We start from the raw sequence: 112,684 nt of genomic DNA, 5'->3' as shown, positions 1-112,684 counted from the left end.
CTTGGTGCGTGCGGCGAGGCAGCTTCGCGACGAGCGCGGCGGACGCGGCGAAGGACACCGCGTCGAGCCCGAACGGGAGCGCGGCCGCGAGGGTGAACAACGCGCTGCCCAGCGGCGGACCGGCGAACTGCACGCCCACCGTCTTCACGACCTGGAGGGAACCGTTGGCCTTGTGCAGCAACGGTTTCGGGACGACGTCGGGCAGGAAGGCCTGTGCAGCCGTGCCGAACACGACGTCGCCGGCGCCGAGGGCGACGGCCGTGACGACCAGCAGCGCGACCGTCGCCTGGTGGCCGGCGACGAGCAGCGCGACGGCACCCGCGACCGCGGCCTGCGCGAGCTGGGCGCGCGTCATGAGCCGGACGCGGTCGTGCCGGTCGGCCCAGGCACCCGCGGGCAACGTGAGCAGCAACCACGGCACGTACTCGGCGGCGGCCACGAGCGAAACCAGCCGCGGATCACGCGTGACGCTGACAGCCACCAGGGGCATGGCCGTGACGAAGGCGCCGTTGCCGACGTTGTCGATCCCGTTGGCCCACCACAGCTTCCGGTACCCCGGCGGCAGTTTCGTCACGACCGGGATCCTGGCGGCTTTGCCGCCGGTGGCGACATGATTTAGCCGAGTGCTACATACTCGGTGACGTGGCGGATCTCGTCGAGGTGGGCGTCGCCGAGCTGGCGGCGACGCGGTTCGCCGTGTCGCCGTTGTCGGAGACCGTGGCGGCGTTGCTGCAGGTCATGGGACGCACCCGGGCGCCGCTGAACCAGCCGTGGTTGCGGTGGGTCGCCGACGAGCTCGCGCGCGAGCCGCTCGACGTGCCGCTGGCCTGGGCCTTGCTGACCGCCAAGGGGCTGGGCTGGCCGAACTTCCTCGTCCCCGCCCCGGCGAACGCGGCCAGCACGATCGACGACGATCTCGCCCTGCTCCGGCGCACCACGGCGCGGCAGGTGCGGGCGAGCATCTCGCGCGTTTTCGGAGACGATCCGCCACCGGTCGTCGCGGAGCTCGCGGCGCGTCCGGCGGCGGGGTTGCGGGTGCTCGCGGACGAGCTGCGTGTGGCGTTCGAACGGCTGGTGGCGCCGTTCTGGCCGCGGATCCGGGCCGTGCTGGACGCCGACGTCGTCCACCGGGCGCGGCAGCTGACTGCCGGTGGCGCGGAACGGCTGTTCGCCGATCTGCATCCCGAGCTGAGCTGGTCTGCCGGGTGGTTGCGCCTGTCCGGGACGGGCCGCGACGTGGTCGTCAACCGGGGGCCGGGGGGCCTGGTGCTGATGCCGGTCGTGCTCGGTTCGCCCGACGTGCTGATCAAGCGCAACACCGCCACGCAGACCACCGTGCGGTATCCGGCGCGCGGCGTCGGTGCACTGTGGACGGTCGGCGCCGCGCCGGCCGGCGACGCCCTGGTCCGCCTGCTGGGCCGGGCGCGGGCCGAGCTGCTGGAGGCCTTGCGGTCGCCGGCGACGACCACGGACCTGGCGTCGTCGCTCGGGGTATCGCCAAGCGCGGTGTCGCAGCACCTGCGCGTGCTGCGGGAGAACGGCCTGGTCGCGGGGCAACGGTCCGGGCGTTCGGTGCTGTACCTGACGACCCCGCTCGGCGAGGCGCTGCTCGGCCGGCGCGCTGTTACGTGATCCTGCGCAGCTGTTACGCGGCGCGGACATTCGCCTGACGGTCCGGGGACACGCGCGTCGCACCGTGGTGCGGGTGATCGTCGTGGGGTCGTCCGGGAGTGGGAATGCCTGAAATCCGTGCCAAGTTCGTGCTGTTGCTGCTGCCCGCGGTGCTCGTCGCGGGGTGTTCGACGGCGGCGGCGGAGTGGCCGACGGGCGTCGCCTCGGGCTCTTCCGACCCCGACACCGATCCGGCGCAGGGCGGGATTCCGTCGGGCAAGGAGCTCACGCCGTTCGACACGAGCTACCCGGCCGTGTCGAAGCTGGATCCTCGGCTGCTGAAGGCGGTGCAGCAGGCGGCTACAGACGCGCGGGGGCGGGGGATCGAGTTCGAGGTGACTTCGGGCTGGCGGAGCAAGGCGTACCAGCAGCGGCTGCTCGAAGAGGGGATCCAGAAGTACGGGAGCCTCGAAAGCGCGCGTCAATACGTGAACACGCCGGAGAAATCGACGCACGTTTCCGGCAAGGCCGTGGACATCGGCCCGACCGACGCCGACGACTGGCTCATCCGCCACGGCGACGACTACGGCCTCTGCCAGGCGTATTCCAACGAGCTGTGGCATTTCGAGCTGCTCACGACGCCGGGTGGCACGTGCCCGGCGCCGTTGCCGAATGCGGCGGGTTAGCGTTCCCGGGTGCGGTTTTCGCCGGTGTGGTTTTCGCCGGTGCGGCGGCGAAACGTGTCGATCAGGAAGCACGCGACCGGGTCGCCGCCGCGTTCCGGGGTGCCGAAGCCGGGTCCTGGTGGGGTGACGACGCGGCCGTTCTGGGTGGTGAAGCCCGTGCCGGTGGCCGACGCCGTGGCCGGCACCGCCTCGAACGCCAGCGATCCGCCGATCACGGCCAGCGCCGCGACCCCCTTGCCGATGGTCCTCATCCGCTTCCTCCTCCGGTTCGTGACACCGAGCTTGGCACGCGAATTCGTCACCGGTCAAACAGGTTACGCATGGGGTAATACTTCGGTCAGGTCTTCGGCGCGCAGTCGCCCTCCCGCGACGTTCACTACCTATTGGACGCCTGCGATCACTCAAGGTTGCTTTCGTGGGGTCAATCCCACTTCGGGCGGTAATCCGTCCGTGGCGTGGGCATATTTCGAGTGAGCAGGCCAGACCGGTGAATGAATCACCGGCGGCCGCGCTCCGCGGCGGATCGTCCGCTCGCGGACAGGGAGGGAGCCACTCCATGACCAGCACTCTTCGCCGGGCCGCCGCCGTCACCGCGCTGGCCGCCGCGGCCGCCGCGTCCGTCGCGTTCCTCGGTGCGGGTACGGCCTCGGCCATGCCGACCGACTTCCGCTGCACCGCGGCTCAGGTCGACACCACGATCGTCGCCGGCGACCCGGGCGCCGGGCAGCGCTACGCGAACGTCGTGTTCACCGCGAAGCCCGGCGAGTCCTGCAACTTCCAGGGCGCGCTGCCGGTCTCTTTCACCGGCGCCGACGGCGTCACCGTCACCCCCGAGGCCGGCTCGTCGGACGCGCCGCTGGTGACGATCGCGAACGGGCAGCAGGCCACCATGCTCCTGCACTGGAGCGGCATCGAGGCGCCCGAACGCCAGGTCCAGCCCACCGCCGTCACCATCACGGCCCCCGGCACCACGACTCCGCGCGGCGACTCCAGCGACCCGCGGATCACGCTGCCGTGGGACCAGTCGCCGCTGGACGCGTCCGCCGAGGCCCACAACGTCACGGTGGGACCGGTCGTCGCCGCCTGACGCCGGGGCTCGTCGCGCGGCCCGAGGGGTGCTGACGTGCCATGATCGGGCCACGCGGCGTCGACTCCTGGAGATGGCATGACCACCACCGGCCGGCGGGAGGCCGAGCTCAACAGCGGGATCCTCCCCGGCAACGTGCACGTGGACGACTGGGTGATGTTCCTGCTCGCGGTCGTCTCCGTCGGGGGCCTGGGCTACCTGCTGCTCGGGCCCCCGCCGCCGGCGGACCTCGACGCGTGGTTCTTCACCGTCGACTGCGTCGTCTGCGGCATCTTCCTGCTCCACTTCCTCTGGCGGTGGCGCAAGGTCGCCTGGCGCATGGCCTTCCTGACGCGCAACTGGTACGAGGTCTTCGCGATGATCCCGGTCGCGTACCCGCCGTTCGTCGCGCAGCACCACGTGATCACCGGCCTGCTGCTCCTCATCCGCATCGGCCGCGCGGCCGACCGCGCCGTCGGCGAGCAGTTCTTCTACCGCCTGGTGGAGAAACTTTCCGACCCGATCGTCCGCGCCATCAAGAAACCCGTGACGATCGCCGTGCTGGACGAGGTCGTCAAGGTCCTCGAGACGGGCAACTACCCGGAGAACCTCGCGAAGTCCCTCAGCGAGAACAAGGTGGAACTCCGGGCCATCATCACGGAAAAACTCGCCGCCGACCCCCAACTCGGCCGCCTCCGCCGCCTCCCCTTCCACGACGAGATCGTCCGCGCCGCCGTCGACGCGTCCTTCCGCGTCCTGCTGGAGGTCCTCCTGGACCCCCGCATCGACGACTTCTTCTCCGCCGTGGTGAGGGAAAACCGCGAACAGATCCGCCGCGCCGTTTCCCTCGGCCTGAACGAGGTGGACGAGTCCCCGGACGAAGGCCTGCTCCGCACCCGCCCCCAACGAACGGCTGCACGGGAGTACGACCTCAGCCATCCCCGCGGCGACGGTGCCGTCAACCGCTGAACGAGTGCTGCACGCCCGGGCCCGGTGGGCGGACGGGCGGGAGTACGCTGGAGTCCTTCGTTGTCGTTGCTGCACAAGGGTTGTGTTGGCGCGCATACGGGGTGTTCCGATCGTTTCCGAGGCAAGCTGGGAAGCGTCGGGAGCCGAGTCGCGGGTTGGAGACGTGAACGTGGTGGATAGCGGGCAGCAGGTGCAGCCGTGCCGACGGCAGGAGTGCTCGGAGGACTCGCTGTGGCGCGGGCTGTGCGCCGCGCACTGGAGCCGGTGGCAGCGTGGCCTGGACGCCCTCGAACTCCCCGACGACGACGTGCCGCCGCCGCCCGCGCAGGTGTGGTGGCCGCCGGAACGGCAGACGTTGCCGTTGAGCAGCCGGGTGCTGCCGGGGTCCTGACCTCGGCCGGGGATCACCGGAGACCTCGGCAGGGGAACAGCCCTGGCGAGCGGGGATCTTCACCTCGGCCGGGGACCACCGGAGACCGCGGCAGAGGAACAGCCCTCGCAGTCGGGGATCTCCACCTCGGCCAGGGATCAGCAGAAGTCTCGACGGCGGATCAGTCGCCGGGGATCTCCACCTCGGCCCACAGGCTGGGCAGGTTCACGACGATCCCCTCCTGGCTGCTGCGCGCGATGATCACCACGGCGTCCTCGCCCGTGGGGTTTTCCTCGCGGTGCGGCACGTAGGGCGGGACGAACACGTAGTCGCCCGGTGAGGTTTCCAGGCGGATCTCCGACGGGCCGTCCGCGAAGACGAACACCGGGTGGCCCGACTGCACGTAGATGGCGGTCTCGGCCTCGCCGTGGTGGTGGTCGCCGGAGTTGGTGTGGGGCGTGACGTGCGTTTCGCCCATCCAGACCTTCTGCGAGCCCACCGTCTTGCCCGAGATGGCCTCGAGCCGGCGCATCCCGGTGGTCTGGTTGGTGTCGCCGGTCAACGAGCCGCCGCGGATGTGGCGCAGCGGTTGGTGCCACTGGTCGGTCATCGGGCCTCCACAGCAAGTTCCATCACGACAAGACGAGCCGGCCCCACCCGCAGCACGCCGTCGTCCAGCGGGACGCAGCGCACGCCGCCGCGGCCGCGCAGGCCGCGGAAGGCGCCGGGTGCCACGGCGACGTCCATCCAGGCGCACGGGTTCGCCGGGCGGCGGGCCTGAAACCGGACGGGACCGTCGCCGCTGTCGAGGCTGAACACGGCGCCCGGACGGGCGCGCGTGGCGGCGAGGTCGTCGACGCGGAAGCCGCGCAGCACGATGTTGCGGCGGGTCAGCAGCGGGTCCACCGGGCCGAACGGTTCGAGCGCCGCCACGTCGAACACCGTCACCGCGGCGTCGCGGTGCGCGGCGTGGTTGAAGTAGCGGTCGCCGACCAAGCCCAAGCCCGCGCGCACCTCCACGCACGAGCGCGACACCGGCCCGGGGTCGGGCCGCGGGCCGTCGGCCGGGCGCCCCTCGAACGCGTGCACCGGCGAGGTCAGCAGCGAAACGATCTCCACCGGCGTGCTTTCCACACCTCGACCCTACCCGCGCCAGGATCACACGCCCTCCGAGCGCATCAGGGAAAAGGACAACCGGGATCAAACGGTGGTAGCGTCTTCCGCCACCAAACACGGGGGAGACTGCCGTGAACTGGTACGACCGCGTTTTCGTCGACACCGGCCGCACCGCCGCGATGTGGGCGGTGGTCGGGTTCCTCGTCACGTTCGTCGTCGTCCGCGGCATCACGCGCCGGATCCGCGCGAAACACCGCAAGCCGAAGGCGAAACGCGGGATGCTCGGCGACATCCACATCGGCGGCGTCCACGTGCACCACCAGGTGTGGGGCATCCTGCTCGTGCTGGTCGTCGGCGCGCTCGAGTTCCGGTTCTCACCCGACGCGCCGTGGCGTGAGGTCCTGGCGGCGCTGTTCGGGGTGGGCGCCGCCCTCGTGCTCGACGAGTTCGCGCTCTGGTTCTACCTAGACGACGTCTACTGGGCCGAAAACGGCCGCAAGTCGATCGACGCCGTGCTCATCGGCGGTTCGCTGGGCGTCCTGTTGCTGCTCGAAGCGTCGCCGATCGGCGAGACGCGCGGGGAGTCGGCGATGTGGTCGTACCTGCTGGGCATCGCCGTGCACCTGGTCACGGCACTGATCTGCCTGGTCAAGGGCAAGCTCGCCACGGGTGTGCTGGGCGTCGTCGTGCCGCTGATCGCGCTGGTCGGCGCGCTGCGGCTGGCGAAACCCGACTCGGCGTGGGCCCGGCGCCGCTACACCGGGCGCAAGCTCGACCGGTCGCGCCGGCGGTTCGGCGCCCGCTACACCGCGCGCCACAACCGCCTGCTGGACCTCTTCGGCGGAACACCGACCCCGGACCTGGAGGAGAAACCCGTCAGCGGGAACGCGGAATCCGGCCGTCCGCACTGAGCATCCGCTGCAGCCGCGCGCGAGCCATGCGGTGCAGCATCTCGCCGAGCTCCTCCGTCGCGATGCGGCCTTCGAGGTCCCGCCGCGTCGCGCGCACCACGTCCGCCACCGTCGTGGCGGGCACTCGTCCCGAAAACTCGCCGGTCAACCAGACGTCGACCTCTTCGACTGCGTCGTGGCACTGAACGGTCATCGTTTTGCCTCGCTTCTGCTCGTGGGCTGGCCCCGACGTGGATCCGACGACCGGCCCGGCGAGCCATGACGGCAAAACACGAGAAGTTCTTCGGAACAAGAAAAACCGGTGGGGAGCAAGGAAAACGCTCCCCACCGGCCGTGTCAGGCAGACGGAAAATCACCGACTCAGAGCGACCACGACTGGTTCGCGGCTCCCGTGCAGCTCCAGATCTGCAGCTGCGTGCCGTCGGCCGAGCTGGGCCCGGTCGCGTCGAGGCACTTGCCGGAGCCGGTGTTCACGAGCTGGTTGCCCGAATGCGTCCACTGCTGCGCGGCGGTGCCGTTGCAGTCGTAGAGCTGCACCTTCGCGCCGTTGGTGGTGCCGGCCGAGGCGACGTCCATGCACTTGCCCAGCGCCTGCAGCGTGCCGCCGGTAGAGGTCCACTGCTGCGCGTTGGTGCCGTTGCAGGTGTAGAGGTCGACCTTGGTGCCGTTGGCGGAGTTGGCGCCCGCGACGTCCACGCACTTGCCGCCGTAGCCCGTGATCTGCTTGCCGCCGGTCGGCGGCGGAGTGGTGCCGCCACCGCCGGTGATGGCGTTGAAGATCCGCGAGTACGCGTACCCGGTCGCCCGGTCGTAGTCCTGGACCTCCCAGAACGACAGCTCCTGCACGCCGTTCTGCGCCGCGAACGTCTCCAGCTGCTGCGCGTCCGACTGGCTGAACTGCGCGCCGTCGTCGTTGCGGCCGGCGATCGGCGTGAGGCCCATCTTGGCGTATGCCGCCGACGTCGAGATGCCGTACAGGCTCGCGAGCTGGCTCGCGGCCGCGCGCGCCGACGCGAGCGCGTCGCCCAGCACCGGCTGGCCGTCGTAGAAGTCCATCACCATCAGGTTCACGACGCTGACGTTGAGGCCCTTGTTCTTGGCGTCGCGCAGGATGTCCATCTGCGTGGAGCCGAGGCCGCTCGGGTCGACGGCGAGGGTGTAGTCCACCTGCACGCTCGGGTTCTGCTGCTGCAGCGCCGCGAGCGCGGAGTTGCGGCGCGCGTTCGCCGCGGTGTCCTTGATGGTGTCTTCTTCGATGTCGAAGTCCAGACGGGGCGTGCCGTAGGTGTTGACCACGTTGGCGTAGGCCGCCGTGAGGCTCGAGGTGTTCGTGCAGGTCTGCGCGATCTCACCGCCGGCGGCGCCGCCGAACGACGGGATCACGTTGCCGCCCGCGGCCTGCAGCGAGCTGATCTGCGACTTGAACGAGCCCACGCCCGTGCCGTTGGCCTCCCACAGCTGGTTGCAGCCGGAGGAGGGCGTGAGGAACGCCAGGGTGTAGAACTTCGTGCCGGTCGCGTTCATGTCGGCGGCCATCTGACCGATGTCGCCGTCGCTGACCTGCAGGTACGGGGCCGAGTAGTGGGCGGGGAAAGCCGCGCCGGCCGCCGGGGCGGCCTCGCTCACGGCCGGGCTGACGGTGGCCATGGCGACGCCGGCCAGCACGGGCAGAGCCGCGGCAACAAGCGTTCTGAGTTTCGAAATGCGCATTCCGTGAACTCCAGGGGGACGGGGAGGGAGAATTGCGCGCACGATTACCCGCGTCCGGCCGAATTCTGCGAAAACGGCAGGACCGAGTACGGGCGGGCAATTCCGGAGAAACGGTGGGGGACCGAATTGCCAACCACTTCGTGCGTGTTGTGAAGAAAGTTATACCGGTCGTCCCAGCCCTTGGCAACGGGTTGCGAAGCGATCACAGCAGGTCATGGCCGCATCCTGTCCGACAGGTTCAGACCAGACCGGGCCAGTGGTGCGCCCGGTGTCCACAAGGGTGAACACCGGGCGTCCTGTTTGTCGCATTGGTCTCTTTGGTTGTTCCGGTGAATGAGGCTTTGCGCTTTCCGGGTGAAACGCATTCCCGCCGGGTCAATTCAGTGCAGCGCGCCGCCCGCGATCACTTCCGAGTACCACTGCGCGCTGCGCTTCGGCGTCCGCCGCTGCGTCGCGTAATCCACGTGCACCAGCCCGAAGCGCTTGGCGTACCCCTCGGCCCACTCGAAGTTGTCCAGCAGGGACCAGTAGAAGTAGCCGCGCAGGTCCACGCCCTGGGCCAGCGCGTCGTGCGCCGCGCGCAGGTGCGCGTCGAGGAACGCGACGCGATCGGTGTCGGCGATCTCGCCGTTGTGCAGCTCGTCGGGGTAGGAGGCGCCGTTCTCCGTCACGTACAGCGGCACCGGCCGGTAGTCGCGGTGCACCTGCACCAGCGACGCGGTGAGCCCGGCCGGTTGCACCTCCCAGCCCGAGTCCGTGAGCGGCGCCGCCGGGTCGGGGACGAAGTGCACGTCGGCCGCACCGAGCCATTCCGAGCCGGCCGGTGAGCTGCCGGACCGAGGAGCGCCGGCGATGCGGTAGCCGCGGTAGTAGTTCACGCCGAGCCAGTCGACCGGCGCGGCGATCACGGCCTCGTCGCCCTCGCGCACCACGTCGGCGAACCCGAACGGCGCGAGGTCCGCCACCACGTCGGCCGGATAGCCCCCGCGCAGCACGGGGTCGAGGAACAGCCGGTTCTGCTGCCCGTCGATCCGCCGCGCCGCTTCGGCGTCTTCGGGCGCGGCCGAGTCCGCCGTGACCGGGTACAGGTTGAGCGTGATCCCGGCCGGCACGCGCGGGGCGTCGCGGCGCAGCACGTCCATCGCGAGCCCGTGGCCGAGCAGCAGGTGGTGGGTCGCGGCGGCCGCGGCCGCGGCCGAAACCCGGCCCGGCGCGTGGATGCCCTTCGCGTACCCGAGCATCGCCGCGCACCACGGTTCGTTGAGCGTGGACCAGCTCGCCACCCGGTCGCCGAGCACGCTCACGATCGTCTCCGCGTACTCGGCGAAGCGGTACGCCGTGTCGCGGGAGGTCCAGCCGCCGAGGTCTTCCAACCGTTGCGGCAGGTCCCAGTGGTACAGCGTCGCCCACGGCTCGATCCCCGCCGCCAGCAGCGAGTCGACCAGCCGGTCGTAGAAGGCGATCCCCCGCACGTTCGGCACGCCGCCGGGCCGGATCCGGGGCCACGCCAGGGAGAACCGGTACGCGCCGAGGCCCAGCGAGCGCATCAGCTCCACGTCCTCGCCGGCGCGCCGGTAGTGGTCGGCCGCCGGCTCGCCCGTGTCGCCGCCGCGGATCGCGCCGGGCCGGGTGGCGAAGGTGTCCCACACGGACGGCTCACGCCCGTCCACAGTGGTCGAACCTTCGATCTGGAACGCCGCCGTGGCGGCGCCCCAGACGAACCCGGGCGGGAACGTGCGCCCGGTTCCGGTGGCCTGTGAATCGACGGACATGGTCACCCTTTCACGGCACCTTGCATGATCCCGGCCACGATCTGGCGGCCGAGCAGGAGGAAGACGATGAGGATCGGGATCGTCGCGAGCGTGGTGCCGGCGAGCACGAGCGAGTAGTCGACGTAGTAGCCGCTCTGCAGCTTCTCCAGCGCCACCTGCACGGTCGGGTTGCCCACGTCGAGCACCACGAGCGGCCACAGGAAGTCGTTCCAGGACATCATGAACGTGAACATCGCGAGGATCGCCGCCGCCGGGCGCACGGCCGGCAGGCACACGTTCCAGAAGATCCGGATCATGCTGCAGCCGTCCACGCGCGCGGCCTCGATCAGCTCGTACGGCACGGCGTCCACTGTGTACTGACGCATCCAGAAGACGCCGAACGCGGTCACCAGGTTCGGCACGATCACCGCCTGCAGCCCGCCGGCCCAGCCGAGCTTCGACATCGCGATGAACAGCGGGATGATGCCCAGCTGCGTCGGCACCGCGAGCGTCACCACGATGAACACGAACAGCGCGTTGCGGCCGCGAAAGCGCAGCTTGGCGAAGGCGAACCCGGCCAGCGACGAGAACAGCACCGTGGTGAGCGTGACCGTGCCCGACACGATCACGCTGTTGGCCAGTGCTTTCCAGAACGGCACGGTGTCGAACACCCGCGCCGCGTTGGCGAAGAAGTTCCCGCCCGGCAACAGCGGTGGCACGCGTTCGGTGAGCATGCCGTTGTCGCGGCTGGCGACGAGGAACGACCAGTAGAACGGGAACAGCGAGCCGAGCACGAACACGGCCAGCACCCAGTAGGTGGCCTTGCGCGGTTTGCCCAGCCGGCTCACCCGGGTGGTCAGCGTGGTCATCCCTTCCGCCCTGCCTTTCTCGGAGTGCGGGCGATCCGGCCGGTGAGCAGGTAGTTCAGCCCGGCGATGACGACGATGATCAGGAACAGCACCCACGCGATCGCCGACGCGTAACCGAGGTCGAAGTTCTCGAACGCCGTCTGGTACAGGTACAGCGTCACCGTCTGGAACTGGTGGGTCGAGCCGCCGTTGTTCGAGCCGGGCATGGCGTCGAACAGCTTGGGCTCGGTGAAGATCTGCAGCCCGCCGATCGTCGAGGTGATGGTGACGAAGATCAGCGTCGGCTTCAGCAGCGGCAGCGTCACGTGCCGGAACCGCCGCACGGTGCCCGCGCCGTCGATCAGCGCCGCCTCGTGCAGCTCCTTGGGGATGGCCTGCATCGCGGCCAGCACGATCAGCGCGTTGTAGCCGGTCCAGCGCCAGTTGACCATGATGGCGATGGCCACGTGGCTCGCGAACCGGTTGGCCTGCCAGTCCACAGGGGACAGACCGATCGTCTGCAGGAGACCGTTGACGAGGCCGTACTTGGGGCCGAACAGGTTCGCGAAGATGATTCCGAGCGCCACCAGGCTCGCCGCGTACGGCAGCAGGATCCCGACGCGCCAGCCGGTCGCGCCGCGCACCCGCGTCGAGAGCAACGCGGCCAGGAGCACGGCGATGATCAGCTGCGGCACGCTGGAGAGCAGGAAGATGCTCACGGTGTTCTCCAGCGAGTGCCAGAACTGCGCGTCGGCGAAGAGCTCCTTGAAGTTGTCGAGGCCGATGAAATCGGGGTTGTCGTCGCCGGCGTCCCAGTGGAACAGCGACACGTACGCGGTGTAGAGCAGGGGGAACAGCCCCACGATGCCGAAGACGATGAAGAACGGCGCCACGTAAAGGTAAGGCGACGCCTTCACGTCCCAGCGGGACAGCCGGTCGCGCAGCCCCGGCCGGGGTGCGGGACGCCGCACCCCGGCCTGCGAGCCCTCGCGCGTGACGGTGGTCGTCACCGCGCGAGCTTCTTCGCGCCGTCCACGAGCTGCTGCCAGCCGTCGGCCGGCGACTTGCCCTGTTCCACGGCCTGCAGCGCGGGCGCCGTCACGTTCTCCTGGATCTGGCCGTCGTTCGGGCCCTTGTACTGCGCCTGCTTGACCTTCTTGGCCTGCGCCACGAACAGCTCGCCGATCTTCGCACCGCCGAAGTAGGCGTCGGTCTGGTTCAGCAGCTCGGGGCTTTCCAGCGCCTTGACCTGGCTCGGGAACGTGCCCTTCGCCTGGAACGCCTTGAGCTGCTGTTCCGGCGCCGTCAGCCACGCGGCCAACGCCGCGGCTTCACGCGGGTGCTTGCTCTGCGTCGGCACGGTCAGGTACGAACCGCCCCAGTTGCCGCCGCCACCGGGGAACGCGTCGGTGACCGCCCACTTGCCCGCGTTCTCCGGCCCGGCCTGCTCCTTGACCACGCCGAGCATCCACGCGGGACAGACCTTCGTCGCGAACGCGCTCTGCCGGAAACCCGAATTCCACTCGTTGCTGAACGCGGTGAGCTTCGCCGACTCGCCCTTGCCGACGGCGTCGGTCACCTTCGCCCACGCGTCCTTGATGCCCTGGTTGGACTCGACGGTGAGCTTGTCGCTCTTGTCGAGGTAGCCGACGGGCAGCTGGTTGACCATGGCGTTGAAATTCTGCGCGGCCGAGTCGAACCACGCCTTGCCAGTCTTCTGCGCGTACTGCGCGCCGGCCGCGAAGTAGCTGTCCCAGCTGGCGAACATGGCCTTCACCGACGCGTCGTCCGTCGGCAGCCCGGCCTGTTGGAGCAGGTCCTTGCGGTAGCACATCGCGTCGGGCCCGATGTCCGTGCCGTAGCCGATGAGCTTGCCGTTCTTGTCCTTGCCGGCTTCGTACTTCCACGACAGCCAGCGGTCCGGGCTCGCGTCGGCCGGGCCGATCTGGGTGAGGTCGTAGAACTTCGACGACTTGCTGAGAATTTCGGAGAGGTGGCCCTCCTCCACGGCCTGCACGTCGGCGAGGCCGGAGCCCGCCGCGAGCTTGGTCATCATGTCCTGCGCGTACGGGCCGCCCTGGCCCGTCTTGCGGTGGGTGATCTTGATGTTCGGGTGCAGCCGCTCGTACTCCGGGATCAGCGCTTCGTAGCCGAACTCCGTGAACGTGGCCAGCGTGAGCTCGATGTGCTCGTTGGGCCCGGCCGCCGCCGGGATGTCGCCGCTGCTGTCGCCACCGCCGCCACCGCACGCCGCCACGGCGAGCGCGGTCATCGTGATGCCCAGCGCCGTCGCCAGGCCCTTCCGGAACGTTGTCACCGTCGTCAACCCCTTGAAGGTTCAGTTTCTGGGAGCGCTCCCAGACGGTTGACGAGTCTGGGTCGGCTGGAGTTCCATGTCAAGGGTGGTTATCGGAGCGTGCCCTTCCGGGAGCGCTCCCTGAATCGTGCGGCTAAGCTGTCCGACGATCACGAGTGGAGGGGTGGTGCAGTGGCGCCTCGGTCCGAGGACGAGCGCCCGACGCTGGAAGACGTCGCGGCGTTCGCCGGTGTGTCGCGCTCCACCGCTTCGCGGGCGTTGAACGACGACACCTACGTCAGCGCGCGGTCACGAGAGAAGGTCTTGGCCGCGGCCCGCGATCTCGGTTACTCGCCGAACCAGGCCGCGCGGTCGCTGGTCACGCGGCGAACGGGTGCGATCGCCGTGGTGCTGTCGGAGCCCGAGGCGCGGCTGCTCGACGACCCGTACCGCACGGCCGTGATGCGCGCGGGCTACCGCGAGCTGGCCGACGTCGGCTGCCAGATGGTCCTGATCTTCAGCGACACGCGCGAAGACCTCACGCGCACGGTGCGTTTCCTCGAAGGCGGGCACGTCGACGGGGTGCTCGTGTTCGCGCCGCACCGCGCCGATCCGCTGCCCCGGGCGTTGCGGCTGCTGCGCGTGCCCGTCGTTTTCGGTGGCCAGGCCGCCGACCTGCGCCGCGGTGTGCACGTGGTCGACTTCGACAACGAAGGCGGCGCGCGGCTCGCCGTGCAGCACCTCGTGTCGGCCGGGCGCCGCCGCATCGCGACCATCGCCGGGCCTCAAGACCAGGGCGCGCCCATCGACCGGCTCGCGGGCTGGCGCAAAACCCTTGTCGACGCGGGCCTCGATCCGGCCGACCTTGCGGAGGAAGCCGACTTCACCCTCGCCGGCGGCGCCCGCGCGATGGCCGCCCTGCTCGACCGCGTCCCCGACCTCGACGCCGTGTTCGTGGCCAGCGACATGATGGCCGTCGGTGCCCTGCGCACCCTTTCGTCGGCCGGACGAGCCATCCCGGACGACGTCGCCGTGGTCAGCTTCGACGACAACGCCACGCTGGCGCCCGAGATGACGCCGCCGCTGACGTCCGTGCACCAGGATCCGCGCGAACAGGTGCACGCGATGGTGCAGACGCTGATGAACCTGCTCGACGGGCAGGAACCCAAGCCGCGTCAGCAGATCCTGCCGGTGTCGCTCACTGTCCGCGAGTCGAGCTGAGGTCCGTCAGGGGAACAGTCGGCGGAGCCGAGCCAGGCGCCAGAGTCGGTTCGGGGGCGGCCGACGCCGGAGTCTCCGCGACCCCGGCCACGACGACCGCCGCCAGGACCAGCGGCCGCCCCGAGCGGCCACCTCCGGCGGCGACCGGCCAGGCTCTTTCCGGTGCTCACGCCGGGTAATGCGCGTTGACGGTCGGGGGATTCCACTGATTTTCGGTGACCTGGGTCACGTCCGCGGCCGTGGCAGCACCAGGACGATCGGGACCCCTCCCGGCGGTCCCGGCCTAACTTCTGCGCCATGGGTGCGAACGAGAGCCGCGGGCGGGCCGCGGCCGGGCGGTTGCGGGCGATCGCGACGCCGCAGCTGTACCGGCGCAACCCGTTCCGGGTCACGGGGCTCAACGCGACGGTGTCCCGGCGGACGGTGCGCGAGCAGCGGCTGCGGGTGCTCGGCGTGCTCGAAGTCGGCGGCGCGCGCCCTCCCGGGGTGCCCGCCGACGCGACGCCGGAGGAGATCCGCGCGGCGTTCGACGCGCTCGGCAACATCGAGCACCGGTTCGTCGACGAGCTGTTCTGGACCTGGGGCACGCCCGAGGACTGCGGGTGCCCGCCGCAGCTGCACCACAAGCACGACCTCGCCGTCGCGGCCCACTCGGCCGCGCTCGAGGCCGAGACCGAGCACACCGAGGACCACCCGGCGCCGCTGTGGGACGAGGCCGCGCGCAGCTGGGCCGTCACGCTCAGCAGCGAGGCGTTCTGGGGTCACCTCACCCACCGCGTGGAGAGCCTGGGCGATCCGCGGCTCGACGAGTCCACTGTGGACGGTATGCGCAGCGCCCTTCCCGGCGCGCTCGTCGCCCCGCTCGTGGCCCTGACGGCCGAGTCGAGCGAGCCGCACCGGCTCGTGCGGTACCTGCCGCTCTTCGGCGGCGACAAGCACACCGTGGCCGACGCCCGCAGCGAAGCCGCCGAACCCACCTACGCGCGGCTGGAGAGCCTGCTGAAGGAGCTGCGCAAGCTCCTCGACGAGGGCAAGGCGCGCACTGCGGCCGAACGCGCGCTCGCGGAGCTCCCCGCGCCCCTCGACCGGCTCGAAGACCTGGTGCCGCGCACGGACTTCCGCCGTACGGCGAGTGTCACCGAACTCGCGGCGGTCTCGCTGAACAACATCGGCGTCGCGCTCGCCGACTCCGTCGGAGCACCCCACGGGCTGGTGAAGGACGTCTTCGCCCTCGCGACGCGATACACCACGGACCAGGACACGCTCGCCACCGTCAAGCGCAACCAGCAGGGCGCACTCGGCGCCGGCCGGGGCAACGCTCCCGTCGACATCGGGCAGCTCTGGAACACCGTGACCGGCCACATCAAGCGCGGCCGGTACAGCGACGCGACCCGCGTGCTGACCACGATCATCGAGATCGCGCCCCGCTCCGAAGATCGGGAACAGGCGCGCCGGATGATCGTCCAAATGCGACAGCTGGAGGACGGCGGACCACCACGGCGCCACGTCTCCGCGCCTCGGGTGTTCCTGGCGCTGCTGCACGTGGCCTTCGGTGTCACCCTGCTCGCCACGCTGCTGACCTCGCCGTTGCTGCCGGTGTTCCTCATCGGCGTGCCCGGCCTGGTCGGGGCGCTCGGCCTGGCTACCGACGCATCCGTCGGCCGCGGGCGGCTGCCCGCCCTGCTCGTGACCGATGCCGTGGCCGGGCTCGTGCTGTGGCTGGTGGATTCGACCGGCACGCCGATCCCCGCGTGGATCACCGTGGTGACCGCGGTGCTGCTGCTCGTGGTGGGGACCGTACGCATGCGCACGGAGAGGACAAGGGCGTGACGAACACCGAAGACCGGCGCCAGCGCCGGCACCACCGGGAGTTCCGCATCGAAGAACCGTTGTGGGGAGCGGAAGAACGAGCGCGGCTGCGGGAGCTCGCCACCCAGGTCTCGGCCCTGCTCGCGGTCGCGGAAGGGCCCACGAAGAGCTCACCCGGAGAACCGGCGGGGCCCCGGCTGTCCGAATCGGACCTGGCTGTTGCTGCGACGGCGTTGTGGCGCGCCCGCAAGAAGCTCACCGGCGCGCAGGACCGGGTGGCGAAACAGGCCGGGCGGTACCTGTCGGCGAGCCAGGACGCGCTCGACGCGGCAGGGGTGCTGATCCAAGACCACGACGGGGACCCGTTCGACTCCGGGCTCGCGCTGGAACCGCTGGTGTTCCAGGACGAACCGGGCCTCACGTCGGAGCGCGTGGTGGAGACGGTGCGGCCTTCGGTCTACCTGGCGGGGCGGCGGATCCAGATGGGGCAGGTCATCGTGGGGTGCCCGGTCGCCCCCGGCACGACGGCGGAGGAAGCTGATGCGGGACACCATTGATTTCGGCATCGACCTCGGCACGACGAACAGCGCGCTCGCCGTGCTGGACGGCGGCCAGGTCTCGGTGGTCAAGAACAACGTGCAGGGCGACTACACGCCCTCGGCCGTGTGGATGCCCAAGCCCGGCCTGATCCAGGTCGGTGCGGCGGCGAAGAGCCGCCGGGAACGCGACTCGGACAACGTCCAGGTCGAGTTCAAGCAGGCGATGGGCTTCGCCGACGCCCGGCGCACCTTCGCGCGCGCCGGGGTGTCGATGACGCCGGTCGAGCTGTCGGCCGAGGTGCTCAAGTCGCTGCGCGGCGACGCCGCCCGCCGCTTCGGCGAACCGCCGGCGGCCGCGGTGATCACCGTGCCCGCGGCCTTCGCGCTCAACCAGACCGAAGCGACGAGTGAGGCGGCGAAGCTCGCCGGCTTCACGGCGCCGTGCCCGCTGGTGCAGGAGCCGACGGCGGCCGCGTTCGCCTACGGCTTCCAGAACGAGACCCGCGGTGCCCACTGGATGGTGTTCGACTTCGGCGGCGGCACGTTCGACTCGGCGGTGGTCAGCACGGTCGACGGCGAGCTGTCGGTGCTGCACCACGCGGGCGACCTCGGGCTCGGCGGCAAGAACATCGACGCCGCCATCGTGAGCAGCCTGCTCGCTCCGGCTGCCGCGAAGGCCTTCGGGCTGACCGGCTTCACCGTCGAGAACCCGCGCTGGATCAACAACTTCGCGATCCTCCGCGCGGCCGCGGAGTCGGCCAAGATCGCGTTGTCGTCGACCGACGAGGCGCAGATCATGACGGAGCTGGACCGCGGCGACGGGGTGTTCGACACGTTCGAGCACACCCTGCGGCGGGAGGACGTCGACCGGCTCGCGTCGCCGTTCTACCTGCGCGCGGTGCACCTGTGCCGCGAAGCGCTGGCGCAGGCGAACCTGCGGCCGTCGGACATCGACCGGCTGTTGCTCGTGGGCGGCCCGACGTTGGCGCCCGGCCTGCGCGAGCTGCTCGCCGATCCGGCCGACGGCCTCGGCATCGAGCTCGACCACAGCCAGGACCCGAGCACGGTCGTGGCGCGCGGGGCCGCGATCTACGCCGGTACGGTGGCGTTGCCGCGCGCCAAGGTCGTGCCGAAGCGCGGTGAGTTCTCCGCGACCCTGTCCTACCCGAAGACCACGAGCCTGCTGTCCGTCCCGGTCTCCGGCCGGTTCGAGACGCCGGGGGGCGCCGATTGGAGCAGCTTCCGCGTGGTCCTGAGCGATTCGCAGCGCCGGCCGCAGTACCGCAGCGCGGAGGTCGCGCTGTCCCCGGACGGCACGTTCACCCTCGACGTGCTGCTCAAGGAGCTGGTCTCCAACCGGTTCGAGGTCGAGCTGATCGACTCCACGGGCGCGCGGGTGGCGGTGAACCCGCCGGGGTTCACGATCACCCACTGGACGAACGAGATGCGGGGCCAGACCGTGGTCAACAGCGTCGGCCTGACCGAGGCCGACGGCACGTTCACCCCGATGCTGATGAAGAACCGCCCGCTGCCGGCGCAGATCACGCAGCGGTTCTACACCACCGCCGGCGTGCACCGCGCCGACACGGCCTCGGTCATCCGCATCCCCATCGCCGAAGGGGAGTTCCGTCGCGGAGAGCGCAACAAGCAGGTCGGGCTGATCGAGATCAAGGCCCAGGACGTCCGCCGCGACCTGCCGCGCGGCAGTGAGATCGAGATGACCTTCAAGATGGACGAGTCGCGCCTGGTCGAGGTCACCGCCTTCGTTCCGTTGCTCGACGCGGAGTTCGAGGCCGCTGTCGAACTGGGCAAAACCACGGTCCCCGAGGCGCCGGCACTGCGCCGTCAGCTCAACGAGCTCGAAGCCCGCCACGAGCAGTTGCGCTCCGAGGCCGAGAACGCACGGTCGGACCGCGCCCGCGGCCTGCTGATGCGGCTCGACGAGCGGGGCACGGTCGCGGCGGTCCGCGAGGAGGTCACGTCGAGCGCGACCGACGAGGGCGCGGCGGTCGCGGCCGAGCAGCGGATGCGGGAAGTCCAGGCGGAGCTCGACGACATCGAGGAAGAACTGCGCATCCCCGACGTGATGGCTCGGCTGCGCGACCAGATCGAGCACTGCCGGGAGCTCGTCGACCGCGTCGGCTCCGACGAGGACCGCACCGAGCTGGCGGAAATCGAACGCCGCTACGAGACCGCGCGCGACAGCCGCGACGCCGCGGCCGCCGAACGGGTCTCCGACCGCGCCACGGACCTCCAGGTGCTGCTGCTGCGCCGCGACGGCTCGCTCGACGAGGAGATCTTCCGCGCCCTGTGCGCGGCACAGGACCGGATGACCGATCCGGCCCGTGCCCGAGAGCTCATCCGCGAAGGCGAGCACGCCCTCGCCACGCGCAACTGGCCCGCCCTGACGGACGTGAACCGCCGGCTGCGAGCGCTGCTGCCGCCCGACCCCCGGGGTGAGCCCGGGCCCGGCATCCTGCGTCAGGAGCGTTCGTGATGACCGTGTTCAGCGGGCTTTCCGAGGAGCTGACGCTCGCGGAGGCGGCCGACCTGGCCCGCCTCGGCGACTACGCGGCCGCCGCGGAGCTGCTGCAGCGCGAAGCCACCGACGACGTGACGCGGCTGGACCTGCTGGCTCGCGTCCACGCGCAGGCCGGTGATCTGGAGCAGGCCGACGCGGCGTGGGCCCGGGTGCTGGAGCTGGCGCCGGAGTCGGCGTCCGCGCTGGCCGGACGGCGGCTGATCGCGAAGATCCGGTCGGGGCGGCTGCGCAAGCGCCCGATCGGCCGGCGGCTCGCGGCCGCCGGTGCGGCGGTGGTGGTCGTGGCCGGGGTTGCGGTGATCGTGGCGACGCTGCCGTGGTCCGCTTCGGAGCCGGCGCCGACGGCCGCACCCGTCGCGACGACCAGCCCCGCTGTGCAGGCCGAGCTGGACCGGTTGCACGCGTCGCAATCGCAGGCGGCCGAGGCGGAGCAGGGCCGGCAGCAGAAGCTCACCGCGCTGGCGGCGCACCTCGGCGGCGACGGCGTGCAGGTCATCACCGGCTCGGCCGTCACCATCACCTTCGACGAAGGGCTCTTCGGCCCCAATGCGATCAGCCCCAGCGCCGACGGCCGGCGTGCGCTGGAACGCTGGGGCGCAGTCCTCAAGGGACAGGACGTGCGAGTCACGGTGATCGGCCACGGTGTCGTCGTGCCGGGTGGCCCGGCGACCGGCGGCTCGTCGACCGCGCTGGCCCGCGCGGCTTCGGCGGCGCGCGTGCTGGCGACGGCGAGCGGCCTGCCGCTCACGACGTTCGCGATCACCAGCGCCGACCAGGCCACGCCCGTGCACGGGGGCACGGACGCGGCCGCGAACCGCACGGTGACGCTGGAGGTGGCGCCGCGCTAGGTCTCAGGCGCCGATCGCGTCGAGCTCGGCCACGACGTCGGCCGGCAGCTCGAGCGCGGCGGCCGCGACGTTCTCCCGCAGGTGCCCCATCGACGACGTGCCCGGGATCACGGCGATCGCGGGCGAGCGCTGCAGCAGCCACGCCAGCGCGACCTGCATCGGCTTCGCGCCGAGCCGCGCGGCGCACGCGTCGAGCGCCGAGGACTGCAGCGGGCTGAACCCGCCCAGCGGGAAGTACGGGACGAACGCGATGCCGAGCGCGGCGCACTTGTCCACGAGGTCGTCGTTCTCGCGGTGCGCGAGGTTGTAGGCGTTCTGCACGCACACCACCGGCGCGATCTCGCGCGCGACGTCGAGCTGCGCGCCCGTCACGTGGCTCACGCCGAGGTGGCGGATCAGACCCTGTTCCCGCAGCTCGGCCAGCACTGAAAACGGTTCCACGATCGACACGTCCACGGGGTAGCCGCCCGTTTCGTCGCCCAGGCGCAGGTTCACCACGTCGAGCGCCTCGACGGCCAGGTTGCGCAGGTTGTCGTGGACGGCGGAGATCAGCTCATCGCGCGTGAGCGCGGGCGGCCAGCCGCGGTCGGCGCTGCGGCGCGCGCCCACCTTGGTCACCAGCACCAGCTCGTCCGGGTAGGGCGCGAGGTTGGTCCGGATCAGCTCGTTGACGGTGTGCGGGCCGTAGTAGTCCGACGTGTCGATGTGCGTGATGCCCAGCGCGAGCGTCTCGCGCAGCACCGCCGACGCCTCGGCGAGGTCCTGCGGCGGCCCCCAGACCCCGGGACCGGCCAGGCGCATCGCGCCGTAGCCCATCCGGTTCACGGTCAGCTCGCCGAGCTGCAGGGTGCCGGCCGCCGTGGCGTCCGTCGTCATGTGGTGCTCCTCCCGGGACGGTGATCCGGCCGTCAGCCTAGTCCGGAGTGGACTGCGATCAGGTGCACGCGTGCTTCGACTTCAGCACCCGCTTCACCGACGCGGCCACGCGGTCCGCGGGCAGCTCGCCGCTCGACACCGCCTTCACGAGCCGGTCGAGCACCGCGCCGACGTCGCCGTTGCCCGAGGAGAACAGCGCCTCGTCGGCGCCCGCCTGCAACGCCTTCAGCACGGCGTCGGGCAGCGGGTACTGGTCGGTGATCGCCTTCATGCCGCCGAGGTCGTCGGTGATGATCGGGCCGGTGAAGTGGTAGTCGCCGCGCAGCAGCTGATATGCGGCGGGGGAGATGGACGCGGGCACACCGTTCGTGAGCCCCGGCACGTCGAGGTGCCCGACCATCACTTCGACGGCGCCGTAGTCGGCGATGTTCTCGTACGGCTTGAGGTCCACCTTGCGCAGCTGGTCGAGCGGCGGCGTGGTGACCGTGCCCTTGTGCGAGTCGCCGGATCCGTGGCCGTGGCCGGGGAAGTGCTTGAGCACCGGTGTCACGCCGCCCTGGCGCAGGCCTTCGGCGAACGCCATCGCGTACTGCCGGACCTTGGCGGGATCCGAGCTGTACGAACGGTCTCCGATCACCGCGTCGTCCGGTTCGTCGCTCACGTCGGCGTCGGGCGCGTAGTCGACGGTGATCCCGCGCGCGTGCAGCTGCTTGCCCCGCTGCACGCCCAGCGCGCGGACTTCGGCGGGCGTCTTCGTGGCGGCCAGCTCGCGCGCACTCGGCATCGAGCCGTCGAGGTCGTCGATGCGCTGCACGCGCCCGCCCTCTTCGTCGACCGAAACGGACACGGGGATCTTCGCGGCAAGTTGCACGGCGTCGAGCGCGTGGTTCTGCAACAGCGTGGTTTTATTGCCTCCCACGAAGAACCCGCCGATCTGCTGCTGCTGGACAAGTTTTGTCACCGCCGCGGGATTCGCGGCGTCGACCCCCGGGACCACCAGCTGAGCCACCCGCGCGCGCACGTCGAGTGAAGAGATCAGCGAGTCGCATGAAGACGGTGAAGCCGGCCGTGAAGACGGCGGCTGTGCCGGCTCCGACGACACCGTCGGGGCGGCGCTCGTGCTCGGCTGAGCACCCGGTTCGGCCAGCGCGGTACCGGAAACCGTGTGGGTGGAAGCACATCCGGCGAGGGTGCCGGCGACCAGCACGGCGCCGCCGATCGCCGCAGGTAGCCGCTTCCGTACGGGCATCTTCATGAATTCCTTACATGTTCGGTCCCGGTGTACTCGCGACGCTGGTGGAACCCCTGGTGGGAGCCCAACTTCACGTCGTGAAGAATGACTTCATCGCGGCTAGAGAATTCGTGAAGCCGCTGTCTCCAGACTGGCAGACACGGGATGAGTGTTTCTTCAGGGAGGTAGCAGCGATGGATCAGGTCAGGGTGGCGGCGTGGGCTTCGGATCCCATCGCGCTCGCGGGGCTCATCGACCACCTGCGGGCGCGGCCCGAGGTGCAGGTGCTGCCCGGCCCGCGGCGCGGGGAAGCGGCGGTGCTCGTGTTCGCCGCCGGCCGCGTGACGCCGGAGCTCAAGGCCGCCCTGCGCGCGGCCGCCTCGGAGACGCCGGCCGCGATCGTCCTCGTCGCCGGGTACGTCGACGCCGAAGAGCTGCCGGAACTGGCCGCGTGCCACGTCGTGGCCGTGCTGCCGCGCGAGGCCATCGCGGGCGACCGGCTCGTGCGCAGCATCACCGCCGCCGCGTCGGGCAAGGAGACCTCGCTGCGCGACCTGCTGGGCCAGGCCGAGAGCCTGCAGCACACCGCCGGGGGTGCCGCGCTGTCGCCGCGCGAGGTCGACGTGCTGCGGCTGATGGCCGAGGGCTGGGACACCGCGGAGATCGCCGGGAAGCTCTGCTACTCGGAACGGACCGTGAAGAACGTCATCTACGGGATGACCAATAGGCTGAAGCTGCGCAACCGACCGCATGCCGTCGCCTACGCCCTGCGCGCAGGTGTTATCTGAGGGAAGCTCACCCCGTGCGAAAGCTGACCCGGCGCCCGGCCGTCGCCGTCCTGACGACCGCGCTCCTCCTGCTGGTGACCGCTTGCAGCGGCGGCTCGGCCGCCGAAGGCGGGAAGATCAAGCTGACCGTGGCCACCTTCGGTGAGTTCGGTTACGCCCCGCTCTTCGCCCAGTACGAGAAGGATCATCCGAACATCGAGATCCAGAGCCGGGTCACCGACTTCGACACGCACTTCAAGACGCTTGCCACGCAGCTCGCGGCGGGCCACGGCGCGGCCGACGTCGTCGCCATCGAGGAGCAGCAGATCCCCAAGTACCTCGGGGTGAAGGACAAGTTCGTGAACCTCGCGGACTACGGCGCCGACCAGCTGCAGAACCAGTGGGCGCCGTGGAAGTGGGCCCAGGGCACGAAGGACGGCGACGTGCTCGGCCTCGGCACCGACATGGGCAGCCTCGCCATGTGCTACCGCCGCGACCTCTTCCAGCAGGCCGGCCTGCCGACCGACCGCAAGGCCGTCGCGGCGCTCATGCCGACCTGGGAGGCGTACGCCCAGCTGTCGCAGCGCTTCACCGACAAACTGCCGAAGGTGAAGTTCGCCGACTCGGCTGGAACCGTTTTCACGGCGATGCTGAACCAGTCGCCGGAGAACTACTTCTCCTCCCGCGACGATTCCTACATCGCGGACAAGAACCCCGCCGTGCGCAACGCCTTCATGCTCGCCGGCACCCTCGCGCAGAAGGGCCAGACGGCCGGCGCGACCACGTACACGCAGGCCTGGAACGTCGCGATCAAGCAGGGCACCTTCGCCACGATCGCGTGCCCGGCCTGGATGCTCACGCAGATCAAGGAAGCCGGCGGCGACGGCAATACCGGTAAGTGGGACGTGACGACCGTCCCCGGCGCCAGCGGCAACCAGGGCGGCTCGTTCCTCTCGATCCCGAAGCAGAGCGAGCACCCTAAGGAAGCCTACGACCTCGCGAAGTGGCTCACGGCGCCCGAGCAGGAGAAGAAGCTCTTCCTCTCCGACGGCATCCTGCCGAGCGAGCCCAGCGTCTACAAGGACCCGCAGGTCGTGAACCACACCGACCCGTACTTCTCCGGCGCGCCGATCGGCCAGATCTACGCCGCGTCCGCCGACACCCTTCGTCCCAACTACCGCGGCCTGCACGACGCCGACGTCCGGCCGGAGTTCGGCCGGGCGCTCGGGCGGATCGAGGACGGGTCCGAAAAGGTCGACGCGGCCTGGGCGGACGCCGTGAAGCTCGGCCGCGAGGCCATCAAGTAAGGCCCCGCATGCGCGGCTCCCTGTCGGCGCGTTGGGACCGCAAGGTCTCGCCGTTCCTCTTCATCGCCCCGTTCTTCGCCGTGTTCGTGGTGTTCGGCGCGTTCCCGCTCGTCTACACCGCCTGGGTCTCCCTGCACGACTGGGACCTGCTCGCCGGTGACCAGGGCGGGTTCGGGCTCGCGAACTACGCCGAGCTGTTCACCGACGGCCGGTTCTACAACGCGCTGTTCAACACCACGAGCATCTTCCTGCTCGCCGCGATCCCCGAGTTCTTCCTGGCGCTCGGGATCGCGGCGCTGCTGAACCGGCCGCTGCGCGGGGCGACGTGGTGGCGCACCGGCGTGCTGCTGCCCAACGTGGTGTCGGTCGTGGCCGTGGGGCTGGTGTTCGCGCAGCTCTACAGCCGCGACTACGGCGTGGTCAACGAGGTGCTCGGCTGGTTCGGGATCGACCCGATCTCGTTCCAGGCCCGCAAGTGGTCCTCGCACCTGGCCATCGCGACGATGGTGATGTGGCGCTGGACCGGCTATAACTCGCTGATCTACCTGGCCGCGATGCAGGCCGTGCCGCAGGACCTGTACGAGGCGGCGGCGCTCGACGGGGCTTCGCGCTGGCGGTCGTTCTGGTCGGTGACGGTGCCCGGCATCAGGCCGACCATCGCGTTCACGGCCGTCGCGGGGACGGTCAACGGGCTGCAGCTGTTCGCCGAGCCGCAGCTGTTCGACGCGACGGGCTCCAGCGGCACGGGCGGCAACGACCGGCAGTTCCAGACGCTCACGATGTACCTGTACGAAAAGGGGTTCGGCAAGTTCGACGCGGGTTACGCGTCGGCGCTGTCGTGGGTGATGTTCGTGTTCTGCGTGCTGTTCGCGTTCTTCAACTACCGGCTGGTCCGCCGGTTCGTGAGCGCGCCGTGATGCCGCGGCGGCGCGCGGGCGCGTGGGTGTACGTGGTGCTGGTCGGCGTGGTCGGCGCCTCGCTGTTCCCGCTGTACTGGTCGTTCGTGATCTCCACCCGGGACAACTCGGCGATCGGGGAGACCTCGCCGCTGCTGCTGCCGGGCGGGCACCTGTTCGAGAACATCCGGCGCGTGTTCGACACGGTCGACTTCTGGCTCGCGATCGGCAACTCGCTGATCGTTTCCGTGACGGTGATGGTGTCCAATGTGGTCCTCGCGAGCCTGGCCGGGTTCGCGTTCGCGCGACTGAGGTTTCCGGGCCGCAACAGTCTTTTCCTGTTCGTGGTCGGCTCGGCGATGGTGCCGGCGCAGCTCGGCGTGATCCCGCTGTACCTCGTGGTCGGCGACTTCGGCTGGTACGGGAAGCTGGAGGCGGTGATCGTGCCGGCGCTGGTGAGCGCGTTCAGCGTGTTCTGGATGCGTCAGGCGTGCGAGGGCGCGGTGGCCAGCGAGCTCGTGGACGCGGCCACTGTGGACGGAGCCTCGGTGGTGCGCACGTTCTGGCACGTGGCGGTGCCCGCGATCCGGCCGCAGGCCGCGGTGCTGGCGATGCTCACGTTCATGGCCACGTGGAACGACTACTTCTGGCCGCTGGTGGTGCTCGACCCCAACGAGACGCCGACCGTGCAGGTGGTGCTCTCGCAGCTGGCCAGCGGGTACTACACCGACTACGCGCTGATGCTCACGGGCGCGACCCTCGGCGTGCTGCCGGTGATCGCGCTGTTCCTGGTTCTGGGGCGCTACATCGTGCGGGGGATCCTGAAAGGTGCTGTCCATGGCTGAGCTCGAGTTCCCGTCCGGCTTCTGGTGGGGCGCGGCGACCGCGTCGTACCAGATCGAAGGCGGGGTGACCGAGGGCGGCCGCGGACCGTCCATCTGGGACACCTACAGCGCGACGCCGGGCAAGGTCCTCAACGGCGACACGGGTGCCGTCGCGTGCGACCACTACCACCGCTACGGCACGGACGCCGCGCTGCTGTCCGAGCTGGGCCTGCCGGTGTACCGGTTCTCGGTGGCGTGGCCGCGCGTGATGCCCGACGGCCGCACCCGCAACGCCGAGGGCCTCGCGTTCTACGACCGGCTCGTCGACGAGCTGCTCAGCCGCGACATCCTGCCGGTGCTCACGCTCTACCACTGGGACCTCCCGCAGGCCATCGAGGACGCCGGCGGCTGGCCCGCGCGGGACACGGCCTACCGGTTCGCCGACTACGCCGCCGTGGTCCACGACTACCTCGGCGACCGCGTGCCCCAGTGGACGACCATCAACGAGCCGTTCTGCGCCGCGTTCCTCGGCTACGGCAGCGGCGTCCACGCGCCGGGCATCCAGGATTACGACACCGCGCTGGTCGCCGCGCACCACCTGCTGCTGGGCCACGGCCTGGCGATGCGGGCGCTGACGGAACAGGCCCGCCCCGGCCAGGACTTCTCGCTGGCGCTGAACTTCGCGCCCGCACTGGCCGACGGGGACACGGATGCGCACCGCGAAGCCGTACGCAAGTTCGACGGCATCCACAACCGCTTCTTCCTCGACCCGGTGCTCGGCCGCGGCTACCCGGCCGACGTGATGGCCGACGTCGAACACCACGGCGGCCGGTTCGCCGCGTCCATTCAGGACGGTGACACCGACCTCATCGCCGCGGCCATCGACTGGCTCGGCGTGAACTACTACGCCCCCGCCCGCGTCGCGCCGCTGGCCGACCCGCTCGCGACCAGCAACTGCCCGCTGCCCGGTTTACGCGGAATGGACGTCCTGCCCGCCCGCGGCCCGCTGACGTCGTTCGGCTGGGAGCAGACGCCGTCGTCGCTCACGGACCTGCTGGTGTGGCTGAACTCCCACACCGGCGGCCTGCCCCTGGTCGTCGCCGAGAACGGCGCCTCCTTCGAGGACACCGTCGTCGACGGCCGCGTCCACGACCCCGCCCGCGTCGCCTACCTCGACACCCACATCCGCGCCGTCCACGACGCCCTCGCGCGCGGCGCCGACGTCCGCGGCTACCTGGCGTGGTCCCTCCTGGACAACTTCGAATGGGGCATGGGCTACACCCAGCGCTTCGGCGTCGTCCACGTCGACTTCGACACGCAGGTCCGCACCATCAAGGACTCGGGCCGCTTCCTGGGCGAGGTGGCGAAACTCAACCGCCTGCCTGACCCTGCCTGACCCGCCCCAATGTGGCGTTGGGTGCGCCCAGCGCACCCGATGCGGCGTTCGGTCCGCTGGACGCACCCAACGCCGCATGGGGGTGCGTGGAACTCAGCCGATCCGCCGCGCCACCGCGTTCGCGACACCAGACCGCGACGGCGACTCCAGCTTCCCCAGCAACCGGGCCACATGCGCCTGCACCGTCCGCCGCGGCAGCGCCAGCTCCGTGGCGATGTCGGGATTCGACCGCCCCTCCGCCACCAGCGTCGCGATCCGAACCTCCAGCGGCGACAGCGAATCCCACCCATGCCCCGGCCGGGCGGTGGCCACGAACCGCCCGCCACGCCGGACCCCGAGTTCCCGCAGGCGCTTCTCCGCCCGCTGCAAGTCCCACCGGGCCGACAGCGACGTGTACAGCTCAGCCGCCTCGTCCAGCGCCGCGTGAGCCGCGGGCAGGTCCTCGGTGCGCGCGAGCAGCACCGCCGCGTCCTCCAACGCGGCGGCGAGCTCCGGGCGGCGGCCGACCGAGCGGAAGTGCTCGACCGTCCGCAGCACCGGCGCCGGGTCGCCGTCGATGAGGCCGCGGCACCAGTCCATGGCCGCGTGGGCGCGGGCCGGTTCGCGTTCCTTGGCGGCCTCTTCCTCGCACACCGCCAGCCCCCGCAACGCGAGCGCCTGGTCTCCGGCCTCCAAGGCCAGCCCGACGAACATCGGCAGCCACTGGTGCCGCAGCATCATCTGGGCGTAGGTCGGGTTGAGGATCGGTTCGAGGACGGCCAGCGCCTCCTTGATCTCCCCGCGCTGCCACGCCACCACCGAGTTGGCTACCAGCAGGAAGTCGAAACTCTCCCGCTCGGCACCGGTCGCCGGCGCGTACTCCTCGGCCGCGTCCAGATGCGCCGCCGCCTGCCCGCGCTCGCCGCGGCGGGCGGCGATCAGCGAAGCCACGCCGTGCAGCAGCAACGCAGCCGCGCCGGGTTCGCGCAGGCCGTAGAAGGTGATCGCCGGCCCGTCTTCCGTCACGGTGTCGAGCTCGACCAGGGCCTCGTCCCAGCGCCCCTCCCAGTACCGGTGCACCGCGACCGACACCTGCAAGCCGATCGGCATCGAATGCCGCTGCGCGATCTCGCCGGCGGCCTGCAGTGTGCGGTCCGCCTCGCCGAGCCGGTCGAGGTTCTGCAGCGTGAACACGCGGTTGTCCAGCAGGTCCAGGTGCAGGTCGGCCAGCTCGTGCTCGTCGCCGACGGCCTCGATGGCCTCGTCGATGTGCGCCAGCGCGCTCTCGTGGTGGCGGCGCACGGAATCCACCAGCCACAACGTCTGCAACGCGTGCGCCGACAGGTACGGGTCCCCGTCGGCCTCCGCGCGGGCCTGGTGCGCGCTGGCCTCCGCGACGTCGAGGTCGTCCAGCCCGCCGCGGCGGAAGTTGGCCAGCAAGTGCCGGCGACGCACGTGCCAGATCTCGGGCAGCGCCGGATCGTCCTCGGCCTCTTCGAGCGTCTGCACGGCGAGCGCGACGGCCCCGCGCCGGAACCGCAGCGTGGCCAGCAGGTGCCGCATTTCCGCGACGTTCTCCGGATCCTGCGAAAGCTCAAGCGCTTGCACGGCAAGGGTTTCCGGGTTGCGCTCCAGTCGGAAGAGCACCTTCGTCAACGCGGTGATCAGCGCCTCGCGCCGCGGGTCGGCCGCCGAGCACGCCGTGAGCGCGCGCTCCAGCAGCTCCACGGCGATCAGCGGCGCCCGGTTGGTCACGGCCGACTGGTTCTCCGTCAGCCAGTCCAGCACCCACGGGTCCACAGTGGATGGAGCCGCCACGAGCTGCTCGGCCACCCGCTTCACCGGCGCGCCGATCCGCGCCAGCGCCTCCGCCGCCTGCCGGTGCAGCGCCGCCCGCGTGCCCGACAGCAGCCGGTTGTACAACGCCTGGCGCAGCAACGGATGCCGGAACGCGAGCTGCGTGCCCGTGTCGATGAGGACGTTGGCCGCCACCGCTTCTTCCAGCGGCGCCAACAGGTCCGACGGCCGGATGCCCAGCACCGCGGCGATGTCGCCGACCGCGAACTCCATGCCCAGCAACGCACCCCAGCGCAGCACGTCCTGCGTCTCGGCCGGCAGGAAGTCGAGCCGCCGGTCGACGGCCGCCACGAGCGAGCGCGGCGTCTCGAACTCGGCGGGGTCGTCGACGTCGGCGTACCCACTGTCCACTTCGACCGCACCCGCGCGCACGAGCACGTCGACCATTTCCTTGACGTACAACGGGTTTCCCGCGGCACGAGCGGCCAGCTCACGCAGACCGGGGCCGGGATCCGCGCCCAGCAGGCCTTCGATCAGCCGTACGACGTCGTCGGACACCAGCGGTTCGAGATCCAGCACCACGCCGTCGCGCGACTCGACGCCGCGGCGCAGCTGAGCGAGCTCTGCGCGGTCGGGTGCGGGCCGGGTCGCGGCCACGAGCAGCAACGGCAGCTGCCGCGTCGCCGCGCACAGCCGGTGCCACACGAGCACGCTCGACTCGTCGGCCCACTGCAGGTCGTCGATCACCAGCACCAGCGGGGCGTCGGCGCACAGCTCGTCGACCAGGGACAACAGCCGGTCGACGGCTCCGAGCACCGGGTCGCTCGAACCCCACGCGCGTTGCGCCGGCCCCTCGCCCATCAGCTCCTTCGCCACGCGGGCGCGACGCGGATCCGGCGAGGCGGCGTCGATCGCGAGGCACTCCAGCATCACCTGCAGCGGGAACCGGGTGCTCAGCTCGTCGGCCGCCACCCACGCGAGCTGCAGCCCACCGCCGGTGGCGTAGCTGAACACGCGCGTGAGCAGCTCCGACTTCCCGATGCCCGGCTCGCCCTCGATCCACACGGCCCGGCCCCGCCCGTCGCGGACCTCGGCCAGCAGCTCGCTCAGCTGCGCCGACTCGGCTTCGCGGCCGAACAACGGGCTGTCGTCCCCGTCGTCCAGCGCCCGGCTGACGCGCGGCGGCAGCACGGAAATCGGCTCGGGACCGGCCGGCGGCTCCGGCGTCTTCGCCTTGGGCAGGTCGAGCGCCGGGTCCTGCTCCAGCACGCGCTGGTGCAGCTCCCGCAGCCGCGGCCCCGGCTCCACGCCCAGCTCCGCGCGCAGGGTGGCGCGGGCGTCGCGGAACACGTCGAGTGCGTCGGAGTGCCGGCCGCTGCGGTACAGCGCGAGCATCAGCGACTCGCGCACCGCCTCCCGCAGCGGGTGCTCGCCGACGAGCACGGTCAGCTCCGCGATCAGGTCCTGGTGGCCGCCGAGCTCCAGCACGGCGGCGGCGCGGCGCTCCAGCGTGTCGAGCCGCAGCTCGGCCAGGTGCTCGCGGTGGCGCTCGGCGAACTCGCCGGGCACGCCGGACAGCGCTTCGCCGTGCCAGAGGGCGAGCGCGGCGTCGTACTCCGCGGCGGCCTTGTCGTGGTCACCGGCGGTGGCGTGCTGCTGGGCCTGCTCGCGGTGGCGTTCGAACACGGCCGCGTCGAGGCCCCCGGGCTCCAGCGCGAGCGAATAGCCTCCGGCGTCGGACACGAGCACGCCCGAGGCCGCCCACTTCGTGCGCTCGGGGTCGAGCGCGCGCCGCAGCCCCGAGATGTAGGTGTGCACGCTGCCCTCGACGCTGGCGGGCGGCGAGTCGCCCCACACCCCCGCGATGAGCTCCGCGCGTGGCACGGACCGGCCTGCGTTGACCGCGAGCATCGCGAAGATGGCACGCTGGCGCGCTGGCCCGAGCTTGATCTCGGCCGGACCTCGCCAGGCCCGCAACGGGCCGAGCACGTCCACCCGCAACCCGCTGTGCGCATCCCCTGGCATGCCGTTCCATTCGACGTACCGGTCTGACTCGCCGAGCTTACCGGGAGCCGGTGATCACCCGGCATCGTACGAGTGGCCGGCATCCACCGATGCCCCCGCCACCACCCTCAACGGAGGCGCTGCGCGCCCATGTTCGACTCAAAAGCCCATCGGCCAGTCCCGCTCAGCGGGGCGCGCCGGGGAAAAGCGGGATCATTCCCCCGCCGCGCGGCTGCGCACGGGGTTCGCGCGGCGGATGCCGTGCGGGTGCATCCGGGTCTCGGCCCGGCGCACGTCCCACGCCGCGCCGAGCGTGGTGTAGCTGGTGAGCGCCGTGCGGAACGCCGAGCGGGCCTCGTCGAGCCGGCCGTGTTCCGCCAGCAGGATCGCGGCGTCCTCGGTGGCGCGCGCGTGTTTCAGCACCCGGCCGGCGGCCTCGTAGTGCGCGGCCGCGCCGAGGATCGCGTCGGGATCACTCGCGACCAGGCCGCGGCAGTGGGCCGCGGCGGCCATGTGCGCGGGTGGGACATCGGTGCCCTCGGTGTCACCGATCAGCCGCAGCGCCTGGTACGCGTAGTGCGTCTCGCCCAGCTGCATCGCCAGGCGCACCAGGTCGGGCAGCCACTGCTGGCGCGCCGAAGGCGGATAACCCTGGTCCAGCAACGGGGTCAGCGCGGCGAGCGCCGCCTCCGGGTTGCCCTCCAGTTCGGACAGCTGCGCCTCGGCGGCCAGCAGGTAGTCGCCGCCGTTGGGCTCGAGGCCCTGCGGCCAGTGCTGGTGCGCAGCGGCGTCGAGGTGTGCGCTCGCTTCCTCCGGCTCGTCGCGGTGGCTCGCGATCAACGCGCCGACGCCGTGCACGAGCAGCGCGGAACCGGGGCTGCGCAACACGTAGGACGCCGTCTCCGCACCGCCCTTGATCACCGTGTCGAGCTCGGCCAGCGCCTCGGGCCAGCGGCCGCGCCAGTAGTAGTGCACAGCGCCCGCCAGGTGCATCTCGCCGGGCACGGCGCGGGTCGCGGCCAGCCGGCGCGCGGTGCTGAGCGGTTCGGCGGCGTCGTCGAGGCCGTCGAGCACACCCAGCTCCGACAGGTCCGGTTCGGACGTTTCGTCCACGGCCAGGCGTTCGAGCGTCGCGCGCAGCGTCTCGTGCCGGCCGCGCCACATCTCGGGCACGTGCGGGTCGGCCAGCGTGCGACGGACCTCTTCGGACGCTTCGGCGAACTCGCCGCGCCGGTAGTAGATGTAGGCGAGGATCCAGCGCATCTCCGCGGCCTGCCTGCTGTCCTCGGTCCGCGCGACGACCGAGCGCGCCTCGGCTTCGGGCTCGCGGCCGAGCCAGAACAGCAGCCGCGCCAGCGTGGCCGTGAGCGGTTCGCGGGCGTCGGCGGGCAGCGAGGCCTGCGTGACCACGTGCTTGAGCAGGTCCACGGCCATGCGCGGCGCCTCCGTCGCGACCGTGCCGATGTGCTCGGTCAGCCAGCCCGTCACCCACGGGTCGACCTGCACCGGCGCGGCAGCCAGCTGCTCGGCCACGCGCTCGGGCGACGCACCGGCGCCCTGGAACGCCTCGGCGAGCTGGCGGTGCAGCGCGACGCGCATGGCGGCCGGCGTCTTTTCGTACAGCACGCGGCGCAGCAGCGGGTGGCGGAAGGTGAGCAGCTCGTCGGACTCGGTGAGCACGCCGGCCGCGAGCGCCTCCTCGACGGCGCCGACGAGCGCGGTCGCCTGCCGCTCGGTGGCGATCGCGATGTCCGACAGCGAGAACTCCTTGCCCAGCAAGGCCGCCCAGCGCAGGACGTCGCGCGTGCCACTGGAGAGGAAGCTCAGGTACAGCGTGACGCGCGAACCCAGCGGTGCCGGGATCGTGCGGCAGCTGTTGCCGTCGACGATCGCCTGCGCGCCGTCGAGCAGGATCATCGCGTTGGAGAGCAGCGTCTCCACGATTTCCTTGGCGTAGCGCGGATTTCCCGACGCGAACGCGATCAGCGTGCGCAGCACCTGGCCCGGCGGGGCGCCGGCGAGATCACCGGCGAGGTCGCGGATCGCGCTTTCGGGCAGCGGCCCGAGCGTGAGCAGCTCCGTGCCGTCCGCCGCCAGCTCCGCGCGCAGGCCGTCCAGCTCGGCGGGACGGGGGACCGGGCGGCACGCGCCGATCAGCAGCAGTGGCAGCCGCCGCGTCTCACGGCTGAGGTAGCGCCACACGCGCAGCGTGGTGTCGTCGGCCCACTGCAGGTCGTCGACCACGAGCGCGAGCGGTTCCTCCGCGCACAGCTCGCGCACGAGCCCGAGAATGCCCTCCACCGGGTCGGCGCCGGGGTTCTCGGCGAGCGCGACGGCCAGCTCCGCGCGGCGCAGGTCCGACGCGCGCGGGTGCACCCCGAGCGCGTCGAGCAGCGGCCGCAGGGCGAAGCGCTGGTCGAGCGCGTCGGCGGAGGCGAACAGCGGTTTGACGCCCGCGTCCTGGGCCAGCGACAGGGTTTCGGCGAGCAACGCGGTCTTGCCGATGCCGGGTTCGCCCTCGACCCACACCGAACGGCCGAGGCCGCCGGCGAGTCCGGCGACGGCCTCGCGCAGCAGCAACGTCTCGCTCGCGCGGTCGAAGAAGATCTCCGCGCGCGGCGGCAGCACCGGCAACGGGAACCGCGGCACCCGGGCGGGCGCCGGCGCCGGCCGTGGCGCGGGGGCCGGGGTCTCCACCGCGGAACCACCGCCCAGCAGCCGCTCGTAGAGCTCGCGCAGAGCCGGGCCCGGCTCGGTGCCGAAGCCCTCGATCAGCTTGTCCTGCAAGTCCGTGTACACGGCCAGCGCTTCGGTGCGGCGGTCGCCGAGCGCGAGCGCTCGCATGAGCAGCCCGTGCAGCGGCTCGCGGAACGGGTGTTCGCGCGCCGATTCGAGCAACTCGTCGACGAGCTCCAGGTGCCCGCCGTTGTCGAGCACGACCTCGGCGCGACGCTCGACCGTCGCGAGGCGCAGCTCCTCGAGCCGCGTGCGCTGAGACGCCGCGAACGGGCCGGGCAGGTTCTGCAGCGGCTCGCCGTGCCACAGCGCGAGCGCTTCGTCGAGCTTCGCCAGCGCCGGACCGCGTTCGCCCGCCGAGAGGTGGCGCTGGGCCTGGTCGCGCAGGGCCTCGAAGTGGTGCACGTCGACGGTCTCGGGCTCCACGCAGAGCGAGTACCCCGACCCGATGGACGCGAGCAGCTGCGGCCCGGTGCCTTTCGCACGGCCGGGCTCGAGCGCGCGGCGCAGGCCGGAGATGTAGGTGTAGATGCTGCCCTGAGCGCTGGCCGGGGGCGCGTCGCCCCACACAGCGTCGATCAGCTCTTCGCGGGAAACGGTGCGGTTGGGCGACATCGCCAGCACCGCGAGAACCGTGCGGCGGTGGGCGGAGCCCAGATCCAGTTCGGCGCTGTCGAGTTCCGTGTCGCCGCGCCAGGCGCGGACCGGGCCGAGCAGCCGGATCTTCGGCGCGGTGATACCGCCTGCCGCGCCGTCCGCTGCCGACATCGGTCTCCCTTCACGCGTTGACGGATCGTCACACGCCGGATGCCACTCGTGATCTTACGCCCGAACGGGTGGTGGAGCGGGCCGGGGCCGGGTCTCGCCGGCCGCCCTGACCGCCAGTCTCGGGGCGCGGTGTTGCGGCCACTCGGCGTGACGGCGAACACCGGGGAAACTCCGCCGCCGAGACCCCGGTGGAACGGCAGGCAAGGATATCCGAAAATCGGGCATACCACCTGGTCCCCGGTTTCGCCACCCCCCGTCGGTGGGTCACGCTCGGTGGTAAGCCCGCGCGGCACGGGTGCGGGTACTGGGGACGTGTGGTGAGGAGAGCGTCGTGAATTCGATTCCTCCGACGGTGGTGCCGGACGGTATGCGAGGTGCGGCGGGTGAGTTCGCCCGCGCCATAGACTCGGCCAACGCCCATTTGAGGCGGGTCAACAGCGAGATGGCGGCGCTGCAGGCGTCGTGGCGGGGCGACGCTTCGGTGCGCTTCGGCCAGGCGATGAACGACTGGGAGCAGCAGTACGACCTCATCCTGGGCAGGCTCGCCGACCTGCTCGCGGTCACCGGCGGCGCGGCGGACGCGCGCCCGGCCGCCGACGAGCGGGCGACGCCGTGGACGGGCGGCCTGAGCGGGATATGAGTCCAGGGCGCTTCGACTTCACCGACGCCGACGAGATCCTCGACCGGATGGGCAGGACGACCGGCGGGATCCGGGCCGTGCTGACGGAGCTGGAGTCCACTGTGGAACGGGACATGGCGGCCTGGACGCCGGAGGCGCAGGCGCGCTACTGGGCGGCCAAGCAGGCCTGGACCGAGGCCGTCGGGCGGATGCCCGACTGCGTCGAACGGGCGCGGGAGGCGTTCCGGGAGATCGCCGGGAACTCCGGCGCGGCGGGGCCGGGCGCCTGCGGGGTGTGCTCCGAGGCGTGAAGGCCGGCGTGAAGCCCGGGCCGACGGGTGGCTCAACCCTGCCGTCAAGACCCTCGTGAAGCGGCCCGTAGAGGACGCTGACCTGCGGTTATCCGGAGGTTCTTCACGATCGCGGCGGGCGTGAAGAATCTTGGTAAGAAAACGTGAAGTCGTCCGCGCGAGACTTGTCACCGTCAACCTGGAGTGGTGGTAGGAGATCTCGTGAAGCTCGTCAAAGTCGCTGTTCTCGCCTCGGACCCGATCACCAAGGCCGGCGCCGCGAGTCTGCTGGGCACCCGCGCCGAGCTGCAGGTCCTCCCCGAGGACTCGGCCGCGCAGGCCGACGTGGTCCTCGTGATGGAGGAGCACGTGACCGACCGCGTGCTGTCGCGGGTCAAGGAGCTGGGCCGCGAGTCCGAGCAGCTGGCCGGACCGCACCTCGTCATCGTCGCCGACCACTTCCGGGAGAGCGACCTGATGACCGCCATCGAGTGCGGCGTCGTCGCGATCCTGCCGCGCCGCGAGACCGGTGGCGCCGAACTCGTGTCCGCCGTGCTCACTGCCGGCGACGGCACCGCCAGCCTGCCGCCGCGCCTGCAGGGCGCGCTGCTCGGCCAGGTCCAGCGCATGCGCCGCGACGTGCTGGAGCCCAACGGCCTCACCCTGTCCGGCCTCGCCGCCCGCGAGTGCGACGTGCTGCGGCTCGTCGCCGAGGGCTACGGCACGGAGGAGATCGCGACGAAGCTCTGCTACTCGGAGCGGACCGTGAAGAACGTCCTCTACGGCCTGATGACCCGCTGCGGCCTCAACAACCGCGCCCACGCCGTGGCCTACGCCCTGCGTGCCGGCGCCATCTGAGCCACTTTCGCCGGGCGGCAGTGCCGCCGCCCTTTGCTCCGGGCCTTCTCCCGTTTCGTGGGAGAAGGCCCTTTTCGCGCTTTGTGGTTCAGACGTCCAGAATGCGCAGGCAGAGGCGGCGCAGGGTGGCGCGCAGGTCGTCGTCGGACAGGTGGTCCAGTCCTCGCAGCGCCGGGCCGAGCTCGGTGGCCGTCCAGTAGGCGGCGGTCTGGTCGGGTGTCGGGTGGTCGCCGAACAGCAGGCGCAGGCCGCGCCGGGCCTGGTCGTCGAGGGCCTGGCCGATGCTCTCGTGCCGCCGCGCGCCCGGGTCGGTGCGGCTGAGCGGCGAGACGGCGCGGTGGGCCACGACCTGCGCCACGAAACCGTCGACGAGCAGCTCGCGCCGCTGCTGTCCGGTTTGGACCTTCGCGGCTGCTTCGAGGAGTTCGTCGAACGCCGCGATGCTGCTCTGCAGGAGAGCCGCGAGGATGTCGGCCTTGGTGTGGAAGTAGTAGTAGACGTTGGCTTTCGTGACGCCCATCGTGTCGGCGATCAGCTGCAGCGACGTGGCGTCGAACCCGTGCTCGGCGAACAGTTCTCGCGCGGTGGCGAGCACCGTGCGCCTGGTCTTCTCGGCCTGCTCAGCCCGGGTGGGTGACACCCGGCGATGCTAACCCACGGTGTTGCTCGCCGGGATGGGCTACAGTGGTTTCATTAGCCGATCGGCTAATGAAATTTCGAGGGGAGACCCATGCGCGTACTGGTGACCGGCGGGACCGGCTACGTCGCCGGCTGGTGCCTCGTCGAGCTGCTGCGGCGCGGCTACGACGTGCGGACGACGGTGCGTTCGGCCGCCAAGGAAGCCGCCGTGCGCCGCGCGGTCGGCAGCGAGACCGACCCCGGTGACCGGCTGGAGGTCGTGGTCGCCGACCTGACGTCCGACGCCGGCTGGGCCGAGGCGGTGGCCGGCTGCACCTACGTGCTGCACGTCGCGTCGCCCCTGGGCGGCGACGGTTCGCGCGACCCCGACGCGTTCATCGGCCCCGCGCGCGACGACGCGTTGCGCGTGCTGAAGGCCGCGACCGAGGCCGGGGTCTCGCGGGTTGTGATGACGTCCTCGCTGGCCGCCGCCGCGCCGCCGATCGGCACGCGCAGCACCGAGGTGTTCGACGAGACCCTGTGGACCGACCCCGACGACCGCCGCCTCAACCCGTATCGCCGCTCCAAGGCCGTGGCCGAGCGGGCGGCGTGGGACTTCATCGCGTCCTCGGGCGGCGGCACTTCGCTGGCGACGGTGCTGCCGGGCGCGATCCTCGGCCCGGTGCTGGCCGGCCAGGCGCTCGGCTCGGTGCAGCTGATCGGCGCCCTGCTCGACGGCCGCCTCCCCGGCGTCCCGCGGCTCGGTTACAGCATCACCGATGTCCGTGACCTCGCTGATCTCCACCTTCGGGCCATGCTCGCGCCCGAGGCCGCGGGCGAGCGGTTCGTGGCCGTCGGCGAGTTCCTGTGGCTGCGCGAGGCGGCGCGCGAGATCCGCGCGAAGCTCGGCCCCGACGCCGCCAAGGTGCCCACGCGTGGTCTGCCCGACTTCGTGCTGCGCGGTTTCGCCCTCGTCAACGCGGGTGTACGCGAGGTGGCGCCGGACCTCGGCCGGAAGAACGTGTACACCTCGGCCAAAGCGCAGCAGGTGCTCGGCTGGCAGCCCCGGCCCGCGGCCGCGACCGTCGTCGACTGCGCGCGGAGCCTTGTCGCTGTCCACTGAGGACGGTTAGGGTGCGGATCATGGTGCAGACTGCGGTGGAGATCGCGCGCGCGGTGCGCGCCGGCGAGCTGGATCCCGTTCAGGTGACCAAGGAGGCCCTCGCCCGCATCGCGGCGGCCGACGGCGTGGTCGGCGCGTTCCGGCGCGTGCGTGCGGCGGAGGCGTTGGCAGAGGCGGCCGAGGTCGCGGCCCGCCCGGACCTGCGTGGCCTGCCGTTGGCGGGCGTTCCCGTGGCGGTCAAGGACGTCACCGAGGTCGCGGGCGAGTACGCGGGCTGGGGCTCGGTCGCCGGCCCGCAGACGCCGTTTCCTTCCGACGGGGTGATCGCCGCGCGGCTGCGCGCGGCGGGCGCCGTGATCGTCGGCCTCACCCGCGTGCCGGAGCTGTGCCTGTACCCGATGAGCGACGACCCCACCGGCGTCTCCCGCAACCCGTGGGAACCCGCCTACACGGCGGGCGGCTCCTCGGGCGGCAGCGCGGCCGCCGTCGCCGCCGGCCTCATCCCCATCGCGCACGGCACTGACGGCCTCGGCTCGGTGCGGTTGCCTGCCGCCATGTGCGGCCTCGTCGGCCTCAAGCCCGGCCGCGGTGTCGTGCAGGAGCCCACCGAGGGCTGGTACGGCATGTCCACGCACGGCCCGCTCGCCACGACCACCGCCGACGCGGCCCTGCTGATGTCCGTGCTGGGCGAGCGCCCTTCGCTGGCCGAGGTTCCGGTGCCGGGCCCGCAGCGCATCGCCTTCTCCACACAGGTCCCCGTCACGCGCGCCCCGCTCCCGCGCCCGCTCGGCCAGGCCGTCGCCCAGGCCTCGACGCTGCTGGCCGCTGCGGGTCATACCTTGACGGAAGCCACCCCCGCCTACGGCTTCGACACCATGCTCGCCCTCGTCGCCCGCTGGTTCGCCGGTCCCGCCGCCCAAGCCGACGCCGAGTTCACCTTCCGCCACCTCCAGCCCCGCACCCGCACCCACGTCCGCCTGGGCCACCTCACACGCGCCTTCGTCCGCGACCGCTCCCGCACCACGTGGATCTCCCGCGCCGAGGACTTCTTCACGTCCCACGACGTCCTCATCACCCCGACGCTCGCCACCCTGCCCCCGAAAGCCCAGCGCTGGCACCGCCGCTCCTGGGGCGCGAACGCCCTGCCGGCCGTCCGCGTCGCCGACTTCACGGGCTTCTGGAACCTCGCGGGCTTCCCCGCCCTCTCCGTCCCCGTCGGCCACCACCCGACGCTCGACCTCACCACCTCGGTCCAGCTCGTCGCCCCGCCCGGCGGCGAATCCCTGCTGCTGGGCCTGGCCGCACAACTGGAGGCCGCCAACCCCTGGCCCCGCAGCCGCTGACTCCGCCGACGACGAAGGCCGCTCCCCGATGGTGGGGAGCGGCCTTCGTCGTGAAGTGCGGGTCAGGAGCTGGACTTGCCGGCTGTCTGGGAGACCGGCTGAGGTGTGGAGCTCTTGCCGTTCGCGTTGCCGTTTGCGGGCTGGGGTTTCACCGTCGGGGCCGGGGTGGTCGGGGAGTCGACCGAGACGACCTCGGGCTTCGGCTTCGGGGCCGGAACCGGCTTGGGCGCGGGTGCCGGAGTGGCGGCGGGCTTGGCGGAAGCAGCCGGGGTCGGCGAAGGAGCGGCGGCAGGCTTGGCCGGAGCAGCCGCAGCCGGCTTGGCAGCAGCCGGTCCAGAAGCCGCAGCGGGCTTGGCAGCAGCCGGGCCAGAAGCAGCCGACGCAGAAGAACCAGCCGGATCATCCCCACCCACCAGCTTCGACGCCGACGGGATCACCGACTCCGCCGGGAGCGCCGCCAGCAGGCTCTCGCTGTTCTTCAGCACCTCGTCCGCCATCGCCAGGTTCTTGCGCGCCTGTTCGCGGATTTCGGCGAGGCGCTCGACCTTGCGGGTCGCCGCGGTGGTGCGCTGGGCGGCGTGCGTGGTGGCTTCGTCGAGGCGCCGCTTGGCTTCCGTGGTGGCCTCGTCGACGCGGCGCTTCGCCTCGGCCGTCGCCTCGGCGATGCGGCGCTCGGCCTGGTTCTTGCTCGCCGTGCGCTGGTCGGCGATGAGCTTCTCGTGCGCGCTGCGCTCAGCGGTGATCTTCGAGTCGAAGTCGCGCTCGATCTTGCGGCGCTTGCGCTCGGCTTCGTTGTCGAGGAGTTCCCGGCGCTGCGCCGCCTCGACCGTGAGCCGCTGGACCTCGGCGCGCGTCTCCTTCAGCGCGGCCTCGTGCTCGGAGTGCAGCGCTTCGGCCTGCTTGTCGAGCTCCGACACCAGGCGCGTGTAGCGCTCGCGCAGCTTCGTCGACGCCTCGGTGGACGAAGCCCAGTGCTTCTCCGCCGCCACCTGCGCGCGCTTGGTGATCTCGTCCGCGCGCGCCTGCGCGAGCTGCACGGTGCGCTGCATGCGCTCGTCCAGGTCCTCGAGCCGCTCGGGCGGCTTCATCAGCTCCTCGACGCGGCCCTGCAGCTTGGTCACCTCGCCGCGCGCGGCGTCGAGCTCGCGCGACAGCGTGGCGACCTGCGCCGCCGCCGCGTCGCGGTCACTGAGCAGCCGGCGCAGCTGCGCCTCGATGTGGTCGAGGTACTGGCGCACCTCGTTGCGGTCGAAGCCGTGCCAGGCTTGGGTGTACTCGCGCCGCAGGGGCAGGAGGCCGTTGTCTCGCTCGGGAACCATGGGCCCGACCGTACCCGCGCACATTGTGTCGTCGGCGTCAGGACTGGTGATTCACCGCCACGTGTCGGGCCCGCCTGGTGATCGTCCCCTGAACGGCCTCACCCTCGAAACGCACCGTGACTACCAGTGGAACCCGCGCGACAGCCGCGCGAGCGCCATCGCCGCCCGTGACAGGTGTTTCTCGCCACGGCCGATCTTGAGCCGGCCCGAACCGCCGGCCGCCGTCGAGTCGGGGAAGATGCGGAAACCCTGGTACGCGATCGCGTCCGTGAGGCCCGGTGCCAGCGTGTACGTGAGCCCGATGGCCTGCCCCGCCGGCGTCCCGATGTGCTTCGGCCGCTCGATCAGCGCCTTCATGACCATGTCGGCCGCCTGCTCCGGCGACTTCGTCGGGAAAGCGTCGTAGATCTTCGTCGGCCGGATCATCGGCGTGCGCACCAGCGGCATGTGGATCGTGGTGAACGTGATCCCGTCACCGTGGGTCTCCGTCGCCGCGATCCGTGAAAAGTAGTCGAGCGCGGCCTTCGACGCGGCGTACGCGGAGAAGCGCGGCGCGATGCCCTGCACACCGATCGACGACACGTTCACGATGTGCCCGAACTTCCGCTCCGACATGTGCGGCAGCACCGCGAGGATCAGCCGCACCGCACCGAAGTAGTTGATCGCCATCGCGCGCTCGTAGTCGTGCATGCGGTCGTACGACAGCTTGATCGACCGGCGGATCGAGCGGCCCGCGTTGTTCACCAGCATGTCGATCCGGCCGTGCTCGGCCAGCATCGCGTCCACGGCCTTGTGCACCGACTCCTCGTCGGTCAGGTCCGCCGGGTACACCGACGCCGTGCCGCCGGCCGCGATGATCTCGTCGCGCACCTCCTCCAGCTCGTGCTGCCGGCGAGCCACCAGCAGCGGCACGCCGCCCGCGGCCGCGACCTTCAGCGCCGTCGCGCGCCCGATGCCCGAAGACGCGCCGGTGATGATCACGCGCCGCCCGTCCAGCTCGCCGCGCGGACCGTGCTTGCGGGCGCGGAACGGGTCGAGGTGCTCGCGCCAGTAGCGCCACAGCGTGGCCGCGTAGTCCTCGAGCCGCGGCACCTCGACGCCCGTGCCCGCCAGCGCTTTGCGCGTCTCGGTCGAGGCGAACACCGACGGGAACGCCATCGTCTCCAGCAGCACCGGCGGGATCCCGAGCCGCTCCATCACCGCGTCGCGCGCGATCGTGAAGCCCGGGATGTGCTCGCTGAGCTTGACCAGTCCGATGAGCCCCTTCGAGACGCCGTCGCCCAGCTGCACCGAGATCGTCGGCGCGCCCGCGGACCGCGCGAACGCGTTGTACACCGACACCACCGGCTGCGGCTCGGGGTTCACGAGGTGGAAGGCCCGCCCGTCGAGGCCCGCCGTGGTCACCAGCTCCAGCAGTGCCTTGGCCACGTAGTCGACCGGCACCACGTTGGTGTCGCCAAGGTCCGGCCCGACGATCGGCACGTCGGGCAGCCCGGCGAGCCGGCTGATGGCGGGGAAGAGGTAGTACGGGCCGTCGATCTTGTCCATCTCGCCGGTCTTGGAGTCACCGACCACCACGGCCGGCCGGTACACGCGCCACGGCACCTCGTGCTGCTCGCGCACCAGCTTCTCGGCCTCGAACTTCGTGCGGTGGTACGGCGTGATCAGCCGCTGCCCCACGTCGAACATGTCCTCGGTGAACAGGCCCTCGTGATTACCGGCCACCGCCACCGACGACACGTGGTGCAGCACGCCGGCGCGCAGGTCCGCGGCGAGGTCGACGACGTGCTGCGTACCGTCCACATTGGCCTTGATGCTGGTCTCGTCGTCGGCGGTGATGTCGTAGAGGGCGGCCAGGTGCACGACGTGGTCCACGCCGCGCAGATTGCCGCGGTCCTCCTCGGACACACCCAGCATCGGCTCGCCGAGGTCGCCGGTCACGAGCGTCACGCGGTCCGCGTGCGGCCACCCGTCCACCAGCTTCGCCAGCTTCTCCCTCGACGACGCGCGCACCACGAGGGCGACGCGTTCCGCATCCGGCCGCATGAGCAGCAGCCGGGTGAACTGGCGGCCGATCAACCCGGTCGCACCCGTCACCAAGAACGTCGCCATCTCCATCACCCTCCGCCGTACAACGCTGGACCCTTGCCGCATTCTGCTGCATCCAAGCCGCGCTGACCACAGCGCGCTCCAGTGATGTTACTCGCTAGTAACTTCTCGCGAAACCCGGGTCCCGCAGGTCGGAGGCACCTTTTCCCGGCGCCGGCGTCCCGATGAGTGGCACGAGGTGCCCGTTCGTGACACCCGCCGAGCAGCGCGAACGGTCCCCTCGCACCACGCGAACTGCACGCCATTGCCTGCCACGCAGGAGAAAAAGGCAGAAAAACGGTGCCCCGGCGAAATCCCGCCGGGGCACCGTTGTCGAAGAACGCGGTTGAAAAGCTCGTCGAAAAGGATCAGACCGGATCCGCGATGACGACCCGGTTCTCCTCGTACCCGTCGGCCCCGCCGACCCACCGGCCGCCACACGTCACGAGCACCACCCGGTGCGGCCCGGCCTGTCCGAAGAGGTCGTCGGCCCGGGCCGGGAGATCGTCCTTGTGCACGGTGACCAGCTGCGAGATCCGGTACTTCGACGTCTTCCCCGCACTGTCCACAATGGTCACCTCGCCGCCGATGCGCTCGGTCCACAGCTCGGCGAACGGACCCGTCGCGCCCTTCCAGTTCACGTGCCCCGCGAAGACGCTCGCGCCGCTCACCGCGTCGAGCGCGGCGCCCCACCAGGCCGCCTGCCCGATGTCCGACGGCACCGGCAGCGTGTTGCCCGGCCCGAGGCCCTGGCGCACCATCGCGGCCGTCCCGCCGCCGGGCAGCCGCAGCGTGCCCGGCTTCTGCGGCGCGAGCGGAGGCTGCTTGTGCTCCACCGGCGCGGCGGGCGGCGGCGCGGCCGGCGCGGTGGACGACGGCGGCGGCGGAGGTGCCGAAGTAGAAGGCGCCTCCGGAGGCGCGGCCGGTCGCAAACCCGCGAGGGCGGCGGCGGCCGGCTGCGCGCTGCCGGCCACCACCGCCATCGGGGGTGCGCTGATCACGACGGTGGCGAGCTCCACCACGAGAACGCTCGCCGCGCCGAGGACGAAACCGGTGATCAACCGGCTCTTGCGTGCCATACCCGTTCCGCTCTCACTACCTCCGGGACGCGCGCCGCGCGGCGAACCCGACCAGACCCGAACCGACGAGCGCGAGCACCGCGAGGCCGATCAGCCCCGGCGTGGAGAAGCTCGTCTCGATCGCACCCTTCGCCATCGCGACCGGCTGGTCGCCCGCGGGGATCGCGTGGGGGACCTCGTTCGGTGTGTTGGCGATGGTGAGCGCCAGTGTGTCGCCCGGCTTCAGCGAGCCGCACACCGAGGGCGGGTTCTTCGGGTCGAACGCGTTCTCGTAGCCCGGCGGCGCGTTGACCTCGACGACGCAGATGTCCTGCGGCGCCAGCAGGTTGTCCACGGTCACCGCGCCGGTGTCGCCGGCGGTCGTGACGACCACGGGCTGCCCGTCGGGACCGTCGAGCGGCTTGCCGTCCTGCCCGGTGGCGGCGGTCTTCTTGTCCTTGCCGGTGATCCGCAGCGTCGCACCGCCGATGCCCTTGCCGGTCTTCGCGTCGGTCTTGGTCACCTGGACCTTGCCCGGCTTCGCGACGGCCACGGCACCTTCCGCGGTCAGCGTCTTCTCGCCACCGGTGGACACCACGTTCTGGATGCCGGTGTTCACCGGGTTCTGCACGTAGGGCCGGTCGGCCGGCGCCGACAGCGACGTCGCGAGCTTCGGCTGGTCACCGGTCGGCGTGAGCTTCACCGAGATCGTGCCGTCGGCGCCGGTCTTGAGCGTGGTCTCGGTCTGCGCGCCCTGCACGGTGGCGCTGCCACTGGCCGCGTCGGACGTCTGGGTGGTGTCGTCGGTGGCGTCGCCGGTCGTCAGCGTCGCGTCGGTGGCGTCGAGCTTCACCGCGACGTCCGGCACGCCGGTGCCCTTGGCGTTCTTCACGGTGACCGTCCAGGTCGCCGCGGTGCCGAGGTGCTGGTCGTCCTTCGGCGGCGTGACCGAGGCGGTCCACGGGCCGCGGTTGGCCTCGGCGTCGGCGGTCAGCTTGGCGACGTCGTCGTATGCCGTGGGGGCCTTGTCCTTCAGCCCCTGCAGGTGCATGGCGATGTCGTAGCCGATCTTGTCCGCGGGCAGCGCCTCGTTGAGGTCGTCGTGCCCGGGCCGCGGCGCGGAGGTCCACGAGTGCAGCAGGTGCGCGAGCGCGGCGGCGACGTTCGCGTCCTTCGTGTCGCCGTAACGCAGCAGCAGGTACGAGATGTTGGCCGCCTTGTCGGCGGGGATCTCGTCGCCCCACTTGGTGAGCAGCTTGTCGCCGGGCTTGTACTTCTCGTTCGAGTCCGGCGCCTTCAGCTGGAAGCTGACGCAGAAGACCTGCTTGCCGGCGACGAGGTAGGACCCGAGCCAGTTGCCGCTGTGGTCCTTGTTGTCGAACGGCTGGGCCGGGACCTCGACCCCGATGCCCTGCTGGGTCGCGGCGTCGGCGGCGGTCGGGGCGATTGCGGTGAGGGAGAGTGCGCCGAGCACGGCCGTGGCGACCAGACCGGCGGCCGCGCGCAGGCGAGCGCGCGGGCGTGAAGACCACCCCATGGTGTGTTGACTCCTTCAACATGCTCTGCCGTGACGCCTTTGCGTCGACGCAGGTCACACGATCGAACAACTCCCCGACACGCCTTCGGTCACATTCCGAACACGCGAAGTGAAGGTTCGCGGCTGATCACCCGGATTGTCTAGGGGCCATCGGGTGACCTGCGGTGAACGGTCGTGATCTCAGTCGCATACGGTGTAGCCCGGCGCGGGTCCGGTCCCCTGATCGGGCAAAAGGGTAAAGTCTCCTTTACTCGACGGTCTCGACGGGAACCAGCAGGCCCGAGCGGTCGTTGAACCCCATGCAAGGTGCCAGCAGATCCAGGAGGATCAGGTGCGTTCCAGTAGCAACCCGGCGTTCCGCAACCTGTCCCGCGGTTCGGCCGCTTCAGGGCAGTACGGGCCGAACGTGGGCTTCGACCAGCGGCCCTACGGCACTCCGCAAGGCCAGGGAGGTGTGCCCGGCTACGGTCCCGGGCAGATGGCCGCCGGTTCCGCCGACCGTCCGATGACGGTCGACGACGTCGTCGTCAAGACCGGTCTTTCGCTGGGTGTCGCCCTGCTGTTCGGCGTCCTCACGGCGATCTGGGCCCAGACCCAGCTCATCACCGACTCGCTCGGCCGCGTCGAGGGCATGAGCGGGGCGCTGCTCGGCGCGCTGTTCGGCGGCTTGATCGTGGGCCTGGTCCTCTCGCTCGTGATCATCTTCGGGCAGAAGGCGAGCGGTCCGCTCACGCTGGCCTACTCGGCCGCCGAGGGTATTTTCCTCGGTGCGCTCAGCGGGCTGTTCGAGCTGCTCTACCCGGGGATCGCGCTGCAGGCGCTGATCGGCACGGCGGGTGTGTTCATCGCGATGCTGGTGGTCTACAAGACCGGCGCCGTGAAGGTCACGCCGAAGCTGACCAAGTGGATCGTCGGCGCCGTGGGTGGCGTCGTGGTCCTGATGCTGGTCAACCTCCTCACCTCGCTGTTCTTCGGCTTCAACCCGCTGCGCGACGGCGGGCCGATCGCGATCATCTTCAGCCTGGTGGTCATCGGCATCGCGGCGTTCAGCTTCCTGCTCGACTTCGACCAGGCCGACCGCATGATCCGTTCGGGGATGCCGGCCAAGTGGGCGTGGTTCGCGGCCTTCGGCCTCATGACCACGCTGGTGTGGCTGTACCTCGAGATCCTGCGGCTGTTGTCCTACCTGCGCGACTAGTGCTCGCGTAGGAATCCCGAGAAGGCGCTCCGTGTACTACGGGGCGCCTTTTCTGTGTACGCGTTCTGTACGCGGGGAAATCGCTCTTCGCGCGACGGAGCGCGTACGCAGAGTGCTTGTGCGGGACCAATTCCTGGCCGCATCAGCGCAGGTGGAGGACTTTCCGCGGCCGGCCGGAGAACGCGAAAAGTCGTCTACGTGGTGCTTCGGGCGAAATCGATGGCTTTTTGTCGGTGGCGTCCTCTAGCCTCGACGACGTCACGCAAGGGGGACCCGAACTGGGGCTTGCGTGACCTTTCGCTTCCGAACGATGGGGATGGTCCACCGCATGTCCGCACAACCGAGCCCGGCCGCGCCGGGCGCCGCCGGGCTCGATGACAAACTCGACCGTGGAGTGCTCAAGATCGCTTCCGTGGTGGTGCTCGGCGCCATCATGGCGATCCTCGACACCACGGTCGTCAACGTCGCGCTGCAGAAGCTCACGATCCAGTTCTCCACGTCGTTCGACACGATCCAGTGGGTCGCCACGGGCTACATGCTCGCGCTGGCCACGGTCATCCCGGTCACGGGCTGGGCGTCGGACCGCTTCGGCACCAAACGGCTGTACCTGCTGGCCATCGGCACGTTCCTGGTCGGCTCGATGCTGGCGGGGCTGGCGTGGAACGTCGAGTCGCTGATCATCTTCCGTGTCGTGCAGGGCCTCGGCGGCGGCATGCTGATGCCCGCGGGCATGACGATCCTGACGCGCACGGCGGGGCCGCAGCGCATCGGGCGCGTGATGTCCGTGCTGGGTGTGCCGATGCTGCTGGGCCCGATCTGCGGTCCCATCCTCGGCGGCTGGCTCGTCGACGCCGTGAGCTGGCGCTGGATCTTCTACATCAACGTGCCGATCGGCATCGTCGCGTTCGTGCTCGCGCTGCGCCTGCTGCCGAAGGACAAGGCGACGAAGTCGGGCCGCTTCGACTTCGCGGGCCTGCTGATGGTGTCGCCGGGCCTCGCCGCGCTGATCTTCGGCGTCTCACGCATCCCGTCCACGGGCACGGTCACCGCGATCGAGGTGTGGCTGCCGGCGGTCGCGGGCGTCGTGCTGCTGGTGAGTTTCGTGCTGCGCGCGCTGCGGGTGGCCGACCCGTTGATGGACCTGGGCCTGTTCCGCAACCGGACGTTCTCTGTCTCGATGATCACGCTCTCGGTGTTCTGCATGGGTTTCTTCGGCGCGATGCTGCTGCTGCCCACGTACTTCACCCTGGTGCGCGGCGAATCCGCGCTGCACGCGGGCCTGCTGCTCGCCCCGCAGGGCTTCGGCGCGATGATCATGATGCCGATCGCGGGCCGCTTGTTCGACAAGTTCGCCGCCCGCCGCATCGTGCTGCCGGGCCTGGCGCTGATCGTGGTGGGCATGGTGCCGTTCACACAGGTCACGTCGACCACGCCGTACGCGCTGCTGCTGTCGGCCGCGTTCGTCATGGGCCTCGGCATGGGCTGCACGATGATGCCGATCACGTCCGCCGCCCTGCAGACGCTGCGCTCCGAGGACATGGCCAAGGCCTCGACCACCACGAGCATCCTGCAGCAGACGTCGGGCGCCATCGGCTCCGCGATCATGTCCATCGTGCTGGCCGCCCTGCTCGGCTCGCGCTTCGGCGTCCCCACCAACCAGGGCCAGCTGGCGGCCACCGCGGCCACCCTGAACCCCGCCACGCACACCGCCGCCTCCGCCCTCGCCGCCGGCGCCTTCGCGACGCCTTTCCTCATCGCCACGGTGATCCTGGCGGTCTGCCTGGTGCCCGCCGCCTTCCTGCCGAACAAGCGCTTCATCCCGTCGCCCCCTGCCACCGGCTCCGCCGACGCGGCCACTCCGGTGCCGGCGGCGCCGTTGCACTGACTTGGTTTGGCTCCACGGGGGAGGGCCGCTTCGCGCTTGCCGCGGGCGGCCCTTTCCTGTGCTGGCTGGGTTTCCTCGCGCGCGGTCCCGCCCCGCCACCCCGAGACGCGGCCGCCGGCGCGCATTGTCAGGGTGACCGGTTTCCTTGGTGTCACGGGATCACCGGGCGAGCGATTGGCTACTTCGCGCCGAACCGGCCGGATAGCTGCCGCTTACTTGCTCTGCGGCTCCATGGGAATCGCGCGAGACGCACCGCCTCCGACGAGTCTGCTGTTCGCCGCGGTGTCCCCGCGTCGGTCGTCAGGCATCACGCCTCAGGGACAGCAAAAGGGCCGCCCGCGCACAACGTCGCGAGCGGCCCTTCGTCCGTGTTCTAACTCAGGAAAGGCGCTCCAGCACCATCGCCATTCCCTGCCCGCCACCGACGCACATCGTCTCCAGCCCGAACTGCTTGTCGTGGTGCTGCAGCGAGTTGATCAGCGTCGAGGTGATGCGCGCGCCCGTCATGCCGAAGGGGTGGCCGACCGCGATGGCGCCGCCGTTGACGTTCAGGCGGTCCAGGTCGATGCCGAGGTCGCGGTAGGACGGGATGACCTGCGCGGCGAACGCCTCGTTGATCTCGACGAGGTCGATGTCCGAAATGGACATCCCCGCGCGGGCGAGTGCCTGCTTCGAGGCCTCGACCGGGCCGTAGCCCATGATCTCCGGCGACAGGCCCGTGACGCCCGTCGACACGATGCGGGCCAGCGGCGTGAGGCCGAGCTCGCGCGCCTTGGTGTCGGACATGACGATCAAGGCGGCGGCGCCGTCGTTGAGCGGGCAGCAGTTGCCGGCGGTGACGCGGCCGTCGGGGCGGAACACGGGCTTCAGACCGGAGACGCCCTCGATGGTCACGCCGGCGCGGGGGCCGTCGTCCTTGGACACGACGGTGCCGTCGGGGAGGGTGACCGGCGTGATGTCCTTGGCCCAGAAGCCGTCGGCGATCGCCTTCTCCGCGAGGTTCTGCGAGCGCACGCCGAACTCGTCCATCTCCTCGCGCGTGATTCCCTTGAGGCGCGCCAGGTTCTCGGCGGTCTGGCCCATGGCGATGTAAGCGTCGGGGACGTTCCCCTCCGTGCGCGGGTCGGACCAGCTGTCCGTGCCCGACTCCGCCGTGGCCTTCGTGCGCGTTTCGGCGTCGGCGAAGAGCGGGTTGTGCGTGTCGGGCCAGGAGTCGGAGCTGCCCTTCGCGAAGCGCGACACCGTCTCGACGCCCGCGGAGATGAACACGTCACCCTCGCCGGCCTTGATCGCGTGCATCGCCATGCGGGTGGTCTGGAGGCTGGAGGAGCAGTACCGGGTGATCGTGCAGCCGGGCAGGTGGTCGTACCCGAGCTCGACGGCCACCGCGCGGCCCATGTTGAACCCGGACTCGCCGCCGGGCAGGCCGCAGCCGAGCATGAGGTCGTCGATGTCGGCGGGGTCCAGCTGCGGCACCTTGTCGAGCGCCGCCCGGATCATCTGCACGGCGAGGTCGTCGGGGCGCATGCTGACCAGCGAGCCCTTGGCGGCACGGCCGATCGGGGAGCGGGCGGTGGAGACGATGACGGCTTCGGGCATGGCGTGACACTTCCTCGGGTCGGTGACAACGGCGGGCGCTAAGCGGTTGCTCACCATAGTGCCGCGTGTCCCGCGTCTCGCAAAGCCGAAGGCGACGTGGACCACTATCGGGCGTCCGCCTGAGTGGACAGCGCCGCAGGTCCAGCGTTTAGGCTGGGCGTCGCCGCCGAGATCCGGCGCGGAAGGGCAGGAGCGCAGTCGTGGAGTACGCCGAGCACATCGTCGACCTCGTGGGGAACACCCCGCTGGTCAAGCTGAACTCCCTCACCAAGGGGCTCAAGCCGCTGGTGCTCGCGAAGGTCGAGTACGTGAACCCGGGCGGCAGCGTGAAGGACCGCATCGCGCTGCGGATGATCGAGGCCGCCGAGGCGTCGGGTGCCCTCAAGCCGGGTGGCACGATCGTGGAGCCGACGTCGGGCAACACGGGCGTGGGCCTGGCCATGGTCGCGCAGCGCAAGGGCTACAAGTGCGTGTTCGTCTGCCCGGACAAGGTGAGTGAGGACAAGCGCAACGTCCTGCGCGCGTACGGCGCCCGCGTCGTCGTGTGCCCGACGGCCGTGGCGCCCGAGCACCCCGACTCCTACTACAACGTCTCCGACCGCCTCGTCCGCGAGATCGACGGCGCGTGGAAGCCCAACCAGTACGCCAACCCCGCGAACCCGGAGAGCCACTACCTCTCCACCGGTCCCGAGATCTGGCGCCAGACCGAGGGCAAGGTGACGCATTTCGTCGCCGGCGTCGGCACGGGCGGCACGATCTCCGGCACCGGCCGCTTCCTCAAGGAGGCCAGCGACGGCCGCGTGGAGGTCGTCGGCGCCGACCCCGAAGGCTCCGTCTACTCCGGCGGCACCGGTCGGCCGTACCTGGTCGAGGGCGTCGGCGAGGACTTCTGGCCCGAGACCTACGACCGCGGCATCGCCGACCGGATCATCCCGATCTCCGACGCGCACTCGTTCGAAACCACCCGCCGCCTCGCGGTGGAGGAGGGCCTGCTGGTCGGTGGCTCGTGCGGCATGGCCGTGGCCGCCGCGCTGAAGCTCGCCGAGGGCCTGACCGAGGACGACGTCGTGGTGGTCCTCCTGCCCGACGGCGGCCGCGGCTACCTCACCAAGGTTTTCAACGACGACTGGATGTCGTCCTACGGCTTCCTCCCGCCCGACTCCTCCGGCGCGACGGTGGGCGACGTGCTCACCAAGAAGAGTGGCTCCTTGCCCAGCCTGGTGCACACGCACCCGAACGAGACCGTGGCCGAGGCCGTCGCGATCCTGTCGGAGTTCGGCGTGAGCCAGATGCCCGTGGTCAGCGCGGAGCCGCCGGTCATGGCCGCCGAGGTCGTCGGCGCCGTCAACGAGCGCGACCTGCTCGACGCGCTGTTCACCGGCAAGGCCCAGCTCGCGGACAAGCTGGAGACGCACATGTCCCCGCCGCTGCCGACGATCGGCGCCGGCGAACAGGTCAGCTCCGCGATGAAGGCGCTCGAGGGCGCGGACGGCGCGCTGGTCTTGATCGACGGCAAGCCCGCGGGCGTCGTCACCAGGCACGATCTGCTCGGCTTCCTGGCTGGGCGTTAAGGACGACAAATCGGCAAAGCGGGCCGGGGCGTTCCGAGCGCCCTGCCCCGCTATCCGATAGCGTGGGCGCGATAGAACTTTTTCGCGTCCTCGTCAAGGGGGTTCAAGACCCACATGAGTGCTCCGCAGCCACCGAACCAGCCCGGGGACGGCGGCGAGCAGCCGCCGCAGGGCCCACCGAGTGGTCCCACACCTCAGCAGGACAGTCCTTTCGGCGCGTCGGAGCCGACCCAGGTGGTCCAGCCGGGCCAGCCGTACCCGTCGGCCCCGTCTTCGGGCGAAGGCGGACTGTTCGGCGAAGCCCCCGAGCCCACGCAGGTCGTGCGGCCCGGTGACGCGAACGCCGGCGGCGAAAGCCACTTCGGCGCCGAGTCGACGCAGCTTGTCCCGCCCGGCTCGCAGCCGCCGGCCATCCCGTACTCCCCGCCGCCGAGCGCGGCCGACAACCCCGCTGCCATGGGTGGCGGGTTCGGCCAGCCGGGCTTCGGGGGACAGCCCGGTGCTCCGGGTGCCCCGGGCGCTCCTGGTGGCTTCGGCCAGCCGGGTCAGCCGGGCCAGCCGCAGGGCTTCGGTGCCCCGGGCGGGTTCGACCAGGGTCAGGGTGCGTTCGGCGCTCCGCCGCAGGGCGGGTTCGGCCAGCCGGGTCAGCCGGGTCAGCCGGGCGGTTTCGGAGCGCCGCCGGCCTTCGGCGCCGCGCCCGCCGCGTCCGGTGGCGGCAACAGCATGTACGGCTTCATCGCCGGTGGCGTCGTGGCGCTGCTGGGTGTGCTGTCGCTGATCTGGTCGTTCCTCTACATGGGCGACGCGAGCGACTACTCGTCCAGCCTCGACCAGGCCCGCCAGTCGGCGGGTGACGCGAAGGTCGACGAGCTGCTCAGCCAGTCCGGCCTCGCTTCGCCGGGCGCCATCTGGTTCTACGTGATCATGGTCCTGGTCGGCGCGGTCGTCTCCATCGCGGGCGGCGCCGGGCTCATCCTGGCCGGCCGTCTCGGCGGCGGGATCAAGAAGATCGTGCCGATCGTGGTCGCCGTGGGCGGCGTGCTGCTGGGTGTCTTCGGCATCCTGCTCATCTTCGGCTCCACGCCGAACCAGGAGCTCCTCGACCAGGCCGGCAGCAACGGCGCCGACAGCATCGGCATGCCGACGCTCATCTTCGGCATCCTGATCTTCATCGTCGGGCTCCTCGGCCTGATCCCGCCCACCGCCCAGTTCGTCGGCCTCGGCGGCGGCACCCCGGGCGGCTTCGGCGGCCCCGCGGGTGGCGCGGGCGGCTTCGGCCAGCCGGGCCCCTTCGGCCAGCCGCAGCAGGGCTTCGGCCAGCCGGGCTTCGGCGGCCAGCCGGGCCAGCCGGGTCAGCCTGGCTTCGGCCAGCCGGGCGAACAACCCCCGTTCGGCCAGCCCGGCTTCGGCCAGCAACCCGGCACCCCCAACCCGGCCAGCGGCGGCTTCCCCCAGCCCGGCGGCTACGGCCAACCCCAGCCCGGCTACGGCCAGCCCGGCGACCAGCCCGGCAGCGGCGGCTTCCCCCAGCCGGGCCAGCCCCAGCCCGGCCAGCCCCAGCCCGGCTACGGCCAGCAGCCCCCTCCGGGCTACGGCCCGCCCCCCGGCTACGGCCAGCCCGGCCAACAGCCGCCCCCGGGCTACGGCCCCCCGCCCGGGCAGCAGCCCCCGGGCTACGGCCAGCCACCGCAGCAACAGCAGTGGTGACCAGCTGAGCTTCACGTGAACGGCCCCTTCGGTGGATGTCACCGAAGGGGCCTTTCGCTGTCCAGGGACTTGCACCGACAGGACTGTCGTCCCACCCTCACCCGCCGTGCTGCCCGGCAACAACCGCGGGCCGCCCGTCCGCGGGTCGACTCGTCATTGCTCTTGCGCTGCCTGCTTGCGGTGGCGCTCGTGCTGGGGGCGTCGCTTCGCTCGCGGTCGTCCGCCGCGCCGCCGCCCGGCAATGACTGCAAGCAGCCCTTTCGCACGTCGACTCGCGCTTGCCCTCGCGCTGCCCTGCCCGCAGCGGAGCTCGCGCTGAGGCCGGCACTCCTCCGCTCGGGCCGCCGCCCGCCGCGCCGTGGCACGGCGATGACTTGCGGGCAGCCTTTTCTCGGGTCGGCTTGCGCTTGCCCGCGCGCTGCCCTGCCCGCAGCGGAGCTTGTGCTGAGGCCGACGCCCTTCCGCTCGGGCCGCCGCCCGCCGCGCCGTGGCAGGGCGATGACTTGCGGGCAGCCTTTTCTCGGGTCGGCTTGCGCTTGCCCGCGCGCTGCCCTGTCCGCTGCAGCGCTTGTGCTGAGGCCGACGCCCTTCCGCTCGGGCCGCCGCCCGCCGCGCCGTGGCAGGGCGATGACTTGCGGGCAGCCTTTTCTCGGGTCGGCTTGCGCTTGCCCGCGCGCTGCCCTGTCCGCTGCAGCGCTTGCGCTGAGGCCGGCACTCCTCCGCTCGGGCCGCCGCCCGCCGCGCCGTGGCACGGCGATGACTTGGGGGCCCCCTTTTCTCGGGTCGGCTTGCGCCTGCCCTCACGCTGCCCCGCCTGCAGCAGCGCTTGCGCTGATGCCGACGCCTTCCGCTCGCGCCGCCGCATGCCAACGAAGGCTGCGGCCGCCCTTTCGTAGGTCGACTCGCGGTTGCCCTTGCGTTGCCTGCCCTCGGCGACGCTCGCGCTGAAGCTGATGTCGCTTCGCTCTCGCAGTCGCTCGCTACGCCGCCTGGCGATGACTGCAGGCGGCCCGTTCGCAGGTCGACTCGCCGTTGCCCCTGCCCTCCCCGTGGCGGCGCTCGCACTCAGGGCGACGTTGCTCCGCTCTCGCAGTCGCCTGCCGGCAACGGCTGCGGCCGTCCTTTGGTAGGTCGGCCTGCGCTTGTCCTTGCGCTGCCGTGTCCGTGGTGGCGCTTGTGCTGAGGCTGGCGTCGCTTCGCTCTCGCGGTCGTCGGCCGCGCCGCTGACGGGCAATGATTGCCTGTCCTTTCGCAGGTCGACTTGCGCTTGCTCTCCCGCTGCCCTGCCCGCATCAGCGCGTCGTTGGGGCTGGCATCGCTCCGCTCTCGTGGTCGCTCGACGCGCCGCCTGGCTATGACTGCGGACCGCCCGATCGCAGGTGGTCTCGCCATTGGCCTTACGTGGCCGGCCGTCGGCGGTGCTCGTGCTGAGGGCGACGTTGCTCCACTCTCGCGGTCGTTCGCTGCGCCGCCTGTCGGCAACGGCTGCCGGCATCCTTTTGTAGGTCGACTCGCGCTTGTCCTTGCGCCGCCGTGTCCGTTGGCGGCGCCTGTGCTGAAGCTGACGTCGCTCCGCACTCGCGGTCGTTCGCCGGGCGCCGGGCATAGCTGCGGCCGCCGTCTGCAAGTTGCAGCGCGCCAGTGCCCATTGGCGCCGCGCGCTGGGCTCTGCAAGCCTCCACTGCGCCGGCATCCGAGCGCCCCCTGAGTATGGGTCGGTGTCCCGGCCGGTGTTGTGTTTGCGAAGTCAGTCGTGGCCGTTCGGGACCGTCGATGGCTGAAGTTTGCGCGGTGCGCTGTGTGGGGAAGTTCCGGTCGTGGCGAGTCGTTGAGTTCCGTCGCCGCGGGCGTTTGCCTCGTCGGCCGGACTCTCGGAGCGCTGTTCGGTTTCGCGATGTCGCGCGAACTTGTTGTCGGCAGTGGCGTTGAGGATCAGGCAGACAAGGCCGCTCGTCGAATACCGTTCGGTATCGCAAGCCCCTACGACCGAAGCCCGTCTCCGCGGACTTTTCCCCACTGTCGGCACTTAGTACTGCAACGACACTTCGTTATGAATCTACCGGCGTGTCGGTTAGGCTCGGGTTCGACGGTCGTGTAGTTGATCTTGTGTGCTGGAGATGGTGACGGACTGGTCGGCGCGTTTCGCTGCGTTCGCGGGGCGGTTCGCGGAGCGGTTTTCGCGGGTGGAGCCGCGGCGGCAAATGGTTTCCTACCTGCGGGGGCTGCTGGCGGAAGCCGAGCGCAAGAACGGCTGGACCCTGGCAGAGATGGCCGGTGAGACGGGTCCGCAGGGCATGCAGCGGCTGCTGAACTTCTACGCCTGGGACGCCGAGGGCATGCGTGATGATGTGCGCACTGCGGTGGTCGACGTGCTCGGGGACGCCGAACGTGGCGTGTTGATCGCCGACGAGACCGGATTCGTGAAGAAGGGCACGAAATCCGCCGGCGTGGCGCGCCAGTATTCGGGCACGGCTGGGCGGATCGAGAATTCGCAGATCGGCGTGTTCTTGGCGTACGCCTCGGATCGGGGGCGGGCTTTGATCGATCGCGAGTTGTACCTGCCGAAAGAGTGGATCGCGGATCGGGGAAGGTGCGCTGCAGCCGGTATTCCCGACGACGTCGGATTCGCGACCAAGCCCGAACTGGCACAACTGATGGTGGAACGCGCGCTCGCCGCGAGAATCCCGTTTGCATGGTTCACCGTCGATGAAGCCTATGGGCAGGTCGGGCGGCTACGGCTCTGGCTGGAAGAACACGACATCGCGCATGTGCTCGCAGTGCCCAAGTCCCAGATGGTGATTTCCATGGATCTGCGGCAGCGGCGTGTCCACGCCGTCATCGCGGACGTCGACCCGGCCACCTGGCAACGTCTGTCCTGCGGCGATGGCGCCCACGGGCAACGGATCTACGATTGGGCCGCCGTCGACATCCGCCCCCTGCGCCGACCAGAGGTCGGCCACTGGCTGCTGGCCCGCCGCTCAGTCAGCGACCCCACCGAGATCGCCTACTACATTTGCTTCGGCCCCGCCGCAACCGACCTCCAAGAACTGGTGCGCGTCGCCGGAACCCGCTGGGCAATCGAAGAAAGTTTTCAAACCGCGAAGAACGAAACAGGGCTCGACCACTACCAGGTCCGCCGATACCAAGCATGGTATCGGCACATCACCCTCTCCATGGCGGCGGCGGCATTCCTCGTCATCACCCGAGACGCCGCGAAAAAAGGGGATCCGCACCCGGTCTGATACCGCTCACGTCCAACGAAATCCGCAAACTGCTCAACCGCGTCACCGCACCGATCCGCCACACAATCCAGCATGCGATGCACTGGTCACGATGGCGACGCTCCAGCCAAGCCCGAGCACGTACTAGCCACTACCGACGACGCGGCCATCACGAAGTGTCGTTGCAGTATTAGAGCTTGTCTCATTTGGTGAGTTTCTTGTAGCAGGTGATGCTGGCGGCGAGGGTGAGGAAGGCGAGGTAGTGGCCGGCTTTGCGTTCGTAGCGGATGGTGAGTCGGCGGTAGCCGAACAGCCAGGCGATGGCCCGTTCGATGACCCACCGGTGTTTGCCGAGTGTGTCCCGGGATTCGATGCCTTTGCGGGCGATGCGCGGGAGGATCCGGCGCTGGTGGAGCCAGTCGCGCAGGGCGGGGATGTCGTAGGCCTTGTCGGCGTGGAGCTTGGCCGGTTTCCGGTGCCGGGGTCCCCGGCGGGAGCGGATGGCCGGCAGCGCGTTGATCAGGGGCTTGAGTGCGTGGCTGTCGTGGGTGTTGGCCGCGGAGATTCCGACGGTGAGGGGCAGGCCGGCCCGGTCGGACAGCACGTGGATCTTCGAGCCGGGTTTGCCGCGGTCGACCGGACTGGGGCCGGTCAGTCCGCCCCCTTTTTGCCCTGACGGATGCCCCGTCCAGGACCGCGCGTGACCAGTCGATCAGTCCCCGGCCGTCCAGTTCGTCCAAAACCGCCCGGTGCAACTGCCGCCACAGTCCCGCCTCGGTCCACTCGGTGAACGTCCGGTGCGCCGTGGGCACCGACACTCCGAACGACGGCGGCAGGTGCCGCCACGCACAACCACTGGTCAACACGAACACGACCGCCGTGAACACCGCCCGCGGATCCGTCCGCGCACGCCCACCACCCTGCGGACGCTCCCTTGCCGGCGGGATCAGCGGTTCCACCAGCGCCCACAACTCATCGGGCACCAACCGTTGCGACAGCGAGTCGATCACAGCACAAGATCATCGCAGACCCGCCAGAAGATCCAAACGAGACACGCTCTTATCCCGTTGCGCTCCGATAGCGCGGAGCCCCCGACGCCCCACCGCGTCACCCACACAGCGGATCTTTGCGAAAAATTGAGAAATACCGTTTTTCAGTAACACCCCTACCCTCCTGATCTTGGGCCATTACCCGACCTGGGCGAAACGGGCACTGGTTCTTCATCGCTTCACCATTTCTCGTCCGTGATCGCGATTTCCGGGCTAGGGTGAGCCGTTCGTTTTCGCCTTCGGCCCGAGGGGGAGCAGAGTTGAGCGGCCCGTACGGATCTCCAGCGCAGCAGCGGTCAGGTCCCGCGCACGGGGAACCGCCGGCGCGGCGCGGGCGTCCGTCCGGGGCGACGGCGTTGGTCGCGGCGCTGCTGGGGCTCGTGGCGGCCGGGGCGGCGGGCTACCTGCCGGTGACGTTGTTCATCGACATCCCTTCGGGGTTCAGCCTCGGCGACCTTCCTGTGTGGACACTCGTGGACCTCGGCGGTTACCTGGGCGCGGGCCTCTTCCTGCTCGTCGGCGCGCTCGCCGCGATCTTCCGCGCCACCGCGGGCGCCGTGCTGCTGATCCTCGGCGCGGTGATCGCCATCGGCGCGATCCTGCTGGAGCCGACGCTCGGCAACGGCGGCTACGCGGCCTACTTCGAGGCCGTCGTCGCGCTGAACTCGTTCGCGGACGTCGACCGGGCCGTGCTGGTGGTGCTGGCGCCGCTGGTGCTGGTGCTGGCGGCGCTGCGTCCGACGTTCTCGTATCTCAGGTACCGGACCTACGTGCCCGGACAGTGGTGATTTTCGCCCCGCAAACGTCTCCAGCCTGGCACGATACGAGGACATCTCCCCGCAGCCGGTGGGGGCCGGATTCCCGAGGACTTCCGTGAGCTATCCCCAGAACCCCGGCCAGGGGCAGAATCCGCAGCAGCCGTACGGCCAGCAGCCCTCCGGCCCACAGGCCTTCCCCGGTCAGCAGCCCTACGGCCAGCCGTACCCGGGCCAGCAGCCGGCGCCCTACTCCGGTCCGCAGCCCATGCCGGGGCAGCCGTATTCGGGACCGCAGCCGGTGCCCGGCCAGTACCCCCAGCAATACGGTCAGCCGAGCCAGCCGTTCCCCGCGTACCCGGGCGGACCGGGCATGCTGCAGCAGAAGCCGAGCGGCGGGACCGCGATCACCGCGGCCGTGCTGGCGATCCTGGGTGGCATCGTCGCGCTGCTCGGGGTGATCAGCTCGATCGTCGGGCTGGCGACGTTCCACGGGACGGAGATCCTCTTCATCATTTCGCTGGTCGTCGACCTCGCGCTCGCCGGCCTGCTGCTCTACGGCGCCATCGCGCTGATCATGCACAAGCCCGCGGGCCGGATGTGCGTGATCATCGGCTGCGGCGTCTCGATCGCGTTCTCTTTGATCTCGGTGATCCTCAGCGCGGCGGGCGCCACCGCTCTCGGTTCGTCGGCCGAGTTCCTGGGCGTGGGCATCGCCGGCGCGCTCGTCGGGCTCATCCCGCCGGTGGCCACGCTGGTCCTCGCGATCGTGAAGCCGACCCAGCTGTGGGTTGGGCTCGGCGCGCCGGCGCAGCCGCAGTACCCGGGCACCTACCCTCCGCAACAAAGCTGGTGACGAACGGTCCCGCCGGCGCACTGCGGGACCGCACCGGCGGGACCTGCGACGACAGGTCCAGGCAAGCGTGAATTCCATCCCACCTGGCGGGATTGTCGGTACCGGGCCGTACCCTGGAACCATGGTCGACGACTACTCCGTGCTGGGTTTCGAAACACGCGCCATCCACGCCGGGCAGCAGCCCGATCCGCGGACGGGCGCCGTCATCGTGCCCATTTACCAGACGTCGACCTACGCGCAGGACGGCGTCGGCGGCACCCGCGAGGGTGACTACGAGTACTCGCGCACGGCGAACCCCACGCGCACCGCGCTGGAGCAGGCTTTGGCCTCGCTGGAAGGCGCCCGGCACGCGCTGGCGTTCGCGTCCGGCATGGCGGCGTCCGACGCGGTGCTGCGCACGACCCTGCGCCCGGGCGACCACCTGGTGCTGGGCAACGACGCATACGGCGGCACGTTCCGCCTGATCGACAAGGTGCTGAGCCTCTGGGGCATCGAGCACACCGTCGCGAACCTCGCGAACGTCGACGAGGTCCGCGCCGCGCTGCGGCCCGAGACCAAGCTGATCTGGTGCGAGACGCCCACCAACCCGCTGCTCGGCATCGCCGACATCGCCGCGCTGGCCGGCGTGGCCCACGACGCGGGCGCGCGGCTGGTCGTCGACAACACCTTCGCCACGCCCTACCTGCAGACGCCGTTGGCCCTCGGCGCCGACATCGTGGTCCACTCCACGACCAAGTACCTCGGCGGCCACTCCGACGTCGTCGGCGGCGCCGTGCTCACCAACGAGGACGAGGTCCGCGAGCAGCTCTTCTACCTTCGCAACGCCGCCGGCGCCGTCCCCGGCCCCTTCGACGCGTGGCTCACGCTGCGCGGCCTGAAGACGCTGGCCCTGCGCATGGAGCGGCACAGCGACAACGCCGAGCTGATCGTGCAGACGCTCGCCAAGCACCCGAAGGTCTCGAAGGTCTACTACCCGGGCCTGCCCGAGCACCCCGGCCACGAGGTCGCGGCCAAGCAGATGCGCCGCTTCGGCGGCATGGTGTCCTTCCGCCACGCCGACGGCGAGCAGGCCGCGCTGGAAGTCGCGTCGCGCACCAAGCTCTTCATCCTGGCCGAGTCCCTGGGCGGCATCGAGTCCCTCATCGAACACCCGGGCCGCATGACCCACGCCTCCACGGCGGGCTCCACGCTCCAGGTCCCGGACGACCTGCTGCGCCTCTCCGTCGGCATCGAGGACGGCACCGACCTGGTTGCCGACCTCACGGCCGCGCTGGGCTGAGTCTGCGTTCTCGCGAAACCCCGTGCCACTTCGTCGTGGCGCGGGGTTTCTGCTGTGGCTGCTCGCTCGGTGGCCACACCCCCCGGCGTCTTCAGCAGGGTTCCGGCAAAGTCTTGTGGAGTGGTTGCAGGGCCCGCGGCATCGTGCCTCATGCCCGCCATCCTTGATCGGTTGAACCCGCGCATAACCCCGGACGCGAATCCGGAATGGGCCATGCACCTGCGTGAACTCCTGTGTCAGGTACCGGACCTGTGTGACCGACACGGTGTTCGCCGTTCCGTGGCCTTGATTCTGATCCTGGCCGCCGTCGCGGAGCACGCTCGTTCGCCGCGATCGGCAAGGGGTCCGCGGATGCCCGCACCACGTGCTGGCGTTGCTGGCCGCGATCCGCATCAGGGCGGGTAGGTCGCGCCGGACGAGGCGACCGTGCCCCGGGTGACTGGCCGGCTCGCATCTCGGCGATTTCCTCGGCTACCCCGCGATCGAGTTCCCGCACGCGACTCATGCGCTTCTCATCGCACGCCGCACCACCCACCACACCAGCGGCCAACTCACCACCCACACCGCGATCGGGATCACCACCATCACTGGCCAATGGGCCCACCCCAGCCGCCTCAGCCCTTACGCCCGCGGCTACTGGCACACCCAAAGCACACTCTGCTGGATCCGCGACGTCACCTACACCGAAGCCCACTCGCTCGCCCGCGCCAAACCCAGCGTCAGAGCCGCCCCGCGCCACCTCGCCACCAGCGCACTCCGCCACACCGACTGAACCAACACCCTCACCGGGATACGCCACATGACCCGAGGCACAGGCCGTCACTCACCCCACCCGGCAATCGGCCCTCACCACCACAACAGCGTTGCCACACCCCCGCCCTCCTCGGGGGGACTGCCCTGCTCCAGTTTACCGAGGTCACGGGCACAAAATTGGCGATCAGGAAATTTGTGGACAACTCGCGGCCGGCGGGATCTGCTGTGGATAACTCAGGTGTACCTCGGACGGCGCGTGCCTCTGGGCGGCCGGCGTGACGGTGCCGCGGACGCGGACCTCAGCACGCAAGAACCCCGCGCCGATCAGCGGCCGCGGGGTTCCAAAGGGAGGTCCAGACCCGTCAGGGCCGGTAGCTGCTCGGCTGCGGACCGGCCGTGTGCAGCGAGTGGTGGACGGCCTCCTGCTGCTCGGCGGGCGCGGCCGGGAGCTCGGAGCCGTCGATGCAGCCGCCGACGAGCTCGACGTGGTTGTCGTGGCGGATGTACTGGGGGTGGCCGCCGCAGCCGGCGGCGTCGACGGTGAAGTAGGCGGCGCCGGTGAGGGCGAGGGCGGAGGCGACGCCCAGCACGAGGGGCAGGACACCGGCCGAACGGGTCGCGCGCGTCCCACGAGCGGTCGTGGCGTTTTTCGCGCGGGCCATGGTCGCACTCCCTGATCACGTGTGGTTGCCGTTATCAGAGTACCGGTCCCGCGGCGGTGGCACCTCGGCCATCCGTCGGTGGCATCATCGCGACCTATGGAACTGGTCAGCATCGAGCGGATCGAGGAGGCGCGCAAGCTCCTCGAGGGCATCACCAGGGTGACCCCCATGGAACACGCCCGTGACCTGCGGCGCCTACACGGCGGCCCGGTCTACCTCAAGTGCGAAAACCTGCAGCGCACCGGCTCGTTCAAGATCCGCGGCGCCTACACCCGCATCCACGGCCTCACCCGGGAGGAACGCGCCCGCGGCGTCGTCGCGGCGAGCGCCGGCAACCACGCGCAGGGTGTGGCGCTGGCGTCGTCGCTGCTGGGGATCTCGTCGACGGTCTTCATGCCGCTGCGCGCGCCCCTGCCGAAGCTCGCGGCCACCCGCGGCTACGGCGCCGACGTGCACCTCCACGGCGCCGTCCTCGAAGAGACGCTGGCGGAGGCCATCGCGTTCTCCGAGCGCACGGGGGCGGTGTTCATCCACCCGTTCGACCACGTCGACGTGATCGCCGGGCAGGGCACCGTCGGCCTGGAGATCCTGGAGCAGGTGCCCGGCGCGAAGACGGTGCTCGTGGCCACGGGCGGCGGCGGCCTGGTCGGCGGTGTCGCGGCGGCGGTGAAGGGGCTGCGGCCCGACATCCGCGTGGTCGGCGTGCAGGCCGAGGACGCCGCCGCGTACCCGCCTTCGCTGGCGGCCGGCTCGCCCGTGCGCCTGCGCGAACTGCACACGATGGCCGACGGGATCGCGGTCGGCGAGCCGGGCCCGGTCAGCTACGCGCACGTGTCTTCGCTGGTCGACGACGTCGTCACGGTCAGCGAGGAGTCGCTGTCCCGCGCGGTGCTGCTGTGTCTCGAGCGGCGCAAGCTCGTGGTCGAGCCCGCCGGCGCCGCGACGGTCGCCGCCCTCATGCAGCACCCGGGCGCCTTCGAGCCGCCCGTGGTGGCGATCCTGTCGGGCGGCAACGTCGACCCCGTGCTGCTCCAGCAGATCATCCAGCACGGCATGACGGCCGGCGGCCGCTACCTCAAGCTGCACCTGCGCGTGCCCGACCGGCCCGGCTCGCTCGTCTCCGTGCTGACGTGCGTGAAGAACCTCGGCGCCAACGTCCTCGACGTCGAGCACTCCCGCATCTCCGGCAGCCTCGCCCTCGGCGAGGTCGACGTCGCGCTCGCCCTGGAAACCCGCGGCCCCGAACACTGCAAGGAGGTCGAGGCCGCCCTCGCCGACGCCGGGTTCACCATCGTGCCGTGACCGTCCTCAGTGGACTGGCGGCTCCCCGGTGACCGCCGCCAGCGCCAGCTGCCGCGCCGGCTCCTCGACCTCGGGCACCTCGAACCGCCGCCCGCGAATGTGGCTCAGCAGCTCCGGGTCCGGCGCCACGGCGTGCTCCCGCAGGTAGTACGCGACGGCGCCGGGCCACACCCAGCTGCCATCCGTCCGGAAGGTCAACGGCACCACGTCCACGCGCCCCGGATCGAACGCGTCGACGTCGAAACTCCGCGACGCCAACACCGCCGGCGCGGACTCGAGGTAGGCCAGCACCCGCTCTCGCTCCGCCTCGGCCAGCGCCTCCCGCTCGACCACGGGCCTCCCGGCCTCGTCGAGCCCGTCGTAGACCCGCGGCGTCCGCATCCCGGCCACCGTCGTCGCCGGCGGATCGGCGACGCCGGGCTCGACCGTCGCGACGGGGCCGGCCTTTTCCTGGGAAGGTGAAACGGAGCTGGCGCCTTCTTCCGACGGTGCTGCGAGGCTTCCTGATTCCTCAGCCGGTGCGACGGCGCTCGCCACTTCGCCGAGCGGTGCCGCGGGAGCAGCGCCACGTTCCGACGCCGGCGCCGCGGCGTCCGCGGGCGTCGCGACGGCGGCTTCCTCGGTCGCCGGTGAGGGCGCAGCTGTGCCTTGCTGCTGAGCTTCGGGTGCGGTGCCATCGTCCGGTGTCGGTGCAGCCGCGCCCTCTGGCGGTGCGGCGGCTGCTTCACCGGTCGTGCGTTGCTGCTGAGCCGTCGGTGTTCCACGGCCAGCCGGAGGCGCGGTGACGTTCTGCTGCGGAGAGCCAGGGGCTGCGATTCCGTCCGCCTCTTCGGTGGCGTCTGGTCGAGGCGAGGCAGGTTCGTCGGGGTAAGACGCCGATACAACTGGCGCGGCCGCGCTCTGTGGCGTTGTGGCGCCCGCTTGCGCGGCTGCTGTGCGCTGGCCCGCCGACACTGGCGCCGTGGTGTTGTCCTGCGGTGCAGATGCGTCGGCGGAAGGGGGCGGCGTGGCGGGCGGTGGTGGTGCAGCCGGGCCGCCGTGCGGAGTCGGTGCGCGGTCGGGAGGGGGCGGGGGTGTGTCGGGCGTCCAGGGCGCCGGGAGGGGTGGCAGGCCTGCGCGGGTGCGCAGCCAGGGTGGGATGAAGGCGTCCGAGCGGGGGAAGAAGCGGAGTTCGTCCTGGAAGCCGAGTTGTGGGGGTGGGCGGCGCCACAACGGTTCAACGTCGGGGCGGAAGTCGAGGCGAGGCGGGTGCTGAGGGGTGAACACGAGTGTCGCGCTGAGCCAGGTGCCGCGGCCGCGGCGGTACATGCCGCCGCGGAGGACGGCGAGGAGGCGGACGGCCTCCGGGTGCGGGCGGGCCGGGTAGTCGCGCCCGTCCGGGGCCGTGGTGACGACGTCGGCCTCGACGTGGCGCCCCACGGCCCGGTACTCGACCCGCAGCTGCCGCCACCCTGGTGGCACGGCCGAGGCGCACGCCTGGCCGATCCGCTGGACGAGGTCCTGCTGCTGGGCCGGGCTCAGGGGTACCGGCGGTTGGCTCAAGGCGTCTCCCCGCGGTGGTGTCAGTTGCCGGCGGCGGCGAGCCGCTCGCGGAACCAGTCGGGCATGAACTCCTCGGTGCGGGGGAACCGCTCCTGCTCGATGGCGAACTGCTCCGCGGCCGGGTACGGGTCGAAGTCCGGCTCGTTGCGCCAGTTGTACTGGATCGTGAACCGGCTCGGCGGCTCGATGCCGAAGCGCGCGGAGAACCACGTTCCCTCGCCCTCGGTGTACATGCCGCCGCGCAGGCGCTGGAACATCTTCCACACGTCGACCGGCGGGTCCCACGGGCGGAACGTGCCACTGGGATCCTTCACCCCGACGGCGACGTCGACATTGCGGCCGACCATGCGGTAGTCGATCATCACCTGCTGCCAGCCCGGCGGCAGGGCTTCGACCACGGCCGTGGTGATCTCACCCAGCAGCTCGTTCTGCTGGATCGGGTCCAGCTCCGGCCACTTGAACGGCATCGGTGGTGTCCTCCTGATCGTTCGGACTTTTCGGGCGGCCCCATCATGGCACGGGGCCCGTGGTCACTCCTGGGCCCGCAGGCGGTCCTGCTCGCCGCCCTCGTCGAGCAGCTTTCGCAGCCACGCCGGCACGTGCTCGTCGTCGCGCGGGTACGCCTCCAGATCACGCGTGAACGCGCTGGGGTGCAAGGGCGGCCACCAGTTGGGGTCGCCGTCGAGGTCGTAATTGAACTCCGGCGACGACTCAGGGCGCAGCACGACCTTCGCGGAAAACCATGTGCCACGGCCGGGTTCGTACATGTCGTCGCGCAGCGCGCGGAACGCCGCCTTCACCGGCGCGGGCAGCTCCATCGAGCCGGGGGAGCCGTCGCGCATCCGGACCTGCAGCGCGAAGTCGTTGGCCACCACGGTCGCCGACACCGTCAGCACGATCTCCGCCCACCCGGACGGCGCCGCGTTCGCCAGTGCCGCCGCGATTTCAGCGGGAACGGGATCGGTCACTGTACTGCCTGTTCTTTCCGTAGTTGATGTCCGCGGGGTTGTTCGGGAACTCGCGCTCCTTGGTCACGCGCGAGATCTCCACGGGTTTTCCGTTCTCCAGCACGACGTGCCCGTTGGCGTCGGTCTTGTAAACCACTTCCTGCCAGCGCATGGTGACGCTCTCCGGCACGCCGTTGCTGTCGCCGTGCATGGCGACCTGGTAGTTCTGGATGTCCTGGCCCTCGGTGTTCGCGAACTTGCCGAGCTCCGTCTCCTGGTTGCGCCACGAGGCCTCGTGGATCCACCCGTCGCGGTAGTTGCCGCTGTTGGACGCCGCCATCTGCGGGTGCATGTTGACGTACTCACCCGGGCCGCCCATCTCGTTGGCCGCGAGGTGCCCGCCCGCCCACCGCACCTTCTCGTACTTGTCGCCGTATTCGGGGTGGTCGGCGAACGCCTCCTTGCCCTCGCCGCCGGACCGGTTCTGGGAGTTGGTGTCGCGGTAGGTGTCGTTGCGGCCGTCGAAGCTCGGGTCGCCCGTCATCGCGTCGGGCTTGCCGTTCTCGCCGATGTGGAAGGTCCACGACTTGTCCGCGTCGTGGAAGTTCGGCACGCGGTACTGCGCGCCCGGGATCAGCGGGTAGCGCAGGTCGGGGTTGTGGTTGGGCGACGACGTGCCGGGCGTCGCCTCGACGTGCGTGATGTGGCCGTCGGCGTCGGTGTAGAACCGCGTGGTGGCACCGTTTTCGTACGACACGCGGTACTCGGCGTGGCCCGCCAGCGGACGCTCGTCGTGCAGCGTCTGCGGCACGCCGTCCGGGTCCGGGTCGGCGTTGCTGGTCCGAGCGGGTACGTCGTCGAGATCGCGCGGCGAGTCGACGTCCGGGTGGCCGTCGCGGTGGCGCGGGCCGGCGAACTCGGAGTCGTCGGGCCGGTCCCAGTCCACGAACCGCCGGTCGAACTCCAGGGAGTCCGGGTTGTACGTGCGGGTCGCCGGAGGGAGGTCGAACTCCTCCTCCGGAACGCCCCCGTTGGCGTCGTCGTCGCCCCGCGCGTGGGCGCTGTCGGCGTCGACGTCGTGCGGGTCGTGGTGGTGCGACTCCGGCGCGAAGCCGTCCTGGCCGGCGTGGTGCGACGTGCCGTCCGGGTGGTGCACGGACCACTCGCCGTCCGGTGGGATCCGCGGCCGCATCCGGCCGTCCGGCCCGATTTCGTAGTCGGACGAGAAGACCCGGCCGTTCGCGTCGGTCCACGCCGGTTTGGTCGGCGCCATGACGTCGGTGTCGAGCTCGCGCGAGAGCCGGTTGGCGAAGTCGTTGGAGCCGGCGTCGCAGCCGATCAGGCGGATGGGGCGGCCGTCGTAGTCCGCGTTGTGACGCAAGACGTCGGCGAACTCCTCCGGCGTGTAGTGCCGGTCGCCGATGCGCGCGTGCCCGTCGGACGTCACGTGCACGTCGACGGTGTAGCGCCCGTCCGGATCCGGCTGCACGCGGTGGGGGAGGTCGCCCATGTCCGTGTCGCCGCGGTGGTACGAACTGCCTGCCGGCGTGCTTTCCGAGTGGTGCTGGTTGACCTCGTCCGGTGTCAGGGGTTCGTCGTCGTGGTGGTGCGGCCCGCCGTCGTGGTCGGGCGTGTCGTGGTGATCGGACGGATCGTGGTGGTCGGCGTTGTCGTGGTGATCGGTGTTGTCGTGGTGATCGGTGTTGTCGTGGTGCTCTGGTGAACCGTCGGTGTCGTGGCGCGGAGCGCCGTCCTCGGGCTCGTTGCGATGGGGAGCGCGGTCGTCGGGCTCACCGTGGCGCGGGGTCCGGTCGCCGGGCTTGCCGTCGGGAGTCCGATGTGGACTGTCGGTTTCCGGGCGAGTCGCTGTCGGTGAGCCACCACGCGCGGCGGGCTCCGGAGTGTCACTCGGCCGCCGCGGTCCGCCCGCCGCCGGATCGCCCGGGCGGCGCGGCCCGTCGGGGCTCTGGGGCGAGCGCGGGTTCGGCTCACTCGGGCGGCGCGGCGAATCCGGGTCGGGCCGCCGCGAGGAGGGCTCGGGTCCCTCACCGGGCCGCCGCGACGAAGGCGCGCGATCGGGACCGGTGCGCGGACCTGAGGGTTCCGGAGTACGAGCGCCGGGGCTGCCCGGGGTACCGGTCCAGCCACCGCCGCTTCCGGGCCGGGCTGCCGGCGTGCCACCGGGGACGCCACCGGACGGCGAACCACCGCCCTGCGGCGGCAGGCCACCCGCGACAGGTTGGTTCGGCGCGGTGGAGCCCGACGGACCGGCGCCATCGCCGGTGCGCGGCGCGGGAGCGCTGGGCGCCGGCTCGTCGACCTTCGGCGGCGCGTAGCCCGCGGCCGAGGTCGAGCTGTCGCCCGAGCTCTGGTGCGAAGACGGCGAGCTGCTCCCGGAAGAGCCACCACCGGAGTGGGCCGGGGCGCCGCCGCCGGACCCGCCGCTGCTGTGCGGCGTCGAGCCACCCGACGGTGAGCCGCCGGACGGCGAGTTGCCCGCGTGCGCCGAGCTGGGCGCGTCACCGGTGTGGGCACTCGGCGCGTCGCCCGTGTGCGAGGGCGCGGAACTGCCGCCACCGGACGGCGAAGAGCTGCCCGCGTGGCTCGGCGAGCTCGACGAAGAACCGGCGTGGCTCGGCGACCCGCCTCCGGACGGGCCGCTGGTGCTGTGCGGCGCGGAGCCGCCGGACGAGGGCGAATCGCCGCCGAACGTCGACGCGGAGTTGTCACCCCCGGTGTCGTGGGTGCCGTTGCCCGTGCTCCGGCGCGACGAGTCACCGGACGAACCGTCCCTTGTGGAGGGACCGCCGTCCGGGCTCGACGACGCGGAGTCCCCGTCGCCGGAGTGCGAGCCGTCGGCGTCCGAGTCGCCGGAGTGCGAGCTCGCGGAATCGGAGTCACCGGACCGCGAATCGCCGGAGTCCGGATCACCGGAGTGGGAACTGTCGGCCTCCGAGTCCCCGGAATGCGAGCCATCCGGGCTGTCCGAACCCTCCCCGCCGGGCGAGTCCCCGTCGGAGCCGCTGTGGTGCGAACCACCGCCGGCGCCGCCACCGCCCGTGTGGTGGGCGAACCCGCCGGCCTTGATGTTCTTCGTGCTGATCACGTCGAGGCCCGTGACCTTGCCGGCCAGCTTGCCCAGGATCTTGATGATCTTCGTGAAGACGTCGGCCAGCTTGCCGAGCAACGGCGACACCCGGCGCATCGTGTCGCACAGCTTGGTGAGCAGCCCGCTGATCTTCTCGCCCCACTTGGAGATCGCCGTGACGGCCTGCGCGACCACCAGCGGCGTGCCGAAGCCGAGGGAGAAGACCTCCTCCATCACCCACGAGATCAGCTTGCCCACCAGGTCGGCGATCAGCTGCCGCACGGTCTCCCGCACGAACGACACGACCTGGCCCATGATCATCGTGACGGTGCCGATCGCACTCGCCACGGTCGCGGCCCCGCCGAGCGCCTCCGCGCACTCCGCCGCGCCCTTGCGGTACGCGTCGGCCGCGTCGCCGGTCCACTCCGCAGTGCCGGTCTTCACCGCGTTGGCGTAGTCGGCCTGCCGGTCCTGCAACGCTTTCGCGACGTTGCCCCAGGTGTCCGCATAGGACTGGATCACGGGCGGGTTGCCCGCCACCGAGTCGAGCATGTCCTTCAGCGGCTGCACGTGCTCCATGAGGAACGACGCCACCGACGACATCAGGTAGCCGAACGGGTCGATCGCCGCGCCCGCGATCTCGCCCGCGAGACTGAGCACCCCGAGGCCACCCGAGACCCAGTCGCCGTCCTTGATGCCGTTGAACGCGTCCATCGCCGACTCGGCGACGCCGATGCCCGTGGCGTAGCCGTAGTCGCCGTTGCCCGCCGTGAGCGGCCCGGGACCGTCTCCGTCCTGCTTCGCCTGCGCGACGAGCGGGTTGCCGTCGGCCATCAGTCGGGCACCTTCGTGGAGGCGATGGCGTCGGTCGTGCCGGTTTCGTAGGTCTCGTACGCCTGCGCGGCGTTGCGGACCTTCTGCGCCTGCGCGTCCATCGCCGTGACGGTGTTCTGCAACGCGTTGATGCCGAACTCCTCCACCGGGTCGAGCATCGCCCGGAACGGCTGGCAGAGGATGCCGTACGCGTCGGTGGGCATGCTGACCTGGTTCGCGGCGTCGACGGCCTGGCGCAGCCCGTCGCTGATCCCGTCGAGCTGGCGCGCGTGCGCCTCGAGGTCGCTGCCGACCTCGTATCCCTTAGGTGCCATGGTGTTTCATCCCCCAGGATGGCTGTGCGAAACCGGAATCAAGAAAGGATCGAACCGCCGAAGTCATCATCGTCGTCGGATGTCTCGGCCCGGCGACGACGTGGTGGCGGTTGCGGCGCCTGCTGTCGAGGCAGTGCGGTCGGCGGCGGGGGAGGCGGGTCGTTGTCCTCGGGTCCGAACCGGTGCACGGGCGCGGGCGGCGGAGGTGGCTCTTCCGGCGGCGGCGCGGGGAACGTGCTCTTCGCGTCCTCCACGAGCTTGTCCCCGGTGGCGTCACTGCCCAGCGTCTCGCTCGCAACCTGTTGCAGCAGCTCGGGAATCCGCGCCTGCGCCTTCTGCACGAGCTGCATCACCTGCGCCGACACCTCCGCCATCCGCTTGCCGCTGGCGGACTCGGAGATCACGAGGTTCTTCAGCAGCCCCTTGGCATCCACGGTCACCTCGACCGTGCCGTCCTTCGCTCGCTCGGTCACGGTCTGGCCCTGCATGCGGTCGGCCATCGCCTGGTAGCGCGCAGCCGTCTCCTGCAGCTGCCGCGTCCAGCCGTCCACCATGCGCTGGCTGGCGTCGACGCCGTCCGACATCGGGCCCCCATTCCTCTCGAGCCGACTTCCCCACAGTGACGGATCCGGCCCGCCCCAGGTTCCGATGCCGTCCGAATTGATCCGATCGGCCCAGTTTGCCATCCGGGTCAACCGGCCTCGCCGGCACCTGAATCGACTGTACGTGCCCGCACCGACACAAAACGTGGCAAGCGGCCCGCCCGCGACTTTTCGTCGCGAACGGGCCGCTCGTACCACTCAATCCTTGACAACCACGCCGATCAGGGGTTTCCTGTGGCGCCGCAAGGCGTCAGAGATTGCCTCGCCGCTCCTGCTCCCGCTCGATCGCCTCGAACAGCGCCTTGAAGTTCCCCTTCCCGAAGCCCAGCGAACCGTGCCGCTCGATGAGCTCGTAGAACACCGTCGGCCGGTCGCCGATCGGCTTCGTGAAGATCTGCAGCAGGTACCCGTCCTCGTCTCGGTCGACCAGAACCTTGTGCTCCTGCAACGTTTCGATCGACACCCGCACCTCGCCGATGCGCGCGCGCAGCTCCGGGTCCTCGTAGTAGGAGTCCGGCGTGTCGAGGAACTCGACGCCCGCGGCCCGCATCGCGGTGATCGTGGCGATGATGTCGTTGGTGGCCAAGGCGATGTGCTGGCAGCCGGCGCCCTCGTAGAACTCGAGGTACTCGTCGATCTGCGACTTCTTCTTGGCCACGGCGGGTTCGTTCAGCGGGAACTTCACGCGGTGGTTGCCGTTGGACACGACCTTGCTCATCAACGCGGAATAGTCCGTGGCGATGTCGTCGCCGACGAACTCCGCCATGTTCACGAAGCCCATCACGCGGTGGTACCAGTCGACCCAGTAGTCCATCTTGCCGAGTTCGACGTTGCCCACGCAGTGGTCCACGGCTTGGAACAGGCGTTTCGGCGCGCCTTCCGGCCGCGTCACCGTGCTCTCGCGCGCCTCGAACCCGGGCAGGTACACGCCGTCGTAGCGCGACCGGTCGATCAGCGAGTGGCGGGTTTCGCCGTACGTCGCGATCGCCGCCATCCGCACCGTGCCGTGCTCGTCGGAGACGTCGTGCGGCTCCTCGAGGATCGTCGCGCCCTGTGCGCGGGCGTGCGCCACGCACTTGTCGGCGTCGGTCGTCTCCAGCGCGAGGTCGCTCACGCCGTCGCCGTGGCGGCGGTGGTGGTCGAGCAGCGGCGAGTCCGGCCGCACGCCGCCGGTGATGACGAACCGCGCCGAGCCCGACTTGAGCACGAACGCCTTGCGGTCGAAGCGGCCCGTCTCCGGCCCGGAGTACGCGACGAGCTGCATGCCGAACGCGACCTGGTAGAACCACGCGGTCTGCGTCGCGTTGCCGGCGACGAAAACCACCGCGTCGAGAGCCTTGACCGGGAACGGGTCGTTGGTGGCGTCGTGCTCGACGAGCCCCACGAGCTGACGGAGCTGGTCGAAGCTGACGTCGTCGAGTGCGCCCTGCGGATCCATGGTGTGGGTCATGCCGAAAGCATGGGTCCGCCACGGCAAGTTGAGCAACGGTCACCGAATTCACTGGACAATGTGCTCAGCGAAAACCCGTAAGCTGCGGTCAACGTGGACAACCTGCGCAGGGAGGAACCGTGCTCGACTCGCTCGACGCCCGGCTGTTGCTGCTGCTCACCGACTCGCCCCGGCTGGGGGTGCTGGAGTGCGCGCGCCGCCTCGGCGTCGCGCGCGGCACGGTCCAGGCGCGCCTGGACCGGCTCACCGAACGCGGCATCCTCGGCGGCTTCCCGCCCGAGCTGGACCTCGCCGCGATGGGCTACGGGCTCACCGCGTTCGCCGTGCTGGAGATCGCACAGGGCCGGCGCGCAGGCGTGGCCGAGGCGCTCGCCGCCATCGAGGAGGTGTGCGAGGTGCACGCCACCACCGGGCAGGGCGACCTGTTCGTCCGGCTGGTGGCGCGCGACAACGACGACCTGCAACGCGTGATCGACGAGGTGGTCGGCGTGGACGGGGTGCTGCGCACGTCCACCTCGATCGCCCTGTCCACGCCGGTGCCGCCGCGCGTGCGCCCGCTGCTGGAACGCACCGCGCGCGGTTAGAACGCGTCGAGCGCGTGCGCGAGGTACCGCTTCGCCGAACGCTGCACGACCTCGTGCCCGTCACTGCGCACGATCCGGTCCCACCATGCGCCGTAGATCGCGTCGAACGCGTACGGCTCCAGCAGTTCGGCCGCGCGGCGCACCACGCTCGGCCGTTCCGGGATCAGGTTCGGGTAGCTGTACATGAAACCGACGTGGGTGCGGTCGGGGATGACCTGGACGATGTCGCCCGCCAGCAGGGCCCCGCGGCCGTCTTCACCCGCCGGCCAGTGGAGCACTGTGCCGCCGGTGAAGTGCACGCCGAGGTTGATCAGCCGCAGGTCGTCGGCCACATCGAGGGTGGTGCCGGACCAGAGCCGGATCGACGGGTCGGGGCGGCCGATCCACTCCTGGTCGCCTTCGTGCAGGTAGATCGGCGCGTCGAACGCGTGGGCCCACTCGACCATCGTCGTGTAGTAGTGCGGGTGGCTGATCGCGATGCCGGTGATGCCGCCGAGTTCGGTGACCTGCTGCACCAGTGCGTCGTCGAGGTACGCCGCGCAGTCCCAGAGGAAGTTGCCGGAGGCGGCCTGCACGAGCAGTGCGCGTTGCCCGATCGCGAAACCGGGCTCGGAACCGATGCCGATCACGCCCGGTCCCTGCTCTTCGACGCGCGGGTGGTACTCGCCGCTCGACCGCAGCGTCGCGAGGTCGGTCCAGGCCTGGCCGGTGAGCGGGACGTACTGGCGTTCGTCCTCGCAGATCGGGCAGTCGTCGCGGGGTCCCGGGTATTGCATTCCGCAAGCGCGGCACATCGGTTCGGTGCTCATCGTGGCCTCCCAGTGGTGTTCAGGGGCCACGCTAGTCGCGTACCCGGCTCTCGCGAACCGGGTACGCGGAGACCGCGGTGGGTCAGGCCTCGCTGTAGGGCACGGCCTTGACCAGCGTCACCTGCTGGGTACGGCCGTTGGGCAGCTCGTACTCGCGCGACTCGCCTTCCTTGGCGCCGAGCAGGGCCTTGCCCAGCGGCGACTCCGGGGAGTACACGTCGAGCGCGCCCTCGGCGCCCTCTTCGCGGGTGGCGAGGAGGAACTTCTCCTCGTCGTCGTCGCCCGCGTACTTCACGGTGAGGACCTTGCCGGGACCGGCGGTGCCGTCGTCCTCGGGAGCCTCGCCGACCTTCGCCGAACGCAGCAGTTCCTGCAGGTGGCGGATGCGCGCCTCGGCCTGGCCCTGCTCCTCGCGCGCCGCGTGGTAACCGCCGTTTTCCTTGAGGTCTCCCTCTTCGCGGCTGTCGTTGATGCGCGCAGCGATGACCGGACGATTCTCGATCATTTCGTCGAGCTCGTGCTTGAGCCTGTCGTAGGCATCCTGGGTCAGCCAGGTCACCTTGTCGCTCACGGTCACCATCTCCTCGTCGGGCCTGCCAGGCTTGGGTGTTCAAGCCGGCCTCCGCACGGGCTCACTGCGCCCGCACGGCTGGGATAAAGGAAAAACACGGCCCGCCTCGGGCCGTGCTGGTGTGTCAGCTTATCACGGCAGGGTGCAGCGACGCCGGTCCATTCCACGGCGCGCGGGCACTCGCCGCGCATTTCACCCCGTTGGCCGCTATGGGGTTGACATGTAACGTGGTATGGAGTACGAGCAGCCGTACACGTCGGCTGTCACCGGTTCCCCGATGCTCTTCACCACCGTGCTCACCCGGCTGTGGCCGGCCCCGGCGGGAACCAGCACCTCTTTCCGGCCGCTCTCGGAGCCGGACCTGTCCTGCACCCGCACGACGCACACCCCGGCTTTGTCGGGGTCGTCACGCGTCACGTTGATGGTGATCTGCATCGCGTTGCCCGGGCGGGGTTCGAACGCCACGCGCTCCGCGTCGATCGACGTCTGGCCGAGGTTGACGTAGGCGATCCACGCCACGGCGAAGCCCGCGACCACCGCGATCGCGGTGAAAACCCAGCGCTTCCAGCGTTTCGACCCCGTCTTGCCCGCCGACCCGTACCGGTCCGCGGGCGGCGCCGGACGGGCGTCTCCCTCGGCGGTTGCGGTCTCTCCGGTCTGCAAGTCCGGGCCTCCGGTCGTTCTTGTCGTACCCGCGGGGACAATGGGGGGAGCCCGCCTGGGGGCACCACCTGTCGTCGAGTATCCGCGAGCCGTTCCGGTGGCGTGGAGCCGGGGCAGGGTACGACGGAATAACGGGACACGAAAGGGTCGTTCGGAACATGGTGCGAGCTGACGAGCTGATGACGAGCGACCGCGCCTCAAACCTGCGTCTCATGGCGGTGCACGCGCACCCGGACGACGAGTCCAGCAAGGGCGCCGCCACGATGGCGAAGTACGTCGCCGAGGGCCACGAGGTCATGGTCGTGACGTGCACGGGCGGTGAGGCGGGCAGCATCCTCAACCCCGCCATGGACCGGCCCGAGGTGCTGGCCAACATGGCCGAGATCCGGCGCGACGAGATGGCGCGGGCGGCGAAGATCCTGGGGGTGAAGCACCGCTGGCTCGGCTTCGTCGACTCGGGACTGCCCGAGGGCGACCCGCTGCCGCCGGTGCCGGAGGGCTCGTTCGCCGTGGTGCCGCTGGAGGAGTCCACCGAGGCGCTGGTGCGCGTGGTGCGGGAGTTCCAGCCCCACGTGCTGATCACCTACGACGAGAACGGCGGGTACCCGCACCCGGACCACATCCGCACCCACGAGGTGTCGATGGCGGCCTTCGACGCGGCGGGCGACCCGAACCGGTTCCCGGACGCCGGCGACCCGTGGCAGCCGCTCAAGCTGTACTACGTGCACGGCTTCTCCAAGGCCCGGATGATCGCGTTCGACACTGCGCTCAAGGCGGCCGGCCTGCCCTCGCCGTACGAGGAGTGGCTCAAGTCCTGGGACCCCGACCGGGCCGACATCATGGAGCGGGTGACCACCCGGATCGAGTGCGGTGAATACTTCGAGGTGCGCGACGAGGCGCTGAAGGCGCACGCCACGCAGATCGACCCGACCAGCCGCTGGTTCGCGGTCCCGCTCGAGATCCAGCGCGAGACGTGGCCGACCGAGGAGTACGAGCTGAACCGCTCCCTGGTGGACAGCACGCTGCCGGAGGATGATCTGTTCGCCGGCATCAAGGAGAAGGTGAGTCCATGAGTTTCGGTGTGCCGGCCGTCGCGGTCGCCCCGCTGACGGCGTCGGCCCTGTTCCTGGCCCAGCAGCCCGACAGCGGTGACAACGGCGGCCAGGGTGAGGACTTCGGCAAGTCCTCGCCCGTCGGCCTGCTGGTGCTGATCCTGTTCCTGATCGCGGTCGCGTTCCTCATCCGGTCGATGAGCAAGCACCTGAAGAAGGTGCCGGCGAGCTTCGACAAGGAGGAGGCGTCCTCCGAGGGTTCCGACACTTCGGGCGAAAAGCCTTCGGACGACGCGGGCGAGCAGGTCGAGGCGAAGGTCGCCGAGCCGGCGGACCCGGCGCGGCCCAAGTCCGACTGACCCTGCCCGCCGGGCGGGTTCGCCGACGGGCCGGACGAGGCCCGGCGAGCGCCGTGCCACCCTGGTGGCATGGCGAACCGACTGGCGGACGCGACCAGCCCGTACCTCCTGCAGCACGCGGGAAACCCCGTCGACTGGCGCGAATGGGGGCCCGAAGCGCTGGCCGAGGCGCGTGAGCGCAACGTGCCGATCCTGCTGTCGGTCGGCTACGCGGCGTGTCACTGGTGTCACGTGATGGCCCACGAGTCCTTCGAGGACGAGGGCACCGCGGCGCTGATGAACGCGCACTTCGTGAACATCAAGGTCGACCGCGAGGAGCGGCCGGACATCGACGCGGTCTACATGGCCGCCACCCAGGCCATGACCGGCCAGGGCGGCTGGCCGATGACCTGTTTCCTCACACCCGAGGGTGAGCCGTTCCACTGCGGTACCTACTACCCGCCGACGCCGCGGCCGGGCATCCCGTCGTTCGGGCAGCTGCTCGTGGCCGTCTCGGAGGCGTGGACGGAGCGGCCCGAAGACCTGCGCGAGGGCGCGCAGCGGCTGATCGGGCACCTCACCGAGCAGAGCGGGCCGTTGCAGGCCTCGGCGGTGGACGCCGGCGTGCTGGCCGGCGCCGTGGAGAAGCTCGCGGCCGAGGCGGACCCCGTCCACGGTGGGTTCGGCGGCGCGCCGAAGTTCCCGCCGTCGATGGTGCTGGAGTTCCTGCTGCGCCACCACGAGCGCACGGGCTCGTCCGAAGCGCTGTCGCTCGCTTCGTCGACCGCGGAGGCCATGGCCCGCGGTGGCATCCACGACCAGCTCGCCGGCGGCTTCGCGCGGTACTCCGTGGACGCCGAGTGGATCGTGCCGCACTTCGAGAAGATGTTGTACGACAACGCTTTGCTGCTCCGGGTTTACGCCCATTTGGCGCGGCGGGGGTCTTCGTTCGCTCTGGGTGTCGCCGAGGGGATCGTCCGGTTCCTGGAGGCCGATCTGCTGACCGCGGAGGGCGGCTTCGCGGCTTCGCTCGACGCGGACACCGAAGGCGTCGAGGGTCTCACTTATGTCTGGACGCCGGCCGAGCTGCGCGAGGTGCTCGGGGACGAGGACGGCGTATGGGCGGCTTCGGTGTTTTCGGTGACGGAGTCCGGAACGTTCGAAAAGGGCTCGTCGACCCTGCAGCTGCCGGGTGATCCGGAGTCCACTGACCGGTTCGAGCGCGTCCGGCAGGCGTTGCTGGCCGCGCGGGCTTCGCGGCCGCAGCCGGCCCGCGACGACAAGGTGGTGGCCGCGTGGAACGGTCTCGCCATCACCGCGCTCGCCGAGGCGGGTGTCGCGCTGGAGCGTCCACAGTGGATCGAGCTGGCGCGCGGAGCGGCTTCGCTGCTGCTGTCCACGCATCTCGTGGACGGCCGGCTGCGGCGCAGCTCGCGCGACGGTGTGGTGGGCGTGCCGGCGGGCGTCCTCGAGGACTACGCGTGCCTGGCCGACGGGCTGCTCGCCCTGCACCAGGCGACAGGCGAGCCGCAGTGGCTGGAGGAGGCTTCGCGGCTGCTGGACCTGGCGTTGACGCACTTCGCTTCGGACGTCGTTGGCGCGTACCACGACACCGCGGACGACGCGGAAACGTTGGTGCAGCGCCCTTCCGACCCCACGGACAACGCGAGCCCCTCGGGAGCATCGGCGTTGGCGGGAGCGTTGCTGACGGCTTCCGCGCTGGGCGGGTACGAGCAGGCCGCGCGGTATCGCGACGCGGCCGATGCGGCGTTGCAGCGTGCCGGCCTGCTGATCGGCCGGGCGCCGCGGTTCGCCGGGCACTGGCTTTCGGTGGCTGAAGCGGCGCAGTCGGGGCCGGTGCAGGTGGCCGTCGTCGGGGAGGACCGGGCGGCGTTGATCGCGGCGGCCGCGCGACAGATCCACGGCGGCGGTGTGGTGCTGGGTGGCGCTCCGGACGCGCCCGGCGTGCCGCTGCTGGCGGACCGCCCGCTGGTGGACGGCGCTGCGGCGGCGTACGTCTGCCGCGGCTACGTCTGCGATCGCCCGGTGACCTCGGCGGAGGACCTGCTCGCGCAGCTCTGAGTTCCGCCCCTGGTGAACACTGCCCTGCCCGACGTGTATCCGGCGTAGCTTCAGTAGCGAGGTAATCATGTAATCGCGCACTTCGAGGTGGTGGAACACATGGGACGAGGTTGGAAGGGCCGCGGCGGCTGGCAGCAGGCCGAGGTGCCGTCGGCCGAAGACGCGGCCGCCTGGCTCGGCGGCCGCCTCCCGGACGGCTGGTTCACGGGCGACCCGGAGGTCACGGTCGACCGCGAGGAGATCATCATCGTGGGCGAGCTGCCCGCGCTGACCGGCGAATACGCCGACGACGCGGCCCGCGCGGCCGCCGAGGACGGCCGCATCAGCCGGTTCCGCGAAGACACGCGCGACGAGCGCATCGAGATCGCCCGGCAGGCCGAGCACCGCTACCAACGCAAGGTCGCGTGGGGCGCCAAGCTCGGCGGCACGAAGGTGCTGTTCACGACGTTGTCCGCGCCCGTGATGACGCGGCTGCGCCAGCCCGAACGCCTGGTCCTCGACACCCTCGTCGCGGCCGGCGTCGCCCGCTCGCGCTCCGAGGCCCTGGCCTGGGCCGTCCGGCTCGTCGGCGAACACGCCGACACCTGGCTCGCCGAGCTCCGCGACGCGATGACCAAGGTCGACGACCTGCGCTCCAAAGGCCCGGACCTGAGCTGACAACCGGGTACCGACGGGGACCCTCGCGCTTCGGTGCGAGGGTCCCTTTCGCGTATGGGGCGGCTGACGGGCGCGGGTAGTGGCGTGGCCGGACCGGCGCGAAAGTCCCCGCCGCGGGCGAGCCGGCCAGTCTCGGTCGCCCTCCCGCGCTGGTGTTCGCGGGGGACGCTCCGGGCCCGGGTTCTCGTTGCGGCGCGAGAGTTCCCCGCACGCAGGGGCCGGTTGTCGATGGCTGCGTGCGCGGTTGTGGTGGGGTTCCGTCGCCCGGCCACTCTCGTCTGGCGCGAAAGTCCCCGCCGCAAGCGAGCTGGCCACCCTCCGTTGCCGCACGGCCGTTCCGTCGCCCGAGTGTGCCGGTCAGACCCGGGAACGCCACCGTCCCTGCAGAGTCCGGCGGTCCGTCCGCGTCAGCAGGCCGTCGGAGTCGCGGCCCCAGTGCCCGCCGTGGGAGTCGGTGAACTGCAGGCCCGGGACGGCGGCGGTGGAGTACAGGTCGTCGGCCGGGAGCTGGGCGTGGCCGAAGGGCAGGCCGCGCACGGCGGTGGCGCCGGGCGGGACGATGGCGAGCCGCAGCTGGTGCGGGGTGTTCTCGTCGGGGCGGCGGACGGTGACGGTGCAGTCGAACGCGGGGGCGTCGCCGCCGTTGTGGACGCACACGACGTAGTCCTCGGCGCGGTCGTGGCGGCCGCCCTCGTCGAGCCAGGCGGACACGGAGTGGGCCTGTTCCTGCTGCCGGATCTCGGGCTGGTCCTTGCGGTTGAGCAGCATGATCCACACGTACGACGCGAACCCGAGCAGTGAGCCGGCACTGCCGATCGCCGAGACCCACGTGGCGGTGACTTGCGAACTCATCGCCGCGGGCTTTCCCCGCCGGGACAGCCACCAAACGATCGAGTCGTCTTCGTCACCTCGACCTGCGACGACGCGGCGGCGGGAGCAGGCTTACCAGTGAGTAGCCCAGTCTCGCCGAGGAGGAGCCGTGGACATCCCTGCCGTTCCCGCGAAGGTGGATCCGGACGCGCTCACCGCCGTCCTCGACGGCCGCTGGGCCGAGCTGCGCGGCGGTGTGCGTGCGCAGATGTCGGCCGAGGAGTTCCGCGATCCCGTCGACCTGGACATCGCGGCGCACCGTGCGCAGGTGCTCGACCAATTGCGCGAACTCGCCGCCACGGACCGGCCCGCGCTCGGGTTCGACCGCGCGTACGGCGGGCAGAGCGACATCGGTGGTTCCGTGGTGTCGTTCGAGATGCTCGGCCTCGGTGACCTGTCGCTGATGGTCAAGGCCGGCGTGCAGTGGGGGCTGTTCGGCGGCGCCGTCCAGCTCCTCGGAACCCAGCGCCACCACGAGAAGTACCTGCGGCGCATCATGGACCTCGACCTGCTCGGCTGCTTCGCGATGACCGAGCACGGCCACGGCTCCGACGTGCAGCACCTGCACACCACCGCGACGTACGACCCGGCGGCGCAGGAGTTCGTGGTCCACAGCCCGGATCCGGGCGCCACCAAGGAATACATCGGCAACGCGGCCCGCGACGGCCACGCCGCCGTCGTCTTCGCGCAGCTCGTGACGGGCGGCGAATCCCGCGGTGTGCACGCGTTTTTCGTGCCCATCCGCGACGACTCCGGCGAGGCCATGCCCGGCGTCACGATCGAGGACTGCGGCCGCAAGGCGGGCCTCAACGGCGTCGACAACGGCCGCCTGGCTTTCGACCACGTCCGCATCCCGCGCGAAGCGCTGCTGAACCGCTTCGGCGACGTCGCCGAGGACGGCACCTACTCCAGCCCCATCGAAAGCGACGGCCGCCGCTTCTTCACGATGCTCGGCACGCTCATCCGCGGCCGCGTGAGCGTCGGCGGAAGTGCCGGCAGCGCCACGAAACGCGCGCTGACGCTGGCGATCCGCTACGGCGAGCAGCGCCGGCAGTTCAAGCGTCCCGACGGCGACGAGGTCGTGATCCTCGACTACCTCGGCCACCAGCGCAAGCTTCTGCCTGCGCTCGCGAAGACGTACGCGCTGCACTTCGCGCAAGAAGAGCTCGTCGCGAAGCTGAACGACATCGCGCCCGACGCGCTCGAAGAGGAACAACGCGAGCTGGAATCCCGCGCGGCCGGCCTGAAAGCCGCCAACACCTGGCACGCCACCGCCACGATCCAGGCCGCCCGCGAAGCCTGCGGCGGCGCCGGTTACCTGTCGGAAAACCTGCTGGCCGGCCTCAAAGCCGACACCGACGTCTTCACGACCTTCGAGGGCGACAACACGGTTCTGCTCCAGCTCGTGGCCAAAGGCCTTCTCACGCAATACAAAGAGCACTTCGAAGACCTCAGTCCACTTGCGACCGCGCGCTTCGTCGCCGAACAACTCGTGGGCGCGGTGTTGGAACGCACCTCCGCCCGAAAGTTCGTCGAACGCCTGACGGAATCCGACGACGCCGAGGTGCTCTTCGACCGCGAATGGCAACTGCGCCTCTTCGAGGACCGCGAGGAACACGTGCTCGACGGCGTCGCCAACCGCCTGCGCAAGGCCGCCGACGACCCGTTCGGCGTCTTCAACGCCGCGCAGGACCACGTGCTGCGCGCCGGCCGGGTGCACGTGGATCACCTTGTGCTGTCGGCGTTCGCCCGCGCGGTCGACGCGTGCGCCGATCCGGAGGCCGCGGCTTTGCTGTCGCGGGTGTGCGATCTGTACGCCCTGTCGGCCATCGAGGAGGACCGGGCGTGGTTCCTGGAGCACGGACGCCTGACTTCGTCGCGGTCGAAGGCGGTGACTGCCGCGGTGAACGAGTTGTGTGCCGAGCTGCGCCCGCACGCTCGGACTTTGGTGGACGCTTTTGCGATTCCAGCGCAGTTCCTGGCCGCGCCTATGCTGCGGGACTGAGCCGGTACTGGCCCGGGGCCACGCCGAAATGTCGTTTGAAGGCGTGGGAAAACGCGTACGGCGAGCCGTAGCCGACCTGCCGCGCGATGGCGGGCAGCGCGCGGTCGCCGTCGCGCAGGAGGCGCGCCGCGGTGGCCATGCGCCACCACGCGAGGTAGGCCATCGGTGCGCGGCCGGTGAGGGCGGTGAAGCGGCGGGCGAGCGTCGCACGGGACAGGCCGACCTCGGCGGCCAGGTCCTCGAGCCGCCACGCGCGCGCCGGGTCCGCGTGCAACGCCTGCAGGGCCGCGGCGATTTCGGGGTCCTGCAACGCTTTCGGCCAGCCGGCTTGCGGGTGGTCGGCGAACCACGCACGTACGAGGTAGACGAGCAGCAGGTCCAGCAGCCCGGCGACGGCGGCGTCGCGACCGGGCCGGCTGCCGTGCACCTCACCGCCGAGCAGCGTGATGGCCGTGCGCAGCTCGGTGTGCTCGCCGACGCGGGCCGGCAGGTGCACGACGTCGGGCAGACTCTCGACGAGGAAGTGCGCTCGCGAGTGGTCGAAGCGGTACTTGCCGCAGAGGAGATCCGTGCCGCCCGCCGGATCGTCGACGGCGGTTTCGAACGGGACCGCGCGCCGGCCGTCGGGCGTGGCCGACAGGACGTGGGTGGCGCCGCGGGGCAGGAGCACGGCGTCGCCGGGGCTGAGCTGCACGGGTTCGTCTTCGGTGAGCAGCCAGCCGGTGCCCCGCAGGACCACGTGGAACCCGGCGCCCGCGTACGGCGCGAACCGGTAGCACCACTCGCCGCCGACGCGCAGCCGGTTGGACGACGGCTCGCCGGTGCGCATCACGGCGATCGCGTCGCTGAGCACATCCATGCTGCCCAGTGTAAGGCGGTGAGACTTTCGCGCATCGATTCGCGGATTTGAAGCATTGGAATGCTCATCGGTGCGGCCTAACTTCGAGAGCATGATTCAGCTCGGTGAAGTCGAAGTGACCAAGGTCGTCGAGTGGTCGGGCGACATCGCGCCCGTGTCCGCCGTTCTGCCGGACACCCCAGCCGAACTCTGGCGCGACAATGAGGAGTGGCTCGCGCCGCGGCACTGGCACCCGGAGGCCGACGCATACCACGCCGCCGTGCAGACGTGGGTGCTGCGCAGCGAGGGCAAGGTGATCCTCGTGGACACCGGGGTCGGCAACGGGCGCGCTCGGCCGCAAATCCCGCTGTTCGACCACCTCGACACGGACTTCCTGGCACGCCTGGCCGCCGCCGGCGTGCAACCGGGCGACGTCGACGTCGTGGTCAACACCCACATCCACTACGACCACGTCGGCTGGAACACCCGCGCCGACGGCGATGGCTGGGTCCCGACCTTCCCGAACGCCACGTACCTCATCCCGCGCGCCGACCAGGAGTGGTTCGATCCGCGCAACGCCCACCGCCGCTCCGTCGACCCGCTTCGCTTGCAGGGCAGCCTGCTGGTCTACGCCGACAGCATCACCCCGGTCCTCGACCGCGCCGTGCTCTGGGACGGCTCGTACCGCATCGACGGCAACCTGGTGCTTGAGTCCGCGCCCGGCCACACGCCCGGATCTTCCTTGCTGCGCTTGACTTCCGGTTCGGACCGCGCGGTGTTCGTGGGCGATCTGCTGCACAGCCCCGTGCAGATCCTGGCGCCCGCACACAGCAGCTGCTTCTGCGAAGACCCCGTCCAGGCCGCCACCACACGCACCCGGGTCTTGACCCGCGCCGCCGACCTCGGCGAACTGGTCCTCCCTGCCCACTTCGCCGACGCCTCGGCCGTCGAGCTCCGCCACTCCGGCTCCGGCCTCTCCATCCACACCTGGCGCGACGCCACCTGATCGGCCCCTCGCGGCGACCCCGGGCCGCCCGCTACCCTTCGGCCAGGCGCCGGTTCTGCCGCTGCCTGGGGGGATTCCATCCCCATCACTGGAGGTCCCGGCCTTGACAGCCACCCGGGGGACCAGCCACGCCACCCTGCTCACCGCCGCCAAAGCCGGCTGGGCGACGACGTTCCGTTACGCATTACTGGTTTTGATCAGCCGGGGGACCGTGGGAGCGGCGGTGTTCTTGTTGCTGCGGTGAGCCAGGAATCGGCAGTTTCGCGTGCCGGCGGCGATAAGCTGTGGGAATGATCGACGCCGCCGATTCGAGCATTGCCGGGTACCTGGTTCAGTACGGCGAGGTCGAAACCGCGCACTGGGTCTTGACTTGCACGGGGGACGAGCTCCTCCGGATCGGTTCGGTGGGGCACTGGCTGGAATTGCGTGGTCCCAGCACTCCGTCGGGCGGCGGTATGATGCCGGCGAAAGCCCTGGCGCTGGCCTCGGTCTACGTGCGCGAGGGCAAGCCGCGAGACCTCGTTCGTGGCCGCCGGAAGCTGACGGGAAACGTGAGCGTGGTTCCCCCGGAGCATCGGGAACGACGGCCGTCCTTCGAGGCTGGGTGGTTGGCGCTCCCGCGGGATCACGGGGTCGGAGACGACGCTCGGGACTACTGGGAGGAGCCCTCCGCGCAACTCGCTCAGCCATCCGTGGCAGTCGCTGCCTTGCCGAGCTCCGAACCCGAGGGCCTCGTCGTGTCCGACGCGATCATGCGGTGGTCGAACGGCTTCACCAAGTACAACCTCACTGAAGACCTGATCCGCAACGACGTCGGTTACCTGCGAACCGCGGGTCAGTTCCTGATCATCGAACGAACCGCGGCACCCGACGCGCACTACATCCAGTCGATGCGGCGCCCGCAGGGTGACTATCAGATCGAGTACCGGGCTGGTGGCCCGCAGGAGCACTTCCAGGCATACGCCAGAAATCGCCCCCAGGTTGTCGCTGCCCTGTGGGGCTGGTGCACCCGTGACAAGGCATGGCGCGACCGACTCGAGTGGACGAACATCGGCAGCATGCTCCTCGATCCGGGCCGGAGAACCCGGATCGAGGAGTGAGAGGACCGACCCCTCGAAGCACCGCAGCTACGCGTACAACGCCAGCCAAATCGCGATGTAGTGCGACACCGCCGCCAGCACCGTGCACGCGTGGAAGTACTCGTGGTACCCGAACGTCTCCGGCCAGTGGTTCGGCCACTTCACCGCGTAGAACACCGCGCCCAGGGTGTAGAACAGGCCGCCCACGCAGATGAGGACCAGGGCGGCGACGCCGGCGTGCTGGGCGAGTTCCGGCATGACGAAGACGGCGACCCAGCCCAGGGCGATGTAGATCGGCACGCCGAGCCAGCGGGGGGCGTGCGGCCACAGCATCTTCATCGCGACGCCCAGGATGGCGCCGCCCCAGACGATGGCCAGGATGATGTAGCCCGTCGGCTTCGACATGGCCAGCAGGGTGAACGGGGTGTAGGTGCCGGCGATGAACAGGAAGATCATGGAGTGGTCGGCGCGCTTCATCCACTTGTACGCGCGCGGGCTCCACAGGCGGCGGTGGTAGAGAGCGCTCACGCCGAAGACGCCGAGGACGGTCAGGCCGTAGACGGACGTCGCCAGCGCGGCCAGGGGTGAGACGGTCGACGCGGCGAGGCTGACCAGGACGGCGGTGCCCGCGACGGCGCCGAAGAAGGACCAGAAGTGGATGTGGCCGCGCAGGCGCGGGCGGGTGTCCACTGGCGCAGGGCCGGACGGTGGGGGTTCGGTCGTCACGCTCACCGACCCCACGCTACGGGAGCGTAGGTTTTTCGCCACCCCCCGTGGCGCGTCACACGTGTGACGCGGGGGTGCGTACGCTCAGCCGACGTGAGCCTCCGGTCCTTCCTGTCCGACGTCGTCTACAGCGTCTACGGCCGCCGCCTGATCCAGCAGGCGCGGGGCCGCCATCCTCGGCACATCGCGATCATGCTCGACGGAAACCGCAGGTGGGCGCGCGAAGCCGGGTTCACCGACGTGGCCGATGGGCACCGCGCGGGTGCCAAGAAGATCGCCGACTTCCTCAGCTGGTGCCGCGAGGCCGACGTCGAGGTCGTCACCATGTGGCTGCTCTCGACCGACAACCTCAACCGCGACCCCGACGAGCTCGAGCCGCTGCTGAAGATCATCACCGACGTCACCGACGAGCTCGCCGGTCCCGCCGTGCCGTGGCGGCTGCGGATCATGGGGGCGCTGGACCTGCTGCCGCTGGACGTCGCGAAGAAGCTCACCGCCGCCGCGGCCCGCACCGAGGACCGCACCGGCATGGAGGTCAACATCGCGGTCGGTTACGGCGGGCGACAGGAAATCGCCGATGCCGTGCGCAAGCTGCTGCTGCAGCACGCCGACGAGGGCACGTCGATCCGCGAGCTGGCGAAAATCCTCGACGTGGACCACATCTCGGAACACCTGTACACCTCCGGCCAACCGGATCCCGACCTTATTATCCGAACGTCAGGAGAGCAGCGGCTTTCCGGATTCCTGCTCTGGCAGTCGGCGCATTCGGAATTCTGGTTCACGGAGGCCTACTGGCCCGCATTCCGGCGTGTCGACTTCCTTCGTGCGCTTCGTGACTACGCCTGGCGGCACCGCCGCTTCGGAACCTGAGGCGCCCGGTCGGAGAAAACCCGGGCACAGCAGAAGAGCCCCCGGAGTCGGAACTCCGGGGGCTCTTCCGTAGCCGAGGTCGGCTATCAGCCGTGGTGCTCCAGCGAGTGGAGGACCAGCGCCGGGGTGGTGGCGATGCCCGTGTAGGCACCGGCGACCAGCGAGGCGGCACCGAAGCCCAGGGCGCCGCCACCCTCGATGAAGGTCGCGTAGGCGTCGCCGAACGTCGGGTCCGGGGTGTAGCCGTGGTCTGCCGGCGAGGCGAACGCCGTGCCGCCGATCATCATCAGGCCCGCAGCGGCACCGGCGACGATTCCAGCCTTCTTCAGCACTTCGCACACTCCTAGGTAGAGATATCTGGGATCCGGGGCACCGAAGTTTCCGGTGGTGTGTCCCGCAGTGAGAAAATTACCCTCGCCGGGCCCGAAATGAATGCCGCGTACGCCCATTGTGTGAGGCCGAAATCGCGTGGTTCACCCGGTCCGGTCCTGTCTTCAGGACGCGAACTGCATTCTCGTCCGGCCCGTGGTACAAGCCTTTGCGCTGATCTTGTGAACGCGTTCGGTGATCTTTTTTCCATGATCATGCCACCGCGTGATCGCTCGATCGCTGACTCGGTGACGTAGCGTGACAGTGACGGGGTGTCGATGTCGGACGACCTACGGTGAGGTGACGAATGAGCGAATCACCTGTGTGGCTGCCTGCACGAACCGCGATCCGTCGGTACCTTCCGGAAGTGAGGGCACGCGTTCCGTGCGGGTCCTCGCGGGAGGCCCTGGTCGTGGCGTTGATCGAGGGGGCGGCACAGCCGCCCACACGATGCACGAGGGGGCCGGCACCCGGCCCTCGTGGCCGTGCCCGCTGACGTAGCCAACGTCAGGGAGCACGGACCCAGCCAGGGAGGTGCCCGGCCCAGCGAGTGCGGGCGTGGGGTGCAACACGCCCTCGAGGGAGATGCCGTCGTGACTGCGCAGCGTTCACCCCGCAAGGCCTCTGGCCGTTCTTCGACCGGTGCCTCTGGCCCGGAGAAAGCCTCGATCTCGCCCGAATCCGGGCAGTCCACGTACGTGCTCGACACGTCTGTGCTGCTCTCCGACCCGTGGGCGGTGACGCGGTTCGCCGAACACGCGGTCGTGCTGCCCCTGGTCGTCATCAGTGAACTGGAGGCGAAGCGCCACCACCCCGAGCTCGGCTGGTTCGCCCGCGAGTCGCTCAGGTTGCTCGACGACCTGCGGCTCAAGCACGGCCGGCTCGACGCGCCGATCCCGATCGGCGACGAGGGCGGCACCCTGCAGGTGGAGCTCAACCACACCGACCCGTCGGTGCTGCCCGTGGGCTTCCGGACCGACTCCAACGACCACCGCATCCTCGCGTGCGCGCTCAACCTCGCGGTGGAACGGCCGTCGGTCACGCTGGTGACGAAGGACATCCCGCTGCGGGTCAAGGCGGGGGCCGTGGGTCTGGCCGCCGACGAGTACCGCGCGGGCGAGGTCACGCCGTCGGGCTGGACGGGCATGGCCGACGTGGACGCTCCTCAGGAGCTGATCGACAGCCTCTTCTCGGGCGGCACCGTCGACCCGGTCGAGTACGGCCTGCCCGACGTGGGTGAGCTGCCGTGCCACACCGGTCTGCGGCTGCTCGCGGGCAGCTCCAGCGCCCTGGGCCGCGTCACGGCGGACAAGCGCGTGCGGCTGGTGCGCGGCGACCGCGAGGCGTTCGGCCTGCACGGCCGCTCCGCCGAACAGCGCGTGGCCCTCGACCTGCTGCTCGACTCGGACGTCGGCATCGTGTCGCTGGGCGGCCGCGCCGGCACCGGCAAGTCGGCGCTCGCGCTGTGCGCCGGCCTCGAGTCAGTGATGGAACGGCGCCAGCACCGCAAGGTCGTGGTGTTCCGCCCGGTTTACGCCGTCGGCGGCCAGGACCTCGGCTACCTGCCCGGGTCCGAGAGCGAGAAGATGCAGCCGTGGGCGCAGGCGGTGTTCGACACCCTCGGCGCGCTGGTCAGCCAGGACGTGCTCGACGAGGTCTTCGACCGCGGCATGCTCGAGGTGCTCCCGCTGACCCACATCCGCGGCCGCTCGCTGCACGACTCCTTCGTGATCGTCGACGAGGCCCAGTCGCTGGAACGCAACGTGCTCCTCACGGTGCTCTCCCGCCTCGGCACCGCGTCGCGCGTGGTCCTCACGCACGACGTCGCCCAGCGCGACAACCTCCGCGTCGGCCGCCACGACGGCGTCTCGGCGGTGATCGAGAAGCTGAAGGGGCACCCGCTGTTCGCGCACGTCACGCTGACGCGCTCGGAGCGGTCGCCGATCGCGGCGCTGGTGACGGAAATGCTGGAGGACCACGGCTGATCCGCTCGTGAGCCTGCCCGTCCCGAAACTGGGGCGGGCGGGCTCACGGTAGTTTCAGGTTCCCGGCCAAACGTCGGCCGGAGAACGGACATACAAACTTCGTGAGCCAGATCGAACTCTGCGCAGACCGCCCGGCTTGGCTCAAGATGGTGTGGCGCGGCTGGGCTCGGCCGGGAGCGACCAGCTCCGTCGAGGATGAGGCGGTCGCTGTGCGTGCCTACCGCCATTGGCGGCACGCCGAGGAGTTGCTGGACGCAGCGACGTCGGAGTTCCATCGAATTGACATTGTCACCACTCTCAAGCGGGCAATCGACCATCGGGTGCGATCACTGCGCGAGATGTACCAGCTCAACCGGCTGAGACAGGTCGTGGGAGAGAGGAAGATCGGGGATCTGGAAACATTGCAGCGGCTGAACGTCTCTCGGCAGTTCATGCTGGGCAAGCTGATGCTGATCCGCAACGCCGTGGAGCATCAGGATGCGGTTCCACCGGCGGTCGCTGAGTGTCGCGAGCTCGTCGAATTGGTGTGGTATTTCCTGAAGTCGACTGACGCCTTGTTGTGCGTTCCACTGACTGAGGTGAATCTTGATTCCTCCACCACGGTGGAAGATGGCAGCTCCTCCCACTCGGAGGGCGGCGTGACTCTGTCGTTTGACTTCGAGACGTGGCTACCGAAGATCGCGGGGAATATGCCCGAGCGGCACTTCTCCCCGGTAGCTAAGCCAGGCTGAGCTGAAGTTCACCTCGATGCCCTCGACGTACATGACAAGTGGGTGAGTTTCGCGGGTACAGTCCATGGCCCGCGCGAGGTGCTTTGGTCGATGTGGCGGGACTACTTCGCATGGGCTGCCGGCGGGCCGAGGGCAGTGCTTTACGAAGAGCATTGACTGGCTTGTCGCCACCCAGGTTCGGGTGGCGACAAACGCGTCCTCACCAGCCGGAAGGCAGCGGCCGTCCCTCCGCGAACCCGGCGGCCGACTGCACGCCGAGCAGTGCGCGCTCGTGGAATTCCTCCATCGTGCGCGCGCCGGCGTAGGTGCAGGACGAGCGCACGCCCGAGCAGATGGAGTCGAGCAGGTCCTCCACGCCGGGGCGGTTGGGGTCCAGGGCCATGCGCGACGTCGAGATGCCCTCTTCGAACAACGCCTTGCGGGCGCGCTCGAACACGTTGTCCGTGCGGGTGCGGGCGCCGACGGCACGCTTGGACGCCATGCCGAACGACTCCTTGTACGGCCGGCCCTGCTCGTCGTAACGCAGGTCGCCCGGGGATTCGTGGGTGCCGGCGAACCAGGAGCCGACCATGGCGGCCGAGGCGCCCGCGGCGAGCGCCAGTGCGACGTCGCGCGGGTGGCGGACGCCGCCGTCGGCCCAGACGTGCTTGCCCAGCTCGCGCGCGGCGGCAGCGCACTCGGCGACGGCGGAGAACTGCGGCCGGCCGACGCCGGTCATCATGCGCGTGGTGCACATGGCGCCCGGGCCGACGCCGACCTTCACGACGTCGGCGCCCGCGTGGATGAGGTCGCGGGTGCCCTCGGCGGTGACGACGTTGCCGGCGACCACCGGGACCGCGGGCGAGATCGCGCGGACGGCCTTCAGCGCGGCGATCATCTTCTCCTGGTGCCCGTGGGCCGTGTCGACGACCAGCGTGTCGACGCCCGCGGCCAGCACGGCCTCGGCCTTCGCGGCCACGTCGCCGTTCACGCCGATCGCGGCGGCCACGCGCAAGTTGCCGCCGGCGTCGGTGGCCGGGGTGTAGACGCCCGCGCGCAGCGCGCCGACGCTGGTCAGCACGCCGGCGAGGCGGCCGTCGGCGTCGAGGCCGAGCGCGAGGCGCCCGCCGTGGGTGTGGAGCAGGTCGAAGACCTCGCGCGGCGGCGTGTCCAGCGGCACGGCGACGGTCGCGGGCTGCGCGATCTCGGCCAGGCGCGCGAAGCGGTCGACGCCCGCGCACGCGGCTTCGTCGACAACGCCGACGGGGCGGCCTTCGCCGTCCACGATCACGACGGCGCCGTGGGCGCGCTTGTGGACCAGGTTGAGGGCGTCGGCGACGGCGTCACCGCCCGTGAGCACCAGCGGGGTGTCCCAGACGGTGTGGCGGCTCTTCACCCACGTCACGATCTCGGCCACCGCAGCGGTGTCCACGTCCTGCGGCAGCACCACCAAACCGCCGCGGCGGGCCACCGTCTCGGCCATCCGCCGCCCGGCGACGGCCGTCATGTTGGCCACCACCACGGGGATCGTCGCACCGGTGCCGTCCACAGTGGACAGGTCGACGTCGAAGCGGGACTCCACGTCCGAGCGGTTCGGCAGCAGGAACACGTCGTCGTAGGTCAGGTCGTGAGGGGGCACGTGCCCATCGAGAAAGCGCACGAGTCCCCAGACTACGTGCCGGACGCTCCGGACGCGAACCCGGCGTGACCCGTGGAACAATGCCGTTATGAACGGCCGTGATCGCGACGAAACGGGCCGAGCGCGCAACGCCCGCCCGCGCGACGGGCTCGGCCGGCCCCTGCCGTACGGCGCCGATGGCGTCGCCCGCCAGCCGGAAGGCGTGGTCCGCACGCCGGCGGAGACGCTCGCCGAAGCCCAGCAGCTGCTCGACGAGGGCCGCCCGTTCCACGCCCACGAGGTCTTCGAAGACGCGTGGAAGGCCACGGACGGCCCCGAGCGCGAGCTGTGGCGCGGCCTGGCGCAGCTCGCCGTCGGCATGACCCACGCCCTGCGCGGCAACGGCACGGGCGCCGTCGCGTTGCTGGAGCGCGCCGCGGTGAACCTCGAGCCGTTCGCGGCCGCGCCGCCGCACGGGATCGACGTCCCCGGCTTGCAGAAGTGGGCGCGCGACCTGGCAGGAGAAGCGAAGACGCGCGTGCGCGCCGAACCGGCGGCGCCGCGGCTGAGTTCTGCCGGCACCACGCCCTGAGGTCACCAGGGCACGGGCCCGTCCTCGTTGAGGAACATCCCGGTCGGTGCCGCGGCGCCCTGCGCGACCAGGTCGAGGACCACGCGCGCGCCCTGTTCGGCGGTGCGGGGGCCGGTGTGGCCGTTGAGGTCGGAGGCGATGAAGCCGGGGGTGACGGCGTTGACGTGGAAGTGCGCATACGCGGGGTCGGCGCGGAACGTGGTCGCGTAGCGGATGGTGAGCATGACGAGCGCGGTTTTCGACGACGAGTAGGCGATGGTGTCCGTCGCGGCCGCGAACTGCGAGCCCTCCGCGGTGGTGAGGGCGAGCGACGCTGAGGTGCTGGCGACGTTGACCACGTGCGGCGCTTCGGCGGCGCGCAGGAGGTCCAGCATCCGGTGCGTGACGGCGGCGACGCTGAAGAGGTTCGTTTCGTAGGCGCGGCGGAGGTGTTCCGCGGTCAGCTCGGCGGGTTCGACGGAGAAGCGCGCGCCGGCGTTGTTGACGAGGACGTCGAGCCTGCCGTGGCGGGTTTCGAGGTGGTGGGCGACGTCGTCGATGTCCGCCGCGGACGTCACGTCGAGCCGGACCGGCGTCACGGCCAGGCCTTCGGCACGGAGCTCGGCGGCGGTTTTCTCGCCGAGGGCGAGGTCGCGGCTGCCGAGCAGGACGGTGGCGCCCCGGCGGGCCAGACCGCGGGCGATTTCGCGGCCGAGACCCTTGTTGGCGCCGCTCACGAGGGCTGTGATCATGGCCGCCAGCGTCGTCGCGGGGCTCGGCGGTCACCAGGCCGCGACAGGGCCACCCGCGGTTAACCTGGGGACGTGAACGCCATCGGCGACTTCCTGCGTGCCCGGCGGGCGCTGGTGAGCCCCGCCGACGTCGGCCTGCCCGACGCCGGCCCGCGCCGCGTGCCGGGGCTGCGGCGAGAGGAGCTGGCCGCCGTCGCGGGCGTGAGCGTGGACTACTACGTGCGCCTCGAGCAGGGCCGCGACCGGCACCCGTCGCCGCAGGTGCTCGACGCGCTGGCCCGCGCCCTCCGCCTGGGCGACGACGGCGCCGCCCACCTGCACCGCCTCGCGTCGCCGCCCCGCGTCACCGGCGGCGAGCTGCCGGCTGGAGTGCGTGAGCTGGTCGAGCACAACGCCGCCCCGGCGCTCGCGTGGGGACGGCGGATGGACGTGCTCGCCGCCAGCCCGCTCGCCGTGGCGCTGGCGCCGATGTACCGGCCGGGCACGAATCTCGCCCGCGCGTTTTTCCTCGACCCCTCGGTGCGTTCGCTGCACCCGCATTGGGCGGCGATGGCCCGCAACGTGACCGCGATGCTCCGCGCCCGGACCGCGCTGCGCGATCCGGCGCTGGACGCCCTCGTCGCCGAGTTGCTGGCGGCGAGCCCGGACTTCGCCCGGCTGTGGCCCCGCCACGACGTCCGCACGAACGCCGCTCCGCGCAAGGTTTTCCGCCACCCGGTGGCGGGTGAGCTGTCGCTGGGGCGGCAGGTGCTGACGGTGCCGGGCGGGGAGTGGGACGTGCTGATCTACCACGCCGAACCGGGCAGCCCTGCTGCCGACGCGTTGGCCCGGCTGGCTTAGCTTTCCGGCCAGTCCTTCGACGCCGCCTTCTCCTCGCCGATCGTCGTGCCCTCGCCGTGGCCGGTGCGGACGGACGTGGGGTCCGGGAGGGGGAAAAGGCGTTCACGGATGGACTTGACGATGGTGGGGTAGTCCGAATAGGACCGTCCGGTGGCGCCGGGGCCGCCGTGGAACAGGGTGTCGCCCGTGAAAAGGACGGACAGGTCGGGCGCGTGGAGGCAGACGGCGCCCGGGGCGTGGCCCGGCGTGTGGATCACCTTGAGGTCGGTGCCGGCGACGGTGATGGTCTGGCCGTCGGTGAGGTCGCCGTCCGGGGCGCGGTCCGGGTGCGTGAGGTCCCAGACGACGCGGTCGGCCGGGTGCAGCAGGATCGGCGCGCCGGTGCGTTCCGCGAGGGCGGGGGCGGCGTTGACGTGGTCGTTGTGGGCGTGGGTGCAGACGATGGCGCGCAGCGCGCGGTCCCCGACCACGTCGGCGATGGCGTCGGCGTCGTGCGCCGCGTCGATCACGATCACCTCCGTGTCGTCGCCGACGATCCACACGTTGTTGTCCACTTCCCAGCTGCCGCCGTCGAGCTCGAACACGCCCGACGTGACCAGGTTCTGCACTATCGCCGTCATGGTCTGCAGACCCTAGTGCCCCGGCGCCCGTCCGGCAGCCATACCGCCGGTACCTACTTTCCGGTAGACTTACTGCCGGTAAGTTAGCCGTGAAGACGGGAGCGCCCATGACCGCCGCTCGGGAACTGCTGGCCGAACCCCTGAAACTGCGCTGCGGCGCCGTCCTGCCCCACCGTCTGGGGAAGTCGGCGCTGAGCGAGCAGCTCGGCGACCGCCGCAACGCCCCGACGCGCGAGCTCGCCGAGCTGTACCGCACGTGGGCGCACGGCGGGGCGGGCCTGCTCGTGACCGGCAACGTGATGGTCGACCCCGCGGCGCTCGGCGAACCCCGCAACGTCGCGCTGCCCGCCGTCCCCGATCCCGCCGCCTACGAGCCGTGGGCGCGCAGCGTGGCCGGCACCGACGCGCAGCTGTGGGCGCAGCTCAACCATCCGGGCCGCCAAAGCCCGCGATTCCTTTCCCGCCAACCGGTTGCGCCGTCCGCGGTGCCGTTCGGCAACCGCGGCGTCCGGACCGCGTTCGCCGCGCCGCGCGCCCTGACCGGCGACGAGATCGAGACGATCGTGGACCGCTTCGCGCTGGCCGCGCGGACGTTCGTCGACGCCGGGTTCGCCGGCGTGCAGCTGCACGGCGCCCACGGGTACCTGATCTCGCAGTTCCTCTCCCCGCTCACGAACCTCCGTGACGACGAGTGGGGCCGCGACCGCAGCCGTTTCCTGCTGGAGCTCGTGCGCCGCGTGCGCGCGGCGGTCGGCGACAGCGTGCCCGTGTCGGTGAAGCTCAACAGCGCCGACTTCCAGCGCGGCGGCTTCGACGAGGACGAGTCGCTGCGCGTGGTCCGCGCACTGAGCGACGCCGGTATCGACCTGCTCGAGATTTCGGGCGGTACCTACGAAAAGGCCGTGATGATGGGCTCCGGACGCGAGAGCACCGCGCGCCGCGAGGCGTATTTCCTCGACTACGCGGCTAAAGCGCGGCAGGTGAGCGACGTCGCGCTGATGGTCACCGGCGGCTTCACCACCGCCGCCGGGATGGCGGACGCGTTGCGGTCCGGGGCGTTGGACGTGATCGGGCTGGGCCGGCCGCTGACCGTCGACCCGGAGCTGCCGGGGCGATTGCTCGCGGGCGAGGACGTGCGCGCGGAACGGCTGTGCCCGCACACCGGGATCCGCCTGGCCGACAGCCTGCTCGAAGTCCAGTGGCACACGCAGCAGCTGCACCGCTTGGCGGCGGGCAAACCGGCCGACCGCGGCCGCGGCGCGTGGCGCGCGCTGGTGCACACGGGGATCAACGATCCGCTGAACGCGTTTCGGCGGGTGCGTGCGTGAGCCAGCCGTCGAGGACCTTCGCGACGCTCGCCAGCGCGACGAACAGCACGGCGATGAGCACGCAGTTCACGGCCACGCGGCCGTAGCCGAGCTCGGCGGCGTTGACGAACGGGTACGGGTAGAACCCGCCCTGCGCGCCGCGGATCAGCGTGAACGCCAGCCACGCCAGCGGCCAGCAGACCGACCACGCCACCGTGCGCCACTGCAGGATCCGCGGCGACGCGACGAGGAACCCGAGCACCGCGATGATCGGCGACACGGTGTGCAGCATGACGTCGGCGAACAGGGCCGCGCCGCTGAGGTCGAGCAGCCCGGACAGCGCGACGTGGTAGACCACGCCGGTCACCGCGATGCCGATCAGCGCGTCGAGCCACAGCACGCGCAGCAGCCCGTGGGCCCGCGCGCCGGCCACGAACGCGACGGAAGCCAGCAGCACCAGCACGTTCGACTCGATGGTGAAGTACGCGAACATGTTGGCGACGCGCGCGCCCGCTGAGGGATAGCGGCCCGGCGTTCCCGCGCTCACGAAGCCCTGCGTGACGAGCCCGATCAGGACCACGAGGGCCGTCACCCCGAACCAGGTCCGGGTCAGTCGCGTCGGTGGCATGCGGTGAGATTACGGTTCACCACCGCGTTTCCTCAGCTGAAACGGCCGGTGTCACCCCGTCGGGGGTGCTCAGGAAGGCGGTTCGCGCAGGCGTTCGGTGACCGTGCGGAGGGTGTGCAGCTCCGCGGCGGAAAGCCGGGAGGTCACGAGCCGGCGGACGCCGTCGAAGTGGGTGTCCATCGCCTTCGTGAGGAGCCCCTCGCCGGCCTCGGTCAGCTGCGCGTCGACGGCCTGGTGACCGGGCTGCGACACGCGGGCCACGAGCCCGCGGCTGTGGAGCCGGGTGATCAGCTTGGTCACGCCGCCCCGGCTGACCAGCAGTTTCTCCGCGAGGTCCTTCATGCGGCACCGGCCGCCCGGCTGGAGCCACAGCTGGTAGAGCGTGTCGAACTCGGCGATCGACAGGTCGTGGTCCGCGCGCAGTTCGGCGTCGAGTACGCCGAGCACGCGCGCTTCGAGTTCGAGCAGCCCGCGCCAGGCGAGCAGCTCGTCCTCCGTCAGGTGGGGCACCGGGCGTTCCCCGTGCGACGCGGTCACACCCCCACCGTAACCGAGCGTGCTCGTTGGGCCGTTGGGGGCCTTCGTGGAAATCTTGTTGACGTGGAAACAAGATTACGCGTACCGTCATTCTCACATCGCCGGGAACAGTGAGAGGAATCGTCATGGGTATTCGGACGACCGGGTGTCATCACATGGCTTTCGTCACCAACGACATGGAAGAAACCGTGAAGTTCTACAACGGGATTCTCGGGTTTCCCATCGTGGTGACGCTGCAGCTGCCCGACCCGGACCCGTTTCCCGGTGCGGTGCCCGGGAACCTCGCCGGCAGCAGGCACTACTTCTTCCGCATCAGCGAGCAGGACACGATCGCGTTCTTCGAGTTCAAGGACGTCGAGATCGCGGCGGACAACTCGTTGCTCGGGGCGGGTAACCACCTCGCGATCACGGTGCCGTCCGAGGGGGAACTGCAGCACGCGAAATCGGTGCTGGAGGAGAACGGGATCAAGGTCAACAGCGAGCTCGACCACGGGTTCTGCCACTCGATCTACTTCGAGGACCCGGTGAACAAGATCGCGCTGGAGTTCGCCACGTGGCAGCACCCGTGCGACGTCGCGCAGCCGTTCCTGCAGGACCCCGAGCCGGTGCCGGCGGCGCTGGCCGCGATCGGCTCGGACGTCTACGGGCAGCACCTGCTGCAGTACACCCCGGACGGCCACGGTGGCGCGGACCGCTGAACCCGTCCGCCGATCCCGCGACGCGGCAGTTGAGCAGAATCTGGTGTGGGGCAAGGGATCCCTGCGAGAACTTCCCGCGGTCGCCGACGCTCTGGGTTGCCGCCGCGTGATGGCGGTGGCAGCCCGGTCGGCGGATCCGGCCGTCGCCCTGCTGCCGGGGCTGCTCGGCGCGCGCTACGTCGGCCGGTGGTCGGACGTGCCCGCGCACGTACCGGCCCACCAGGCCAACCTCGCCGTCGGCTCGGCGCAGGAAACCCACGCCGACGCGGTCCTGGCCATCGGCGGCGGCTCGGCGATCGGGCTGGGCAAGATCGTTTCGCTCGCGCTGCGGCTGCCGCTGATCGCGGTCCCGACCACCTTCTCCGGCGCGGAGCGCACGTCGCGCTACTTCGTCACCACCGAGCGCGGCAAGGAAACCGGGACGTCCGACCGGGTTCTGCCCCGCGCGGTGGTCTACGACCCCGAGCTCGTCGCCGGGTTGCCCCGCGAAGTCGTGGCGGGTAGTGGCATCGCCGCCGTCGTGCACTGCCTGGAGGTGCTGTGCCACCCGGCGAGCGAGGAAGCACTCGCGTCGGCCCGGGAGGGCCTGCTTCTGCTGTGGGACAGCCTGCCTTCGCTCACGGGCGGCGCCGGTGATCTCCCGACGCGCCAAGACGCCTTGGCCGGCGCCGGCTTGGCCGGGCACGCGCTGCACGAGCTGCGCCGGCCCGGCGTGGTGCACCAGCTTTGTGACCTGGTGTCCACGCGGCACGGGCTCGGGCGAGGCCTGCTGTACGCGCTTTTTCTGCCGCTCGTACTGGACGCGTACGGCGACGCAGCCGTCGGGGCGCGTGCTGCTCTGGCGGAGTTGCGGCCCGGGGTGCCGGCTGAGCGGGCGGTGGCCGAGTTCGCGGTGCGGCTGGGACTGACTGCGGAGGTCGAGCCCGGGTTGGTTGCGGCGTCGGTTGGCCTTGGCGCAGCTGAGCTGCGGCCGTTGCTTGCCGAGTTGGCTCTGGCAGCAGGGGACCGGGCGGAGGCGGAGGTGTTCGAGCGGCTCGTCGGGAGCTGTTGACCTGCCTCGGCGAACGCTCAGGCCGCGCCGCTCAGTGAGTAGTTCGGTGGCGGTCGTTGTTTGGTGCGGCGGGCGCCGCCGAGGGCGAGGCACGGGCGAAGGGTTGGTCAAGCGGCTCGCCACTTGCCTCGACGACAACCGCAGCGAAGGGCGCGACCCGCAGGTCGCGCCCTTCGCCGGAGTGGTTCAGGGCCGCGTCAGCGGAGCGCCTTCACCAAGGCGGGGACGAACGCCGACGCGTCGACCGTGCCCCAGCCGCTGGCGATGTCGAAGCCCGGGGCGGCGGTGAAGCCCTCGACGCCGTCCTGGCTGTTGTCGCCGGTGGTGACGTCGACGATGCCGGCCTTGGCGCCCTTCGGGCCGAGCTTTTCGTACAGGGCGGGGTTGATCTGGCCGAGCTTGCCGTGGTTGGCCTGCACCGCCAGGGCGAGCACACCGGCGAACAGAGGCGCCGACTGCGACGTGCCGGAAACGCCTTCCATGCTGATGTCCGGGAACGAGCGCATCTTGCTGCCGGTGATCTTCTTGACGCCGTCCTGCCACGCCGGGCGCGCGTAGGCCTTCGACAGGCCGGCGCCTTCGCCGAAGCCGTTGTCGGCGACGTTCACCAGGTCGTCCGGCTTCGTGCGGGCGCCGGTGGAGTCGAGATGCAGCTGCGTGCCGCCGAGGGTGGTCACGTGCGGGTCGCTGGCCGGCCAGCTCGCGACGCGGTACGGGTAGTTGCCCGGGCCCTGCAGGAAACCGCCGGTCGGGCCGTCGTCACCCGAGGACGCGACCATCGTGATGCCCGCCTTGCTCGCGCGCTCCAGCGCCGGGTCGAGCGTCTTGATGGACTGGAACGACGGGAAGTTCTCCTCGGTGGTGCCGAAGCTCATCGAGATCACGTCGGTGAGCTTGTGCTTCGTGAGGTAGTCGACGGCGTTCATCATCTCGGGCAGCCCGGTGAAGCCCTGCGTCTCGGCGACCGGTGTCGCGGCGACGATGATCTTCGCGTTGGGCGCCATCGCATGCATCATCGTGACGTCGAGGTCGGTCTCGCCGCCCCAGGACTCGCAGGTCGCCGTGTCGACGCCCGGGTCGGTGCACGCCGGCACCGAGCCCGACGGCTGGAGCACCTCGACGTTGGCCGGCGGCAGGCCGTGGCGCTGGGAGTACTCGTCGAGCACCTGCTTCACCTGGTCGTCGCCGAACGACACCAGCGTGGTGACGGTGGCGCCCGCCCCAGTGATGCCCTGGTTCCACAGCTTCGTGGCGTTGTACGCGACGCTTTCCCTGGGCAGCGCGGACATCGCGGCGTCGAGCTTCGCGACGCGCTCGGCCACCGTGCGCGCGCCGATGAACGACTTCGCCGCCGCCGAGAAGTGGTGCAGCGACGGAGCCGGCGCGTTCGTGGCCGCGCCGGCCGGAGCGGCCACGGCCGTGACGGCCAGCGCGACACCCGCGAGCAGGGTCATCGGCCGGGCGGCGGCCCGAACCCGAAAAGTCATGTCGTCTCCCCAGTGGTGAGCGATGCGGTACAGCCCACTCTCATGCATCGCCGGAGGGCACAACATCGACTTTCGTCTGGCCTTTCGGCCACGGCCGGGCGAATTGACCGGTGGTGTCCGGATGTCATTCGGCCCGATCACCCCGCAGGAGACCGCGCACGGTGTCGATCGTGTCGGCGTCGGCCGCTTCCTTGTCCGGCCGGTACCGCACGACCCGCGCGAACCGCAGCGCCAGCCCGCCGGGGTAGCGCGTGCTGATCTGCGCGCCGTCGAGCTCGATCTCCACGACGACCTCGGGCCGCACGTACACGGTGTAGCTGTCGCGGTGGGTCTCGATCTCCTGGAACCGCTTCGTCTGCCACGCCAGCAGCTCGTCGGTCATGCCCTTGAAGGTCTTGCCCACCATGATCGGTGGCCCGCCGTCCGGGTCGCGCGCGCCGAGGTGCAGGTTGGACAGCGTGCCCGTGCGCCGCCCGTGGCCCCACTCCACCGCGAGCACGACCAGGTCGATGGTGTGCACCGGCTTCACCTTCAGCCAGGCGCGGCCTCGGCGCCCCGCCGCGTACGGCGAAGCCAGGTCCTTCACCATCACGCCCTCGTGGCCGCCCGCCATCGCCGCGTCGAGCACTGCCGCCGCGTCGGCCGGCTCCACCTCGCCGGGGATCACGTGCTCGCCCGCGACCTTCCGCAGCGCCGCGTTGCGTTCCGACAGCGGCGCGTCGAGCAGGTCCACGCCGTCGAGGTGCAGGCAGTCGAAGAAGTACGGCCGCAGCAGCAGCGCCCGCACCTGTTCCTCCCGCGTGCTGCCGAAGCGGCTCATCGTCTCCTGGAACGGCCGCGGCCGTCCGTCGTCGGTGAGCGCGAGCGTCTCGCCGTCGAGCACCACAGACTCGCACGGCAGCGCCCGCACGAGGTCGACCAGCTCCGAGACGCTGGCCGTGATCTCCCGCAACGTGCGCGTGTACACGTGTACTTCCGTGCCCTGGCGGTGCACCTGGATGCGCGCACCGTCCATTTTGTACTCGACGATCGCGTGCTCGTGTTCCGCCACCGCCTCGTCGAGCGATTCCGCGGGCGACGCGAGCATCGGCTTGATCGGGCGCCCGAGCGTGAGCCGGAACTCGGCCAGCCGCGCCGCGCCGCCCGTCATCGCCGCGTAGCCCGTGACGGAAAGCTTGCCGGACAACATGAACGCCCGCCGCACGTCCGCGGCGTCCACCTCGGCCGCCGCCGCGACGGCGTCGACCATCACGCCCTCCAGCGCGCCCTGCCGCAGCTCCCCGGTGACCAGCCGGAAGAGGAACTCCTGCTCGCCGCGAGTGAGCCGCGTGAACAGCGCGGTGAGCACCTCCGCGCGCCGCTTCACCGACCCCGCCCCCGAAGCCGCCGCGACCTCCGTGAGCGACTCGTCGACCTCCCGCACCTCGACGGTCGGCGTTTCGGCGGGCTCGACGGCCAGCTCCGCGAGCGTGCGCCACCCCGCGCCCAGCCGGTCCTGCGCCGTCTGACCCGTGAGGTACGCGATCACGGCCGGCAGCTCGGCCGTCTCGGCGGCGCGCAGCACCGCGGCGAGGGTGGCGATCTTCGCCTTCCTCGACCGGGTGGCCGCCAGCTCGGCGGACGCGGTGACGATCTCGGTGAGCAGCACCCGACCATCATGACCCGCGGCACCGACAGTTTCCCGGCGAACGGCATCTGACCTGGAAAAACACCCTCAAGCGGGGTACGGCTCGGCCTCCCGCGCCCGCCGCAGCGCCCCCGCCCACCAGGCCAGTTGGTCGAGCAGCGTCTTCGCGTACGCAGGCGCCTGCGGGTCGAGCGGCAGACCGTCCTCCCACGCGGTGAAGTAGTTCGGGAACGCGAGCCCGTCGCGGATGGTCACCGCGTGCAGTTCGGTCAGCACGTTCTCCAGGTGCAGCACCGCGTGCCGCCCACCGGCGGCGCCGCCGTAGCTGACGAAGGCGACGGGCTTGGCCGTCCACTGCGTGAAGTGCCAGTCGATGGCCGCTTTCAGCGACGCGGGATAGCTGTGGTTGTACTCCGGGGTGACGATGACGAAGGCGTCCGCGCCCTCCAACGCCGACGTCAGCACTGCCATCCCGGCGGGGCGCGGGTAGCCGTCGCCCGCGTATTTGGGGGATTCCGCGGGCAGCGACAGCGGGATCTCGACGTCCGCCAGGTCGACGACCTCGACCTCGAACCCGCCGTGCTCCCGGGCCCGCTCGGCCACCCACGAGCCGACGGCCGGGCCGAACCGGCCGTCGCGGACGCTGCCGACGATGATCACGAGTTTGTTTGCCATGGTCACCACCGTGCGCTCCGGCCGAAGCGGTAACCAGACCGCGCTCAGGCTGGCCCCGTCACGGCCACGCTGAGCCCGCCCGAACCGGCTTATGCTCGATGACATGGGGACGCCGCTGGGGGACTTCATCCGGGCCAAGCGCGACAGCACCCAGCCCGAGACGCTGGGGCTGCCTTCGCACGGCCGTCGCCGCTCGCCCGGCCTGCGGCGAGCGGACCTCGCCGCGCGGGCCGGCATCAGCGTCGAATACCTGACGCGGATCGAGCAGGGCCGCGACCGCAACCCGTCCGTGCCGGTGGTGAACGCCCTCGCCGACGCGCTCAGCCTGGGAACGCACCCACCTGCGCTACCTCTCGAAGATCACCGGCGGCGAGTGCACGGCCCGAATCCGGCCCGTGCAGCCACCGCGGGAGGTGCGTGCTTCGGTGCTGCAGACGTTGCGCCTGCTCGAACCCGGCATCGCCGTGGTCACCAACCGGGTGGGCGACCTTCTCGCCCACACCAGTGGCTTCGCGGCGGTGACGAGCGCAACCGGCCTGCTCGACGCCGAGGCGCCGAACCTCACCCGCTACGTCTTCACCGACCCCCGCGCCCGAGCGTTCTTCGCCGACTGGACCGCGGTCGCCGACGAGCAGGCGTTCGACCTGTGGCTGGGGCCCGCGGTCGAGAACTCGGAGTGGTTCACGGCGGAACTCGCGCCCGTCGCCGGCGCGGAGTTCACCAGCCGCCTCAACTCGACCGTCGTGCCACCACGCGGGGTTCTGCGGTTGAACCACCCGGGCGGACGTTCGTTGCGGCTGACCCGGGAAACGCTGGAGCTCGCGCAGGACTCGCAGCAGCTGGTCGTCTTCCTGCCGGCGGACGAAGAAACGGCTCGGGTCGTCGCGGAACTGCACCAGCAGGCGGCCGGACAGCTTCGGGTCGTCTCCGCCACACGGGCTCGTTCTGTTGTGTGACCGGACAGGTCACGCGGCGTCGGTTTGCCGGTGCGCGTTGCCGGACGCCGCCATGGCGTGTTCGCGGTGCGAGCGTCGCACGTGTTCTTCCGGCGTGACGACCTCGGCGGGCGGCACCCACTCGAAGAACTTCGACGTGTTCTTCAGCAGCACGAACGTCAGCGTGCCGAAGCAGAACGGCAGGGTGAGCGCGGGCAGGCCCCACGGCACGAAGATCGACCCGATGGCCCCGAACAACAGGGCCGTGAAGATCGCGCACAGGACACCGAGAATGGCCGAGCGCCACGTCAGCACGTAGAACACACCGGCGATCGCCAGCGCGGCGTCGAACGAGTTGAAGCCCCACAGCCCGTTGTAGATCAGCACGCCGTCGGCGCCGAGGGCCATGCCGGTCAGCATGCCGACGGCCGAGCCGACCAGCGCGAAGAGGGCGGCGATCCGCGAGCAGAACGCGATCCCGACGATGATCAGCACACCGGCGAGGAGGCTGTTGCAGAAGAACAGCTGGCCGATGCCGCGGAAGATCGCGTTGATCACGGCCACCACGTCGGTGTTGCCGACCGCGTCGGCGCTCGCCCGCAATGACGTCCGCACCCCGGGCCCGTTCACCTGCGGTGCCGCCGGGGCGATCGCGTCGCTGAGCCGCCCGCGCGTGATGTGGAGCGCGGTGATCAAGAACAGGAGCGTGGTGATGTTGAAGGCCAGCGTGAACGGAGGCACACCCCACGAACCGCCGAACGCGGCCGCGAGCGCGGCCATCAGGATCGACGACACGGCGCTGAGCAGGATCATCCACAGGATCACGATCCCGTCCCACTCGGGCGCGAGGAACAGTGCGAGCCCGAGGCCGGTGAGCACACCGTTGAACCCGTAGAGACCCGCGTGGATCGCGTCACGGTCGAACCCCAGCGCCAGCGCGGCCAGCGTCGAAGCCACCACCCCCACCGTGGCCCCGAACCCCAGCCACGGTTGCTGCAGCCAGGCGGCCAGCAGGATGAACGCGCCCGTGATCGGGCTGTTCATGAACACCACCTGCCCGATTCCGCGCAGGCAGTACTCCACGAAACCGACCACGGGCACCTTCAGCGCCCGTTCGTCGACCTCGGGCATGGTGCCGTTGATCCATCGCCACGGTCCGTGATGGCCGCGTTCCGGTGGTGCTGTGGTCATGACCGCCTCCTCCGGCGGATGGGGTGTGTTCTCGACGTGCCGGACCGGGCGGGAGGCCAGCCGCCTCCCGCCCGGGTCACCGGGCCGGCGTCGGCGTCAGAAACTCGCCGTCGGCACGCTCATGCCCTGCTCGACCTGCGCCGGGCCGGAAGCCGACGGACGCACGTCGATGTCGAAGATCGCGGTGGGCAGGTACACGGTGGAGCACGAGTTCGGGATGTCGACCACGCCCGAGAGCCTGCCCTCGATCGGCGCCGAGCCCAGGATCATGTACGCCTGGATCGCGCTGTAGCCGAACTTCTGCAGGTAGTCGATGGCGTGCAGGCAGGCCCGCTGGTACGACAGGTGCGAGTCGAGGTAGTGCTGCACCCCGTCGAGCGTGACCGAGGTGCCGGAGAACGCGAGCCACTGGCTGTACTGCGGGTCGACGTTGCCCGGCATGAAGATCGCGTTCTCGGAGACGCCGTAGGTCTCCATCCCGCCCTTGATCAGGTCGACGTGCAGGTCCATGAACCCGCCCATCTCGATGGCGCCGCAGAACGTGATCTCGCCGTCGCCCTGCGAGAAGTGCAGGTCGCCCATCGAGAGTTTCGCGCCGTCGACGAACACCGGGTAGAACACCCGGGTTCCCTTGGTGAAGTTCTTGATGTCCTGGTTCCCGCCGTTCTCCCGCGGCGGCGCGGTGCGTGCGGCCTCGGCCGCGACCCGGTCGAACTCGGCGCCGGTGAGGCTGCCGAGGATCGCGGAATCCGGCAGCGGCGGCAGCGCCAGCGGTGGCACCCGGTTCGGGTCGGTGTCGATCAGTGCCTGTTCGCGCGCGTTCCACTTGGCGAGCAGCGCACCGGACGGAGCCGTGCCCATCAGCCCGGGGTGCACGATGCCGGTGTAGGAGACCCCCGGAACGTGCCGTGAGGTGGCGACCCCGCCCATGAAGTCCCAGACCACCTTGTACGCGTCGGGGAACCACTCCGTGAGGAAACCGCCGCCGTTCTTGGTGGCGAAGACCCCGGTGTAGCCCCAGCCCTGGCCGGCGAGCGGTCCCGAGTCCTCCTGCGGGATCGGGCCGACGTCGAGGATGTCGACGATGAGGAGGTCACCCGGCTGGGCGCCCTCGACCGCGATCGGCCCGCTGAGCACGTGCACGCCGGGCAGCGGTGCGTTCAGCACGTCTTCGGCGGAATCGTCGTTGTGGATCGCGCCGTCGAACCATTCGCGGCAGTGGACGCGGAACGAGTCCCCCGGCTTGACCTGAACCTGGGCGGGAATGTCCCCGTGCCACCGGTTGTGGCCGACAATTTCTTGTTCGGTGAATTTCTTCGTGGAATCGAGTGAAAAAACAACTTGCGGCATGGCATCTCCCGACGGCTTGGTAGGCGACCGTATTTGTGCGTGCTGAGCACCTCCGCGACGCGGAGCGTGGCGGCTCCGCAGAGCACCCGGGCATCAGCCGCAGTTCTTCTTCGCCGGCCCAGCGAGCGGGCCATTGCCCGGCAGGGCGCAGGCTGGGCCGCGTTCGCCTAAGGTCTCGGCAGACGTCGCAGCGCGGGGTTCGCTGTCGGCACCGGCCCGCGCGACCGGCCGCGAGCGGGCGGCACCGCGGACACCACGGCCGGCTCGTCGCGAGTTTTCTCCGTGTGGTCGATGGCCGTGATCAGCTCACGCCGTGCCAGCGAAAGCATCGGCGCACAGTAGTTCCGGGCTGCTTCGCCGCCGCAGACCGGACACGACGATCTCGGCGCGGCCGTCCCCATCGGCAGGCGCACCTCGAAGACACCGTCCCGTGCGCATCGATATTGGTACGTCGCCATCGCAGCCTCCCAACTGCTTGCTCTCTCTTCGCCGCGGAATTGATCAAATCGCTCCGCGGAAAAGAAAATCAGAGCAGTGAACGACGTTACCAGCCCGATGATTCGCGCACAATCAAGCGATACGCCGGAATGAATTTGTGCGCAGAGATACCCCTCGTCCACTTGCGGTGACCGGTCCGGCGGCCACCCGGCGCGGTGAAACGAAGAGCGGCCCGCCTCCCCGAAAGGAAGCGGGCCGCTCTTCGTGAAGAGATCTCTACTCGCCGCCGCGAGCCATTCGCAGCACGTCGAGCGCCTCGTCGAGCTGCGCCTCGGTGAGCTTGCCGTCCTTGACGAAGCCGCGTTCGATCACGACCTCGCGGATGGTCTTGAGCTCCTTGAGCGCCTGCTTCGCCACGGCCGCGGCCGCTTCGTAGCCGATGTACTTGTTCAGCGGCGTCACGATGGACGGCGAACCCTCGGCGTACTGCCGGGTCCGCTCGACGTTGGCGGTGACGCCGTTGAAGACCTTGTCCGCCAGCAAGCGCGACACGGCGGCCAGCAGGCGGGCCGACTCGAGGACGTTGCGCGCGATCACGGGCAGGTTCACGTTGAGCTGGAAGTTGCCCGCCGCACCGGCGAAGGCGACGGCGGCGTCGTTGCCGACGACCTGCGCCACGACCTGCAGAGTCGCCTCGGGGATGACCGGGTTGACCTTGCCCGGCATGATCGAGGAGCCCGGCTGGAGGTCCGGCAGGGCCAGCTCGGCGAGCCCGGTGCGCGGGCCGGAACCGAGCCAGCGCAGGTCGTTCGCGATCTTGTTGAGGGACACGGCGATCGTGCGCAGGTGGCCGGATGTCTCGACCACGCTGTCCTGCGTCGCCTGCGCCTCGAAGTGGTTGCGGGCCTCCGTGAGCGGCAGGCCGGTGAGCGCGGCCAGCTCGGCGGACACGGCCGCGCCGAAGCCGTCGGGAGCGTTGAGGCCGGAACCGACGGCGGTGCCGCCGATGGGCAGCTCGCCCAGGCGCGGCAGGCCGGACTGCAGGCGCTCGATGCCGAAGCGGATCTGCGCGGCCCACGCGCCGGCTTCCTGGCCGAGCGTGATCGGCACGGCGTCCATCAGGTGCGTGCGGCCGGACTTCACGACGCCGGCCCACTCCTGCGCGCGCGTCTCGATCGCGCCGGCGAGGTGCTCCAGGGCCGGGATGACGTCGGTGAGCACGGCTTCCGTGGCGGCCACGTGGATGGTCGTCGGGAAGGTGTCGTTGGACGACTGCGAGGCGTTGACGTGGTCGTTCGGGTGCACGTCGCGGCCGAGGGCGCGCGTGGCGAGCGTCGCGATGACCTCGTTGGCGTTCATGTTCGACGACGTGCCCGAGCCGGTCTGGAAGACGTCGATCGGGAACTGGTCGTCGTACTTGCCCTCGGCGACGCCGTCGGCGGCCGCGGCGATGGCCTCGGCGACGTCGGCGTCCAGCACGCCCAGCTTCTGGTTCACGCGCGCGGCGGCGGCCTTCAACAGGCCCAGCGCGCGGATCTGAGCGCGCTCGAGACCGCGGCCGGAGACGGGGAAGTTCTCCACGGCACGCTGCGTCTGCGCGCGGTAGAGCGCGTCGACCGGGACGCGGACCTCACCCATCGTGTCGTGTTCGATCCGGTATTCCTGTTCTGCCATACCCCCGATTCTGGCCCTGATTCGTGACAACGGCGTGGTGGCGTCGCCCACGCCGAACCGGTATTTCACCCGTGAGATCGGACTAGGATCGGGTGTGTTCTCGATCACCGCCAACCACCACTGGCTGGAGCGAGCTGTATGGACTACGACCTCGTGATCATCGGCGCCGGGCCCACCGGGCTGTTCGCCGCCTACTACGCGGGATTCCGCGGCCTTTCCATGGCCGTGGTCGATTCCCTGCCCGAACCGGGCGGCCAGATCACCGCGATGTACCCCGAGAAGATGATCTACGACGTGGGCGGCTTCGCGGCCGTCCGCGGGCGTGACCTGGTTCAGGGCCTCGTCGACCAGGCGGCGCCGTGGAACCCGGCGTACCTGCTGGGCCGCAAGGCCGAGAAGCTGGAAACGGTGGGAGACCGCATCGAGCTGACCCTCGACGGCGGCGACGTGCTGAGTGCCGGAGCCGTCCTGATCACGGCCGGGATCGGTGAGTTCACGCCCCGCCCGTTGCCTGCGGGCGACGGCTGGCTGGGTCGCGGGATGGTGCACTTCGTGCCGTCGCTGCAGGTCCACGCCGGGCAGCACGTGGTCGTGGTCGGCGGCGGCGACTCGGCGTTCGACTGGTGCCTGGCGCTGCACCCGGTGGCGGCGAGCGTGACGCTGGTGCACCGGCGCGGGAAGTTCCGCGCGGCCGAGTCGATCGTGCGGCAGGTGCGGGAGCTGGGCGTGCCGCTGGTCACCGACGCCGAGGTGACGCGGTTCGTCGAGTCGCCTTCGGGCGAGCTGGAGCGCGTCGAGGTGTCGGTGAAGGGCGGCGACGACCTGACGCTGCCGGCCAACGCCGTGGTCGCCGCACTCGGGTTCACGGCCGATCTGGGGCCGATCGAGAGCTGGGGCCTGGAGATCGACCACCGCGCCATCACGGTCGACTCGACGATGGCGACGGCCCGCCCGCGCGTGTACGCGGCCGGGGACGTGGCCCACTACCCGGGCAAGGTGAAGCTCATCGCCACCGGCTTCGGCGAAGCGGCGACGGCCGTGAACAACATCGCGGTGGCGCTCGACCCGGACGCCCACCTGTTCCCGGGCCACTCCAGCAACGCCGAGTGATCCAGCCGGTCCGGTGAATCAGGCGGTCAGGTGGTTCAGCCGGTCTTCGACGAGAGCCACGGTTCGTACGCGACCACCGACGTGTAGATCGACGGGGCCGTCGCGCACGTCGGGGAGCCGTTGCCGGGGCGGCTGGTCACGCCGATGAGCGTCCAGTGGTCGCCGTCGCGGGTCAGCTCGGGGCCGCCGGAGTCGCCGTAGCAGGAACCGGCCTTGCCGGACGGGTTGTCGGTGCAGAGCTCGGCCGTGCCGTCGAACGACGACGTGCAGTTGGCGCCCTCGACGAGGTGCGTGTCGAGCTGCTGCAGCGTCGGCACGGGATCGCCGCAACCGGGTGTGGCACAGGTCTGGCCCCAGCCCAGCACCCGGGCCAGGGTGCCCGGCGCGGCGGCGGCGCCGACGGCGATCGGCGCCGTCTTCGCGGGCGCGGCGAGGCGGACGAGCGCGATGTCACCCGTCTGCGTGGCGGCGTTGAAGTGCGGGTTGAGCACGATCTCGGCCGGCTGGGCCGTTTCGCCGCCGGAGTCGCTTTCGTTGGTGCCCAAGCGGAACGTGAGCGTCGCCGGGTCCTTTCCGGACACGCAGTGGGCGGCGGTGACCACCCACGCGGGCGCGATCAGCGAGCCGGCGCAGAAGAGCGTGCCCGATTCGGTGTGCATGGACACCGCGAACGGGTAGGGCTCGTCGGCGCCGGTCCCGCCGACGATGGCCGGCCCGGCGGCCGCGCTGCCGGCGGTGAGTGCGGTTCCCGCGACGAACGTGAGCAGCAGCGCGAACAACCGCTTGGGCACCGGGCGAACTCCTTGGGGTCAGGGCAGGGGCGGGACGACGTCTTCGTCCTCGCGCACGTCGAGGTTGCCGTCGAAGTTCACGGACGAGTAGGCCCGCAGCTTCTCCAGCCGGTGGTAACCGTCGATCATTCTGACGGTGCCGGACTTGGACCGCATCACGATCGACTGCGTGGTGGCGCCGCCGGCGCGGTAGTGCACGCCGCGCAGCAGGTCGCCGTCGGTGACGCCGGTGGCGCAGAAGAAGATGTTGTCGCCGCGCACGAGGTCGTCGTTGGTGAGCACGCGGTCGAGGTCGTGGCCGGCGGCCAGGGCCTTCTCGCGCTCGAGCTCGTCCTTCGGCCACAGCCGGCCCTGCAGCTCACCGCCGAGGCACTTCATCGCGCACGCGGCGATGATGCCTTCCGGGGTGCCGCCGATGCCGATCAACATGTCGACACCGGTCGTCGGACGGGCCGCGGCGATGGCTCCGGCGACGTCGCCGTCGGAGATGAAGCGGATGCGCGCGCCGGCCTCGCGGATCTCCTTGATGATCTGCTCGTGCCGCGGCCGGTCGAGCACGCACACGGTCACGTCGCCGACGCTGGAGTTCTTGGCCTTCGCCACGCGGCGGATGTTCTCCGCGATCGGCGCGGCGAGGTCCACCTTGCCCGCGGCGTCCGGCCCGACGGCCAGCTTCTCCATGTAGAACACGGCCGACGGGTCGAACATCGCCCCGCGCTCGGCGACGGCCAGCACGGCCAGCGCGTTGGGCATGCCCTTGGCCATCAGGGTGGTGCCGTCGACGGGGTCGACCGCGACGTCGCAGTCGGGGCCGTCGCCGTTGCCCACCTCCTCGCCGTTGAACAGCATGGGCGCTTCGTCCTTCTCGCCCTCGCCGATCACGACCACACCGCGCATCGAGACGGTGGACACGAGCTGGCGCATCGCGTCGACGGCGGCTCCGTCGCCCCCGATCTTGTCGCCGCGGCCGACCCAGCGGCCGGCGGCCATCGCCGCGGCCTCGGTCACGCGGACGAGCTCCATGGCGAGGTTGCGGTCGGGTGCTTCGCGACGTGGGTCACTGGCGGTGCTCATGCGGGCCTCCCGGATCGCGGAATTCGGCGGGAGAACAGTGTCTCAGATGATCGCGTCACCTGAACGATTCAGTCGCGCATGGTGCACATCACTGTGCGTCGTCGGAATTCTCCACGGACGCCAACGCCGCCTCGATCCGCTCGCGCGCGCCCTCCAGGTGACGCTCGCAAACCTTGGCGAGCTCCTCGCCCTTTTCCCACAACGCCAGCGACTGCTCCAGGGACAGGCCGCCGGCTTCGAGCTCCCTGACCACCTCGACCAGCCGGTCGCGCGCCTGCTCGTAACCGAGTCCGGCGGTTTCGCTGCCTGCTTCGCTCACGCTCGACGCTCTCCGATGTTCCGATGCACGGGCTGTTCGGGCACAGTACCGCGCTGGTGATGGTCGGCGCTGGACCGCTGGGCCGGCTGGGCAAGGCCTTCGGCCTGCGCGAGGTGAGACGCCCGTCGCGGCGGTTGTGCGCGGACCTTGGGGCGGACCGATTCTCCTGCGTCACCACGGCGGCGTCAGCGAGAGGCGATCAGGCTCCCTTGGCGCGCACCGTCGGTAACCGTCCAGTCGCTTCTCTGCCGGTCGCGCTGAGCTTGGCTACCGAGTGGTGCGTCCGCGCTGCCACCGGCCGGCCGCGCCCGGGGCTGTCACGACCGGTGATCGACGCGGTGCCGTCCGCCCGTTCGCGGGGGCGGTGGGGCCGGCGGTGGGTTGCGGGACTGCTCGCGGCAGACGAGGGCGCTGGCCATGGCGTTGTCGTAGCCGACGAAGGCGAGGGCGAACTCCTGGCCGTCACCTTCGGCGATCGCGTCCTCGAGGGTTTCCTGGGCGCTCGCGACGCGGCGGCGGTGGTCGGCGCCCTCGGCGAACCACCAGCGGGTGCCGACGTGGACGGACGTGGCCTCGGACAGGCGGCGCAGCTGGGGGCCGAGCTGGCGGCGGGCGGCGGTGCCGCAGCCGGCGAGCAGGGCCGTCCAGCATTCGCTGGCGGCGCTGTCGGTGACGCGCGCCTGGTGGAGCAGGGCGCGGGCGTCGAGGCGGGCGGCGGCGTCGACGGTGAGCGGGAGGAACGCCGGCGCCCTGGTGGTCACGGCCCGTCTCCTTCCGTCTCGCGCGTTTCCGCGACGGCGTGGATCGCCCCGTCGGCGATCCGCACGCGCAGGCGTGCACCGTCCTCGATCTGGGAGACGGAGCGCAGCACCTGGAGGTTGCCTGCGTCGTCGGTGAATTGCACGACGGCGTAGCCGCGGGCCATCGTCGCGGCCGGGCCGAGGGCGGTCAGCCGGCCGCGCGCGCCGGCGATTTCGGCCTGGTCCTTGGCGAGCAGGCCGAGCATGGCGCGCCGGCCGCGTTCGCGGTGCGTCTCGACGTCGTCGAGGCGGCGCTGGACCGGGCCCAGCGGGTCGGCGAGCGACGGTCGGCTGCGCAGCTGGGTGAGCAGCCGGGTCTGCGTGTCGACCCAGCCGTGCAGCGCGCGGCGGCCGCGGTCGCGCATCTGGCGGACGCGGGCGGTCTCCTCGCGCACGTCGGGCACGATGCGCTTGCTCGCGTCCGTCGGCGTGGAGCAGCGCAGGTCGGCGACGTGGTCGAGCAACGGCGTGTCCGGCTCGTGCCCGATGGCGCTCACCACCGGCGTGCCCGCGGACGCGACGGCCCGGCACAGCGCCTCGTCGGAGAACGGCAGCAGGTCCTCCACGCTGCCGCCGCCGCGGGCGATCACGATCACGTCCACCTCCGGGTCTTTGTCCAGTGTGGACAGAGCACGGAGGATCTGCGGCACGGCCTGCGGGCCCTGCACGGCGGTGTTCACGACCTTGAACAGCACGTGCGGCCAGCGGGCCTGCGCGTTGACGAGCACGTCCCGCTCCGCCGCCGAAGCGCGGCCGGTGATGAGGCCGATGCCTTGGGGCAGAAAGGGAATCGGGCGTTTGCGCTCGGGTGAGAAGAGGCCTTCGGCCGCCAGCAGCTTGCGCAGCCGTTCGATGCGCGCGAGCAGCTCGCCGATGCCGACGGCGCGGATCTCGTCGGCGCGCAGGCTGAGCGTGCCGCGGCCGAAGAAGAACGACGGCTTCGCGTGCACCACCACGCGGTCGCCTTCGCGCAGCGGCGTCGCGAGCTCGCGCACCAGCCACATCGGCGCGGTCACGGACATCGAGACGTCGGCCG

Annotated in this window: 101 protein-coding genes and 1 pseudogene (2 of these 102 running past the window's edge); 49 read left to right on the top strand and 53 right to left on the bottom strand. The window is 70.8% G+C overall.

Annotated elements, in window-relative coordinates; genetic code table 11:
- On the bottom strand, positions 1 to 574 hold the 5' portion of the coding sequence (locus ACQPXB_RS42855; RefSeq protein WP_432847603.1) for an MFS transporter. It extends 617 nt beyond the left edge of the window; 574 of the gene's 1,191 nt are visible here — the first part of the coding sequence; the start codon lies at positions 572 to 574; the stop codon falls past the left edge of the window.
- A gap of 68 nt (positions 575 to 642) precedes the next feature.
- On the opposite strand from ACQPXB_RS42855, the gene ACQPXB_RS42850 reads away from it, so the two are divergent.
- Positions 643 to 1,632 carry an ArsR/SmtB family transcription factor gene (locus ACQPXB_RS42850; protein ID WP_366588370.1) on the top strand — a complete coding sequence of 330 codons (990 nt, stop codon included), beginning with the start codon at positions 643 to 645 and terminating at the stop codon, positions 1,630 to 1,632.
- Between the two features lie 104 nt (positions 1,633 to 1,736).
- Positions 1,737 to 2,297, top strand: coding sequence for a M15 family metallopeptidase (locus ACQPXB_RS42845; RefSeq protein ID WP_432847601.1), 561 nt, complete (start codon positions 1,737 to 1,739; stop codon positions 2,295 to 2,297).
- Here ACQPXB_RS42845 and ACQPXB_RS42840 read toward each other — a convergent pair.
- A complete protein-coding gene (locus ACQPXB_RS42840; RefSeq protein WP_366588365.1) occupies positions 2,294 to 2,548 on the bottom strand; it encodes a hypothetical protein in 255 nt (84 codons plus the stop codon). The genes ACQPXB_RS42845 and ACQPXB_RS42840 overlap by 4 nt on opposite strands.
- A 305-nt stretch (positions 2,549 to 2,853) precedes the next feature.
- Here ACQPXB_RS42840 and ACQPXB_RS42835 point away from each other — a divergent pair, with 305 nt between their 5' ends.
- The 3 genes from ACQPXB_RS42835 (at position 2,854) to ACQPXB_RS42825 (ending at position 4,723) form a co-directional block, all read left to right on the top strand.
- Positions 2,854 to 3,384, top strand: coding sequence for a DUF4232 domain-containing protein (locus ACQPXB_RS42835; protein ID WP_432847599.1), 531 nt, complete (start codon positions 2,854 to 2,856; stop codon positions 3,382 to 3,384).
- Positions 3,385 to 3,462: 78 nt separating this feature from the next.
- On the top strand, positions 3,463 to 4,332 hold the full coding sequence (locus tag ACQPXB_RS42830) for an ion transporter (RefSeq protein WP_432847598.1): 870 nt from the start codon (positions 3,463 to 3,465) through the stop codon (positions 4,330 to 4,332).
- A 163-nt stretch (positions 4,333 to 4,495) separates the two neighbouring features.
- Entirely contained in the window at positions 4,496 to 4,723 is a 228-nt protein-coding gene (locus ACQPXB_RS42825; RefSeq protein ID WP_432847597.1) for a hypothetical protein, read from the top strand.
- A gap of 160 nt (positions 4,724 to 4,883) precedes the next feature.
- On the opposite strand, the gene ACQPXB_RS42820 is transcribed toward ACQPXB_RS42825, so the two are convergent.
- Both ACQPXB_RS42820 and ACQPXB_RS42815 read right to left on the bottom strand, forming a co-directional pair.
- Positions 4,884 to 5,312, bottom strand: a complete 429-nt coding sequence (locus ACQPXB_RS42820) for a cupin domain-containing protein (protein WP_366588357.1) — start codon at positions 5,310 to 5,312, stop codon at positions 4,884 to 4,886.
- Positions 5,309 to 5,836 carry a molybdenum cofactor biosysynthesis protein gene (locus tag ACQPXB_RS42815; RefSeq protein ID WP_432847595.1) on the bottom strand — a complete coding sequence of 176 codons (528 nt, stop codon included), beginning with the start codon at positions 5,834 to 5,836 and terminating at the stop codon, positions 5,309 to 5,311. The genes ACQPXB_RS42820 and ACQPXB_RS42815 overlap by 4 nt, the downstream gene beginning before the upstream one ends.
- Positions 5,837 to 5,949: 113 nt before the next feature.
- Here ACQPXB_RS42815 and ACQPXB_RS42810 point away from each other — a divergent pair, with 113 nt between their 5' ends.
- A complete protein-coding gene (locus ACQPXB_RS42810; protein WP_366588353.1) occupies positions 5,950 to 6,729 on the top strand; it encodes a hypothetical protein in 780 nt (259 codons plus the stop codon).
- Here ACQPXB_RS42810 and ACQPXB_RS42805 read toward each other — a convergent pair.
- The 6 genes from ACQPXB_RS42805 to ACQPXB_RS42780 form a co-directional block, all read right to left on the bottom strand.
- Complete coding sequence (locus tag ACQPXB_RS42805; protein ID WP_432847593.1) at positions 6,695 to 6,922, bottom strand: hypothetical protein; 228 nt, start codon at positions 6,920 to 6,922, stop codon at positions 6,695 to 6,697. The two genes, ACQPXB_RS42810 and ACQPXB_RS42805, sit on opposite strands and share 35 nt — an antisense overlap.
- A 167-nt stretch (positions 6,923 to 7,089) precedes the next feature.
- Positions 7,090 to 8,439 (bottom strand): ricin-type beta-trefoil lectin domain protein, encoded by a 1,350-nt coding sequence (locus ACQPXB_RS42800; RefSeq protein WP_366588350.1) that lies wholly within the window; start codon positions 8,437 to 8,439, stop codon positions 7,090 to 7,092.
- Between the two features lie 380 nt (positions 8,440 to 8,819).
- Positions 8,820 to 10,211, bottom strand: a complete 1,392-nt coding sequence (locus ACQPXB_RS42795; RefSeq protein WP_432847591.1) for a GH1 family beta-glucosidase — start codon at positions 10,209 to 10,211, stop codon at positions 8,820 to 8,822.
- Between the two features lie 2 nt (positions 10,212 to 10,213).
- Positions 10,214 to 11,059: a carbohydrate ABC transporter permease gene (locus ACQPXB_RS42790; protein WP_220244166.1), complete on the bottom strand. Its 846-nt coding sequence runs from the start codon at positions 11,057 to 11,059 to the stop codon at positions 10,214 to 10,216.
- Complete coding sequence (locus tag ACQPXB_RS42785; RefSeq protein WP_366588343.1) at positions 11,056 to 12,048, bottom strand: carbohydrate ABC transporter permease; 993 nt, start codon at positions 12,046 to 12,048, stop codon at positions 11,056 to 11,058. The genes ACQPXB_RS42790 and ACQPXB_RS42785 overlap by 4 nt, the downstream gene beginning before the upstream one ends.
- Positions 12,045 to 13,310 (bottom strand): ABC transporter substrate-binding protein, encoded by a 1,266-nt coding sequence (locus tag ACQPXB_RS42780; protein ID WP_432857042.1) that lies wholly within the window; start codon positions 13,308 to 13,310, stop codon positions 12,045 to 12,047. The genes ACQPXB_RS42785 and ACQPXB_RS42780 overlap by 4 nt, the downstream gene beginning before the upstream one ends.
- Before the next feature lie 216 nt (positions 13,311 to 13,526).
- On the opposite strand from ACQPXB_RS42780, the gene ACQPXB_RS42775 reads away from it, so the two are divergent.
- From ACQPXB_RS42775 to ACQPXB_RS42755, 5 genes are all read left to right on the top strand, one after another.
- The gene (locus tag ACQPXB_RS42775) at positions 13,527 to 14,555 is read left to right on the top strand and encodes a LacI family DNA-binding transcriptional regulator (protein WP_432847589.1); all 1,029 of its coding nucleotides are present in this window, start codon (positions 13,527 to 13,529) and stop codon (positions 14,553 to 14,555) included.
- A 297-nt stretch (positions 14,556 to 14,852) separates the two neighbouring features.
- Positions 14,853 to 16,385 (top strand): hypothetical protein, encoded by a 1,533-nt coding sequence (locus tag ACQPXB_RS42770; RefSeq protein WP_432847587.1) that lies wholly within the window; start codon positions 14,853 to 14,855, stop codon positions 16,383 to 16,385.
- Complete coding sequence (locus tag ACQPXB_RS42765) at positions 16,382 to 16,921, top strand: hypothetical protein (RefSeq protein ID WP_432847586.1); 540 nt, start codon at positions 16,382 to 16,384, stop codon at positions 16,919 to 16,921. Before ACQPXB_RS42770 ends, ACQPXB_RS42765 begins: the two co-directional genes overlap by 4 nt.
- Positions 16,905 to 19,400: an Hsp70 family protein gene (locus tag ACQPXB_RS42760; protein ID WP_432847584.1), complete on the top strand. Its 2,496-nt coding sequence runs from the start codon at positions 16,905 to 16,907 to the stop codon at positions 19,398 to 19,400. Before ACQPXB_RS42765 ends, ACQPXB_RS42760 begins: the two co-directional genes overlap by 17 nt.
- Positions 19,400 to 20,293: a hypothetical protein gene (locus ACQPXB_RS42755; RefSeq protein ID WP_432847583.1), complete on the top strand. Its 894-nt coding sequence runs from the start codon at positions 19,400 to 19,402 to the stop codon at positions 20,291 to 20,293. The genes ACQPXB_RS42760 and ACQPXB_RS42755 overlap by 1 nt, the downstream gene beginning before the upstream one ends.
- A gap of 3 nt (positions 20,294 to 20,296) precedes the next feature.
- Here ACQPXB_RS42755 and ACQPXB_RS42750 read toward each other — a convergent pair whose 3' ends face one another.
- Complete coding sequence (locus tag ACQPXB_RS42750) at positions 20,297 to 21,169, bottom strand: oxidoreductase (RefSeq protein WP_432847581.1); 873 nt, start codon at positions 21,167 to 21,169, stop codon at positions 20,297 to 20,299.
- A gap of 58 nt (positions 21,170 to 21,227) precedes the next feature.
- Positions 21,228 to 22,418 carry a glycoside hydrolase family 3 N-terminal domain-containing protein gene (locus ACQPXB_RS42745; protein ID WP_432847579.1) on the bottom strand — a complete coding sequence of 397 codons (1,191 nt, stop codon included), beginning with the start codon at positions 22,416 to 22,418 and terminating at the stop codon, positions 21,228 to 21,230.
- Positions 22,419 to 22,594: 176 nt separating this feature from the next.
- On the opposite strand from ACQPXB_RS42745, the gene ACQPXB_RS42740 reads away from it, so the two are divergent.
- Genes ACQPXB_RS42740 through ACQPXB_RS42720 form a run of 5 tightly spaced genes read left to right on the top strand, consistent with a single transcriptional unit; the run spans position 22,595 to position 27,590 of the window.
- On the top strand, positions 22,595 to 23,188 hold the full coding sequence (locus ACQPXB_RS42740; RefSeq protein WP_366588322.1) for a helix-turn-helix transcriptional regulator: 594 nt from the start codon (positions 22,595 to 22,597) through the stop codon (positions 23,186 to 23,188).
- 14 nt (positions 23,189 to 23,202) lie between these two features.
- Complete coding sequence (locus ACQPXB_RS42735) at positions 23,203 to 24,474, top strand: ABC transporter substrate-binding protein (protein ID WP_432847577.1); 1,272 nt, start codon at positions 23,203 to 23,205, stop codon at positions 24,472 to 24,474.
- Positions 24,475 to 24,482: 8 nt separating this feature from the next.
- Entirely contained in the window at positions 24,483 to 25,391 is a 909-nt protein-coding gene (locus tag ACQPXB_RS42730) for a carbohydrate ABC transporter permease (RefSeq protein ID WP_432847575.1), read from the top strand.
- Positions 25,391 to 26,215, top strand: coding sequence for a carbohydrate ABC transporter permease (locus ACQPXB_RS42725; RefSeq protein ID WP_386954087.1), 825 nt, complete (start codon positions 25,391 to 25,393; stop codon positions 26,213 to 26,215). The genes ACQPXB_RS42730 and ACQPXB_RS42725 overlap by 1 nt, the downstream gene beginning before the upstream one ends.
- Positions 26,208 to 27,590: a GH1 family beta-glucosidase gene (locus ACQPXB_RS42720; RefSeq protein WP_432847573.1), complete on the top strand. Its 1,383-nt coding sequence runs from the start codon at positions 26,208 to 26,210 to the stop codon at positions 27,588 to 27,590. Before ACQPXB_RS42725 ends, ACQPXB_RS42720 begins: the two co-directional genes overlap by 8 nt.
- Before the next feature lie 93 nt (positions 27,591 to 27,683).
- On the opposite strand, the gene ACQPXB_RS42715 is transcribed toward ACQPXB_RS42720, so the two are convergent.
- On the bottom strand, positions 27,684 to 31,391 hold the full coding sequence (locus ACQPXB_RS42715; RefSeq protein ID WP_432847571.1) for a BTAD domain-containing putative transcriptional regulator: 3,708 nt from the start codon (positions 31,389 to 31,391) through the stop codon (positions 27,684 to 27,686).
- A gap of 192 nt (positions 31,392 to 31,583) precedes the next feature.
- A complete protein-coding gene (locus ACQPXB_RS42710; protein WP_432847569.1) occupies positions 31,584 to 34,874 on the bottom strand; it encodes a BTAD domain-containing putative transcriptional regulator in 3,291 nt (1,096 codons plus the stop codon).
- 331 nt (positions 34,875 to 35,205) lie between these two features.
- Between ACQPXB_RS42710 and ACQPXB_RS42705 the strand changes: the two genes are divergently transcribed.
- From ACQPXB_RS42705 to ACQPXB_RS42695, 3 genes are all read left to right on the top strand, one after another.
- Positions 35,206 to 35,514, top strand: coding sequence for a WXG100 family type VII secretion target (locus ACQPXB_RS42705; protein WP_432847567.1), 309 nt, complete (start codon positions 35,206 to 35,208; stop codon positions 35,512 to 35,514).
- On the top strand, positions 35,511 to 35,804 hold the full coding sequence (locus ACQPXB_RS42700) for a WXG100 family type VII secretion target (protein WP_366579946.1): 294 nt from the start codon (positions 35,511 to 35,513) through the stop codon (positions 35,802 to 35,804). Before ACQPXB_RS42705 ends, ACQPXB_RS42700 begins: the two co-directional genes overlap by 4 nt.
- 201 nt (positions 35,805 to 36,005) lie before the next feature.
- Positions 36,006 to 36,641: a response regulator transcription factor gene (locus tag ACQPXB_RS42695; RefSeq protein WP_364050623.1), complete on the top strand. Its 636-nt coding sequence runs from the start codon at positions 36,006 to 36,008 to the stop codon at positions 36,639 to 36,641.
- Between the two features lie 88 nt (positions 36,642 to 36,729).
- Here ACQPXB_RS42695 and ACQPXB_RS42690 read toward each other — a convergent pair whose 3' ends face one another.
- Positions 36,730 to 37,281 carry a TetR/AcrR family transcriptional regulator gene (locus tag ACQPXB_RS42690; RefSeq protein WP_432847565.1) on the bottom strand — a complete coding sequence of 184 codons (552 nt, stop codon included), beginning with the start codon at positions 37,279 to 37,281 and terminating at the stop codon, positions 36,730 to 36,732.
- 90 nt (positions 37,282 to 37,371) lie between these two features.
- Between ACQPXB_RS42690 and ACQPXB_RS42685 the strand changes: the two genes are divergently transcribed.
- Together ACQPXB_RS42685 and ACQPXB_RS42680 are read left to right on the top strand one after the other, a co-directional pair.
- A complete protein-coding gene (locus tag ACQPXB_RS42685) occupies positions 37,372 to 38,382 on the top strand; it encodes an NAD-dependent epimerase/dehydratase family protein (protein ID WP_432847563.1) in 1,011 nt (336 codons plus the stop codon).
- 20 nt (positions 38,383 to 38,402) lie between these two features.
- A complete protein-coding gene (locus ACQPXB_RS42680; RefSeq protein ID WP_432847561.1) occupies positions 38,403 to 39,725 on the top strand; it encodes an amidase family protein in 1,323 nt (440 codons plus the stop codon).
- Positions 39,726 to 39,787: 62 nt separating this feature from the next.
- Here the strand turns inward: ACQPXB_RS42680 and ACQPXB_RS42675 are convergent, their stop codons facing one another.
- From ACQPXB_RS42675 to ACQPXB_RS42660, 4 genes are all read right to left on the bottom strand, one after another.
- Complete coding sequence (locus ACQPXB_RS42675) at positions 39,788 to 41,044, bottom strand: cell division protein DivIVA (RefSeq protein WP_432847559.1); 1,257 nt, start codon at positions 41,042 to 41,044, stop codon at positions 39,788 to 39,790.
- A gap of 120 nt (positions 41,045 to 41,164) precedes the next feature.
- The gene (locus tag ACQPXB_RS42670) at positions 41,165 to 43,156 is read right to left on the bottom strand and encodes an SDR family oxidoreductase (protein WP_432847557.1); all 1,992 of its coding nucleotides are present in this window, start codon (positions 43,154 to 43,156) and stop codon (positions 41,165 to 41,167) included.
- 344 nt (positions 43,157 to 43,500) lie between these two features.
- Complete coding sequence (locus ACQPXB_RS42665; RefSeq protein WP_432847555.1) at positions 43,501 to 44,211, bottom strand: class F sortase; 711 nt, start codon at positions 44,209 to 44,211, stop codon at positions 43,501 to 43,503.
- A gap of 16 nt (positions 44,212 to 44,227) precedes the next feature.
- Positions 44,228 to 45,727 (bottom strand): MSCRAMM family protein, encoded by a 1,500-nt coding sequence (locus ACQPXB_RS42660; RefSeq protein WP_432847553.1) that lies wholly within the window; start codon positions 45,725 to 45,727, stop codon positions 44,228 to 44,230.
- Between the two features lie 331 nt (positions 45,728 to 46,058).
- Between ACQPXB_RS42660 and ACQPXB_RS42655 the strand changes: the two genes are divergently transcribed.
- Entirely contained in the window at positions 46,059 to 46,925 is an 867-nt protein-coding gene (locus ACQPXB_RS42655) for a Bax inhibitor-1/YccA family protein (RefSeq protein ID WP_366579930.1), read from the top strand.
- A gap of 328 nt (positions 46,926 to 47,253) precedes the next feature.
- Positions 47,254 to 48,810, top strand: a complete 1,557-nt coding sequence (locus ACQPXB_RS42650) for a DHA2 family efflux MFS transporter permease subunit (protein ID WP_432847552.1) — start codon at positions 47,254 to 47,256, stop codon at positions 48,808 to 48,810.
- Positions 48,811 to 49,188: 378 nt separating this feature from the next.
- Here ACQPXB_RS42650 and ACQPXB_RS42645 read toward each other — a convergent pair whose 3' ends face one another.
- A complete protein-coding gene (locus tag ACQPXB_RS42645) occupies positions 49,189 to 50,409 on the bottom strand; it encodes an acetyl-CoA C-acetyltransferase (protein ID WP_432847550.1) in 1,221 nt (406 codons plus the stop codon).
- Between the two features lie 200 nt (positions 50,410 to 50,609).
- Between ACQPXB_RS42645 and ACQPXB_RS42640 the strand changes: the two genes are divergently transcribed.
- From ACQPXB_RS42640 to ACQPXB_RS42630, 3 genes are all read left to right on the top strand, one after another.
- Entirely contained in the window at positions 50,610 to 51,980 is a 1,371-nt protein-coding gene (locus ACQPXB_RS42640; RefSeq protein ID WP_366579924.1) for a cystathionine beta-synthase, read from the top strand.
- Between the two features lie 114 nt (positions 51,981 to 52,094).
- Positions 52,095 to 53,687, top strand: a complete 1,593-nt coding sequence (locus tag ACQPXB_RS42635; protein ID WP_432847548.1) for a hypothetical protein — start codon at positions 52,095 to 52,097, stop codon at positions 53,685 to 53,687.
- Positions 53,688 to 55,804: 2,117 nt separating this feature from the next.
- Positions 55,805 to 56,929 carry an IS701 family transposase gene (locus ACQPXB_RS42630; protein ID WP_432857039.1) on the top strand — a complete coding sequence of 375 codons (1,125 nt, stop codon included), beginning with the start codon at positions 55,805 to 55,807 and terminating at the stop codon, positions 56,927 to 56,929.
- A 181-nt stretch (positions 56,930 to 57,110) separates the two neighbouring features.
- Here ACQPXB_RS42630 and ACQPXB_RS42625 read toward each other — a convergent pair.
- A protein-coding gene (locus ACQPXB_RS42625; RefSeq protein WP_432847546.1) for an IS5 family transposase occupies positions 57,111 to 57,918 on the bottom strand; the annotation gives its coding sequence in 2 pieces (ribosomal slippage) (positions 57,111 to 57,576 and positions 57,575 to 57,918; 810 coding nt in all).
- Positions 57,919 to 58,217: 299 nt separating this feature from the next.
- Between ACQPXB_RS42625 and ACQPXB_RS42620 the strand changes: the two genes are divergently transcribed.
- From ACQPXB_RS42620 to ACQPXB_RS42610, 3 genes are all read left to right on the top strand, one after another.
- Positions 58,218 to 58,745 carry a hypothetical protein gene (locus ACQPXB_RS42620; RefSeq protein ID WP_432847544.1) on the top strand — a complete coding sequence of 176 codons (528 nt, stop codon included), beginning with the start codon at positions 58,218 to 58,220 and terminating at the stop codon, positions 58,743 to 58,745.
- 85 nt (positions 58,746 to 58,830) lie between these two features.
- Positions 58,831 to 59,568, top strand: a complete 738-nt coding sequence (locus tag ACQPXB_RS42615) for a hypothetical protein (RefSeq protein WP_432847542.1) — start codon at positions 58,831 to 58,833, stop codon at positions 59,566 to 59,568.
- 121 nt (positions 59,569 to 59,689) lie between these two features.
- Positions 59,690 to 60,847 (top strand): cystathionine gamma-synthase, encoded by a 1,158-nt coding sequence (locus ACQPXB_RS42610; RefSeq protein ID WP_366579916.1) that lies wholly within the window; start codon positions 59,690 to 59,692, stop codon positions 60,845 to 60,847.
- A 1,115-nt stretch (positions 60,848 to 61,962) separates the two neighbouring features.
- Here the strand turns inward: ACQPXB_RS42610 and ACQPXB_RS42605 are convergent.
- Positions 61,963 to 62,262, bottom strand: coding sequence for a hypothetical protein (locus ACQPXB_RS42605; protein WP_432847540.1), 300 nt, complete (start codon positions 62,260 to 62,262; stop codon positions 61,963 to 61,965).
- Positions 62,263 to 62,358: 96 nt separating this feature from the next.
- Between ACQPXB_RS42605 and ilvA the strand changes: the two genes are divergently transcribed.
- Positions 62,359 to 63,564 (top strand): threonine ammonia-lyase, encoded by a 1,206-nt coding sequence (gene ilvA / locus ACQPXB_RS42600; RefSeq protein ID WP_366579912.1) that lies wholly within the window; start codon positions 62,359 to 62,361, stop codon positions 63,562 to 63,564.
- Between the two features lie 6 nt (positions 63,565 to 63,570).
- Here ilvA and ACQPXB_RS42595 read toward each other — a convergent pair whose 3' ends face one another.
- The 7 genes from ACQPXB_RS42595 to hppD all read right to left on the bottom strand — a co-directional run bounded on the left by ACQPXB_RS42595 (position 63,571) and on the right by hppD (position 72,341).
- On the bottom strand, positions 63,571 to 63,945 hold the full coding sequence (locus ACQPXB_RS42595) for a hypothetical protein (protein WP_432847538.1): 375 nt from the start codon (positions 63,943 to 63,945) through the stop codon (positions 63,571 to 63,573).
- A 1,181-nt stretch (positions 63,946 to 65,126) separates the two neighbouring features.
- A complete protein-coding gene (locus tag ACQPXB_RS42590; RefSeq protein ID WP_285972541.1) occupies positions 65,127 to 65,573 on the bottom strand; it encodes a hypothetical protein in 447 nt (148 codons plus the stop codon).
- Positions 65,574 to 65,636: 63 nt separating this feature from the next.
- Positions 65,637 to 66,074, bottom strand: coding sequence for a hypothetical protein (locus ACQPXB_RS42585; RefSeq protein WP_432847536.1), 438 nt, complete (start codon positions 66,072 to 66,074; stop codon positions 65,637 to 65,639).
- Positions 66,052 to 69,975: a hypothetical protein gene (locus tag ACQPXB_RS42580; protein ID WP_432847534.1), complete on the bottom strand. Its 3,924-nt coding sequence runs from the start codon at positions 69,973 to 69,975 to the stop codon at positions 66,052 to 66,054. Before ACQPXB_RS42580 ends, ACQPXB_RS42585 begins: the two co-directional genes overlap by 23 nt.
- Positions 69,975 to 70,289: a type VII secretion target gene (locus ACQPXB_RS42575; protein ID WP_366579906.1), complete on the bottom strand. Its 315-nt coding sequence runs from the start codon at positions 70,287 to 70,289 to the stop codon at positions 69,975 to 69,977. Before ACQPXB_RS42575 ends, ACQPXB_RS42580 begins: the two co-directional genes overlap by 1 nt.
- Positions 70,290 to 70,327: 38 nt before the next feature.
- Positions 70,328 to 70,873 carry a YbaB/EbfC family nucleoid-associated protein gene (locus ACQPXB_RS42570; protein ID WP_432847531.1) on the bottom strand — a complete coding sequence of 182 codons (546 nt, stop codon included), beginning with the start codon at positions 70,871 to 70,873 and terminating at the stop codon, positions 70,328 to 70,330.
- A 268-nt stretch (positions 70,874 to 71,141) separates the two neighbouring features.
- The gene (gene hppD / locus ACQPXB_RS42565) at positions 71,142 to 72,341 is read right to left on the bottom strand and encodes a 4-hydroxyphenylpyruvate dioxygenase (protein WP_432847530.1); all 1,200 of its coding nucleotides are present in this window, start codon (positions 72,339 to 72,341) and stop codon (positions 71,142 to 71,144) included.
- Positions 72,342 to 72,460: 119 nt separating this feature from the next.
- Between hppD and ACQPXB_RS42560 the strand changes: the two genes are divergently transcribed.
- Positions 72,461 to 72,925, top strand: a complete 465-nt coding sequence (locus tag ACQPXB_RS42560) for an Lrp/AsnC family transcriptional regulator (RefSeq protein ID WP_366579900.1) — start codon at positions 72,461 to 72,463, stop codon at positions 72,923 to 72,925.
- Here ACQPXB_RS42560 and ACQPXB_RS42555 read toward each other — a convergent pair.
- The 3 genes from ACQPXB_RS42555 to ACQPXB_RS42545 all read right to left on the bottom strand — a co-directional run bounded on the left by ACQPXB_RS42555 (position 72,922) and on the right by ACQPXB_RS42545 (position 74,968).
- Complete coding sequence (locus ACQPXB_RS42555) at positions 72,922 to 73,734, bottom strand: MBL fold metallo-hydrolase (RefSeq protein WP_432847527.1); 813 nt, start codon at positions 73,732 to 73,734, stop codon at positions 72,922 to 72,924. The two genes, ACQPXB_RS42560 and ACQPXB_RS42555, sit on opposite strands and share 4 nt — an antisense overlap.
- 82 nt (positions 73,735 to 73,816) lie before the next feature.
- Complete coding sequence (gene greA, locus ACQPXB_RS42550) at positions 73,817 to 74,314, bottom strand: transcription elongation factor GreA (protein WP_360594206.1); 498 nt, start codon at positions 74,312 to 74,314, stop codon at positions 73,817 to 73,819.
- A 198-nt stretch (positions 74,315 to 74,512) separates the two neighbouring features.
- Positions 74,513 to 74,968, bottom strand: coding sequence for a DUF4307 domain-containing protein (locus ACQPXB_RS42545; RefSeq protein WP_366579897.1), 456 nt, complete (start codon positions 74,966 to 74,968; stop codon positions 74,513 to 74,515).
- A 158-nt stretch (positions 74,969 to 75,126) separates the two neighbouring features.
- Between ACQPXB_RS42545 and mca the strand changes: the two genes are divergently transcribed.
- The 4 genes from mca to ACQPXB_RS42525 all read left to right on the top strand — a co-directional run bounded on the left by mca (position 75,127) and on the right by ACQPXB_RS42525 (position 79,097).
- Entirely contained in the window at positions 75,127 to 76,041 is a 915-nt protein-coding gene (gene mca / locus ACQPXB_RS42540) for a mycothiol conjugate amidase Mca (RefSeq protein ID WP_386954154.1), read from the top strand.
- Positions 76,038 to 76,379, top strand: coding sequence for a hypothetical protein (locus tag ACQPXB_RS42535; RefSeq protein ID WP_432847524.1), 342 nt, complete (start codon positions 76,038 to 76,040; stop codon positions 76,377 to 76,379). Before mca ends, ACQPXB_RS42535 begins: the two co-directional genes overlap by 4 nt.
- A gap of 69 nt (positions 76,380 to 76,448) precedes the next feature.
- The gene (locus ACQPXB_RS42530) at positions 76,449 to 78,440 is read left to right on the top strand and encodes a thioredoxin domain-containing protein (protein ID WP_432847522.1); all 1,992 of its coding nucleotides are present in this window, start codon (positions 76,449 to 76,451) and stop codon (positions 78,438 to 78,440) included.
- Between the two features lie 99 nt (positions 78,441 to 78,539).
- Positions 78,540 to 79,097 carry a hypothetical protein gene (locus ACQPXB_RS42525; protein ID WP_366579890.1) on the top strand — a complete coding sequence of 186 codons (558 nt, stop codon included), beginning with the start codon at positions 78,540 to 78,542 and terminating at the stop codon, positions 79,095 to 79,097.
- A 357-nt stretch (positions 79,098 to 79,454) separates the two neighbouring features.
- On the opposite strand, the gene ACQPXB_RS42520 is transcribed toward ACQPXB_RS42525, so the two are convergent.
- A complete protein-coding gene (locus ACQPXB_RS42520; protein WP_432847520.1) occupies positions 79,455 to 79,949 on the bottom strand; it encodes a hypothetical protein in 495 nt (164 codons plus the stop codon).
- A gap of 127 nt (positions 79,950 to 80,076) precedes the next feature.
- Here ACQPXB_RS42520 and ACQPXB_RS42515 point away from each other — a divergent pair, with 127 nt between their 5' ends.
- Positions 80,077 to 81,972: an acyl-CoA dehydrogenase family protein gene (locus ACQPXB_RS42515; protein WP_432847518.1), complete on the top strand. Its 1,896-nt coding sequence runs from the start codon at positions 80,077 to 80,079 to the stop codon at positions 81,970 to 81,972.
- Here ACQPXB_RS42515 and ACQPXB_RS42510 read toward each other — a convergent pair.
- Positions 81,956 to 82,831, bottom strand: a complete 876-nt coding sequence (locus tag ACQPXB_RS42510) for an AraC family transcriptional regulator (RefSeq protein ID WP_432847516.1) — start codon at positions 82,829 to 82,831, stop codon at positions 81,956 to 81,958. The genes ACQPXB_RS42515 and ACQPXB_RS42510 overlap by 17 nt on opposite strands.
- A gap of 91 nt (positions 82,832 to 82,922) precedes the next feature.
- Between ACQPXB_RS42510 and ACQPXB_RS42505 the strand changes: the two genes are divergently transcribed.
- The gene (locus ACQPXB_RS42505; RefSeq protein WP_432847514.1) at positions 82,923 to 83,816 is read left to right on the top strand and encodes an MBL fold metallo-hydrolase; all 894 of its coding nucleotides are present in this window, start codon (positions 82,923 to 82,925) and stop codon (positions 83,814 to 83,816) included.
- Between the two features lie 290 nt (positions 83,817 to 84,106).
- Positions 84,107 to 84,916 (top strand): hypothetical protein, encoded by an 810-nt coding sequence (locus ACQPXB_RS42500; protein ID WP_432847513.1) that lies wholly within the window; start codon positions 84,107 to 84,109, stop codon positions 84,914 to 84,916.
- Between the two features lie 27 nt (positions 84,917 to 84,943).
- On the opposite strand, the gene trhA is transcribed toward ACQPXB_RS42500, so the two are convergent.
- Positions 84,944 to 85,585, bottom strand: a complete 642-nt coding sequence (gene trhA, locus ACQPXB_RS42495; RefSeq protein ID WP_386954295.1) for a PAQR family membrane homeostasis protein TrhA — start codon at positions 85,583 to 85,585, stop codon at positions 84,944 to 84,946.
- 129 nt (positions 85,586 to 85,714) lie between these two features.
- Here trhA and ACQPXB_RS42490 point away from each other — a divergent pair, with 129 nt between their 5' ends.
- Positions 85,715 to 86,491, top strand: coding sequence for an isoprenyl transferase (locus tag ACQPXB_RS42490; protein ID WP_285972559.1), 777 nt, complete (start codon positions 85,715 to 85,717; stop codon positions 86,489 to 86,491).
- A gap of 86 nt (positions 86,492 to 86,577) precedes the next feature.
- On the opposite strand, the gene ACQPXB_RS42485 is transcribed toward ACQPXB_RS42490, so the two are convergent.
- On the bottom strand, positions 86,578 to 86,823 hold the full coding sequence (locus tag ACQPXB_RS42485; protein WP_364050513.1) for a hypothetical protein: 246 nt from the start codon (positions 86,821 to 86,823) through the stop codon (positions 86,578 to 86,580).
- Positions 86,824 to 87,558: 735 nt separating this feature from the next.
- On the opposite strand from ACQPXB_RS42485, the gene ACQPXB_RS42480 reads away from it, so the two are divergent.
- Positions 87,559 to 88,845, top strand: coding sequence for a PhoH family protein (locus tag ACQPXB_RS42480; protein WP_366579873.1), 1,287 nt, complete (start codon positions 87,559 to 87,561; stop codon positions 88,843 to 88,845).
- A 101-nt stretch (positions 88,846 to 88,946) separates the two neighbouring features.
- The gene (locus tag ACQPXB_RS42475; RefSeq protein WP_432847510.1) at positions 88,947 to 89,576 is read left to right on the top strand and encodes a hypothetical protein; all 630 of its coding nucleotides are present in this window, start codon (positions 88,947 to 88,949) and stop codon (positions 89,574 to 89,576) included.
- A 199-nt stretch (positions 89,577 to 89,775) separates the two neighbouring features.
- On the opposite strand, the gene ACQPXB_RS42470 is transcribed toward ACQPXB_RS42475, so the two are convergent.
- Positions 89,776 to 91,215: a GuaB1 family IMP dehydrogenase-related protein gene (locus ACQPXB_RS42470; protein WP_366579871.1), complete on the bottom strand. Its 1,440-nt coding sequence runs from the start codon at positions 91,213 to 91,215 to the stop codon at positions 89,776 to 89,778.
- Between the two features lie 67 nt (positions 91,216 to 91,282).
- On the opposite strand from ACQPXB_RS42470, the gene ACQPXB_RS42465 reads away from it, so the two are divergent.
- Positions 91,283 to 91,765 (top strand): DUF309 domain-containing protein, encoded by a 483-nt coding sequence (locus ACQPXB_RS42465; RefSeq protein ID WP_432847507.1) that lies wholly within the window; start codon positions 91,283 to 91,285, stop codon positions 91,763 to 91,765.
- 2 nt (positions 91,766 to 91,767) lie between these two features.
- Here the strand turns inward: ACQPXB_RS42465 and ACQPXB_RS42460 are convergent, their stop codons facing one another.
- Positions 91,768 to 92,496: an SDR family NAD(P)-dependent oxidoreductase gene (locus tag ACQPXB_RS42460; RefSeq protein WP_432847505.1), complete on the bottom strand. Its 729-nt coding sequence runs from the start codon at positions 92,494 to 92,496 to the stop codon at positions 91,768 to 91,770.
- Between the two features lie 72 nt (positions 92,497 to 92,568).
- On the opposite strand from ACQPXB_RS42460, the gene ACQPXB_RS42455 reads away from it, so the two are divergent.
- Positions 92,569 to 93,336, top strand: a complete 768-nt coding sequence (locus ACQPXB_RS42455) for a helix-turn-helix domain-containing protein (RefSeq protein ID WP_432847503.1) — start codon at positions 92,569 to 92,571, stop codon at positions 93,334 to 93,336.
- On the opposite strand, the gene ACQPXB_RS42450 is transcribed toward ACQPXB_RS42455, so the two are convergent.
- On the bottom strand, positions 93,333 to 93,956 hold the full coding sequence (locus ACQPXB_RS42450) for an MBL fold metallo-hydrolase (RefSeq protein WP_366579864.1): 624 nt from the start codon (positions 93,954 to 93,956) through the stop codon (positions 93,333 to 93,335). The genes ACQPXB_RS42455 and ACQPXB_RS42450 overlap by 4 nt on opposite strands.
- A 107-nt stretch (positions 93,957 to 94,063) precedes the next feature.
- On the opposite strand from ACQPXB_RS42450, the gene ACQPXB_RS42445 reads away from it, so the two are divergent.
- A complete protein-coding gene (locus ACQPXB_RS42445) occupies positions 94,064 to 95,284 on the top strand; it encodes an NADH:flavin oxidoreductase/NADH oxidase family protein (RefSeq protein WP_432847501.1) in 1,221 nt (406 codons plus the stop codon).
- Here ACQPXB_RS42445 and ACQPXB_RS42440 read toward each other — a convergent pair.
- Positions 95,244 to 95,891 carry a Pr6Pr family membrane protein gene (locus tag ACQPXB_RS42440; protein WP_432847499.1) on the bottom strand — a complete coding sequence of 216 codons (648 nt, stop codon included), beginning with the start codon at positions 95,889 to 95,891 and terminating at the stop codon, positions 95,244 to 95,246. The two genes, ACQPXB_RS42445 and ACQPXB_RS42440, sit on opposite strands and share 41 nt — an antisense overlap.
- A gap of 69 nt (positions 95,892 to 95,960) precedes the next feature.
- Entirely contained in the window at positions 95,961 to 96,428 is a 468-nt protein-coding gene (locus ACQPXB_RS42435) for a MarR family winged helix-turn-helix transcriptional regulator (RefSeq protein WP_432847497.1), read from the bottom strand.
- 155 nt (positions 96,429 to 96,583) lie between these two features.
- Here ACQPXB_RS42435 and ACQPXB_RS42430 point away from each other — a divergent pair, with 155 nt between their 5' ends.
- A complete protein-coding gene (locus ACQPXB_RS42430; protein ID WP_366579856.1) occupies positions 96,584 to 97,126 on the top strand; it encodes a VOC family protein in 543 nt (180 codons plus the stop codon).
- Positions 97,110 to 98,177, top strand: a complete 1,068-nt coding sequence (locus ACQPXB_RS42425) for an iron-containing alcohol dehydrogenase (RefSeq protein ID WP_432847495.1) — start codon at positions 97,110 to 97,112, stop codon at positions 98,175 to 98,177. The genes ACQPXB_RS42430 and ACQPXB_RS42425 overlap by 17 nt, the downstream gene beginning before the upstream one ends.
- A 197-nt stretch (positions 98,178 to 98,374) precedes the next feature.
- Here the strand turns inward: ACQPXB_RS42425 and ACQPXB_RS42420 are convergent, their stop codons facing one another.
- From ACQPXB_RS42420 to ACQPXB_RS42410, 3 genes are all read right to left on the bottom strand, one after another.
- Complete coding sequence (locus tag ACQPXB_RS42420) at positions 98,375 to 99,664, bottom strand: S53 family peptidase (RefSeq protein ID WP_432847493.1); 1,290 nt, start codon at positions 99,662 to 99,664, stop codon at positions 98,375 to 98,377.
- A 124-nt stretch (positions 99,665 to 99,788) separates the two neighbouring features.
- Positions 99,789 to 101,312 carry an ATP-dependent DNA ligase gene (locus ACQPXB_RS42415; RefSeq protein ID WP_432847491.1) on the bottom strand — a complete coding sequence of 508 codons (1,524 nt, stop codon included), beginning with the start codon at positions 101,310 to 101,312 and terminating at the stop codon, positions 99,789 to 99,791.
- A 66-nt stretch (positions 101,313 to 101,378) separates the two neighbouring features.
- On the bottom strand, positions 101,379 to 101,966 hold the full coding sequence (locus ACQPXB_RS42410) for an NADPH-dependent FMN reductase (RefSeq protein ID WP_432847489.1): 588 nt from the start codon (positions 101,964 to 101,966) through the stop codon (positions 101,379 to 101,381).
- A gap of 91 nt (positions 101,967 to 102,057) precedes the next feature.
- Between ACQPXB_RS42410 and ACQPXB_RS42405 the strand changes: the two are divergent.
- Both ACQPXB_RS42405 and ACQPXB_RS42400 read left to right on the top strand, forming a co-directional pair.
- A pseudogene (locus ACQPXB_RS42405) lies at positions 102,058 to 102,234 on the top strand (helix-turn-helix domain-containing protein); the annotation flags it as partial.
- Between the two features lie 157 nt (positions 102,235 to 102,391).
- Positions 102,392 to 102,922, top strand: coding sequence for a hypothetical protein (locus ACQPXB_RS42400; protein WP_432847487.1), 531 nt, complete (start codon positions 102,392 to 102,394; stop codon positions 102,920 to 102,922).
- Positions 102,923 to 102,931: 9 nt separating this feature from the next.
- Here ACQPXB_RS42400 and ACQPXB_RS42395 read toward each other — a convergent pair whose 3' ends face one another.
- The 4 genes from ACQPXB_RS42395 to ACQPXB_RS42380 form a co-directional block, all read right to left on the bottom strand.
- Positions 102,932 to 104,092: an urea transporter gene (locus tag ACQPXB_RS42395; RefSeq protein ID WP_432847485.1), complete on the bottom strand. Its 1,161-nt coding sequence runs from the start codon at positions 104,090 to 104,092 to the stop codon at positions 102,932 to 102,934.
- 96 nt (positions 104,093 to 104,188) lie between these two features.
- Positions 104,189 to 105,442 carry a formamidase gene (gene fmdA / locus ACQPXB_RS42390; protein ID WP_432847484.1) on the bottom strand — a complete coding sequence of 418 codons (1,254 nt, stop codon included), beginning with the start codon at positions 105,440 to 105,442 and terminating at the stop codon, positions 104,189 to 104,191.
- Between the two features lie 167 nt (positions 105,443 to 105,609).
- A complete protein-coding gene (locus tag ACQPXB_RS42385) occupies positions 105,610 to 105,900 on the bottom strand; it encodes an FmdB family zinc ribbon protein (RefSeq protein ID WP_432857036.1) in 291 nt (96 codons plus the stop codon).
- 256 nt (positions 105,901 to 106,156) lie between these two features.
- On the bottom strand, positions 106,157 to 107,554 hold the full coding sequence (locus ACQPXB_RS42380) for a class II fumarate hydratase (protein ID WP_366579840.1): 1,398 nt from the start codon (positions 107,552 to 107,554) through the stop codon (positions 106,157 to 106,159).
- Between the two features lie 138 nt (positions 107,555 to 107,692).
- Here ACQPXB_RS42380 and ACQPXB_RS42375 point away from each other — a divergent pair, with 138 nt between their 5' ends.
- Complete coding sequence (locus ACQPXB_RS42375; RefSeq protein WP_432847482.1) at positions 107,693 to 108,664, top strand: NAD(P)/FAD-dependent oxidoreductase; 972 nt, start codon at positions 107,693 to 107,695, stop codon at positions 108,662 to 108,664.
- Between the two features lie 35 nt (positions 108,665 to 108,699).
- Here the strand turns inward: ACQPXB_RS42375 and ACQPXB_RS42370 are convergent, their stop codons facing one another.
- The 5 genes from ACQPXB_RS42370 to xseA all read right to left on the bottom strand — a co-directional run.
- The gene (locus tag ACQPXB_RS42370; protein WP_432847480.1) at positions 108,700 to 109,455 is read right to left on the bottom strand and encodes a S1 family peptidase; all 756 of its coding nucleotides are present in this window, start codon (positions 109,453 to 109,455) and stop codon (positions 108,700 to 108,702) included.
- A gap of 18 nt (positions 109,456 to 109,473) precedes the next feature.
- Positions 109,474 to 110,529, bottom strand: a complete 1,056-nt coding sequence (gene glpX / locus ACQPXB_RS42365; protein ID WP_364050444.1) for a class II fructose-bisphosphatase — start codon at positions 110,527 to 110,529, stop codon at positions 109,474 to 109,476.
- An 88-nt stretch (positions 110,530 to 110,617) separates the two neighbouring features.
- Positions 110,618 to 110,848, bottom strand: coding sequence for an exodeoxyribonuclease VII small subunit (locus tag ACQPXB_RS42360; RefSeq protein ID WP_220244087.1), 231 nt, complete (start codon positions 110,846 to 110,848; stop codon positions 110,618 to 110,620).
- 317 nt (positions 110,849 to 111,165) lie between these two features.
- Entirely contained in the window at positions 111,166 to 111,609 is a 444-nt protein-coding gene (locus tag ACQPXB_RS42355; protein WP_366579834.1) for a hypothetical protein, read from the bottom strand.
- Positions 111,606 to 112,684 carry the 3' portion of an exodeoxyribonuclease VII large subunit gene (gene xseA / locus ACQPXB_RS42350; protein ID WP_432847478.1) on the bottom strand. It continues 172 nt past the right edge of the window, so 1,079 of the gene's 1,251 nt are visible here — the last part of the coding sequence; its start codon lies beyond the right edge, outside the window — the gene reads right to left on this strand; the stop codon is at positions 111,606 to 111,608. Before xseA ends, ACQPXB_RS42355 begins: the two co-directional genes overlap by 4 nt.

Origin of the sequence: Amycolatopsis sp. CA-161197 (assembly GCF_050942255.1) — a bacterium.
Taxonomy (GTDB): Bacteria; Actinomycetota; Actinomycetes; order Mycobacteriales; family Pseudonocardiaceae; genus Amycolatopsis.
Note: the sequence above shows the minus strand (reverse complement) of the source record. Positions and strands in the feature narration are given on the sequence as shown.

What these genes read in the sequence shown, in the direction of transcription:
- ACQPXB_RS42845 (WP_432847601.1), top strand. Translation starts at nt 1,737, where the DNA reads ATGCCTGAAATCCGTGCCAAGTTCGTGCTGTTGCTGCTGCCCGCGGTG.
- ACQPXB_RS42840 (WP_366588365.1), bottom strand. Translation starts at nt 2,548, where the DNA reads ATGAGGACCATCGGCAAGGGGGTCGCGGCGCTGGCCGTGATCGGCGGA.
- ACQPXB_RS42835 (WP_432847599.1), top strand. Translation starts at nt 2,854, where the DNA reads ATGACCAGCACTCTTCGCCGGGCCGCCGCCGTCACCGCGCTGGCCGCC.
- ACQPXB_RS42830 (WP_432847598.1), top strand. Translation starts at nt 3,463, where the DNA reads ATGACCACCACCGGCCGGCGGGAGGCCGAGCTCAACAGCGGGATCCTC.
- ACQPXB_RS42820 (WP_366588357.1), bottom strand. Translation starts at nt 5,312, where the DNA reads ATGACCGACCAGTGGCACCAACCGCTGCGCCACATCCGCGGCGGCTCG.
- ACQPXB_RS42805 (WP_432847593.1), bottom strand. Translation starts at nt 6,922, where the DNA reads ATGACCGTTCAGTGCCACGACGCAGTCGAAGAGGTCGACGTCTGGTTG.
- ACQPXB_RS42800 (WP_366588350.1), bottom strand. Translation starts at nt 8,439, where the DNA reads ATGCGCATTTCGAAACTCAGAACGCTTGTTGCCGCGGCTCTGCCCGTG.
- ACQPXB_RS42795 (WP_432847591.1), bottom strand. Translation starts at nt 10,211, where the DNA reads ATGTCCGTCGATTCACAGGCCACCGGAACCGGGCGCACGTTCCCGCCC.
- ACQPXB_RS42790 (WP_220244166.1), bottom strand. Translation starts at nt 11,059, where the DNA reads ATGACCACGCTGACCACCCGGGTGAGCCGGCTGGGCAAACCGCGCAAG.
- ACQPXB_RS42780 (WP_432857042.1), bottom strand. Translation starts at nt 13,310, where the DNA reads ATGACCGCGCTCGCCGTGGCGGCGTGCGGTGGCGGCGGTGGCGACAGC.
- ACQPXB_RS42770 (WP_432847587.1), top strand. Translation starts at nt 14,853, where the DNA reads ATGGGTGCGAACGAGAGCCGCGGGCGGGCCGCGGCCGGGCGGTTGCGG.
- ACQPXB_RS42760 (WP_432847584.1), top strand. Translation starts at nt 16,905, where the DNA reads ATGCGGGACACCATTGATTTCGGCATCGACCTCGGCACGACGAACAGC.
- ACQPXB_RS42755 (WP_432847583.1), top strand. Translation starts at nt 19,400, where the DNA reads ATGACCGTGTTCAGCGGGCTTTCCGAGGAGCTGACGCTCGCGGAGGCG.
- ACQPXB_RS42750 (WP_432847581.1), bottom strand. Translation starts at nt 21,169, where the DNA reads ATGACGACGGACGCCACGGCGGCCGGCACCCTGCAGCTCGGCGAGCTG.
- ACQPXB_RS42745 (WP_432847579.1), bottom strand. Translation starts at nt 22,418, where the DNA reads ATGCCCGTACGGAAGCGGCTACCTGCGGCGATCGGCGGCGCCGTGCTG.
- ACQPXB_RS42740 (WP_366588322.1), top strand. Translation starts at nt 22,595, where the DNA reads ATGGATCAGGTCAGGGTGGCGGCGTGGGCTTCGGATCCCATCGCGCTC.
- ACQPXB_RS42730 (WP_432847575.1), top strand. Translation starts at nt 24,483, where the DNA reads ATGCGCGGCTCCCTGTCGGCGCGTTGGGACCGCAAGGTCTCGCCGTTC.
- ACQPXB_RS42725 (WP_386954087.1), top strand. Translation starts at nt 25,391, where the DNA reads ATGCCGCGGCGGCGCGCGGGCGCGTGGGTGTACGTGGTGCTGGTCGGC.
- ACQPXB_RS42720 (WP_432847573.1), top strand. Translation starts at nt 26,208, where the DNA reads ATGGCTGAGCTCGAGTTCCCGTCCGGCTTCTGGTGGGGCGCGGCGACC.
- ACQPXB_RS42715 (WP_432847571.1), bottom strand. Translation starts at nt 31,391, where the DNA reads ATGCCAGGGGATGCGCACAGCGGGTTGCGGGTGGACGTGCTCGGCCCG.
- ACQPXB_RS42710 (WP_432847569.1), bottom strand. Translation starts at nt 34,874, where the DNA reads ATGTCGGCAGCGGACGGCGCGGCAGGCGGTATCACCGCGCCGAAGATC.
- ACQPXB_RS42700 (WP_366579946.1), top strand. Translation starts at nt 35,511, where the DNA reads ATGAGTCCAGGGCGCTTCGACTTCACCGACGCCGACGAGATCCTCGAC.
- ACQPXB_RS42685 (WP_432847563.1), top strand. Translation starts at nt 37,372, where the DNA reads ATGCGCGTACTGGTGACCGGCGGGACCGGCTACGTCGCCGGCTGGTGC.
- ACQPXB_RS42680 (WP_432847561.1), top strand. Translation starts at nt 38,403, where the DNA reads ATGGTGCAGACTGCGGTGGAGATCGCGCGCGCGGTGCGCGCCGGCGAG.
- ACQPXB_RS42675 (WP_432847559.1), bottom strand. Translation starts at nt 41,044, where the DNA reads ATGGTTCCCGAGCGAGACAACGGCCTCCTGCCCCTGCGGCGCGAGTAC.
- ACQPXB_RS42670 (WP_432847557.1), bottom strand. Translation starts at nt 43,156, where the DNA reads ATGGCGACGTTCTTGGTGACGGGTGCGACCGGGTTGATCGGCCGCCAG.
- ACQPXB_RS42665 (WP_432847555.1), bottom strand. Translation starts at nt 44,211, where the DNA reads ATGGCACGCAAGAGCCGGTTGATCACCGGTTTCGTCCTCGGCGCGGCG.
- ACQPXB_RS42660 (WP_432847553.1), bottom strand. Translation starts at nt 45,727, where the DNA reads ATGGGGTGGTCTTCACGCCCGCGCGCTCGCCTGCGCGCGGCCGCCGGT.
- ACQPXB_RS42650 (WP_432847552.1), top strand. Translation starts at nt 47,254, where the DNA reads ATGTCCGCACAACCGAGCCCGGCCGCGCCGGGCGCCGCCGGGCTCGAT.
- ACQPXB_RS42645 (WP_432847550.1), bottom strand. Translation starts at nt 50,409, where the DNA reads ATGCCCGAAGCCGTCATCGTCTCCACCGCCCGCTCCCCGATCGGCCGT.
- ACQPXB_RS42635 (WP_432847548.1), top strand. Translation starts at nt 52,095, where the DNA reads ATGAGTGCTCCGCAGCCACCGAACCAGCCCGGGGACGGCGGCGAGCAG.
- ACQPXB_RS42630 (WP_432857039.1), top strand. Translation starts at nt 55,805, where the DNA reads ATGGTGACGGACTGGTCGGCGCGTTTCGCTGCGTTCGCGGGGCGGTTC.
- ACQPXB_RS42610 (WP_366579916.1), top strand. Translation starts at nt 59,690, where the DNA reads ATGGTCGACGACTACTCCGTGCTGGGTTTCGAAACACGCGCCATCCAC.
- ACQPXB_RS42605 (WP_432847540.1), bottom strand. Translation starts at nt 62,262, where the DNA reads ATGGCCCGCGCGAAAAACGCCACGACCGCTCGTGGGACGCGCGCGACC.
- ilvA (WP_366579912.1), top strand. Translation starts at nt 62,359, where the DNA reads ATGGAACTGGTCAGCATCGAGCGGATCGAGGAGGCGCGCAAGCTCCTC.
- ACQPXB_RS42595 (WP_432847538.1), bottom strand. Translation starts at nt 63,945, where the DNA reads ATGCGGACGCCGCGGGTCTACGACGGGCTCGACGAGGCCGGGAGGCCC.
- ACQPXB_RS42590 (WP_285972541.1), bottom strand. Translation starts at nt 65,573, where the DNA reads ATGCCGTTCAAGTGGCCGGAGCTGGACCCGATCCAGCAGAACGAGCTG.
- ACQPXB_RS42580 (WP_432847534.1), bottom strand. Translation starts at nt 69,975, where the DNA reads ATGGCCGACGGCAACCCGCTCGTCGCGCAGGCGAAGCAGGACGGAGAC.
- ACQPXB_RS42575 (WP_366579906.1), bottom strand. Translation starts at nt 70,289, where the DNA reads ATGGCACCTAAGGGATACGAGGTCGGCAGCGACCTCGAGGCGCACGCG.
- ACQPXB_RS42570 (WP_432847531.1), bottom strand. Translation starts at nt 70,873, where the DNA reads ATGTCGGACGGCGTCGACGCCAGCCAGCGCATGGTGGACGGCTGGACG.
- hppD (WP_432847530.1), bottom strand. Translation starts at nt 72,341, where the DNA reads ATGACCCACACCATGGATCCGCAGGGCGCACTCGACGACGTCAGCTTC.
- ACQPXB_RS42555 (WP_432847527.1), bottom strand. Translation starts at nt 73,734, where the DNA reads ATGAGCACCGAACCGATGTGCCGCGCTTGCGGAATGCAATACCCGGGA.
- greA (WP_360594206.1), bottom strand. Translation starts at nt 74,314, where the DNA reads ATGGTGACCGTGAGCGACAAGGTGACCTGGCTGACCCAGGATGCCTAC.
- mca (WP_386954154.1), top strand. Translation starts at nt 75,127, where the DNA reads ATGGTGCGAGCTGACGAGCTGATGACGAGCGACCGCGCCTCAAACCTG.
- ACQPXB_RS42535 (WP_432847524.1), top strand. Translation starts at nt 76,038, where the DNA reads ATGAGTTTCGGTGTGCCGGCCGTCGCGGTCGCCCCGCTGACGGCGTCG.
- ACQPXB_RS42530 (WP_432847522.1), top strand. Translation starts at nt 76,449, where the DNA reads ATGGCGAACCGACTGGCGGACGCGACCAGCCCGTACCTCCTGCAGCAC.
- ACQPXB_RS42525 (WP_366579890.1), top strand. Translation starts at nt 78,540, where the DNA reads ATGGGACGAGGTTGGAAGGGCCGCGGCGGCTGGCAGCAGGCCGAGGTG.
- ACQPXB_RS42520 (WP_432847520.1), bottom strand. Translation starts at nt 79,949, where the DNA reads ATGAGTTCGCAAGTCACCGCCACGTGGGTCTCGGCGATCGGCAGTGCC.
- ACQPXB_RS42510 (WP_432847516.1), bottom strand. Translation starts at nt 82,831, where the DNA reads ATGGATGTGCTCAGCGACGCGATCGCCGTGATGCGCACCGGCGAGCCG.
- ACQPXB_RS42505 (WP_432847514.1), top strand. Translation starts at nt 82,923, where the DNA reads ATGATTCAGCTCGGTGAAGTCGAAGTGACCAAGGTCGTCGAGTGGTCG.
- ACQPXB_RS42500 (WP_432847513.1), top strand. Translation starts at nt 84,107, where the DNA reads ATGATCGACGCCGCCGATTCGAGCATTGCCGGGTACCTGGTTCAGTAC.
- ACQPXB_RS42465 (WP_432847507.1), top strand. Translation starts at nt 91,283, where the DNA reads ATGAACGGCCGTGATCGCGACGAAACGGGCCGAGCGCGCAACGCCCGC.
- ACQPXB_RS42460 (WP_432847505.1), bottom strand. Translation starts at nt 92,496, where the DNA reads ATGATCACAGCCCTCGTGAGCGGCGCCAACAAGGGTCTCGGCCGCGAA.
- ACQPXB_RS42450 (WP_366579864.1), bottom strand. Translation starts at nt 93,956, where the DNA reads ATGACGGCGATAGTGCAGAACCTGGTCACGTCGGGCGTGTTCGAGCTC.
- ACQPXB_RS42445 (WP_432847501.1), top strand. Translation starts at nt 94,064, where the DNA reads ATGACCGCCGCTCGGGAACTGCTGGCCGAACCCCTGAAACTGCGCTGC.
- ACQPXB_RS42440 (WP_432847499.1), bottom strand. Translation starts at nt 95,891, where the DNA reads ATGCCACCGACGCGACTGACCCGGACCTGGTTCGGGGTGACGGCCCTC.
- ACQPXB_RS42430 (WP_366579856.1), top strand. Translation starts at nt 96,584, where the DNA reads ATGGCTTTCGTCACCAACGACATGGAAGAAACCGTGAAGTTCTACAAC.
- ACQPXB_RS42420 (WP_432847493.1), bottom strand. Translation starts at nt 99,664, where the DNA reads ATGACTTTTCGGGTTCGGGCCGCCGCCCGGCCGATGACCCTGCTCGCG.
- ACQPXB_RS42410 (WP_432847489.1), bottom strand. Translation starts at nt 101,966, where the DNA reads ATGGCAAACAAACTCGTGATCATCGTCGGCAGCGTCCGCGACGGCCGG.
- ACQPXB_RS42395 (WP_432847485.1), bottom strand. Translation starts at nt 104,092, where the DNA reads ATGACCACAGCACCACCGGAACGCGGCCATCACGGACCGTGGCGATGG.
- fmdA (WP_432847484.1), bottom strand. Translation starts at nt 105,442, where the DNA reads ATGCCGCAAGTTGTTTTTTCACTCGATTCCACGAAGAAATTCACCGAA.
- ACQPXB_RS42385 (WP_432857036.1), bottom strand. Translation starts at nt 105,900, where the DNA reads ATGGCGACGTACCAATATCGATGCGCACGGGACGGTGTCTTCGAGGTG.
- ACQPXB_RS42380 (WP_366579840.1), bottom strand. Translation starts at nt 107,554, where the DNA reads ATGGCAGAACAGGAATACCGGATCGAACACGACACGATGGGTGAGGTC.
- ACQPXB_RS42375 (WP_432847482.1), top strand. Translation starts at nt 107,693, where the DNA reads ATGGACTACGACCTCGTGATCATCGGCGCCGGGCCCACCGGGCTGTTC.
- glpX (WP_364050444.1), bottom strand. Translation starts at nt 110,529, where the DNA reads ATGAGCACCGCCAGTGACCCACGTCGCGAAGCACCCGACCGCAACCTC.